The sequence below is a fragment of the Pseudomonas sp. PAMC 25886 genome (assembly GCF_000242655.1).
GTDB lineage: Bacteria > Pseudomonadota > Gammaproteobacteria > Pseudomonadales > Pseudomonadaceae > Aquipseudomonas.
Genome location: NZ_AHHC01000067.1, coordinates 1 through 83317 on the forward strand (window position 1 = coordinate 1; position 83317 = coordinate 83317).

The following is an 83317-nucleotide window of genomic DNA, read 5'->3' on the forward strand; positions in this document are numbered from 1 at the left end:
TCATGTATCACTGTAGGGGGTAGAGCACTGTTTCGGCTAGGGGGTCATCCCGACTTACCAAACCGATGCAAACTCCGAATACCTACAAGTGCCGAGCATGGGAGACACACGGCGGGTGCTAACGTCCGTCGTGAAAAGGGAAACAACCCAGACCGTCAGCTAAGGTCCCAAAGTTATGGTTAAGTGGGAAACGATGTGGGAAGGCTTAGACAGCTAGGAGGTTGGCTTAGAAGCAGCCACCCTTTAAAGAAAGCGTAATAGCTCACTAGTCGAGTCGGCCTGCGCGGAAGATGTAACGGGGCTCAAACCATACACCGAAGCTACGGGTATCACCTTCGGGTGATGCGGTAGAGGAGCGTTCTGTAAGCCTGTGAAGGTGAGTTGAGAAGCTTGCTGGAGGTATCAGAAGTGCGAATGCTGACATGAGAACGATAAAGGGTGTGAAAAACACCCACGCCGAAAGACCAAGGTTTCCTGCGCAACGTTAATCGACGCAGGGTTAGTCGGTCCCTAAGGCGAGGCTGAAAAGCGTAGTCGATGGAAAACAGGTTAATATTCCTGTACTTCTGGTTATTGCGATGGAGGGACGGAGAAGGCTAGGCCAGCTTGGCGTTGGTTGTCCAAGTTTAAGGTGGTAGGCTGGAATCTTAGGTAAATCCGGGATTCTAAGGCCGAGAGCTGATGACGAGTTAACTTTTAGTTAACGAAGTGGTTGATGCCATGCTTCCAAGAAAAGCTTCTAAGCTTCAGGTAACCAGGAACCGTACCCCAACGACACAGGTGGTTGGGTAGAGAATACCAAGGCGCTTGAGAGAACTCGGGTGAAGGAACTAGGCAAAATGGCACCGTAACTTCGGGAGAAGGTGCGCCGGTGAGGGTGAAGGACTTGCTCCGTAAGCTCATGCCGGTCGAAGATACCAGGCCGCTGCGACTGTTTATTAAAAACACAGCACTCTGCAAACACGAAAGTGGACGTATAGGGTGTGACGCCTGCCCGGTGCCGGAAGGTTAATTGATGGGGTTAGCTAACGCGAAGCTCTTGATCGAAGCCCCGGTAAACGGCGGCCGTAACTATAACGGTCCTAAGGTAGCGGAATTCCTTGTCGGGTAAGTTCCGACCTGCACGAATGGCGTAACGATGGCGGCGCTGTCTCCACCCGAGACTCAGTGAAATTGAAATCGCTGTGAAGATGCAGTGTATCCGCGGCTAGACGGAAAGACCCCGTGAACCTTTACTATAGCTTTGCACTGGACTTTGAATTTGCTTGTGTAGGATAGGTGGGAGGCTTTGAAGCGTGGACGCCAGTTCGCGTGGAGCCAACCTTGAAATACCACCCTGGCAACTTTGAGGTTCTAACTCAGGTCCGTTATCCGGATTGAGGACAGTGTATGGTGGGTAGTTTGACTGGGGCGGTCTCCTCCTAAAGAGTAACGGAGGAGTACGAAGGTGCGCTCAGACCGGTCGGAAATCGGTCGTAGAGTATAAAGGCAAAAGCGCGCTTGACTGCGAGACAGACACGTCGAGCAGGTACGAAAGTAGGTCTTAGTGGTCCGGTGGTTCTGTATGGAAGGGCCATCGCTCAACGGATAAAAGGTACTCCGGGGATAACAGGCTGATACCGCCCAAGAGTTCATATCGACGGCGGTGTTTGGCACCTCGATGTCGGCTCATCACATCCTGGGGCTGAAGCCGGTCCCAAGGGTATGGCTGTTCGCCATTTAAAGTGGTACGCGAGCTGGGTTTAGAACGTCGTGAGACAGTTCGGTCCCTATCTGCCGTGGACGTTTGAGATTTGAGAGGGGCTGCTCCTAGTACGAGAGGACCGGAGTGGACGAACCTCTGGTGTTCCGGTTGTCACGCCAGTGGCATTGCCGGGTAGCTATGTTCGGAATAGATAACCGCTGAAAGCATCTAAGCGGGAAACTAGCCTCAAGATGAGATCTCACTGGAACCTTGAGTTCCCTGAAGGGCCGTCGAAGACTACGACGTTGATAGGTTGGGTGTGTAAGCGCTGTGAGGCGTTGAGCTAACCAATACTAATTGCCCGTGAGGCTTGACCATATAACACCCAAGCAATTTGCTGACCTGAAAAGGCACCAGATTGCGGTGTGTGAAGACGAAATGAACCGAAAGTTCGATTCTTGCAAACACCGAAAGCTGTCACATACCCAATTTGCTGAAGCGAGGCCAACTGGCCACGACTCAGTACCCGAATTTCTTGACGACCATAGAGCATTGGAACCACCTGATCCCATGCCGAACTCAGCAGTGAAACGATGCATCGCCGATGGTAGTGTGGGGTTTCCCCATGTGAGAGTAGGTCATCGTCAAGATTAAATTCCAGAACCCCTGATTGCTAACGCGATCAGGGGTTTTGTTTTGGGCGGTTGAAAAGTGTTGCGACCGTCTTCAGGTATCTTCAATGCCAAAGTCTTGCCTTTCTATGCAATGGCCTTATGCATGGCTATTATGCCTGCCTCATTGTGAGGCGAGACTTGCATGCTGACGTTGTTGAAACTTCTAAAAGATGGTCGATTCCACTCCGGGGAAGCGCTTGGTGCTGCCTTGGGTGTCAGTCGCAGTGCTGTGTGGAAGCAGCTTCAGCATCTCGAGGCAGAATTGAATCTACCCATCCATAAAGTCCGCGGTCGAGGGTATCAGTTGGCTTCGCCTCTGGTGTTCTTAAATGCTGACGAAATTGGTCGGCATGTGCCTGTTCCTGCATGGCCTGTTTATATCTTTGACTCCATTGACTCTACCAATGCCGAGGCATTGCGCCTTATCGAGGCGGGCCGCACCGCGCCGTTTCTCGTGCTTTCAGAGCAGCAAACTGCCGGCAGGGGAAGGCGAGGGCGGAAGTGGATCAGTCCTTTCGCTCAAAACGTCTACTACAGTCTCGTGCTGCGGATCGATGGCGGTATGCGCCAGTTGGAGGGCCTAAGCCTGGTAGTCGGATTGGCGGTTATGCAGGCGCTGCGGGATGCGGGGGTTCGCAATGCCGGGTTGAAGTGGCCAAATGACGTTTTGGTGGAGCAGAAAAAAATCGCCGGGATTCTCCTGGAGCTGGTTGGTGATCCTGCTGATGTCTGCCATGTCGTCCTGGGTATCGGCATTAATGTGAATATGCAGAAGGCCGAAGAGGTCGATCAGCAATGGACCTCCGTACAGTTGGAGACCGGCAGTGCTGTTGATCGTAACTACCTGGTAGCGCGTCTTGGCGTGCAACTGCAGGCTTATCTTGATCGCCACCAGGCTTCCGGTTTTTCCACCATCCAGAGTGAATGGGAGCAGAGCCATCTGTGGCAGGGTCGATCGGTTTCGCTCATCGCGGGTGTGAATCAGATTGATGGAGTGGTATTGGGGATCGACGGACAGGGTGCGCTACGGTTAAGCGTGGATGGTGTTGAAAAAGTATATAGCGGTGGTGAGCTAAGCCTGAGGTTGCGTGATGATTCTTGAGCTCGACTGTGGGAATAGCTTTATAAAATGGCGAGTGCTTGAGTCGGATAGGGCGCGCATCTTTGCAGAGGGCGTCGTCGGGTCGGATGCCTCTCTGATCGATAGCCTGTTCGCGCTCACGGGGCTCGCGTTAAAGGATTGCCGCTTAGTGAGTGTTCGTGCCTCGGATGAGACGAATCAACTGGTCGCTACCCTGGTAAAAGCGTTTGGCGTCAACGTGCTCTGCGCCGCTTCAGCAAGGCAGATGGGCGGGGTGCGGAATGGGTATGAAGATTTCGAACGCCTGGGCCTGGATCGCTGGCTCGCTATGTTGGGCGGTTTTCAGTTGGCGTCGGGCGCGTGCCTGGTGCTCGATTTTGGCACCGCGGCGACCGCGGACTTCATTGCCGCGGACGGCGAGCACCTCGGAGGCTTTATTTGTCCTGGTATGCCGCTTATGCGTAACCAGCTACGAACGCATACCCGCAAAATACGCTATGACGATATTGCCGCTGAGCGTGCCCTTGAGGCCCTGTCTCCGGGCCGCACAACTGTAGAGGCGGTAGAGCGCGGCTGTACGCTTATGCTGAGAGGGTTCGTGCTCACTCAGTTGGAGTTGGCTCGTAGCTATTGGGGGGCTGACTTCACCGTCTTCCTTACCGGTGGAGATGCCGAGCTGGTGGCGGATGCGGTGCCTCACGGAAGGCTCGTCCCTGATCTGGTTTTTGTTGGCTTGGCGATGGCTTGCCCTTTGTCCTGAGGTTTTTATGCGTTGGCTGTTTCTGCTTTTGCTGGTCCTCAATGTCTTCTATTACATCTGGCATCAGCAGGAAGCACCGTTGAGGGCTAAAGATGTCACGCCTTTGGCACTCTACCGGGGGTCTCAGCAAGACATCCGGCTGTTAAGTGAGTCGGCTGATGCCATGGTGCGGCGAGACAGGGTAAAAGCGCCTGAGGCGCCGGCTGCGTGCCTGTACATCGGCGGCCTGGCTGATCAAAAAGAGGTTCAGTCCGTTGAGCAGCGCCTCACAAGCCTGGATATCAAGGTCAAACTGCAATCGCTGAACCTGCCTGATGCGCCGGGATACTGGCTGCGAGTCGCCCCTGAAAGCCGACGCCTGGCCGATGATCTGCCCTTTGAAAACCTTGCTAATGAATTCAATGAGTTAAAACATAAAATAATGCCGTGCGAAGGCATTGCAACCTTCGAATAGTTTGCATAGAATGGCGCCCGCTTCGCAGTGAAGACCTTTTGGGTCAGCAAGGTGAGGCGAAGGTCAACGCAGCTAACCTCATATTTTTAAATGAGAAAATGCTTGACAGAAGGCTGGCATGATGTAGAATGCCGGCTCGCTTAGGAGGGGTTCCCGAGCGGCCAAAGGGATCAGACTGTAAATCTGACGTCTACGACTTCGAAGGTTCGAATCCTTCCCCCTCCACCATTTTAGCGTGAGCTGCAAGCTCCGCGGGTATAGTTTAGTGGTAGAACCTCAGCCTTCCAAGCTGATGATGCGGGTTCGATTCCCGCTACCCGCTCCAAGTTTGCAGGTTGTGCAAGTTGTTTCGCTCTTGTAGCTCAGTTGGTAGAGCACACCCTTGGTAAGGGTGAGGTCAGCGGTTCAAATCCGCTCAAGAGCTCCATATAACAAGGCAGATATGAAAATATCTGCCTTTGTTTTAACAGCTGCCTCTGATTGATTCCGCTCTCTTTCGCTGTCTTGTTTGGGTTGGTTTCGGGTCTGCAGGGGTTTGTTGTTGTAAAGTCTTTTTCAGATCGGCATAATTGTCGGCCTGATTTTGTTTTAGGTCAGTAGCTCAATTGGCAGAGCGACGGTCTCCAAAACCGTAGGTTGGGGGTTCGATTCCCTCCTGACCTGCCAGATTCACTTGGTGTATCTGGCTTTCTTTTCACAGGATCTTCATAGATGACTCCTAAGGCTGAAGCTCAAGGCTCTCGCTTCGATCTGCTCAAGTGGCTGGTAGTAGTCGCTATTGTGGTCGTAGGCGTTGTTGGCAACCAGTACTACTCTGCGTCGCCGATCCTGTACCGTGTCCTCGCATTGCTCGCCCTTGCTGCTGTCGCTGCCTTTGTTGGCCTGCAGACTGCAAAAGGCAAGTCGTTTGCGGTCCTGGTGAAGGAAGCTCGTACCGAGATCCGTAAAGTCGTTTGGCCGACTCGCCAAGAAACCACGCAGACCACGTTGATCGTGGTAGCTGTTGTTCTGGTTATGGCGTTGCTGTTGTGGGGGCTTGATTCCCTGCTCGGCTGGCTTGTTTCCTTGATTGTTGGCTAAGGGTGTCCCGTGGCTAAGCGTTGGTACGTTGTGCATGCTTACTCGGGTTACGAGAAGCATGTCATGCGCTCTTTGCTAGAGCGCGTAAAGCTGGCAGGCATGGAAGATGGCTTCGGCGAAATTCTGGTTCCCACTGAAGAAGTGGTTGAGATGCGTAATGGCCAGAAACGCAAAAGCGAGCGCAAGTTCTTCCCTGGCTACGTGCTGGTTCAAATGGACATGAATGAGGGTACTTGGCACTTGGTCAAGGACACTCCTCGCGTCATGGGTTTCATCGGCGGTACCGCTGATAAGCCTGCTCCGATCACCGACAAAGAAGCAGAAGCGATTCTGCGGCGTGTTGCTGATGGCAGCGACAAACCCAAGCCGAAGACGTTGTTCGAGCCGGGTGAGGTTGTTCGTGTCACTGACGGTCCGTTTGCAGATTTTAACGGCACTGTTGAAGAAGTTAACTACGAAAAGAGCCGGATCCAAGTGGCAGTGCTCATTTTCGGTCGCTCTACTCCGGTAGAGCTAGAGTTCAGCCAGGTCGAAAAAGTCTAGCTGAGCAAGCATCCCAACCCCGCAGCCTTAGGCTGTGGGGTTTTGTCGTCACTGGGATAAACGCGCAAGTAACCGGGGAGCCTTTCGAGGCGTTCGAACCCGTAATTGGAGTGCCTCATGGCCAAGAAGATTACCGCTTACATCAAGCTGCAAGTGAAGGCCGCTCAGGCCAACCCAAGCCCACCTGTTGGTCCAGCTCTGGGTCAGCACGGCGTGAACATCATGGAATTCTGCAAGGCCTTCAACGCCCGTACTCAGGGTATTGAGCCAGGTCTGCCGACTCCAGTGATCATCACTGTATACAGCGACCGTAGCTTCACCTTCGAAACCAAGTCGACCCCGGCTTCGGTTCTGTTGAAGAAAGCTGCTGGTCTGACTAGCGGTTCCGCTCGTCCTAACACCGTTAAGGTTGGCACTGTGACCCGTGCTCAGCTGGAAGAAATCGCGAAAACCAAAAACGCGGATCTGACTGCAGCTGATATGGATGCAGCCGTGCGTACCATCGCCGGTTCTGCTCGTAGCATGGGCCTTAACGTGGAGGGTGTGTAATGGCTAAGCTGACCAAGCGCCAAAAGGCTATCGCCGGCAAAATCGAGGCGGGCAAGTCCTACAACTTTGTAGACGCTGCTGCTCTGCTGACCGAGCTGTCGACTGTCAAGTTCAGCGAGTCTGTTGACGTTGCTGTAAACCTGGGTGTTGACCCACGTAAATCTGACCAGGTCGTTCGTAGCGCTACTGTGCTGCCACACGGTACTGGCAAGACTGTACGTGTAGCTGTCTTCACCCAAGGCCCGGCAGCTGAAGCTGCTCTGGCCGCCGGCGCTGATCGCGTTGGCATGGACGACCTGGCTGCCGAAATGAAAGGCGGCGACCTGAACTATGACGTCGTCATTGCTTCCCCGGATGCAATGCGCGTTGTAGGTCAGTTGGGTCAGATCCTCGGTCCACGTGGTCTGATGCCTAACCCTAAAGTCGGCACCGTAACTCCAGACGTAGCTACCGCGGTTAAAAACGCCAAGGCTGGTCAGGTTCGTTATCGCACCGACAAAAACGGCATCATTCACACCTCCGTTGGCAAAGTCGGCTTTGATGCCGTCAAGCTGAAGGAAAACGTTGAAGCCCTGATCGCTGATCTGAAGCGTATCAAGCCGGCTTCCTCGAAAGGTATCTACGTCAAGCGCGTTACCCTGAGCACCACTATGGGCCCAGGTCTGGTCATCGACCAAGGCTCGTTGGACGTATAAGACACAAATTGGCGCAAGTAATTGTGCCAATTGAAAAATTGGGGTCCCTGCCTGGCGGGGGCTATCCAAGACCGTAGGCGACGCAAGTCTTAAACCACAAGCCTACGCAGATGGTGCTCCCGGTTCCTTACCGAATCAGACACCAAAACGACATCCGGCCCAGGCCAGATGAAACGGTAACAAGCAGGAGTTAAACCCGTGGCAATTAATCTCGAAGACAAGAAGGCCATCGTCGCTGAAGTCAACGAGGCTGCCAAAGCTGCTCTGTCCGCTGTCGTGGCTGATGCCCGTGGTGTGACAGTAGGCGCTATGACCGGACTCCGTAAAGAGGCTCGTGAAGCTGGCGTATACGTACGTGTTGTACGTAACACCCTGCTCAAGCGCGCTGTTGCTGACACTGAATACAGTGTCCTCAACGACGTGTTCACCGGCCCGACTCTGATCGCGTTCTCCAAAGAACATCCAGGCGCTGCTGCCCGTTTGTTCAAAGAATTCGCCAAGAGTCAGGATAAGTTCGAGATCAAGGCAGCTGCGTTCGAGGGCAAGTTCCTCGCAGCTAACCAAATCGACGTACTGGCAACACTGCCGACCCGTAACGAAGCTATTTCTCAGCTGATGAGCGTGATTCAAGGCGCTACCAGCAAGTTGGCTCGTACTCTGGCCGCAGTTCGCGAGCAAAAAGAAGCTGCCGCAGCCTAAGGCTGAGCATCTCCTCTCGCGTATTTTTGTTTATTTCGATGGCCGCGTAGGCCGTCCCCCAATTCAGGAATTACAGCAATGTCTATCTCCCAAGACGATATCCTCAACGCCGTAGCTGAAATGTCGGTTCTGCAGGTTGTTGAGCTGATCAAAGCTTTCGAAGAAAAATTCGGTGTTTCCGCTGCCGCTGCTTCGGCTGGCCCAGCTGTTGCTGCTGTTGCTGCTGAAGAGCAAACCGAATTCAACGTCATGCTGCTGGAAGCTGGCGAGAAGAAAGTAAACGTGATCAAGGCAGTACGTGAACTGACCGGTCTGGGCCTGAAAGAAGCCAAGGCAGTAGTTGACGGCGCCCCTGCCCAGGTTCTGGAAGCAGTGTCGAAAGACGCAGCTGACAAAGCTAAAGCAGTGCTGGAAGAAGCAGGCGCTAAAGTCGAGCTGAAGTAAGCATCGACCTTGCGTCTCCAGCCCAAGCGTTAAGCTGAAGGCTGATGGCTGGTGGCTCTTGCCACCGGCCTTTTTCCGTTATTGGCAATCGACTCGGTCGTCGCCTCTAACGCGCTGTAACCACCCGATGCGGTGGCGCAAACCATGGGGTTTGCAAGATTTTCTGGCTGCTCCCGTCGGGAGGGGCCAAACAAGCAGGTGACCAAGCTGGGGAACGCTGATGGCTTACTCATATACTGAGAAAAAACGTATCCGCAAGGACTTTAGCAAGTTGCCGGACGTCATGGATGTCCCGTACCTTCTGGCTATCCAGCTGGATTCGTATCGTGAATTCTTGCAGGCGGGAGCGACCAAAGATCAGTTCCGCGACGTGGGCCTGCATGCGGCCTTCAAATCCGTTTTCCCGATCATCAGCTACTCCGGCAATGCTGCGCTGGAGTACGTCGGTTATCGCCTGGGCGAACCGGCATTTGATGTCAAAGAATGCGTGTTGCGCGGTGTTACGTACGCCGTACCTTTGCGGGTAAAAGTCCGTCTGATCATCTTCGACAAAGAGTCGTCGAACAAAGCGATCAAGGACATCAAAGAGCAAGAAGTCTACATGGGTGAAATTCCCCTGATGACTGAGAACGGTACCTTCGTTATCAACGGTACCGAGCGCGTTATCGTTTCCCAGCTGCACCGTTCCCCGGGCGTGTTCTTCGACCACGACCGCGGCAAGACGCACAGCTCCGGCAAGCTCCTGTACTCCGCGCGGATCATTCCGTACCGTGGTTCGTGGTTGGACTTCGAGTTCGACCCGAAAGACTGCGTGTTCGTGCGTATCGACCGTCGTCGCAAGCTGCCGGCCTCGGTACTGCTGCGCGCGCTCGGCTATACCACTGAGCAAGTGCTGGATGCCTTCTACACCACTAACGTATTCCACCTGAGCGGCGAAACCCTCAGCCTGGAGCTGGTGCCTCAGCGCCTGCGTGGTGAGATTGCCGTTCTGGACATCCAGGACGACAAGGGCAAGGTCATCGTTGAAGCCGGCCGCCGTATTACCGCGCGCCACATCAACCAGATCGAAAAAGCCGGTATCAAGACGTTGGAAGTGCCTCTGGACTACGTCCTGGGTCGCACCACCGCCAAGGTCATCGTGCACCCGGCCACCGGCGAAATCCTGGCTGAATGCAACACCGAGCTGAACACCGAGATCCTGGCGAAAATCGCCAAGTCCCAGGTTGTTCGCATCGAGACCCTGTACACCAACGACATCGACTGCGGTCCGTTCGTATCCGACACCTTGAAGATCGACTCCACCAGCAACCAATTGGAAGCGCTGGTCGAGATCTATCGCATGATGCGTCCTGGCGAGCCACCAACCAAAGACGCTGCCGAGACCCTGTTCAACAACCTGTTCTTCAGCCCTGAGCGCTATGACCTGTCTGCGGTCGGCCGGATGAAGTTCAACCGTCGTATCGGTCGTACCGAGATCGAAGGTTCGGGCGTGTTGTGCAAGGAAGACATCGTCGCGGTACTGAAGACCCTGGTCGACATCCGTAACGGTAAAGGCATCGTCGATGACATCGACCACCTGGGTAACCGTCGTGTTCGCTGCGTAGGCGAAATGGCCGAGAACCAGTTCCGCGTTGGCCTGGTACGTGTTGAGCGTGCGGTCAAAGAGCGTCTGTCGATGGCCGAAAGCGAAGGCCTGATGCCACAAGACCTGATCAACGCCAAGCCAGTGGCTGCGGCGGTGAAAGAGTTCTTCGGTTCCAGCCAGCTCTCGCAGTTCATGGACCAGAACAACCCGCTTTCCGAGATCACCCACAAGCGCCGTGTTTCCGCACTGGGCCCGGGCGGTCTGACCCGTGAGCGTGCAGGCTTTGAAGTTCGTGACGTACACCCGACTCACTACGGTCGTGTATGCCCGATTGAAACGCCGGAAGGTCCGAACATCGGCCTGATCAACTCCCTGGCTGCTTATGCGCGCACCAACCAGTACGGCTTCCTCGAGAGCCCGTACCGTGTGGTGAAAGACGCACTGGTCACCGATGAGATCGTGTTCCTGTCTGCCATCGAAGAAGCTGATCACGTGATCGCTCAGGCTTCGGCCACGATGAACGACAAGAAAATGCTGATCGACGAGCTGGTAGCTGTTCGTCACTTGAACGAGTTCACCGTCAAGGCGCCGGAAGACGTCACCTTGATGGACGTATCGCCGAAGCAGGTAGTTTCGGTTGCAGCGTCGCTGATCCCGTTCCTGGAACACGATGACGCCAACCGTGCGTTGATGGGTTCCAACATGCAGCGTCAGGCTGTACCCACCCTGCGTGCTGACAAGCCGCTGGTAGGTACCGGCATGGAGCGTAACGTAGCCCGTGACTCCGGCGTTTGCGTCGTGGCTCGTCGTGGCGGCGTGATCGACTCCGTTGATGCCAGCCGTATCGTGGTTCGTGTTGCCGATGACGAAGTTGAAACTGGCGAAGCCGGTGTCGACATCTACAACCTGACCAAATACACCCGCTCCAACCAGAACACCTGCATCAACCAGCGTCCGCTGGTGAGCAAGGGTGATCGGGTTCAGCGCAGCGACATCATGGCAGACGGTCCGTCCACCGATATGGGTGAGCTGGCACTGGGTCAGAACATGCGCATCGCGTTCATGGCCTGGAACGGTTACAACTTCGAAGACTCCATCTGCCTGTCCGAGCGTGTGGTTCAGGAAGATCGCTTCACCACGATCCACATTCAGGAACTGACCTGTGTGGCACGTGACACCAAGCTTGGGCCAGAGGAAATCACTGCAGACATCCCGAACGTGGGTGAAGCTGCACTGAACAAGCTGGACGAAGCCGGTATCGTTTACGTAGGTGCTGAAGTTGGCGCAGGCGACATTCTGGTAGGTAAGGTCACTCCGAAAGGCGAGACCCAACTGACTCCGGAAGAGAAGCTGTTGCGTGCCATCTTCGGCGAAAAAGCCAGCGACGTTAAAGACACCTCCCTGCGTGTACCTACCGGTACCAAGGGTACTGTCATCGACGTACAGGTCTTCACCCGTGACGGCGTTGAGCGTGATGCTCGTGCACTGTCCATCGAGAAGACTCAACTCGACGAGATCCGCAAGGATCTGAACGAAGAGTTCCGTATCGTTGAAGGCGCGACCTTCGAACGTCTGCGTTCCGCCCTGGTAGGCCACAAGGCTGAAGGCGGCGCAGGTCTGAAGAAAGGTCAGGACATCACCGACGAAGTACTCGACGGTCTTGAGCACGGCCAGTGGTTCAAACTGCGCATGGCTGAAGATGCTCTGAACGAGCAGCTCGAGAAGGCCCAGGCCTACATCGTTGATCGTCGCCGTCTGCTGGACGACAAGTTCGAAGACAAGAAGCGCAAACTGCAGCAGGGCGATGACCTGGCTCCAGGCGTGCTGAAAATCGTCAAGGTTTACCTGGCAATCCGTCGCCGCATCCAGCCGGGCGACAAGATGGCCGGTCGTCACGGTAACAAAGGTGTGGTCTCCGTGATCATGCCGGTTGAAGACATGCCGCACGATGCCAATGGCACCCCGGTCGATGTCGTCCTCAACCCGTTGGGCGTACCTTCGCGTATGAACGTTGGTCAGATCCTTGAAACCCACCTGGGCCTCGCGGCCAAAGGTCTGGGCGAGAAGATCAACCGTATGATCGAAGAGCAGCGCAAGGTTGCTGACCTGCGCAAGTTCCTGCACGAGATCTACAACGAGATCGGCGGTCGCAACGAAGAGCTGGACACCTTCTCCGACCAGGAAATCCTGGATCTGGCGAAGAACCTGCGCGGCGGCGTTCCAATGGCTACCCCGGTGTTCGACGGTGCCAAGGAAAGCGAAATCAAGGCCATGCTGAAACTGGCAGACCTGCCGGAAAGCGGCCAGATGCAGCTGTTCGACGGCCGTACCGGCAACAAGTTTGAGCGCCCGGTTACTGTTGGCTACATGTACATGCTGAAGCTGAACCACTTGGTAGACGACAAGATGCACGCTCGTTCTACCGGTTCGTACAGCCTGGTTACCCAGCAGCCGCTGGGTGGTAAGGCTCAGTTCGGTGGTCAGCGTTTCGGGGAGATGGAGGTCTGGGCACTGGAAGCATACGGTGCTGCTTACACTCTGCAAGAAATGCTCACAGTGAAGTCGGACGATGTGAACGGTCGGACCAAGATGTACAAAAACATCGTGGACGGCGATCACCGTATGGAGCCGGGCATGCCCGAGTCCTTCAACGTGTTGATCAAAGAAATTCGTTCCCTCGGCATCGATATCGATCTGGAAACCGAATAACACGTGACGCGAATCGAGAGCGGGGCTGTTTAGCCCGCTCTCTGCTCCGCCAGGAGGAAAGGCCTTGAAAGACCTACTGAATTTGCTGAAAAACCAGGGTCAAGTCGAAGAGTTCGACGCCATCCGTATTGGATTGGCATCGCCTGAGATGATCCGTTCGTGGTCGTTCGGTGAAGTTAAAAAGCCGGAAACCATCAACTACCGTACGTTCAAACCAGAACGTGACGGCCTGTTCTGCGCCAAGATCTTTGGCCCGGTAAAGGATTACGAGTGCCTGTGCGGTAAGTACAAGCGCTTGAAGCACCGTGGTGTGATCTGCGAGAAGTGCGGCGTTGAAGTTGCACTGGCCAAGGTTCGTCGTGAGCGCATGGCGCACATCGAACTGGCTTCGCCGGTTGCCCACATCTGGTTCCTGAAATCGCTGCCGTCCCGTATCGGCTTGCTGATGGACATGACCCTGCGTGATATCGAGCGCGTTCTCTACTTCGAGAGCTATGTCGTTATCGACCCAGGCATGACCACCCTTGAAAAAGGTCAGCTGCTGAACGACGAGCAGTACTTCGAAGCGCTGGAAGAGTTCGGCGACGATTTCGATGCCCGCATGGGTGCCGAAGCTGTCCGCGAACTGCTGCACGCTATCGACCTGGAGCACGAGATTGGCCGCCTGCGTGAAGAAATTCCGCAAACCAACTCCGAAACCAAGATCAAGAAACTGTCCAAACGTCTGAAGTTGATGGAAGCCTTCCAGGGTTCCGGCAACTTGCCAGAGTGGATGGTGCTGACCGTTCTGCCGGTTCTGCCGCCAGACCTGCGTCCGCTGGTGCCGTTGGATGGCGGTCGCTTCGCGACTTCCGACCTCAACGACCTGTACCGTCGCGTGATCAACCGTAACAACCGCTTGAAGCGTCTGCTCGACCTGTCCGCTCCGGACATCATCGTGCGCAACGAAAAGCGTATGTTGCAAGAAGCTGTCGATGCTCTGCTCGACAACGGTCGTCGTGGCCGCGCTATCACCGGTTCGAACAAGCGTCCTCTGAAATCCCTGGCTGACATGATCAAGGGTAAGCAAGGTCGTTTCCGTCAGAACTTGCTCGGTAAGCGTGTTGACTACTCCGGTCGTTCGGTAATTACCGTAGGCCCGACCCTGCGTCTGCACCAGTGCGGTCTGCCGAAGAAGATGGCTCTCGAGCTGTTCAAGCCGTTCATTTTCGGCAAGCTGGAAATGCGTGGTCTCGCGACCACCATCAAGGCCGCCAAGAAGATGGTCGAGCGCGAACTGCCAGAGGTTTGGGACGTTCTCGCTGAAGTGATCCGTGAACACCCGGTTCTCCTCAACCGTGCACCGACCCTTCACCGTCTGGGTATCCAGGCGTTTGAACCGGTACTGATCGAAGGTAAGGCTATCCAGCTGCACCCTCTGGTCTGTGCTGCGTACAACGCCGACTTCGACGGCGACCAAATGGCCGTGCACGTACCGCTGACACTGGAAGCCCAGTTGGAAGCGCGTGCGTTGATGATGTCGACCAACAACATTCTGTCTCCAGCCAACGGTGAGCCAATCATCGTTCCGTCGCAGGACGTTGTATTGGGTCTGTACTACATGACTCGTGAAGCGATCAACGCCAAGGGCGAAGGTCGTGTGTTCGCGGATCTGCAGGAAGTTGACCGTGTGTTCCGTGCCGGCGAAGCCGCACTGCACGCCAAGGTTAAAGTCCGCATCCACGAAACCATCAACGATCGTGATGGTGGCAGCGTCAAGAACACCCGTATCGTCGACACCACTGTCGGCCGTGCGCTGTTGTTCCAGGTTGTTCCACCTGGCCTGTCGTACGACGTGGTCAACCAGCCAATGAAGAAAAAGGCGATCTCCAAGCTGATCAACCAGTGCTACCGCGTGGTTGGTTTGAAAGAGACCGTTATCTTCGCTGACCAGTTGATGTACACCGGTTTTGCTTATTCGACCATTTCCGGCGTTTCCATCGGTGTTAACGACTTCGTTATCCCCGACGAGAAAGCCGCCATCATCGGTGCTGCTACCGATGAAGTGAAAGAGATCGAAAGCCAGTACGCCTCCGGCCTGGTAACCCAGGGCGAGAAGTACAACAAAGTGATCGACCTTTGGTCCAAGGCCAACGACGAAGTGTCGAAGGCGATGATGTCGAACCTCTCGAAAGAGCGCGTTATCGACCGTCATGGCGTGGAAGTCGATCAAGAGTCGTTCAACTCGATGTATATGATGGCCGACTCGGGCGCACGGGGTTCTGCTGCGCAGATCCGTCAGCTCGCCGGTATGCGTGGCCTGATGGCCAAGCCGGACGGTTCCATCATCGAAACGCCGATTACTGCGAACTTCCGTGAAGGTTTGAGCGTACTTCAGTACTTCATCTCGACTCACGGTGCTCGTAAAGGTCTGGCGGATACCGCGTTGAAAACCGCTAACTCCGGTTACCTGACTCGTCGTCTGGTAGACGTTGCGCAAGACTTGGTTGTGACTGAAGTTGACTGCGGTACCGAACACGGTCTGCTGATGACTCCGCACATCGAAGGCGGCGACGTTGTAGAGCCGTTGGGTGAGCGCGTACTGGGTCGAGTAATCGCCCGTGACGTATTCAAGCCAGGCACCGAGGAAGTCATTGTTCCTGCCGGCACCCTGGTAGATGAAAAGTGGGTCGAGTTCATCGAACTCAACAGCATCGACGAAGTGATTGTTCGCTCGCCGATCAGCTGCGAAACCCGCTACGGCATTTGCGCCAAGTGCTACGGCCGTGACTTGGCTCGTGGTCACCAGGTGAACATCGGTGAAGCGGTCGGCGTTATCGCTGCCCAGTCCATCGGTGAGCCGGGTACCCAGCTGACCATGCGTACGTTCCACATCGGTGGTGCGGCAAGCCGGACCTCCGCAGCCGACAGCGTTCAGGTGAAGAATGGCGGTACCGTCCGTCTGCACAACCTGAAGCACGTTGAGCGAGTGGATGGCCACTTGGTAGCTGTGTCCCGTTCCGGTGAGCTGGCAATCGCTGATGACTACGGTCGTGAGCGTGAGCGTTACAAGCTGCCGTACGGTGCTGTGATTTCGGTTAAAGAAGGTGACAAGGTCGACGCTGGCGCAATCGTGGCCAAGTGGGATCCGCACACTCACCCAATCGTTACCGAAATGAAAGGTACCGTGACCTACGTGGGCATGGAAGAAGGCATCACGATCAAGCGTCAGACTGACGAATTGACCGGTATGACCAACATTGAAGTACTCGACGCCAAAGACCGTCCAGCTGCAGGCAAAGATATCCGTCCTGCCGTGAAGATGGTTGATGACAACGGCAAGGATCTGTTGCTGCCAGGCACTGACGTTATCGCTCAGTACTTCCTGCCAGCCAACGCCCTGGTCGGTGTTGCGGATGGTGCGAAGATCGCGATCGGTGATGTTATCGCTCGTATCCCGCAAGAAACTTCGAAAACCCGTGACATCACCGGTGGTCTGCCGCGTGTTGCCGACTTGTTCGAAGCTCGTCGTCCGAAAGAAGCGTCGATTCTGGCTGAAGTCAGCGGCACCATCGCGTTCGGTAAAGAAACCAAAGGCAAGCGCCGTCTGGTCATTACGCCGAACGACGGTAGCGATCCGTACGAAGAGCTGATTCCGAAGTGGCGTCACCTGAACGTCTTCGAAGGCGAACAGGTAAACCGCGGCGAAGTTATCTCCGACGGCCCGAGCGATCCACACGACATTCTGCGTCTGCTGGGTGTGAGTGCGCTGGCCAAGTACATCGTTAACGAGATCCAGGACGTTTATCGTCTGCAAGGCGTGAAGATCAACGATAAGCACATCGAGACCATCCTGCGTCAGATGCTGCGTAAAGTTGAAATCGCTGAATCCGGCGATTCGAGTTTCATCAAGGGCGACCAGATGGAACTGACTCACGTACTGGTAGAGAACGAGCGCCTGGCGAACGACGAGAAATTCGTTTCCAAGTTCACTCGTGTGTTGCTGGGTATCACCAAGGCGTCGTTGTCCACTGAGTCGTTCATCTCGGCGGCCTCCTTCCAGGAGACCACTCGCGTACTGACCGAAGCAGCGGTAACCGGCAAGCGCGATTACCTGCGCGGCCTGAAAGAAAACGTGGTTGTGGGTCGTCTGATCCCGGCCGGTACCGGTTTGGCCTACCACAGCGAGCGTAAGCGTCGCCGTGAACTCGACAAGCCGTTGCGCGTAAGCGCCAGTGAAGTGGAAGCTGCACTGACCGAAGCACTGAACTCAAGCGGTAACTGAGTTCTGCGGTAAATAAGACCGGGCCCTGGCAGCCCCGTTCGTCGGAACGAGACAGAATTGTCCCGGTTCGATGGAGGGGGAGGTCGGGGCCTTGCCTTGACTGGGGACAAGATCCTCTTTAGACTCTTGTACCCCTAAATTTGGCGGGAATTCGTTCCTGCCATTTTGCTTTTCTTGCAAGACAATAGCGTCGCAAGACAACAGTGGAGCTAGTAGATGGCAACTATCAACCAGCTGGTACGTCAGCCGCGTAAGCGTATCGTCGAGAAATCCGACGTGCCTGCGCTGCAGAACTGCCCGCAACGTCGTGGCGTATGCACTCGCGTGTATACCACTACGCCGAAAAAACCTAACTCGGCACTGCGTAAAGTATGCCGTGTGCGCCTGACCAACGGTTTCGAGGTTTCCTCGTACATCGGCGGTGAAGGCCACAACCTGCAAGAACACAGCGTGGTACTGATCCGCGGCGGTCGTGTAAAAGACTTGCCAGGTGTTCGTTACCACACCGTACGCGGCTCCTTGGATACTTCCGGCGTTAAAGGTCGTAACCAGGGTCGTTCGAAGTACGGTACCAAGAAGCCTAAGTAGTAGCGGCTTTTTGTAAAACTGAATCATCTTATTTTCTGAGTCGATAAGAGTAAGGTCGGAGGCGTCCCGAAAGGGCACTAATTCCGAGCGAACCTGAAGACCGTTTGAGGGCTTATCCATGCCAAGAAGACGCGTAGCAGCCAAGCGCGAAGTGCTTGACGATCCAAAATACGGAAGCCAAATTCTGGCCAAGTTCATGAACCACGTGATGGAAAGCGGCAAGAAAGCCGTTGCCGAGCGTATCGTTTATGGCGCGCTGGAAAAGGTTAAAGAACGCAAGAACAGCGACCCCCTGGAAATCTTCGAGAAAGCTCTCGACGCCATCGCTCCGCTGGTCGAAGTGAAGTCGCGCCGTGTAGGCGGTGCTACTTACCAGGTTCCGGTTGAAGTTCGCCCGTCCCGTCGTAACGCTTTGGCAATGCGCTGGTTGGTAGACTTCGCCCGCAAGCGCGGCGAGAAGTCTATGGCCCTGCGTTTGGCTGGCGAACTGTTGGACGCTGCTGAAGGTAAAGGTGCTGCTGTTAAGAAGCGTGAAGACGTGCACCGTATGGCTGAAGCTAACAAAGCTTTCTCGCACTACCGCTTCTAATTCTAGCTTCACTAATTTTGCGAGGGCTTTATGGCTCGTACTACTCCGATTAGCCGCTACCGTAACATCGGTATCGTTGCTCACGTGGATGCTGGTAAAACCACCACCACCGAGCGCGTACTGTTTTACACCGGCAAAAGTCACAAGATGGGCGAGGTGCATGACGGCGCCGCGACCACAGACTGGATGGTTCAGGAGCAGGAGCGTGGTATTACCATTACTTCTGCTGCTATTACCGCCTTCTGGAAAGGTTCCGAGAAGCAGTACAAGGATGAGCACCGCTTCAACGTAATCGATACCCCGGGCCACGTAGACTTCACCATTGAAGTTGAACGTTCCCTGCGCGTACTCGACGGCGCTGTCGTTGTGTTCTGCGGTACCTCGGGTGTTGAGCCTCAGTCGGAAACCGTATGGCGTCAAGCCAACAAATACGGCGTTCCACGTCTTGTTTACGTAAACAAGATGGACCGCGCTGGTGCGAACTTCCTGCGCGTGATCGGTCAGATCAAGCAGCGTCTGGGTCACACCCCAGTGCCAATCCAGTTGGCTATCGGTTCCGAAGACAACTTCCAGGGGCAGATCGATCTGCTGACCATGGAAGCTGTTTACTGGAACGATGCTGACAAGGGTATGGTTCCTCGTCGCGAAGCTATCCCTGCTGAACTGCAGGAGTTGGCTGACGAGTGGCGCAACAACATGGTTGAAGCTGCGGCCGAAGCCAGCGAAGAGCTGATGAACAAGTACCTCGAAGGTGAAGAACTCACCAACGCGGAAATCAAGGCCGCTCTGCGTCAGCGTACTATTGCTGGTGAGATCGTCTTGGCTGTTTGCGGTTCCTCGTTCAAGAACAAGGGTGTTCCCCTGGTTCTCGATGCTGTGATCGACTACCTGCCAGCACCAGTGGATATTCCTGCCATCAAGGGTACTGACCCGGATGACGAGACTATCGAGCTGGAGCGTCACGCAGACGACGCAGAACCGTTCTCCGCTCTGGCATTTAAAATTGCCACTGACCCATTCGTGGGTACCTTGACCTTCGTCCGCGTTTACTCGGGCGTGTTGAACTCCGGCGACGGCGTGATCAACTCGGTTAAAGGCAAGAAAGAGCGCGTGGGTCGTATGGTGCAAATGCACGCAAACGCCCGCGAAGAGATCAAGGAAGTGCGCGCTGGTGACATCGCGGCCCTGATCGGCATGAAGGACGTCACCACTGGTGAAACCTTGTGCAACGCTGACAAGCCAATCATCCTGGTTCGCATGGACTTCCCGGAGCCGGTTATTTCGGTTGCCGTTGAGCCTAAGACCAAGGATGACCAGGAAAAAATGGGTATCGCTCTGGGCAAACTTGCTCAGGAAGATCCATCTTTCCGCGTCAAGACTGATGAAGAGACTGGTCAAACGATCATCTCCGGCATGGGCGAGCTTCACCTGGACATCCTGGTTGACCGGATGCGCCGTGAGTTCAACGTCGAAGCCAACATCGGTAAGCCTCAGGTTTCCTATCGTGAGCGCATCACGAAGAACTGCGAAATCGAAGGCAAATTCGTTCGTCAATCCGGCGGTCGTGGCCAGTTCGGCCATTGCTGGATCCGTTTTGCTCCTGCTGATGAAGGTCAGGAAGGTCTGCAATTCGTGAACGAAGTAGTGGGCGGTGTTGTTCCTAAGGAATACATCCCGGCTATCCAGAAGGGTATCGAAGAGCAGATGAAGAACGGTGTTGTTGCCGGCTATCCGCTCATCGGCCTGAAGGCGACCGTTTTTGACGGTTCTTACCACGACGTCGACTCCAACGAGATGGCGTTTAAGGTGGCTGCTTCCATGGCTACCAAGCAACTGGCCCAGAAGGGCGGTGGTGAGTTGCTTGAGCCGATCATGGCAGTAGAAGTCGTTACGCCTGAAGACTACATGGGTGACGTGATGGGCGACCTTAACCGTCGTCGCGGCATGATCTTGGGTATGGAAGATACGGTTTCCGGCAAAGTGATTCGTGCCGAGGTTCCGTTGGGCGAGATGTTCGGTTATGCGACCGACGTTCGTTCCATGTCTCAGGGTCGCGCAAGCTACTCTATGGAATTCAAAAAATACAACACAGCTCCGGCGCACATCGCTGAAACTGTATCCAAAAAACAAGGCTGATTCAGTCCTTTAGGCAAGGAGTTAATTGTCGTGGCTAAAGAAAAATTTGATCGTTCCCTACCGCACGTAAACGTTGGCACTATCGGCCACGTTGACCACGGTAAAACCACTCTGACCGCTGCTCTGACTCGCGTCTGCTCCGAAGTTTTCGGTTCGGCTCGTGTTGACTTCGACAAGATCGACAGCGCACCAGAAGAAAAAGCTCGTGGTATCACCATCAACACCGCGCACGTTGAATACAACTCGCTGATCCGTCACTACGCTCACGTTGACTGCCCAGGTCACGCTGACTACGTGAAGAACATGATCACCGGTGCTGCCCAGATGGACGGCGCGATCCTGGTTTGCTCGGCCGCTGATGGTCCGATGCCACAAACCCGTGAACACATCCTGCTGTCCCGTCAGGTAGGCGTTCCGTACATCGTGGTTTTCCTGAACAAGGCTGACCTGGTAGACGACGCTGAGCTGCTGGAACTGGTTGAGATGGAAGTGCGCGATCTGCTGAGCACTTACGACTTCCCGGGCGACGACACTCCGATCATCATCGGTTCTGCTCGTATGGCTCTGGACGGTCTTGACGACAACGAAATGGGCACCACTGCCGTTCGTAAACTGGTTGAGACTCTGGACAGCTACATCCCAGATCCAGTTCGTGTTATCGACAAGCCGTTCCTGATGCCAATCGAAGACGTATTCTCGATCTCCGGTCGCGGTACTGTTGTGACTGGTCGTATCGAGCGCGGTATCGTTAAGGTTCAAGATCCACTGGAAATCGTTGGTCTGCGTGACACTACCGTCACCACCTGCACCGGTGTTGAAATGTTCCGTAAACTGCTCGACGAAGGTCGTGCAGGCGAGAACTGCGGCGTTCTGCTGCGTGGTACCAAGCGTGACGACGTTGAGCGTGGCCAGGTTCTGGTCAAGCCAGGTTCGGTTAAGCCGCACACTACCTTCGAAGCTGAAGTGTACGTGTTGAGCAAAGAAGAAGGCGGTCGTCATACTCCGTTCTTCAAAGGCTACCGTCCACAGTTCTACTTCCGGACCACTGACGTGACCGGTAACTGCGAACTGCCGGAAGGCGTTGAAATGGTAATGCCAGGCGACAACATCAAAATGGTTGTCACCCTGATCAAAACCATCGCAATGGAAGATGGTCTGCGTTTCGCTATCCGTGAAGGCGGTCGTACCGTCGGCGCTGGCGTCGTAGCCAAAATCATCGCTTAATAAGTGATGACTTGAAAAAGCCCCCGCTCAGCGGGGGCTTTTTTATTGAGTTGACACCCATATGGGGCGTCTATAGAATTGCGCCTCCTTTTAACGGGCGTGTTGCGCTCGCTGGGAATAGCAGCCGGAGTCTGAAATCCAATGGCAAATCAGCAAATTCGTATCAGGTTGAAGGCTTTTGACCACAAACTGATCGACCAATCCACCCAGGAAATCGTGGAAACCGCGAAACGTACTGGTGCTCAAGTGCGTGGTCCAATTCCACTGCCTACCCGTAAAGAGCGGTTCACCGTTCTGGTCTCCCCGCACGTCAACAAAGACGCGCGTGACCAGTACGAGATCCGTACTCATAAGCGCGTGCTGGACATCGTCCTGCCAACGGATAAAACCGTTGATGCACTTATGAAGCTTGATCTGGCGGCCGGTGTGGAAGTACAGATCAGCCTCGGCTAAGACTTGGGTCTTAGTCGTGTAACGCTCTGAAATGGGCGGCCATAGCGGGTGAAAGCCCCGTACACTCATGAGGTTTACAACATGACTATTGGTGTAGTCGGTCGTAAATGCGGTATGACCCGTATTTTCACCGAAGAAGGTGTCTCCATTCCGGTCACGGTCATTGAGATCGAACCGAATCGCGTCACCCAGTTTAAAACTGAAGAAACCGATGGCTATCGTGCAGTGCAAGTCACTGTCGGCGAGCGTCGTGCTTCGCGCGTGACTGCTGCTCAAGCAGGTCACTTCGCTAAAGCAAACGTTGCAGCTGGTCGCACTGTTATGGAGTTCCGTCTTGAAGACGGCGACTACCAGGCTGGCGATCTGATCAACGCTGAAATCTTCGCCGCTGGTCAACTGGTTGATGTAACCGGTCAGTCCAAGGGTAAAGGCTTCCAGGGTACGATCAAGCGTTGGAATTTCCGTGGCCAAGACAACACTCACGGTAACTCCGTTTCCCACCGCGTCCCGGGCTCTATTGGCCAGTGCCAGACTCCTGGTCGTGTATTCAAGGGCAAAAAAATGTCCGGTCATATGGGCGCTGAGCGCGTGACCGTGCAGTCCCTCGAAGTAGTGCGCGTCGACGCTGAACGCAATCTGTTGTTGGTCAAGGGTGCTGTTCCTGGCGCTACTGGCGGCAACCTGGTTGTACGTCCAGCGGCCAAGGCTCGCGGTTAAGGGGAAGCTGACATGCAATTAAATGTAAATGACGCTCAAGCGATCGAAGTTTCCGAACTGACATTTGGCGGCGAATTCAACGAGACGCTGGTTCACCAAGCAGTCGTGGCCTACATGGCCGGCGGCCGTCAAGGTAGCAAGCAGCAAAAGACCCGTTCCGACGTTCGTGGTGGCGGTAAGCGCCCTTGGCGTCAGAAAGGTACTGGCCGCGCTCGTGCCGGTACTATCCGTAGCCCAATCTGGCGTGGCGGCGGTACCACTTTCGCAGCACGTCCACAGGATCACACCCAGAAGCTCAACAAGAAGATGTATCGCGCTGCACTGCGCTCCATCCTTGCTGAACTCGTGCGTACTGATCGTCTGGTCGTGGTTCAGGACTTCGCTGTTGAAGCGCCGAAAACCAAAGATCTGCTGAACAAGCTGAACGGCATGGGCCTGACTGACGTCCTGATCGTGTCTGAAGCTGTTGATCAGAACCTGTACCTGGCTGCTCGCAACCTGCCACACGTTGATGTACGTGACGTGCAAGGTTCCGATCCAGTTAGTCTGATCGCATACGACAAGGTGTTGATCACCGTGTCGGCCGTGAAGAAATTCGAGGAGCTGCTGGGATGAACCAGGAACGCGTATTTAAAGTTCTGCTTGGCCCGCACGTTTCCGAAAAGGCTACGGTTCTGGCTGACAAGAAAGGCCAGTTCGTTTTCAAGGTTGCAACTGACGCAACCAAGCTGGAAATCAAGAAGGCCGTCGAAAGCCTGTTCAGCGTGAAAGTAGAGCGTGTTACTACCCTGAATGTTCTGGGTAAGAGCAAGCGCACTGCTCGCGGTCTGGGCAAGCGTAATGACTGGAAGAAGGCAGTTATCTCCCTTCAGCCAGGCCAAGATCTCGATTTCAGCAGCAGTGCTGAGTAAGGAAGGGGTGCATCATGGCAATCGTTAAATGCAAACCGACTTCCCCTGGCCGCCGTTTTGTGGTCAAGGTGGTCAACCAGGAGCTGCATAAAGGCGCTCCTCACGCACCGCTGCTCGAGAAGAAATCGAAGACTGGTGGTCGTAACAACAATGGTCGTATTACCACTCGTCACATCGGTGGTGGCCATAAGCAGCATTATCGTCTGGTCGACTTCCGTCGCAACGACAAAGATGGCATCGCTGCCACTGTCGAGCGTATCGAATACGATCCAAACCGTACTGCTCACATCGCTCTGCTGCTGTACGCAGATGGCGAGCGTCGCTACATCATCGCCCCTAAAGGCGTGAGTGCTGGTGACCAGCTGATCGCAGGTGCTTTGGCACCGATCAAGCCGGGCAACGCTCTGCAACTGCGCAACATTCCAGTTGGTAGCACCGTACACGGCATCGAATTGAAGCCGGGTAAAGGCGCGCAAATCGCTCGTTCCGCTGGTGCTTCGGCTCAGCTGATCGCTCGTGAAGGTGTCTACGTGACCCTGCGTCTGCGCTCTGGTGAAATGCGTAAAGTACTGGCTGAGTGCCGTGCGACCCTGGGCGAAGTCTCGAACTCCGAGCACAGCCTGCGTTCGCTGGGTAAAGCTGGTGCCAAACGCTGGCGTGGCGTTCGCCCAACCGTTCGTGGTGTTGCCATGAACCCGGTTGACCACCCACACGGTGGTGGTGAAGGTCGTACCTCTGGTGGTCGTCATCCGGTATCGCCATGGGGCTTCCCGACTAAGGGCGCGAAGACTCGTGGTAATAAGCGTACCGACAAAATGATCGTCCGTCGTCGCAAGTAAATAGAGGGATACGACAGTGCCACGTTCTCTGAAAAAAGGTCCTTTTATTGATCTTCACCTACTGAAGAAGATCGAAGTGGCGGCGGAAAAGAACGATCGCAAACCGGTGAAAACCTGGTCGCGTCGTTCGATGATCCTGCCACAAATGGTCGGTTTGACCATTGCAGTGCATAACGGTCGTCAACATGTTCCAGTTCTCGTGAACGAAGACATGGTCGGCCACAAACTAGGCGAGTTTGCCGGTACCCGCACATATCGTGGGCACGTGGCAGACAAGAAAGCCAAGCGTTAAGGGGTAAGGAACGATGGAAGTAGCCGCTAAGTTGTCGGGCGCTCGAATCTCCGCCCAGAAAGCCCGCTTGGTCGCCGACCAGATCCGCGGGAAGAAGGTGGGCGAAGCGCTCAACCTGTTGGCTTTCAGCAGTAAGAAAGCCGCCGAGATCATCAAGAAAGTGCTGGAGTCGGCCGTAGCCAACGCCGAGCACAACGAAGGCGCAGACGTTGATGACCTGAAGGTCAGCACCGTTTTCGTCAACGAAGGGCGTTCGCTGAAGCGCATCATGCCTCGTGCCAAAGGCCGAGCTGATCGCATCGTCAAGCGGTCTTGCCATATCACTGTCAAGGTTGCTGACAAGTAACGGAGTCGAAGAGATGGGTCAGAAAGTACATCCCATTGGCATTCGCCTGGGAATCGTCAAGGAGCACACCTCCGTCTGGTACGCAGACGGTCGGACTTATGCGGACTACTTGTTCGCTGATCTGAAGGTGCGTGAGTATCTCCAAGACAAACTAAAAAGCGCGTCCGTGAGCCGTATCGATATCCATCGTCCTGCTCAAACTGCACGTATCACCATCCACACCGCTCGTCCAGGTATCGTTATCGGGAAGAAAGGTGAAGATGTTGAGAAACTGCGTCAGGACCTGACCAAGCAAATGGGTGTGCCTGTGCACATCAATATCGAAGAGATCCGCAAGCCGGAGCTCGACGGTATGCTGGTTGCGCAGAGCGTAGCTCAGCAGCTGGAGCGTCGCGTAATGTTCCGTCGCGCTATGAAGCGCGCAGTACAGAACGCCATGCGCATTGGTGCCAAAGGCATCAAAATCCAAGTGAGCGGTCGTCTCGGCGGTGCTGAAATCGCACGTACTGAATGGTATCGCGAAGGTCGTGTGCCACTGCACACCCTGCGTGCCGACATCGACTATGCCAACTACGAAGCTCACACCACTTACGGTGTGATCGGTGTAAAGGTTTGGATCTTCAAAGGCGAAGTAATTGGTGGTCGCCAAGAAGAACTGAAACCACAAGCACCAGCGCCTCGTAAAAAAGCTGCTAAGTAAGGGGTACGCCAAATGTTGCAACCAAAGCGTACGAAGTTCCGCAAGCAGATGACAGGCCACAACCGTGGTCTGGCTCAGCGCGGTAGCAAAGTCAGCTTCGGCGAGTATGCGCTGAAGTCTGTAGCTCGTGGTCGTCTCACCGCTCGTCAGATCGAGTCAGCGCGTCGTGCTCTGACCCGTCACGTTAAACGTGGCGGCAAGATCTGGATCCGTGTATTCCCGGACAAGCCTATCTCCAAAAAGCCCCTCGAAGTTCGGATGGGTAAAGGTAAGGGTAACGTGGAATATTGGGTTGCCCAGATTCAGCCAGGCAAAGTCCTGTATGAAATCGAGGGTGTTACTGAAGAGCTGGCGCGTGAGGCTTTCGCCCTGGCTGCTGCAAAGCTGCCGCTCGCCACCTCCTTTGTTAAACGGACGGTGATGTGATGAAAGCGAATGAACTTCGTGAAAAATCCGCACAGCAGCTGAACGAGCAACTGCTCGGCCTGCTGCGCGACCAGTTCAATCTGCGTATGCAGAAAGCAACTGGCCAGTTGGGGCAGTCTCATCTGCTCTCGCAAGTTAAGCGTGACATCGCTCGCGTGAAGACTGTGCTCAACCAGCAGGCAGGTAAGTGATCATGGCTGAAGCCGAAAAGACTGTCCGTACGCTGACTGGCCGTGTTGTCAGCGACAAGATGGACAAAACCATCACCGTTTTGATCGAGCGTCGCGTTAAGCACCCGATCTACGGTAAATACGTTAAGCGTTCGACTAAGCTGCACGCGCACGACGAAACCAACCAGTGCCACATCGGCGACAAAGTCACTATTCGTGAAACTCGTCCGTTGGCCAAGACCAAGTCTTGGGCCCTGGTTGATGTTCTCGAACGCGCTGTGGAAGTCTAAGGACTAGGGGTCGGAGAAATTATATGATTCAGACTCAATCCATGCTCGATGTGGCCGATAACAGCGGCGCACGCCGCGTTATGTGCATCAAGGTGCTGGGTGGCTCCCATCGTCGTTACGCTGGTATCGGTGACATCATCAAAGTTACCGTGAAGGAAGCAATTCCTCGCGGTAAAGTGAAAAAAGGCCAAGTGATGACTGCTGTTGTAGTCCGCACTCGTCACGGCGTACGCCGTGCAGATGGCTCCATTATCCGCTTTGATGGCAACGCTGCTGTTCTTCTGAACAACAAGCAAGAGCCGATCGGCACCCGTATCTTTGGGCCAGTGACCCGTGAACTTCGTACTGAGAAGTTCATGAAGATCGTCTCGCTCGCCCCAGAAGTGCTGTAAGGAGATCCGACATGCAAAAGATTCGTCGTGACGACGAGATCATCGTGATCGCCGGCAAAGACAAAGGTAAGCGCGGTAAGGTGCTGAAGGTTCTTGCTGATGACCGTCTGGTCGTTGGTGGTCTGAACCTGGTCAAGCGTCATACCAAGCCTAACCCGATGTCGGGCGTACAAGGCGGTATCGTCGAGAAAGAAGCGCCACTGCACGCTTCTAACGTCGCCATCTTCAACGGCGAAACCAACAAGGCTGACCGCGTTGGTTTCAAAGTAGAAGACGGTAAGAAAATTCGTGTCTTCAAGTCGACCCAAAAAGCGGTTGATGCTTGAACACTGCTAGGTAGAAGACCATGGCACGACTAAAAGAGATTTACCGGAAGGAAATCGCACCGAAACTTAAGGAAGAACTTAAGCTTTCGAACGTGATGGAAGTTCCGCGCGTTACCAAAATCACCCTGAACATGGGTCTGGGCGAAGCGATCGGCGACAAAAAAGTCATCGAGCACGCTGTTGCTGACCTGGAAAAGATCACCGGCCAAAAAGTCGTTGTGACCTACGCTCGGAAATCCATCGCTGGCTTTAAAGTCCGTGAAGGTTGGCCGATCGGCGTCAAAGTGACTCTGCGCCGTGAGCGTATGTACGAATTCCTGGATCGTCTGCTGTCGATCTCCCTGCCTCGGGTTCGCGACTTCCGCGGCCTGAATGCCAAGTCCTTCGATGGTCGTGGTAACTACAGCATGGGCGTTAAAGAGCAGATCATCTTCCCGGAAATCGACTACGACAAGATCGATGCTCTCCGCGGTCTGGACATCACCCTGACCACCACTGCCAAGAACGATGATGAAGGCCGCGCTCTGCTGCGTGCGTTCAAATTCCCGTTCCGCAACTGATTGGAGTAGGACCATGGCCAAGATGAGCATGAAAAACCGCGAGCTGAAGCGTCAGCTCACGGTTGCCAAGTACGCCAAGAAGCGTGCAGCACTGAAAGCAATCATCGTTGATCTGAACGCAAGTCCAGAAGCGCGTTGGGAAGCTACAGTTGCTCTGCAGAAGCAGCCACGTGACGCAAGCGCTTCGCGCATGCGTAACCGCTGCCGCCTGACCGGTCGTCCACACGGCGTTTACCGCAAGTTCGGCCTCGGCCGTAACAAACTGCGTGAAGCGGCAATGCGTGGTGACGTACCAGGTCTGGTTAAAGCCAGCTGGTAAGTACTTTCGAAGTCGCAGTGGTCAGGATCGCAAGATACTGACCACCGGTGGCCTAGAATCTGGAACAAGCCCCTTTTGGGGCTTGTTTCATTTCCGGAGTGTGTCTAAAATACGCGGCTCGCCTGAGCCCGTGTGTTTTATGCCCGGAGATTCTCGGTGACATATGTAGCCGCAAGGCTAATTTTTTTGTATTAGGAGCGTCTAGCCCATGAGTATGCAGGACCCGTTAGCGGACATGCTAACTCGTATCCGTAATGCCCAGATGGCTGAAAAGTCCGTCGTAAGCATGCCATCTTCCACGTTGAAGGTTGCTGTTGCCAAAGTCCTGAAAGACGAAGGCTACATTGCGGGTTATCAGATCAGCAGCGAAATCAAGCCACTGCTGTCCATCGAGCTGAAGTACTTCGAAGGCCGTCCGGTCATCGAGGAAGTGAAGCGCGTTAGCCGTCCAGGCCTGCGTCAGTACAAGTCCGTCGATGATCTGCCAAAAGTTCGTGGCGGTCTCGGTGTGTCTATCGTCTCCACCAACAAAGGTGTGATGACGGATCGTGCTGCGCGCGCTGCCGGTGTCGGCGGCGAAGTTCTTTGCACAGTGTTCTAAGGGGGGATAAGCATGTCACGCGTCGCTAAGAACCCCGTTAAGCTGCCAGCCGGTGTCGAAGTCAAATTCGCAGGTGGCCAGCTTTCGGTGAAGGGTGCCAAGGGCACTCTGGAACTGAACATCCATTCGTCCGTTGAGGTCGTTGAAGAAGCTGGTGAGCTGCGTTTTGCTGCTCGCAATGGCGATCAACAAACTCGCGCAATGGCCGGTACCACTCGTGCGTTGGTAAACAACATGGTCCAAGGCGTAAGCCAAGGCTTCGAGCGTAAGCTCCAGCTGGTCGGTGTTGGTTACAAAGCGCAAGCAAAAGGCACGGTTCTGAACCTGGCCCTTGGCTTCTCGCACCCAGTGGATTACGAACTGCCGGAAGGCATCACCGCTGAGACCCCTAGCCAAACCGACATCCTGATCAAGGGTATCGATAAGCAGCTGGTAGGTCAGGTGGCCGCTGAGATCCGCGACTTCCGTCCACCAGAGCCGTACAAAGGCAAAGGTGTGCGCTACGCGGACGAAGTCGTCCGTCGTAAAGAAGCCAAGAAGAAGTAGGGCATAGCAAATGACCGACAAAAAAGTTACTCGACTGCGTCGCGCTCGCAAAGCACGCCTGAAAATGCACGAACTCGAAGTCGTGCGTCTCTGCGTGTTCCGCTCGTCGCAGCACATCTACGCCCAGGTCATCTCGGCCGACGGCAACAAAGTCCTGGCAAGCGCCTCGACTTTGGATAAAGAACTGCGTGATGGTGCCACTGGCAACATCGACGCGGCCACTAAGGTTGGCCAGCTGGTCGCTACGCGTGCTAAGGCCGCTGGCGTCTCGCAAGTGGCTTTCGACCGCTCTGGCTTCAAGTACCACGGTCGCGTGAAAGCGCTGGCTGATGCTGCTCGTGAAGCTGGGCTGGAGTTCTAAGTTATGTCAAATAACGACCAAAAGCGCGACGAAGGCTACATTGAGAAGCTGGTTCAAGTTAACCGCGTAGCCAAAACCGTTAAAGGCGGCCGTATCTTCACTTTCACCGCGTTGACCGTGGTGGGTGATGGTAAAGGGCGCGTTGGCTTCGGCCGTGGCAAGTCACGTGAAGTGCCTGCTGCGATCCAGAAGGCAATGGAAGCTGCTCGTCGCAACATGATCCAAGTTGATCTGAACGGCACCACTCTGCAGTACGCAATGAAGTCCGCTCACGGCGCTTCGAAGGTGTACATGCAGCCTGCTTCTGAAGGTACCGGTATCATCGCTGGCGGCGCTATGCGTGCTGTCCTCGAAGTTGCTGGCGTTCAGAACGTTCTGGCCAAGTGCTACGGCTCGACTAACCCGGTAAACGTGGTTCACGCCACTTTCAAGGGTTTGAAAGCAATGCAGTCTCCTGAATCCATTGCCGCCAAGCGTGGCAAAAGCGTCAAGGAGATCTTCTGATCATGGCTACCGTTAAAGTAACGCTGATCAAAAGCATGACCGGCCGCATCCCTAACCACAAATTGTGCGTTAAGGGTTTGGGTCTGCGTCGCATCGGTCACACTGTAGAAGTACTTGATACTCCCGAGAATCGCGGGATGATCAACAAGGCTTACTACATGCTGCGTGTCGAGGGTTAATCGATGAAACTCAATGATCTGAGTCCAGCGCCGGGTTCCCGTCGCGAAAAGCATCGTCCGGGCCGTGGTATCGGTAGTGGTTTGGGCAAGACCGGTGGCCGTGGCCACAAAGGTCAGTCCTCCCGCTCCGGTGGCACCATCGCTCCAGGCTTTGAAGGCGGTCAACAGCCGCTGCATCGTCGCCTGCCGAAGTTCGGTTTCGTTTCCCTGAAAGCCATGGACCGCGCAGAAGTGCGTCTGTCCGAGCTGGCCAAAGTGGAAGGCGACATCGTTACCGTGCAGACCCTGAAAGATGCCAACGTGATCAACGTCAACGTACAGCGTGTGAAAATCATGCTGTCCGGTGAAGTGACTCGCGCTGTCACTATCGGCAAGGGAATCGGCGCCACCAAAGGTGCGCGTTCGGCTATCGAAGCAGCTGGCGGCAAGTTCGAGGAATAAATGGCTAAGCAAGGTGCTCTCTCAGCGCTCGGCAAAGGCGGTATGTCTGAACTTTGGGCTCGTCTGCGTTTTCTGTTCCTGGCGATTATCGTCTACCGAATAGGCGCACACATCCCGGTTCCAGGTATCAACCCGGACCGACTCGCAGACCTGTTTCGACAGAATGAGGGGACCATTCTTAGCTTGTTCAACATGTTTTCCGGCGGCGCGCTGGAACGGATGAGCATCTTTGCACTGGGGATCATGCCGTACATCTCGGCATCGATCATCATGCAACTGATGACCGCCGTTAGCCCGCAGTTGGAGCAGTTGAAGAAGGAAGGTGAAGCTGGCCGTCGCAAGATAAGCCAGTACACCCGCTACGGCACTGTCATCCTCGCCCTGGTCCAGGCTATCGGCATGTCCGTTGGTCTGGCCGGGCAGGGTGTTGCGTTCACTGGTGACTTTGGCTTCCATTTCGTCGCGGTATCCACTTTTGTGGCTGGTGCGATGTTCATGATGTGGCTGGGTGAGCAGATTACTGAGCGTGGTGTTGGTAACGGTATCTCGATGTTGATTTTCGCAGGTATCGTTGCCGGTCTTCCGAGAGCGATTGGGCAGTCTTTCGAGTCTGCACGTCAGGGTGATATCAACATCTTCGCCCTGGTTGCCATCGGTTTGTTGGCAGTAGCGATTATCGGTTTTGTGGTGTTCATTGAGCGTGGCCAGCGTCGTATTGCTGTTCACTACGCCAAGCGTCAGCAGGGCCGCAAGGTCTTTGCCGCGCAGACCAGCCACTTGCCGCTGAAAGTGAACATGGCTGGGGTTATTCCTGCCATTTTCGCGAGCAGCATTTTGCTGTTTCCGGCTTCGTTGGGTGCCTGGTTCGGTCAGTCTGAAGGTATGGGCTGGTTGCAGGACATCTCGCAGTCGATCGCTCCTGGTCAGCCGTTGAATATTCTGCTGTTTAGTGCAGGGATTATTTTCTTCTGCTTCTTCTATACGGCGTTGATGTTCAATCCGAAAGACGTAGCGGAAAACCTGAAGAAGTCCGGTGCCTTTATTCCGGGCATTCGTCCAGGTGAGCAGTCGGCGCGCTACATTGATGGCGTTTTGACTCGCTTGACCATGTTCGGTGCTCTATATATGACGGCCGTGTGCTTGTTGCCCCAGTTCCTGGTGGTTGCAGCAAACGTTCCGTTCTACCTTGGCGGGACCTCGTTGCTGATCGTCGTCGTGGTTGTGATGGACTTCATGTCCCAAGTACAATCGCACCTCGTTTCGCACCAGTACGAATCCCTGATGAAGAAAGCCAACCTGAAGGGTTACGGCAGCGGCATGTTGCGCTGAGTACCCATAAGGTTCGAGGAGTTGGTGATGAAAGTTCGTGCATCGGTGAAAAAGCTGTGCCGTAACTGCAAGATTATTCGCCGCGAAGGTGTTGTTCGAGTAATTTGCAGCGCGGAACCGCGTCACAAACAGCGCCAAGGCTGAGTGTGATCCGCTTGAAGCCCGGCAGCTAGTGCGCTGCCGGGTTGATTATTTGTTATTACAGCGATATTATCTCGCGCCCTATTTCTTGGCTTCCGGGGCGTAGGTAGCTGTCAATTGGAGTCCCACTGAATGGCCCGTATTGCAGGCGTTAACATTCCAGATAACAAGCACACTGTTATCTCGCTGACCTACATCTATGGTGTTGGTCGCACTACTGCGCAGAAAATTTGTGCAGATACTGGGGTAAACCCAGCCGCAAAGATCAAAGATCTGAGCGACGAGCAGATTGAGCTGTTGCGTGGCGAAGTGGCGAAGTTCACCACTGAAGGTGACCTGCGTCGCGAAATCAACATGAAAATCAAGCGTTTGATGGACCTCGGTTGCTACCGTGGTCTGCGTCATCGTCGTGGTCTTCCAGTACGCGGTCAGCGTACCAAGACTAACGCGCGTACCCGTAAAGGTCCGCGTAAGCCGATCCGCAAGTAATCGCCCACGCGAATCGACAGGAAATTAATCATGGCAAAACCTGCTGCTCGTCCTCGTAAAAAAGTTAAAAAGACAGTGGTTGATGGCATCGCCCACATCCATGCATCTTTTAACAACACAATCGTGACCATCACCGACCGTCAAGGTAACGCGCTTTCTTGGGCTACCTCCGGTGGTTCGGGTTTCCGCGGTTCCCGCAAGTCCACCCCGTTTGCTGCTCAAGTAGCTGCTGAACGTGCTGGTCAAGCTGCGCTGGAATATGGCCTGAAAAACCTCGACGTTAACGTCAAAGGTCCAGGTCCAGGTCGTGAGTCTGCTGTCCGTGCATTGAACGGCTGTGGCTATAAGATCGCCAGCATCACCGACGTGACGCCAATCCCGCACAACGGGTGCCGTCCGCCGAAGAAGCGCCGCGTGTAATCCAGGAGATTGTAAAGAATGGCTCGTTACATTGGTCCAAAATGCAAACTCGCTCGTCGTGAAGGCACCGATCTCTTTCTGAAGAGCGGCGTGCGCGCGATCGAATCGAAGTGCAACATTGAAGCAGCACCTGGTATCCACGGCCAACGCCGCGGTCGCCAGTCCGATTACGGCACCCAACTGCGTGAAAAGCAGAAGGTCCGTCGTATCTACGGCGTTCTCGAGCGTCAGTTCAGCGGCTACTACAAAGAAGCTGCTGGCAAGAAAGGTGCAACCGGTGAAAACCTGCTGCAACTGCTCGAATGCCGTCTGGACAACGTTGTATACCGTATGGGCTTTGGTTCGACTCGTGCCGAATCCCGTCAGCTGGTATCGCACAAATCCGTCAGCGTAAACGGCCAAACCGTTAACGTCCCGTCGTACCAGGTTCGTGCTGGTGACGTGGTCGCGATTCGCGAGAAAGCAAAAAATCAACTTCGCATTGTCCAAGCTCTCGATCTGTGTGCCCAACGTGGCCGCGTAGAATGGGTAGAAGTAGACACTGAGAAGAAGTCGGGCGTTTTCAAGAACGTTCCTGCTCGCAGTGATCTGTCCGCCGACATCAACGAAAGCCTGATTGTCGAGCTCTACTCCAAGTAAGGGCTAGAAAATAGGTGCATCCATGCAGATTTCGGTAAATGAGTTCCTGACACCCCGTCACATTGATGTGCAGGTTGTCAGTCCAACCCGCGCCAAGATCACTCTCGAGCCTCTCGAGCGTGGTTTTGGCCACACCCTGGGCAACGCGCTGCGCCGCATCCTGTTGTCCTCAATGCCCGGCTGTGCAGTAGTCGAGGCCGAGATTGACGGTGTGCTCCACGAGTACAGCGCCATCGAAGGTGTACAGGAAGACGTAATTGAAATCCTGTTGAACCTTAAAGGTCTGGCTATCAAGCTGCACGGCCGTGACGAAGTTACGCTGACCTTGTCGAAGAAGGGTTCGGGGGTGGTTACCGCTGCCGATATTCAGCTGGATCATGATGTCGAGATCGTTAATCCCGATCACGTAATCGCTAACCTGGCGTCTAACGGCGCCCTGAACATGAAGCTCACCGTAGCTCGTGGTCGTGGTTATGAACCGGCCGACTCGCGTCAGAGCGATGAAGACGAAAGCCGCAGCATTGGTCGCTTGCAGCTTGACTCTTCGTTCAGCCCGGTTCGCCGTATCGCATACGTGGTGGAAAACGCCCGTGTCGAACAGCGTACTAACCTGGACAAGCTGGTTATTGATCTGGAAACCAACGGTACTCTGGATCCTGAAGAGGCTATCCGCCGCGCTGCAACCATTCTGCAACAGCAGTTGGCTGCGTTCGTCGACCTCAAGGGTGACAGCGAACCAGTGGTAATCGAGCAGGAAGACGAGATCGATCCGATCCTGCTTCGCCCGGTTGACGATCTGGAACTGACTGTACGTTCGGCTAACTGCCTTAAGGCGGAAAACATTTACTACATCGGCGATCTGATTCAGCGCACCGAAGTAGAACTGTTGAAGACTCCGAACCTGGGCAAGAAATCCTTGACTGAAATCAAGGACGTTCTGGCCTCCCGCGGTCTGTCCCTCGGCATGCGCCTCGACAACTGGCCGCCTGCAAGTCTTAAGAAGGACGACAAGGCGACTGCCTGATCGTCGTAATCACCGAACGTGAGTTTGGTAAGGAATGAACCATGCGTCATCGTAAAAGTGGTCGTCACCTGAGCCGTACCAGCTCGCACCGTAAGGCTATGTTCCAGAACATGGCGGTGTCGCTGTTCGAGCACGAGCTGATCAAAACTACACTGCCGAAAGCTAAAGAACTGCGTCGCGTTGCTGAGCCGCTGATTACTTTGGCCAAGACAGACAGCCTGGCTAACCGCCGTCTGGCTTTCGACCGTACTCGTTCGAAAGCTATCGTTGGTAAGCTCTTCAACGACCTGGGCAAGCGTTACGCTACCCGTGAGGGTGGCTACCTGCGCATCCTCAAGTGCGGCTTCCGCGCTGGTGACAACGCGCCTATGGCGTACGTTGAGCTGATCGATCGTCCAGTTGGCGGTGAAGCTGTATCCGCTGAGTAAGACGTCAGTCTGTAACGAAGAACCGGGCCCAGTGCCCGGTTTTTTGTGCGCGCTGTAAATCTGGAAGTACCTCAGCAACGGCTCATTCGACTTATTAAGTCGCTTTTAACTATCCGCTTGGATAGTTCGTTAGTTAAATTCTATCGAAGCTCATGATTTAATGAATTTGAAGGTGTCACCTTCCTGGTCAATACTCCCTCCAAGCCGATTAGCCGGCAGTTTCGAGTCTGACCTGAGGAAGATTGAGCATGAGCCAGAATAAAACCCTTACTACCGCCAGCGGTGCTCCCGTTGCCGATAACCAGAACTCCCGCTCCGCCGGCCCGCGCGGTCCATTGCTGCTCGACGATTTTCACCTGATCGAGAAGCTCGCCCACTTCAATCGTGAAAACATTCCTGAGCGTCGTGTCCACGCTAAAGGTTCGGGCGCTTACGGTACCTTCACCGTCACCCAAGACATTACTCAGTACACCAGTGCCAAGCTGTTCGAGGCCGTGGGCAAACAAACGCCGACGTTCCTGCGTTTCTCTACCGTAGGTGGCGAACGGGGTTCGGCTGATACCGAGCGCGACCCGCGTGGTTTCGCCTTGAAGTTTTACACCGAAGAAGGCAACTGGGACATCGTGGGCAACAACACCCCGGTGTTCTTCATCCGTGATCCACTTAAATTCCCGGACTTCATCCACACCCAAAAGCGCCTGCCGCAAAGCAACCTGAAAAGTGCACAGATGATGTGGGACTTCTGGTCGCACTCCCCTGAGGCGCTGCACCAGGTCACCATCCTGTTTTCGGACCGTGGCATCCCCGACGGCTACCGTCACATGCATGGCTTTGGCAGCCACACCTACAGCCTGATCAACGCCCGCGGCGAGCGTCACTGGGTGAAGTGGCACTACAAAACCAAGCAAGGCATCAAGAACCTGGCGCCTGCTGACGCTGCACGCCTGGCGGGTACCGACCCTGATTACGCCCAACGTGACCTGTTTGGGGCAATCGAGCGTGGTGATTTCCCGAAATGGCGCGTGTGCATCCAGATCATGACTGAAGCCCAGGCCAATGCTCATTACGAAAACCCGTTCGACGTGACCAAGACCTGGTCGCAGAAAGAGTTCCCGCTGATCGAAGTCGGTGAACTGGAACTGAACCGCAACCCGCAGAACTACTTTGCTGAAGTTGAGCAGGCTGCGTTCGGTCCAAGCAACATGGTCCCAGGTGTTGGCTTGTCGCCAGATCGTATGCTGCAAGGTCGTGTGTTCGCTTACGCGGATGCCCACCGCTACCGTGTAGGCACCAACCACCAGCATCTACCGGTGAACGCACCACGTAGCCCGGTTAACAGCTACCAGCGCGATGGTTCGATGGCATTTGGCAGCAATGGCGGCGCGGCTCCCAACTACGAGCCAAACAGCTTCGCCGATGCACCGAAGCAGGCACCGCAGTATGCCGAGCCGGCGTTGGCCCTGAACGGCGCGGCAGACCGTTACGATCACCGCGAAGACACCGATTACTTCAGCCACGCAGGTGCGCTGTTCCGCCTGATGAACGATGAGCAGAAAGCCCTGTTGATCAACAACATCGCAGGCGCCATGGCAGGTGTTTCCAGCGACGTGGTTCAGCGCCAGTTGCAGTACTTCTTCAAGGCAGATCCTGCTTATGGAGAAGGGATTGCATCTGCACTGGGTGTATCGCTTAACTAACTCTAAACGATAAGCAGAACCGCCCTCATTTGGGCGGTTTTTGCGTTATTTCAGCTATTTTTCACCGGAAATCTTCACTTTTCTGCCGTTGGTCCCGTGACCTCCGGGTCATCATGGTTCAAACTACAGACTTTCAAGCAGGGAGATGTAGGGCGATGCAAGGTCACCCCGACGTAATCGATTACCTCAACACGTTGCTGACGGGCGAACTGGCTGCTCGTGACCAATATTTCATTCACTCGCGGATGTACGAAGACTGGGGCTTTACTGAGCTCTACGAGCGTATCAACCATGAAATGGAAGAAGAGGCACAGCACGCCGACGCACTGATGCGCCGTATCCTGATGCTCGAAGGCACGCCACGTATGCGTCCCGACGACCTGGACACCGGCACCACGGTGCCCGAGATGCTCGCCAGCGACTTGCGCCTTGAATACAAGGTCCGTGCCGCGCTCTGCAAGGGCATTGAGCTCTGCGAGCAGCACAACGACTACGTCACGCGGGAAATCCTGCGGGTGCAGTTGAATGACACCGAAGAAGATCACACTTACTGGCTGGAAAAGCAGTTGGGCCTGATCAAGTTGATTGGCCTGGAGAACTACCTGCAATCGCAGTTCTGATTCTCCCGGCTACAAAAAAGCCCCTGTCACCTACACGGTGACAGGGGCTTTTTCGTGGGCCTGAATAATCAGTCCTTGTCGCGGGCCAGCAAAGGCTTGAGGTAGAAGCCGGTATGAGATTGCTTCATCTCAGACACTTGCTCCGGTGTGCCGACCGCAATGATTTGCCCACCTTTGGAGCCGCCTTCCGGTCCAAGGTCCACCAGCCAGTCGGCGGTCTTGATCACGTCCAGGTTGTGCTCGATCACCACCACCGTGTTGCCGTGGTCGCGCAAGCGGTGCAGCACGTCCAGCAGTTGCTGAATATCCGCAAAGTGCAGGCCCGTGGTCGGCTCATCGAGGATATACAGGGTCTTGCCGGTATCACGCTTGGACAGCTCGCGAGACAGCTTGACCCGCTGCGCCTCACCACCCGATAACGTGGTCGCCGACTGACCCAGCTTGATGTACGACAGGCCAACATCCATCAGTGTCTGCAGCTTGCGCGCCAGAGCCGGTACCGCATCAAAGAACACCCGGGCTTCCTCGATCGTCATCTCGAGGGTTTCGTGGATGCTTTTGCCCTTGTACTTGATCTCCAGGGTTTCGCGGTTGTAACGCTTGCTCTTGCACACATCGCACGGCACGTAGATGTCCGGCAGGAAGTGCATCTCCACCTTGATCAAGCCATCGCCCTGGCACGCCTCGCAGCGCCCGCCCTTGACGTTGAACGAGAACCGGCCAGGCCCGTAGCCACGGGAGCGCGACTCCGGCACACCGGCGAACAGCTCGCGAATCGGCGTGAACAGGCCGGTGTAGGTCGCCGGGTTGGAGCGCGGCGTGCGCCCAATCGGGCTTTGGTCGATATCGACCACCTTGTCCAGATGCTCAAGGCCTTTGATGCTGTCGTGAGCGGCGGCTTCCAGGGTGGTCGCACCGTTCAGCGCTGTGGCGCTCAATGGAAACAGCGTGTTGTTGATCAGTGTCGACTTGCCCGACCCGGATACACCAGTCACGCAGGTCAGCAGCCCCAATGGGATCTCCAGATCAACATTGCGCAAGTTGTTGCCACGCGCGCCCTTGAGGTGCAGTGCCATCTTCTTGTTGCGCGGCGTACGTTTGGCCGGCACGGCGATCTTCACGCGGCCAGACAGGTATTTACCGGTCAACGAATCAGGATGCGCCATCACTTCGGCAGGCGTGCCCTCGGCGACAATATGCCCACCGTGCACACCGGCGCCCGGGCCGATATCTACCACGTAGTCCGCAAGACGAATGGCATCTTCATCGTGCTCGACGACGATCACCGTATTACCGATGTCCCGCAGGTGCTTCAGTGTACCCAGCAGACGATCGTTGTCCCGTTGATGCAGGCCAATTGACGGCTCATCAAGAATGTACAGCACGCCCACCAGGCCGGCGCCAATCTGGCTGGCCAGGCGAATCCGCTGTGCTTCACCACCGGAAAGCGTGTCGGCGCTGCGGTCCAGCGACAGATAGTCCAGGCCTACGTTAACCAGGAACTGCAGCCGCTCACGGATCTCCTTGAGGATCTTGTCGGCAATCTCACCGCGGCGACCGGTCAACTTCAGCGTGCCGAAGTATTCGCAGGCATCGCCAATCGGGAGGTTGGTCACCGCCGGCAGGGTTTTCTCACCGACCCATACATGCCGCGCTTCACGGCGCAGGCGGGTGCCACGGCAATCCGGGCACGGCTGGGTGCTCAGGAACTTGGCCAGTTCCTCGCGCACGCTGGCCGACTCGGTCTCGCGGTAACGGCGCTCCAGGTTCGGCACGATGCCTTCGAACGGGTGGGAGCGTTTGACGATATCGCCACGGTCGTTCAGGTACTTGAAGTCGACGTTCTGCGAACCGCTGCCATGCAGGATGAATTTCTGGTGTTCGGCCGTCAGCTCGTTGAAGGGCACTTCGAGGCTGAACTTGTAGTGCGACGCCAGCGAACCCAGCATCTGGAAGTAATAGACGTTACGCCTGTCCCAGCCGCGTATCGCGCCTTCCGCCAGCGTGAGGTCACCGTTGACCAGGCGCTTGATGTCGAAGAATTGCTTAACCCCCAGGCCATCGCAGGTCGGGCAGGCGCCGGCCGGGTTGTTGAAGGAAAACAGTTTCGGTTCCAGCTCGCTGATGGCATGGCCGCAGATCGGGCAGGCGAAGCGCGCGGAGAAGATGATTTCTTCGCCGGGTTCGTCGTCCATCGGCGCCACCAGGGCAATGCCGTCGGCCAGCTTCAACGCGGTCTCGAACGATTCCGCCAGGCGCTGCTGCAAGTCGGCACGCACCTTGAACCGGTCGACCACCACATCAATCGAGTGCTTCTTCTGTTTGTCCAGCTTCGGCGCTTCGTCCAGCTCGTAGAGCTTGCCGTTGATCCGGGCCCGCACGAAACCTTGGGCACGCAGCTCTTCAAAGACGGAAAGGTGTTCACCCTTGCGCTCGCGAATCACCGGTGCCAGCAGCATCAGCTTGGCGCCTTCCGGCTGGGCCAGCACCAGGTCGACCATCTGGCTGACGGTCTGGGCTTCCAGGGGAATGTCGTGGTCCGGGCAGCGGGGAATACCCACGCGGGCATACAGCAGGCGCAGGTAGTCGTAGATCTCGGTGATGGTGCCCACGGTGGAGCGCGGGTTGTGGGACGTCGATTTCTGTTCGATGGAGATCGCTGGCGACAGGCCTTCAATGGTGTCGACGTCGGGCTTTTCCATCATCGACAGGAACTGGCGGGCATAGGCCGACAGGGATTCCACGTAGCGGCGCTGGCCTTCGGCGTACAGCGTGTCAAACGCCAGGGACGACTTGCCGGACCCGGACAAGCCGGTGATGACGATCAGTTTGTCCCGTGGCAGGGTCAGGTCGATGTTCTTCAGGTTGTGGGTTCGAGCCCCACGAATCAGGATCTTGTCCAAGATGGCCTCGCACGGCGGGCGTAAAATAATGCAGGAGTATACGGCTAAAGACTGGATGAATATACACTGTCAAAGTGCCGGGTGCAGCCTTACATGAAAGCTGCGCGGCAAAGCGCCGCATATACCCTCTCAATCGATGGGACTGGTAGAATCGCCGCCGGTTCACACGAGGTTTTTCCATGCACGATCCCCACAGCGAACGCATGAGTGGCAGCGAGACCCGCGCAGCAAGCGGTCTGGCCCTGGTGTTCGCCTTCCGTATGCTTGGCATGTTTATGGTGTTGCCGGTGCTGGCGACCTATGGAATGGATCTCGCAGGAGCGACCCCGGCCCTGATCGGCCTGGCGATTGGCGCCTATGGCCTGACCCAGGCGCTGTTTCAGATTCCGTTCGGGATCATTTCCGACCGCATCGGCCGCCGGCCGGTGATCTACCTGGGGCTGATCGTCTTCGCCCTGGGCAGCGTGCTCGCCGCCAATGCCGACTCGATCTGGGGCGTGATCGCCGGGCGTGTCCTGCAAGGCGCGGGGGCGATTTCCGCCGCCGTCATGGCACTGCTTTCCGACCTGACCCGCGAACAACACCGCACCAAGGCCATGGCCATGATCGGCATGACCATCGGTCTTTCGTTTGCCGTGGCGATGGTGGTTGGCCCGCTGCTGACCCGCGCGTTCGGCTTGCACGGCCTGTTCCTGGCCACCGGTGGCATGGCGTTGTTCGGCATCGTGATCGTCGCCTTCATGGTGCCGCGTTCCACCGGGCCGTTGCAGCACCGTGAATCCGGCGTGGCGAAACAGGCGCTGCTGCCCACGCTCAAGCACCCGGACCTGCTCCGCCTGGATTTGGGTATCTTCGTATTACACGCGATGCTGATGTGCAGCTTCGTCGCCTTGCCCCTGGCCCTGGTGCAAAAAGCCGGGCTGCCCAAGGAGCAGCACTGGTGGGTCTACCTGACTGCGCTGCTGATTTCGTTCTTTGCCATGATCCCGTTCATCATCTACGGCGAGAAGAAACGCAAAATGAAACGAGTTCTGCTGGGCGCCGTCGCGACATTGATGCTCACTGAGCTATTCTTCTGGCAGTTCGGCGACAGCCTGCGGGCGCTGGTGATCGGCACGGTGGTGTTCTTCACCGCGTTCAACCTGCTGGAGGCTTCATTGCCTTCGCTGATCAGCAAGGTTTCACCGGCCGGCGGCAAAGGCACGGCGATGGGCGTGTATTCCACCAGCCAGTTCCTCGGTTCTGCACTGGGCGGGATCATGGGCGGCTGGATGTTCCAGCATGGCGGTTTGTCGGTTGTGTTCCTTGGATGCGCCGGGCTGGCTGCACTTTGGCTGGCCTTTGCTGTTACCATGCGCGAACCCCCATACGTCACAAGCCTGCGTCTGCCGTTATCGCCCGAAGCGATTCGTGAAGCCGGTCTGGTAGAGCGCCTGAAGGCCGTCGTTGGGGTAACAGATGCAGTCGTGGTTGCTGAAGAGGCGGCCATTTACATCAAATTGGACACCGAATTATTGGATCGCGCGACGCTCGAGCAACTGGTCAACCCAGTGCCGACAGCGCGCCCAGCCTAGGAGAACGTTATGGCCCGTGGGGTTAACAAAGTCATATTGGTCGGTACATGCGGCCAGGATCCCGAAGTTCGCTACCTGCCGAACGGTAACGCCGTGACCAACCTGAGTCTGGCGACCAGCGAGCAGTGGACCGACAAGCAAACCGGCCAGAAGGTCGAGAAAACCGAATGGCACCGTGTGTCGATGTTCGGCAAGGTTGCTGAGATCGCCGGTGAATACCTGCGCAAAGGTTCGCAGGTCTACATCGAAGGCAAACTGCAGACCCGCGAGTGGGAAAAAGACGGCATCAAGCGTTACACCACTGAAATCGTGGTCGACATGCAAGGCACCATGCAACTGCTGGGCGGCCGTCCACAGGGCGACCAACAGGGCCAGGGTGGCATGTCCAACTCGGCACCGCGTCCACAACAGCAGTCGCGTCCGCAGCCAACCCAGCAGCCACAGCGTGAGTCGCGTCCAGCGCCACAGCAGGCAGCGCCTCAGCCGGCAGCCGACTTCGACAGCTTTGATGACGATATTCCGTTCTAAGGTCGCTTGAGACCCGAACTGTCGCGTAACACCTGAAAACCCCCGATGGCCTTGGCCTCGGGGGTTTCTCGTTTCGTGCCCGCCGACCTGCTATACGTCGGTAGACGCGGCGTTCACCACCAGCTCCCGAAACCTTTCCAGTACCGACGACGTATCACCCACCCGGGTCGCCAGGTGCAATGGCGCCACCAGGCTCCGGCACTCCGAAAGCTCGCGATACACAATCCCGTCACCCCGCAAGCGCTGCATGGAGGCGGGCACAATCGAAACCCCAAGCCCCGCCGCCACCAGGCTCAACGTCGCCGTCATGCGCGGCGCCTCCTGCACCACCTGCGGGCTGAACCCCGCCTCGCGGCACGCCACCAGAATTGCGTCATACAACCCCAACCCCACCCGACGCCGATACAGTACAAATGCCTCCGTCGCCAATGCCGCCAACGGCAGCGGGGTCGACGGGTCGATCGCCAGCGGGTGATCAGTGGGCAGCGCCAGCAACATCGGCTCCACCAGGATCGGCTCATCCTGCAACGCTTGTGTCCCGCTCAGCGGCGAGCGGATGAACGCCGCATCGAGTTTTTCATGCAGCAACGCGTCCAGCAGCTCGCCGGTACCGGCTTCTTCCAGGAGCACGGAAACGCCGACAAAGGTTTCCCGAAACAGGCGCAACACGCTGGGCACAAACGGGTGCAAAGCGGCAGAGCTGGTAAAGCCAATGGCCAGCCGCCCGCGTTCACCCCGGGCGGCGCGGCGCACAATGTCGGCCACGCCGTCGACGCTGGCCAGAATATGTCGAGCTTCCTCCAGCAAGGCCAAACCCGCCGTGGTCGGGCGCACGCCCCGTGGCAGGCGCTCCATCAGCACCACGCCCAATTCGGCTTCCAGGCTTTGCAACAGGCGCGTCAGGGGCGGTTGCTGCATGCCCAGTCGTTCTGCCGCGCGGGTGATATAGCCTTCTTCGGCAATCGCGACGAAGGCCTTGAGCTGCCTGAGTTCCAGCATAGGAATACTTTTGAGGTATGGGAGATGGTCAATCCTGGCATTTGTTCTCATGGATCACAAGATTTAGGCTGTCGTCACTCCTCACAGAAGAAGGAATGCCGCAATGACCTGGTCAGCCAAGCAATACTCGATGTTCGAACAACAACGCACCCGTCCCGTCCGGGATCTGGTGGCGGCCATCCCTGAGGGCGATGTGCGCACTGCCGTCGACCTGGGATGTGGCCCGGGCAATTCCACCGAGGTGCTGGCCGAGCGTTTTCCGAAGGCACTGGTCACCGGCATGGACAGCTCCGATGACATGCTGATCGATGCCCGCAAGCGCCTGCCCACGTTGAACTTCGAATTGGCTGACATCGGCGCCTGGAACCCGGCGCAGAAATTCGACGTCATCCTCGCCAATGCTTCACTGCAATGGTTGCCGGATCACGCCACGTTGTATCCGCACTTGGTCAATCAACTGACCGAAGGCGGCACCCTGGCCGTGCAGACGCCCGACAACCTTGATGAGCCGGCCCACAAGCTGGCGCGGGAAATCGCGGCCGACGGCCCATGGGCCGCAAAGATCGGCGCGGTGAAACACAACGAGCGCCATACCGCGAGCTACTACTTTGAGCTGCTGAGCAAACACTGCTCCACCGTGGATGTATGGCGTACCACTTACCACCATCCACTGGCAGGCTCTGCCGCAGTGGTGGAGTGGTTCAAGGGGTCGGCATTGCGTCCGTTCCTGGCGCCCCTGACTGACTCGGAAAAGAGCGCCTTCCTCGATGAGTACCTGGCGCGGATCACCCAGGCCTATCCGGCGCTGGCCGATGGCACCGTACTGCTGCCGTTCCCTCGGCTGTTCATCATCGCGACCCGTTGAACAACCCGGCCACCCGCTCGCTGTATTCCGCCGCCACTTCCTGAAGCAAGTGGCGCATCCAGCGGTGCGCCGGGTCACTGTCGAGCACTTTGTTCCATAAGGTGAATTCGCGCAGCAGCGGCAGTTCAAAGGGCGGCGCCAGCGCGCGCAATGACAAAAAATCGCCATACAGGGTCGCCAGGCTTCGCGGGATCACCGCGACCCGTTGGGTGCCCACCAGCAGATGCGGCACCGTGTTGAAGCTGCTGGTGGTCAACTCGACCCGGCGCGCCTGGCCATACCCCTGAAGGATTTTTTCACTGAAGCTGGGTTCGCGGGCACTGCCGAAGTTGACCGCAATGTGCCCCAGGCTCAGGTACTCCTCCAGGCTGAGGTGATCGCCCACCAGGCTGTTCTGCGACCAGACCACGCACTGGTAGTCATCCTCGAACAACAGCTCCTTGGCATGCAGGTCCGACAGGTACTGATCGGGCATGATCACAAAGTCCACTTCGCCCTGGGTCAGCATCTGGTTGTAGTGATCGGAGGCGTGCTGGATGTCGAGGGTGATGTGCGGCGCCCGTTGCTGCAGGCGTTGGGTCAGCGGGCCGAGAATGACCGTGGTCACAAAATCGGTGGCGATCAGCTTGAAGTGGCGCTTGCAGGTCAGCGGGTCAAACTCGGGTTTGTTGACGATCGTCGATTGAATATCCAGCAGCACCCGGCGCACCGGCTCGGCCAGGCCTTGGGCGAGTGGCGTCGGCAACATCTTGCGCCCCACCTGCACCAGCAACTCATCATCAAAATAATCGCGCAACCGCGCCAGCAAGCCGCTGGCCGCCGACTGGCTGACGTTCAGGCGCTGCGCGGCGCGCGTGATGTTCTGTTCGGTGAGCAGGGTGTCGAGGACCACCAGCAAATTCAAATCCAGGTGATGAAAACGCATGGCCTTGCCTCCAGATGAGCATGGCGCGTTGTATCACTTTTTTTGGATGGATGGCATCCCGATAATCGATTGTTCGGATTGTTTGGCCCTCCCTATTATCGACTCCAGAAGCGGCAGGAGCGCCGGTTCTCAAAAGACCTTTCAAGACAAAAATAACAAGTCAGAGGTTGGTATTGATGAAACGGGAACGTATGAGCAGCGTCCGGCCGCCTTGCCATTGGGCCACTCTCGCCGCGGCGCTTGCCGCAGTGGGCTGGGTCCATCACGCGGGTGCATTTGAAATCGACACCGGCGATTCAGACGTGCGTCTGCGTTGGGACAACACCCTCAAGTACAACGCTGCCTGGCGCGTCAAAGACCGGGACAGCAAGCTCGTCAGCACGGTCAACCAGGACGACAGCGACCGTAACTTCAACAAAGGCCTGATCTCCAACCGGCTGAATATCCTGTCCGAATTTGATGCGCGCTATAACAACTTCGGCGCCCGCGTCAGTGCGGCCGGCTGGTATGACAGCGTGTATGAAGGCAGCAACGACAACGATTCCCCGGCCACCGCCAATCAGCGCTCAGTCAGCTACGACCACTTCACGGACGACACCCGCAAGCTGCACGGCAGCGACGCCGAGATCCTCGATGCGTTTGTCTTCGGCAAGGGCAACCTCGGCGAACTGCCCACCAGTTTCCGCCTGGGCCGGCACACCGTGCTGTGGGGCGAAAGCCTGTTCTTCGGGGCCAATGGCATTGCTGGCGGGCAAGCACCGGTGGACATCATCAAGGCCACCTCGGTACCCAATACGCCGTTCAAGGAATTGATTCGCCCGGTCAACCAATTCTCCGGGCAGGTCCAGTTGCGGCCGAATGTCTCGGTGGCGGCGTACTACCAGCTTGCGTGGGAAGAGAACCGCATCCCTGCCGTGGGCAGTTATTTTTCCACCTCGGATGTGGTGGGCGAGGGCGGTGAGCGCTTGATTGTGGGTGGCCCGATCGGCCCCAACCAACAACCGTTGGCGTTCTTCCACGGCAAGGACATCAAGGCGGACGACAAGGGCCAGTACGGTCTGTCGCTGCGGTTTTCGCCTGAAGACTGGAACACCGATTTTGGCCTCTATGCGATCCGTTACCACGCCAAGGACCCGATGATTTACACCCGTGCCAATCCCGGCGGGCCCAACCCGTTGACCGGTCAACTGGGCGAATACCAACTGGTGTACGCCGAAGGGATTCGCGCTTTTGGCGCCAGCTTCAGCACCTCAGTGGGCGATGCCAACGTTGCCGGTGAAGTCTCGGTGCGGCGCAATACGCCGCTGGTGAGCGTGTCCCAGGCCAACCCGACGGGCCTGGGAGACAACGACAGCCATGCCCTGTATGCCGTGGGCAACTCGCTGCACGCCCAGCTCTCCAGCCTCTACTCGTTCAACAGCAACGGCATTTGGGACTCCGCCAGCCTGGCGGGTGAAGTGGCCTGGCACCGGCGCACCAGCATCACCAAAAACGCGGCCGCGCTCGACCCCAACAGCGAGCGCGATGCCTGGGGCCTGCGCATGAGCTTCACCCCCAACTTCTTCCAGGTGTACCCCGGCGTCGACCTGAGTGTGCCGCTGGGCCTGGGCTACAACCCGAAAGGGCGCTCGTCGGTGATCAGCAAATTCAACAACGGGGTGGGCGACAAAGGCGGCGATGTGAGCATCGGCCTGCAGCTTGAGTACCTGCAAACCTGGAAGGCTGGCCTCAACTACACGCACTACATCGGCGGCAGCGACAACTTCCTCGATAGCCGGAACGCCAATACCTATGGGCAACCGCTCAAGGACCGCGACTTTATCGCCTTTACCGTCCAGCGATCATTTTGACCGTGGCTGCATAACAACAATAAACAGAGGTGCGTTTCATGAAACTCCAACCGTTGATGCTCGCGGGTCTGTTGGTGGCCGTCGCGCCCGCAGGCTGGGCTGCAACCGACGCCCAGGCCCAGCAACTCAAGTCCACGCTGACCCCGTTGGGTGCCGAGCGCGCCGGCAATGCCGATGGCAGTATTCCCGCGTGGGACAAGGGTTTTACCCAGGTGCCGGCTGGCGTCAACCCGGGCCCGCGCCTGCCGGACTACTTTGCCAGTGACAAACCGCTGTACTCGGTCACCCCGCAAAACGTCGCGCAGTACGCCGACAAACTCAGCGACGGGCAAAAAGCGCTGTTCGCCAAATACCCGACCTACCGCATCGACGTGTACCCGAGCCGGCGCACCGCCGCCGCGCCGCAATGGGTCTACGACAACACCCTGAAAAACGCCACGGCCGCGCACCTCACTCATGAGGGCAACACCCTGGAAGGCGCCAGTGGCGGCATTCCGTTCCCTGTCCCGACCACCGGCGCCGAAGTGATCTGGAACCATCACCTGAGCTGGCGCGGCGTGGCCTGGAAGAACGACTACAACGTGTACGTGATCACCGCCAGCGGCCAGCGCATTCTGTCAGCCACGGTACAGGCGCAGCGCGAGATGCCGTATTACTTCCAGGACGGTAAACCCGAATACAAAGGGGTGTACTGGATGACCCGCCTGGTCAACCTCGGCCCGCCGCAACGTGCCGGTGAAGCCTTGCTGGGCCGTGAGCCGCTGGATTACGCCAACGGCGGCCCGCAATCCTGGGTCTACCTGGCCGGCCAGCGCCGTGTGCGCAAACTGCCGGTGTCGTCTTACGACACGCCCACGCCCACCAGTTCCGGTGTGGCCAACTTTGATGAGGTCTCGGTATTCACCGGACCGCTCGACCGCTATGACTGGAAGATCGTCGGCAAGCAGGAAATGCTGATTCCCTACAACAGCAACAAGATCCTGCAACCGGCCAAGGACGACGCGATCCTCGGCGAACGTTTCCTCAACCCCGACCACATGCGTTGGGAACTGCATCGCGTGTGGGTGATTGAAGGCAACCTGGTCGCCGGCAAACGCCACAGCATGCCCAAGCGCCGCTTCTACGTAGACGAAGACACCTGGATGGCCGTACTCGGCGACAGCTGGGACGCCAATCACCAATTGTGGCGCACCTACTTTCAACTGCCGTACCTGATGCCGCAATTGCCCGGGTTGGTGCGCGGTTTATACGGCCAATACGACCTGCAGACCGGTGCCTGGATGGCCCACAACGTGGTCACCGAAAAACGCGTGCACAACGATGTGGTCGCGCCGTTCCCCGACAGTGATTTCAGCCCGGACGGCCTGGCGGCCGATGGTGTGCGTTGATGCGTGGGCAACCCGTATGGCTGGCGCTGGGCGTGCTGGGCATCTGCCTGGCAGCCGATGCTGCCGAGGCGCCCGTCAGTGATGTCCTGCAGCGCCCGGCGTTGCAGGTGGCGGCGCCCACCCAGGCAGTGCTTATAGATATCGCCCAGGCAGGAGCACGCCTGGTGGCCGTCGGTGAGCAGGGCTTGATCGTGCTTTCGGACGACGGCGGCCAACACTGGCGCCAGGCCCCGGTACCCACCAGCGCAAGCCTGACCTCGGTCAGCTTTGCCACGGCCGCGCAAGGCTGGGCAGTGGGGCATGCCGGCGTGGTCCTGCACACCGTCGACGGTGGCGAAAGCTGGCAGCTCCAACTGGACGGCAAGGGCGCTGCCCAACGCGTACTCGATGCCGTGCGTGCGGCCCCGGATGCCTCGGCACGGCAACTCAAGGTGGCCCAGGGGTTTGTCGCAGACGGTGCCGACAAACCCTGGCTGGCCGTGCATTTCAGCAACGAACGGCAAGGCACTGTGGTGGGGGCTTTCGGCCTGATCCTGCATACCGAAGACGGTGGCGTGAGCTGGCAGTCCTGGGTCGACCGCCTGGACAACCCGGCGGGCAATCACCTGTACGCGATCGCTGTTCAAGGCCCACGGATTTTCGTCGCGGGAGAACAGGGCGCGTTGTGGACATCCGCAGACGGTGGCGCGCATTTCACGCGGTTGCCGAGCCCGTACGACGGCAGTTTTTTTACCCTGAACCTGGCAACCGATGGCTCGGTTCTGGTGGCGGGATTGCGCGGGAATGTCTGGCGCAGTAGCGATCAGGGCCAGCAATGGCAGGCCGTGAATAACCCGTTCAACAGCAGCGTGGTCGCAGCGCGTTCAACCCGCGCCGGTGTGATGCTCGCTGACCAGAGTGGCCACCTTTTACTCAGTGCCGAGGGTGATGCTTTACGCGAGCAAGGGCTGCCGGCCGTTGGTGCGGTGGCCTCCCTCAGTCAGGCGGGCGACGGCCAGTGGGTCGTGGTGGGCGCGCGCGGCATCAAACGATTGGAACAGGTGAACGGGCAATGACGCATCTTCGTAATCCGCTCGACCTGCAGCGCGGCCCCGAGCACAGTCTCCAGAACTTCGACCGCCATTCCGGCTCGCTGATTGAGCGGGCGCTGTTCAACCATCGCAGCCTCGTGCTGTGGCTGTGCCTGCTGTTGACCCTGGGCCTCGGCGCCGCCAGCACCCGCCTTGGGCTCAACGCCAGCTTTGAAAAAATGATCCCCACGGGGCATCCCTACATTGCCAATTACCTGGCCAACCAAAAGGAACTCACCGGGTTGGGCAACGCGGTTCGCATCGCCGTCGAGGCGCCCGGCACCACTATTTACGACGCGCACTACCTGGAATTGCTGGCCCGTCTTAACGACAAAGTATTTTTGCTGCCGGGTGTCGACCGGCCTTTCATGAAATCCCTGTGGACCCCCAACATGCGCTGGATGGCGGTGACCGAGGAGGGCGTGGAAGGCGGCCGGGTGATCCCCGATGACTACGACGGTTCCGCCAGCAGCCTGGAAACGGTGCGCCGCAATGCCACGCGCTCCGGTGAGATCGGCCAGACCATCGCCCTGGACGGCCGCTCCAGCCTGATCTTCGTGCCCTTGATGGACGTCGACGCGCAAACCGGTAAAGCCCTCGACTACAGCGCGTTGTCCCAACAGCTGGAGCAACTGCGCAGCGAGTTCCAGGCTCAGGGCCTGACGATTCACATCACCGGTTTCATCAAGGTGGTGGGCGACCTGATCGACGGGTTGCGCCAGGTGCTGCTGTTTTTCGCGGCGGCGATTCTGATCGCCACGCTGATGCTCTACGCATTCACCCGCTGCCTGCGCAGCACCTTGCTGGTGATGGCCTGCTCGTTGATTGCGGTGGTCTGGCAACTGGGCCTGGTGGCGTTGCTGGGGTTCGAACTCGACCCCTATTCGGTGCTTGTACCGTTCCTGGTATTGGCCATCGGCATGAGCCATGGCGCACAGAAAATGAACGGCATCATGCAAGACATCGGGCGCGGCATGCACCGGCAAGTGGCGGCGCGCTTCACCTTTCGGCGCTTGTTTCTCGCCGGCCTTACCGCCTTGCTGTGTGACGCGGTGGGGTTTGGTGTGTTGATGCTGATCGACATCAAGGTCATCCAGGACCTGGCATTGATCGCCAGCATGGGTGTCGCGGTGCTGGTGTTCACCAACCTGATCCTGCTGCCGATTCTCCTCAGCTACTGGGGTGTCAGTGCCCGGGCCGCGGCGCGCAGCCTGCACAGTGAAGAGGCTGACCGGCACGGGCGCAAGCATCCGTTGTGGGCGTTCCTCGACCGGTTTACCCAGCGCCGTTGGGCCACCGGCACGCTGATGATCAGCGCAGTGTTGGCCTGCGGCGGCTGGTGGGTCAGCCAGCAGTTGCAAGTCGGCGATCTCGACGCCGGCGCCCCGGAGTTGCGGGCCGACTCGCGCTATAACCGCGACAACGGGTTTATGGTCGCCCACTACGGCGCCAGCAGCGACGTGTTCGCGGTGATCGTGCGCACACCTGACGGCGCCTGCTCCGACTACACCACCTTGATGCGCGTGGATGCACTGGAGTGGCGCTTGCGCCAACTGCCGGGCGTGGAGTCCACGGCGTCGCTGGCCAGCCTCAACCGCAGCCTGTTGGTGGGCATGAGCGAAGGCAACCCGAAGTGGTACGACCTGACCCGGAACCAGGCGTTGCTTAACTCCATCACCGGTCGGGCACCGCGTGAGCTGTTCAACCAGAGTTGCAACACCCTCACGCTCTACGCCTACTTGCGTGACCACAAAGCCGTGACGTTGACGCGGCTGGTGAATGAAGTCGAGGCCTTCGCCCAGGCCAATGACACCGCCGACGTGAAGTTCCTGCTGGCGGCCGGCAATGCGGGCATCGAAGCCGCGACCAATATCGTGGTCAAGCAGGCCAATCACGACATGTTGTACTGGGTCTACGGCGCGGTGATTGTGCTGTGCCTGCTGACCTTCCGCTCCCTTGCCGCGGTGGTCTGCGTGATCCTGCCGTTGATGCTCACCTCGATCCTGTGCGAGGTGCTGATGGTGTGGCTGGGCATCGGCGTCAAGGTTGCGACCTTGCCGGTGATCGCCTTGGGCGTTGGCATCGGCGTGGACTACGCGCTTTACGTCATGAGCATTTTGCTGGCGCGGCGCAAGGCGGGTGACAGCCTGTCCCAAGCCTATTACCAGGCGCTGCTGTTCACTGGCAAAGTGGTGATGCTGACGGGGGTAACCCTGGCAGTCGGCGTCGCCACCTGGGGTTTTTCACCGATCAAGTTCCAGGCAGACATGGGCATTCTGCTGGCTTTCATGTTCCTGTTGAACATGCTCGGTGCACTGGTGTTGCTGCCGGCCCTGGCGCATTTCCTGCTGCCTGATGCACGTTTTGAACACCCGATAACAACAATAGGAAACCCCGCATGAACCCGTCCTCGCAAGCTGCCCCCGCGCCTCGCCCGCGCGGATCAGGCCCGTTGTTGTTGCTCGGCAGTTGCCTGCCGATTCTCGGTGGGGTGTTGATTGCCCCGGTGTTGCCACGCATCGCCGAACACTTTTCCGGCACAGCCAACGTCGGGCTGATCGTGCCCATCGTGCTGACGTTGCCGGCGCTGATGATCGCGTTGTTTTCGCCGTTCGCCGGCTGGCTCTCCGACCGCATCGGGCGCAAGCGCCTGCTGGTGTTGGCGATGCTGCTGTATGGCATCTGCGGGCCGTTGCCGCTGGTGCTGGATAACCTCGACGCGATTCTGCTCAGCCGCGCCGGCCTGGGCCTGGCGGAGGCGGCGATCATGACCTGCTGCACCGCGCTGATCGGCGACTACTTCGACGGCCGCGACCGGGTGCAATTGCTCTCGTGGCAAACCATCGTCACCTCACTGTCGGCCACCGCGTTTTTCATGCTGGGCGGAATCATCGGTGAGCACGGTTGGCGCCTGCCGTTTGCGGTGTACATCGTAGGCCTGCTGCTTGCGCCGTTGATGCACCTGGCGTTGCGCGAATCGTTGCGGGGCGCCAGCGCGGCGGTCGAGGTGGCGCGGAGCACAGGTTTTCCCTGGCGCTCGCTGTCGGTGATTTGCGGCATGACCGTGCTGGCGTCCCTGGGCTTTTTCATTGTTCCGGTACAAACCGGTTTCCTGCTGGAACACATCGGCATTGATTCGCCGCAGCGCATTGGCATGGCCATCGGCCTGGGCCATTCGGCGGTGTTTGTCGGTGCCCTGTGCTTCCGGCGCCTGAGCCGGTTCGGCCCGGGCTTGCTGCTGGCGCTGGCGTTTGTGGTGTCCGGCATCGGCATTTTGCTGCTGGCCAACGCCGTCGACTACCGCACGGCGGTAATCGCCGTGATGGTCAACGGCCTGGGCGGCGGGCTGGCGTTGCCCACGGTCCTCAGTTGGGCACTTTCCACCCTGAGCTTCGAACACCGCGGCAAAGGTACCGGCCTGTTCAACGCGGGTTTTTTCGGCGGCCAGTTTGCCAGCCCGTTATTGGTCATGGCGTTGTCCGGAGTGTCCGATGGACGTGTAGGCGCGGTGGCCATGGTCGGCTGGGGATTGCTGCTGGCGGCCCTGGTTTCGCTGATCGCACCGTGGCTGGCCGGGGTGCGGCTGCTTGATCCGATTCAAGTGTCGGACGACATGGTCCTGCATTAACCGTTTTATTCCCTGAGGAATGCTCGATGAAACTCGCTACGTTGAAAAACGGCCATCGCGACGGCCAGTTAGTGGTGGTCTCCCAAGACCTGCGCCACGCGGTCATCGCTCCGCCTTTTGCGACCTTGCAACAGGCGCTGGAGAATTGGGCCGAGGCCGAACCGGTGCTGAGCCGGCACTACCAGTTGCTTAACCTGGGGCAAGCGCCCGAATCGTTTGCGTTTGACCCCACACACGCCGCAGCGCCATTGCCCCGGGCTTATCAGTGGTGCGACGGTTCGGCGTTTCTCAACCACGCGCACCTGCTGCAAAAAGCCTTCAGCCTGCCGCCCATGGCCGACGAGCGCATTCCGTTGATGTACCAGGGCGCCAGCGACGACTTCCTCGGGCCTTGCGACGATGTGCCTTTGCCGGACGTGAATCACGGAATCGATTTCGAGGGCGAATTCGCCGTGATCGTCGATGAGGTGCCGATGGGCTGCCCCGCTGACCAGGCGTTGCAGTACGTGCGGCTGGTGCTGTTGGTCAACGACGTCAGCCTGCGGGGCTTCCTGCTGCATGAAGTCAGCACCGGCTTCGGGTTTTTCCAGGCCAAGCCCTCGTCGAGTTTTTCGCCGGTGGCCGTCACTCCGCAAGCGCTTGGCGCTGCCTGGCACAACGGGCGGGTGTGCCTGCCCCTGAGCGTCACCTGGAACCAGAGTTGGTTTGGCGCGCCCCATGGCGCCGAGATGAGTTTCAGCTTCGCTGACCTGATCGCCCACGCCGCACGCACCCGGCGCTTGCGTGCCGGCACCATCATCGGCTCCGGCACCGTGTCCAACGTCGACCGCGCGGTGGGTTCGGCGTGTATTTCGGAACGCCGGGCCATCGAGATGATTGACCACGGGCAGCCGCTGACCGGGTTCATGCAGTTTGGCGACCGCATTCGCATCGAGGCACTGGACAGCGAGGGCGAGTCGGTATTCGGCGCCATCGACCAGCGCCTGGTGGATTCCACCTTGCTGATTCAAGAGGCGCTTTCATGACTGAACGCAAACGTCGTCTGGTGGACCTGTCGGTCACCCTTGAAAACAATCCCTACACCGACCCGCCACCGCTGCTGCCGAAGATCGAGTACGTCGACCACCAGGGCGGTATCCAGGAGCTACTCGCGATGTTTCCGGGCCTGTGTATCGACGACATGCCCGGCCAGGAAGCCTGGGCAGCCGAGCGCCTGAACATCACCACCCACAGCGGCACGCACATGGATGCGCCGTGGCATTACGCCTCGACCACCGATGGCGGCAAGCCGGCCTATGGCATTGATGAAATCCCGCTGGACTGGTGCCTGCGCCCGGGCGTGAAGCTCGATTTTCGCCACCTGCCGGACGGGCATGTGGTCAGCGCTGCACAAATCGAGGCTGAGCTGCAGCGTATCGACCATGTGTTGCAGCCGCTGGACATCGTGCTGGTGAATACCCGTGCGGGAGCCTTGTTCGGCCAGCCGGGCTACCTGGACGCAGGCGTGGGGATCGGCCGCGAAGGCACCTTGTATTTGCTGGAGCGCGGGGTGCGCGTGGTGGGCACCGATGCCTGGAGTTGGGACGCACCGTTCAGCCATACCCGGGCGCGGTTTGCGGCCAGCGGTGACAGCTCGATCATCTGGGAAGGGCACAAGGCGGGACGGGATATCGGCTATGGGCAGATGGAAAAGCTGGCCAACCTGGACGCTTTGCCGGCCCACGGTTTTGAAGTGTCGTGTTTCCCCTACAAGATCAAACACGCCTCTGCCGGTTTTGTCCGGGCGGTAGCGATTTTCGAGGAAACCCTTTGATCGGCGGCCTCCTTGTGAGGCCGCACGGTTTCAGGTTTAGCCCTGTGCGTTCAAATACGCTTCAGCCGACACCACGCTCGCATAAGCAAACCCCAGCGACGACATAAACGCAGCATGCACCTGGGCTGCCGGTATGGTGGTGCCGTTGAATTCCAGGTCCCGCGTGGCGCAGGCATCGTGGATCACGGTCACTGTGTAGCCCAGGTCCGCCGCTGCACGCACCACGCCGTCGATGCACATGTGGCTCATGCTGCCGACCACGACCAACTCGGTGATGCTGCGTTGTTCCAGCAACGCCCGCAGGTTGGTTTCGCGGAACGCATTGACGAAATGCTTGAGCACCACCGGCTCGTCCGCCTGGTTCAGAACCTTGGGGTGCAAATGTGCACCTTCCGAACCCGGGGTGAAGAAGGGCGCATCGTCCGAGGTGAATTCGTGGCGTACGTGAATCACCGCATCGCCCGCCTGGCGGAACGCCTGGAGCACTTGCTGCGCCTTGTCTGCTGCTGCGTCCACACCGTCAAGCGGCCACTTGCCCTGGGGGAAGTAGTCGTTCTGGATATCGATTAGGATGAGCGCTTGCTTGGCCATGTTTGGTTTCCTTGTGATGGTTGATGCGTCCAGTATCGTGGCTGGCGTGGCGCCTGGGGATTGGCCGCACCGACAATAACAGAGGGAAAACTGACAATGGCGATCGTCGAACTTGGCGTGCTGATCTACAGCGGCGCGCAAATGGCCGCCGTGCATGGCTTGACCGACCTGTTCGCTGTCGCCAACCGGATCGCAGCCGAGCATCAGTCCGCGCAATTGCCGTCGTTGCGCATCAGCCATTGGCAGGCGGAAACCGGCCATGCGCCGACCCGGGTGTTCGACAGCCAGCCCGGCAGCGGCCAAGCGCTCACGGCCTTGCTGATTCCGCCCTCCATCGCGGGCTTTTCCGAAGGCCAGGCCTCCTCCGAGTTGCTGGATTGGCTACGCCAGCAGCACCGCAGCGGGACCATTCTGGGCGGAGTGTGCGTGGGCTCGATCCTGATGGCGGAAAGTGGCCTGCTGGACGGACGCAGCGCCACCACGCACTGGACGTCGGCCAAGTCTTTCGCCGCCCGTTACCCGGCGATTCGCCTGGAAGCCGACAAACCCATTGTCGACGACGGCGACCTGATCACCACCGCCGGCCTGATGGCCTGGTCCGAACTCGGCCTGCGCCTGGTTGACCGCCTGCTCGGCCCGAGCATCGCCGCCAGCACCGCGCGCTTCCTGGTGATCGAGCACAGCGACAGCGCCAGTGAGTGCGGCAGTAACTTTGCGCCGATCCTCGCCCATGGCGACGCTGCGATTCTCAAGGTGCAACATTGGCTGCAGGCCAGCGGTGCGGTGGACGTCTCACTGACTGCGATGGCGCTGCAAGCCGGGCTTGAGGAGCGCACGTTCCTGCGGCGGTTTCGCGCCGCCACCGGTCTGAAACCCACTGAATACTGCCAGCACCTGCGGGTCGGCAAGGCACGGCAGATGCTCGAGTTCACCAACGGCACCATTGATCACATCGCCTGGACCGTGGGCTACCAGGACCCGGGCGCCTTCCGCGCCACCTTCAAGAAAATCACCGGGCTGGCGCCAAGCGACTACCGCAGCCGTTTTGGTGTGACACCGACCAAGACCCAAAGCTGAATCGTGCAGAACGCCGCGACACCAGGAGCCCTTCGTGCAGAATAAAACAGGCCAAGTGCCATCGCTTTTTCCTCAACCGTTTGATTACCCTCGGGTTTAACCAGACGCCGCCTTGGCTTGATCCCTGCAACCGTTTCCCTACACACATGGCAGGACAGCCAAGGGGGACGCATGACCCCGACAAATCGCAAGAAAATCGTGGTGGCGCATTCAATCCGACCGGACGCGCCGTTGCACGAAGTCGAAACCAACCGCGCCCTGGCCCGCTGGCTGGCGCATATCCTCGGGCTCAAATACGGCGGCAGCTATAACCCAGAGCTGCACGGCGGGCGCGATCTCTACCTGTTACCTACCCAGACCCTGGTCGGCGCGGCCCAGGCACGGCAGTTGGGCGTCAAAGGCCCCGAAGACCTGTGGGGCGGTTATGTCGACCACGACTTCATTTGCACCAAGGCCATCAGCCACGGCTTGCTGAGTAAAGAGGCGGTGGCGCCTGAAGGCTGGTCGCCGCTGTTTGCCGAGCGCATCCGCAATGTGGTGCTGGATGGCTTGAGCGTGCACGCCCTGGAAGACGCGCGGCCGGCGGCGACCCATTTGCTGTACACCGGGCCGATCCGCCTCAAGCCCGTGCATGCGTGTGCCGGTCGCGGGCAGGAAGTAATCCGCAGCCTCGATGAGTTCGACGCCATTCTCGCGCGGCCCGACGCGGCGCAACTGTTCGGCGAGGGCGTGGTGCTGGAGCAGGACCTGCACGATGTGGTCACCCACAGTGTCGGCCAGAGCTTTATCGGCGATCACGTCATCAGCTACTGCGGTGATCAATACCTGACCCGGGACGGGCAGGGCGAAGAGGTCTATGGTGGATCTAACCTGCTGGTGGTCCAGGGCTACTACCAAGACCTGCTCAGGCTGGACCTGCCCGATGACGTGCGCCTGGCGATCGAACAGGCCCAAACCTTCGATAACGCGGCAGATGAGGCCTACCCCGGGTTCTATGCCTCGCGGCGCAATTACGACATCGCCCAGGGCCTGGACAGCGACGGCCAGCGCCGCAGCGGCGTGCTGGAGCAATCCTGGCGCATGGGCGGGGCCAGCAGCGCGGAAGTCGCGGCGCTGCAAAGCTTCGTCAACAATCCCGGGCTGAAGGCGATTCATGTGTCGTCGATAGAGACCTACGTCGACCAGCCACTGCCGGCTGACGCGATCGAGGTGTACCGGGGGCCGGCGGAAAACAGCGACTTTCTTCTCAAGTACGTAACGGTCAAATCTTATGACGGCTAGAAGTGAAACCATTGCCATTGATATCGACGACGAACAGATGAGCGGGACCTTCCTCAGTCCCAAATCGAAAGTGCCGGGGGTGTTGTTTGTGCACGGCTGGGGCGGGAGCCAGGAACGTGATCTGGAACGCGCCAAAGGGATTGCCGGGCTCGGCTGCGTATGCCTGACCTTCGACCTGCGCGGCCATGCCGGTAACGGTATTCCACTGTCCCGCGTCACCCGCGAAGACAACCTGCGCGACCTGCTGGCCGCCTACGACCGCCTGCTGTCACACCCGGCCATCGACACCTCGGCGGTGGCCGTGGTCGGTACCAGCTACGGCGGTTACCTGGCGGCCATCCTTACCTCGTTGAGGCCCGTGCGCTGGTTGGCGCTGAGGGTGCCGGCACTGTACCGCGACCAGGAATGGCTCAAGCCCAAACGCGACCTCGATAAAGCCGACCTGATGGATTATCGCGGGACGTTCGTGCACGCCGAAACCAATCGCGCGTTGCATGCCTGCGCAGCGTTTACCGGCGATGTGCTGATCGTTGAATCCGAAACCGATGATCACGTGCCCCACGCCACCATCATGAGTTACCGCGCCGCCTGCCAGCAGACACACTCGCTGACCCACCGGATCATCGATGGTGCGGATCACTCCCTGAGTGACCCGGTCTCCCAGCAGGCCTACACCTCGATCCTGGTGGACTGGATTACCGAGATGGTGGTGGGCGAGCGCTTGAGCATCATCCAGTCGTAGGCGTCTTCTTCACGCGCAACGCCTTGGCCTTGGCTTCCACCGCGAGGTACATCACCAGGGCCACCAGCAGCGGCAGGATGAAGTAGATCGCGCGGTAGGCGATCAATCCCGCGAGCAGACTGCCGCGGGAGGCTTCGTGTTGCAGCAGGGCGATAAACACCGCCTCCAGCACCCCAAGCCCCGCCGGGATGTGTGTAACCACCCCGGCGATGCTGCTGATCAGCAACACCCCGAGCACCACCGGGTAATCCAGTTGCTTGGGCAGCAGGGTAAAAATCACCGCCGCCATCAGCGACCAGTTCAGCGCACCGAGTGCCAGTTGCAGTACGGCCATGCGCAGCGAAGGCAGGCTGATTTCTATCCCGCGCACTGACCACGCGCGTTTTTTCGACAAGCGACACGCCAACAGATAACCCAGGCTCGCCAGTACCAGCAGCACGCCCACTCCTTGCAGCGCGCCACTGCTGAGCTTCCACCCCGGCGGCAATGTCACCAGCCCGCTGCTGAACACCGCGCCGGCAATCGCCATGTAGCCGAACCAATTGGTGGCCAGGCTCAAGCCGAGGATCTTCGCGATATTCCCGCTGCTCACCCCCAGCCGTGAATACAGGCGGTAGCGCATGGCGATACCACCGACCCAGGCACTCAGGTTGAGGTTGAAGGCATAGCTGATGATGCCCACCGGCAAGATCTGCTTCCAGCGCAAGGGTTGGCGGATGTAGGTGCGGCCGATCAGGTCGAAGCACGAGTACACCAGGAAACTGCACAGGGTCAGCGCGCCTGCAATGAGCAACGTACGCAGCTTGAAGTCGCCCAGGGTGTCGAACACTTCGCTCCAGTCGATACGCCGGGCGAGCAGGGTGAACAACACAATCAGCACCAGGAAAAACACCACCGTCAGCGGCTTTTTCCAGCGCTTTAAAAAGCCGGGGTGGGCGCTTTGTTCAGCGGTGCGGGCTTGGGTCATGGTCCGGGCGCTCCTGGTGAACGAAGGGTTTCAACCTCGGTTTATGGGCCGGCAACCAGCCGGTCCACGAGGGAAAATGCCGCAGCACGTGGAACACCACAAAACCCACCGTCACCCGCCAGAACCAGCCGCGGGGCGTGCGGTTTTCCGGCATGGCCTTGCAGTGGTTTTGACTGAGGTATTCCAGGCGTTCGAATAACTGCTGATTGAACCCGCGATCACTGATCAGCACATTGGCCTCAAGGTTCAGCGCCAGGCTCAGTGGGTCGAGATTGCTCGAACCCACGGTGCTCCATTCTTCATCCACCAAGGCAACCTTGCCGTGCAGCGGGCGCTGGCAATATTCGTGGATCACCACGCCTTCCTTGAGCAAATAGTCATAGAGCATGCGCGCCGCCAGCTTCGCGAGCAGCACATCCGGCTGGCCCTGCATGATCAGTTGCACCTGCACACCGCGCCGCGCTGCATTGCGAATTTCCCGCAGCAGCCGATAGCCGGGGAAGAAGTAGGCGTTGGCAATCACCACCCGCCGCTGGGCTTTGCGCAGGGCGTGCAGGTAGGCTTCTTCGATGTCGGAACGGTGTTGCAGGTTGTCGCGGTAAATCAGCCGCACCCGGCCATCACCTTCGCCCGCCGCCCAGGGCGATGCCTGTTGTTCGCGCCGCCAGCCACGCCGCTTGCGCACGCGCCGGCCACTTTGTGCGAGGGCGAAATGATGCAGGTCGGCCACCGCCGGGCCTTGCACCTGCACGGCATAATCCTGCTTGGCTTCGGGGCCGAAATCCCCCAGGTGATCGGCCGAAAAATTGATCCCGCCGATAAACGCCACGCTGGCATCCACCACCACAATCTTGCGGTGCAGGCGGCGAAACCAGTTGGTGCGAAAACCCAGGGTTTTGCTCGCCGGGTCGAACATCTGCACGGTCACGCCGGCCTGGCTCAGCTCACCGAGAAACCCCGGGCTCAGCTCGCCGCAACCAAATCCGTCGAGGCTGGCGACCACCTTTACGCCACGCTGCGCCGCCTCGATCAAAATGCGCTGAAGCTCATGGCCGACCTTGTCTTCAAACAGAATAAAAGTCTCCAGCAAGATCTCCCGCTGGGCCTGGCGCATGGCCTCGAACACCTTGGGGAAATAGGCCTCGCCGTTCTCCAGCAGCTCAACCTGGTTGCCGCTTTGCCAGCTGTAATTCAGGTCCCGGGCCGCCGCATCATCGGGCGGTTGATCGGTGGCGATGTGTTCCACCGCAACCTTCTCCAGCGGCGCGCTGTTCATAACTCGATCTCCACCGACAACGGCGCGTGGTCCGACAAATGCGACCACGGACGGCTGGTCAGGACTTGCGGCTGATGCACCTTGAGGTTGCGCACATAGATGCGGTCCAGGGGCAGCAACGGCAGGCGCGCCGGGAAGGTGCGGGCCGGCTTGCCCTGGGTTTCGATAAATACTTCCCGCAGCCCGCAGTGGGCAAGATCGGCCCGCTGGCGCCAGTCATTGAAGTCACCGGCGACAATCACCGGCGCGTCGGCTGGAATCTCGGCGATCCGCTGGGCAATCAATCGCAGTTGCTGTTGGCGATGCACCTCCCGCAGCCCCAGGTGCACGCAGATCGCATGCACGTCCTGCACGTTGCCCGGCAGGCGCAGCACGCAATGCAGCAGCCCACGGCTTTCGTGGCCGCTTTGGGAAATGTCGAGGTTGTCGTAGCGGATGATCTGGAATTTCGACAGCAACGCATTGCCGTGATCGCCATGGGGATACACCGCATTGCGACCGTAGGCGTATTGCGGCCAGATACTGTCGGCGAGGAACTCGTACTGGGGCATGCTCGGCCAATTGCTGTAGCGCTTGGGATGGCGCTCGTGGGTGCCGTGGATTTCCTGGAGGAACACCACGTCGGCGGCCACGCTGCGAATAGCCTCCCGCAGCTCGGGCAGGATGAAGCGCCGGTTGAGCGCGGTGAAGCCCTTGTGGGTGTTGACCGTCAGCACCCTGAAGCGGGTGATGGCTTCGATGGGTGTGGTCGGCATCAGCTCCGGGTGGGTCATGGTTGCTCCCGTCGGTTGGGTGTCGAGTGACCTCCGTTTTTGGATGACTGTGGAATTTGGCAGAAAGTTTCGGCGCCCTTACAGACGGCACACCGCAAAATGTGGGAGCGGGCTTGCTCCCACATTGGGTTCTTTATCGTTGCTGGATCAGTGCCCGCCAACCACGCGGGTCGAGCTCTCGGCATACACCGGCCCCAACCGGTCGAGACGCCCGCTCCAGGTCGTCAGCGCCAGGGCCACCAACACCACCGAGCCACCAATCCACGCGGTGTGGATCAAGCCCATATGGGCGACGATCAAGCCGCCGGCCCACGCGCCACCGGCGATCCCCACATTGAACGCTGCGATGTTCAAACCCGAGGCCACGTCCACCGCGTTCGGCGTGTGGTGTTCCGCCTGGCGCACCACGTACACCTGCAAGCCCGGCACGTTGCCGAAGGCGACCGCGCCCCACACCAGCACGGTGGCCAGGGCCAGCCATGGGTTGCCGGCCGTCAGCGTCAGCATGAACAACACGGCGGCGAGCAGCGCGAAGATGATTTTCAGGGCGCTGATCGGGCCGCGTTTGTCGGCCAGTTTGCCGCCCCAGATGTTACCGATGGCCACCGAGATGCCGTACACCAGCAGCACCAGGCTGACGGTGCCGGCGCTGAAACCGGAGATGTCCTGAAGGATCGGCGCCAGGTAGGTGAACGCGATGAACGAGCCGCCGTAACCAACCGCTGTCATGGCGTACACCAACAGCAGCCGTGGTTGTTTCAGCACTTGCAGTTGCTGCAACAGCGACGCCGGCTTGCTGTGGGCGATGTTGTTCGGCACATAGAGCAGGCTGCCGATAAACGCGATCAAGCCCAGGGCCGAGACGGCGAGGAAGGTTTCGCGCCAGCCGAAGTGCTGGCCGATAAACGTCCCCAGCGGCACACCGGTGACCAACGCCACGGTCAGGCCGGTAAACATGATGGCAATCGCGCTGGCGGCTTTTTCCTTGGGTACCAGGCTGGTGGCGATGGTGGAACCAATCGAGAAAAACACCCCGTGGGCCAAGCCGGTGACGATCCGCGCCAGCACTAGGGATTCATAACTCGGCGCCTGCCAGGCCAGCAGGTTGCCGAGGGTGAACAGCACCATCAGCGACAACAGCAGCAGTTTGCGTGGCACTTTGCCGGTCAGGGCGGTGAGCACCGGCGCGCCGATGGCCACGCCCAGGGCGTAGAGGCTGACCAGCAGGCCGGCAGACGGCAGGCTGACGCCCAGGTCGGCGCCGATGGTGGGTAACAGGCCAACGATGACGAACTCGGTCGTCCCGATGGCAAAAGCGCTGAGGGTCAGCGCGAGCAAGGCAATGGGCATGGCTGCAACTCCGGTGGGTTTCAATCAGGAGCGCAGTCTCGGTGGTTGGCTTGTGCGGAAAAAGACAGGTATTGGCATTTGATATTTGCCTGGAGCGCACGGATCCACGCGCCGGGGGAACGATCAGGCGCCAAACCCGTCAGTTCCTTACAGACCCTTCTGAAGGAGCCCGGTGTTTTGTTGAATTTAAAGACTGTGCTACTGCTCGCCGCGCTGCTGCTTTGCGGCAATGGCGCGCTGCAAGCGGCCACCGCCCCCGCGGCTCCGGAGCCTGCCGCCCCGGCCAAGCCGGAACTGTTGGTGGAAGGCGGCCTGCTCGGCGCCATCAGTTCCAGCATCGATGATGTGCAGGACAAACTCGACCTCAACCAGAACCTTATCGACGCCTGGCGCCTGCGGGCCGACCGGGCGGCGGACGAGGTAGACAAGCTGGTCAACCAGCCGTCCGAACGTTCCTCATGGAGCGTGGCCGGGGATTTCCTGTTGTTGTCTGGCGTATGGATCGGCGCCTTCGCTGCGCTGACGCTGCTCGGGCGGTTTATCGTCAGACGCCTGAGCCGGCAGCGGCATATCGCAACGCGCCAGCGCCTTCAGGCGTTGCTGGGCTACCTGATTCCCTACACCGTCCCGGCCTTGATCTGCCTGCCATTGACGCTTTACGTCAGCCACTTCCTGCCCACCTCCGTGGGGCGTGCGCTGGCGCTGTGTTTTGCCTACGCCACCAGCAGCGGTATTTTTTCCACCTCGATGCTGCTGTGCGTCATCGTCATGTTCAACGTCGGCCACAAGCGCCCGGCCGTGCAGATTATTCGTGACTACTGCCCCAAGCCGCTGTTCCTGATCGGCTTCCTCGCCGCCCTCAGCGACGCATTGACCAGCCCGCAGATCGCCCGCCAACTGGGCGGCAATATCACCGCCAGCGTCGCGATCTTCACGGGCCTGTTTGCCTCGGTGATTTTCGGCATGCTGGTGATTCGCCTGCGTCGCCCGGTGGCGCATTTGATCCGCAACCGGCCACTCGCCCAACGCTTGAAACACCCGGCGGTGCAGCAATCCTTGCGGGTGTTTTCCGGCCTGTGGTATTGGCCGATTTTGCTGATGGTGCTGGTCTCGGCGATCAATCTGATCGGTGCCGGCGACGACAGCCAGAAAGCCCTGCGCTGTGCGCTGTTCACCACGATTTTGCTGATCGGCACCGTATTCCTCAGCACGGTGTTGCAGCACCTGTTCCAGTCTCGCAGCACGGTGGCGGTGCAGCGCAGCAGCGCCTACAAGGAGCGGTTCCTCAGCCTGCTGCACGCGCTGTTGCGCATCGTCATGGCCATCGCCTTTATCGAAATCCTCGGGCGTATCTGGGGCGTCTCGCTGTTTGAATTTGCCCAGCGCAACTCCGTGGGCCGGGCCATCAGCGACTCCCTGAGCAGCATTGGTTTGATCCTGTTGGTGACCTGGTTGTTCTGGGTGGTGCTCGACACGGCGATCCAGGAAGCGTTGAAACCGCCGGTCAACAAACGCTCCAGCCGCCAGCCGAGTACGCGGGTAAAAACCATCCTGCCGCTGTTGCGCAATGCGGTGAAAATCATCCTGGTGGTGATCTGCGCGATCACCACCATGGCGAATCTGGGGATCAACGTTGCACCGCTGCTGGCGGGTGCCGGGGTGGTCGGCCTGGCGATTGGTTTTGGCTCCCAGCAACTGGTGCAGGACGTGATCACCGGGCTGTTCATCATCATCGAAGACACCCTGTCGATTGGCGACTGGGTGGTGCTCGACTCCGGCCACGCCGGCACGGTCGAGGGCCTGACCATCCGTACCCTGCGCCTGCGGGACGGCAAGGGATTTGTGCATTCGGTGCCGTTCGGCCAGATCAAGGCGGTTACCAACCAGTCGCGGCAGTTCGCCTATGCGTTCTTCTCGGTGCAGTTCACCTATGACACCGACGTCGACAAGGCGGTGGAATTGATCCGCGAGGCGGGGCAGTCGATTCGCGATGACGTGTTCCTCAAGTACAACCTGCAAGGGCCGCTGGAGGTGTTTGGTGTGGACAAGATGGACCTCAACGGCGTGGTGCTGACGGCGCAGTTCCGGACGGTGTCGGGCGGGCAATATGCAGTGAGTCGCGCGTTTAACCAGCGGCTGAAAAAGCTTGTGGATAACTGCGCGTTTGTTCACTTCGCGCAAACTTATCCACAGCAGGTGATGCTGCCGCAGCGGGTGGGGCAGCAGGTGGATGAGCCGGAGGACGAGGTGCCTTCGTCGGTGGTGCTTACTGAGCAGCCAAGAACCCAATAGTTTTTATGGTGGCAGTACTGGCCTCATCGCAGGCAAGCCATCTCCCACAGTTGGAATGCGATCAAATGTGGGAGCCGGGCTCGCCCGCGATGAGGTCGGCACAGGCGCCACACACTTCAGTGCCTGATCAGTTTCTCCCGCACCAACCCGGCCGCCTGCTGATCCAATTCCAATAGCACCTGCTGCTTGCCGGCAATCTCCACCGCCGCCGGCAAACCGTCCCGGTACACCAGCCGGTTGCCGCTCAGTGCCGGCACCTTGCTCCCCGGTAGCAGCGTGCCCACCAGGTTCAGCGGGTCGGCGCCGCACACCGCAATCAAGCTTCCATCATGAGGCCGCCGCCGAACTTCCCGCAGCAGCGGGATCGCTTCCGGCAACGCAAACTGTTCCCCGGCCAGGCCACTGACAAACCGCCCGCCGCGAATCTCGCCCCGGGCTTCCAGCCGATGGAAGGTGCGCAGCAATTCACGCCAACTGGGCAGCCAATCCGCCTCACGCTCCAGCAGGCGCCAGAACACCACGCCGTAGCGGCGGAGCAAGGTCATCGCCACATGCTCCAGTGTCTCGGCCGAGTGAGACGCCGGGCGGGTGCCGTCCGCCACCGGAGCCCGTCGTACCAGCGCCCAACGCCCGGCATCGTCCATCCCGCCCACAAACGCCCCGCGCCCGCGCCGACTGCTGCGGGCCTGGCGTTTGCTCGCGGGGGTAGTCAGTGCGCGCAGGCCGGCGAAGCTGTCGGCGTTCGCCAGCCCGGCGCCCACCAGTTCCTGCAAGGCGGTTTCCAGTTCGCTGCGCAGCAGATGGGCTTCGTGGATCAACTCATCGAAAAACAGCGCACCGTTTTCCCGCAGCGCCTGATGGACCTTCTGTGCCTTGGGCGACAGCTCGGCGCTGTCAGGCGCCTCGGTCAGCCCACTCCACAACGGCACCTGGCTGCGGGGCAACAGCACCACTGGCGTGCTGCGCAGAGCGGTTGCGCCGGCCTTGTTGCTCAGGCGTGTCCACACCACCTTGCCGCTGCGGCACAAGTCGTCCAGCCAGCTCGGCGAGTAATCCTTGATCCGTGCGCTGAGCAAATCGCTGTCCCAAGCCGACGTCGCGGCGGCGTAGCCTTCGAACTGCGCGACGATCTGCGGCAACACCGCGCTGCCCTGGCCGCGAGTGCCGTCTGACAGGTGCTGCCAGTCGAACAGGAACCGCATGAAATCCTGCAACGCCACCGGTTCGATTTCCCGGCGCAGGCGCTTGACCGTGTAGCGGTGAATGCGCGCCAGCAGGTGGCGCTCGCACCATTGTTCGTCGCTGGCGCCCGGGCTGAAGCGGCCGCGCAGCACGTAGCCTTCGCTTTCCAGCCGTGCGAGTGCCTGGGACACGTCGGCCACCGGCAAGGCCAGGGGCGCGGCGATCTGGATCAAGGTCAACGGGCCGAAGCCGCTCAGGCGTGCCCGCAGCACTTCTACCAGGGCTTCGTCGAAGGTCCAGGGTTCATCAAAACCCGGCAACAACGGCAGGTCATTCGGATAGATCGCGGCCAAGCAACTCAAGCGTTCCAGGGCCACCCAAATCGCCTGGTCGGTGCCGATTCGCAAGCGGCTGGCGCGCCCCCCGGCGGCCAGGGCGTGCAGCCATTCGGCCCACGGCGGCGTGACTTCCGATTCAGCGATGCACGCCAGGCTCATCAACGCCTCATGCATCTCGTCCAGGCCATTGGGTGCCGGCCAGGCTTCCTCGCACACACCGGCAATCGCCTCGGCATCCAGCGCGCCGAGGTCGTCGGTGCTTTGCGGGTCGCTCCAGCGTCGGTTGAGCACGGCCTGGGTGCGGCGCTCCTCCAGCGGCGCGTCGTCGAGAAAGGTGTAGGGGCGGGCGCTGAGAATCTCTGCCGCCAGGGGCGAGGGTGCCGGCAGATCGCGGCTGATCAGGCGGATGTCACCGCGCTCCATGCGCCGCAGCAGGGCCAGCCAGCCTTCGCTGTCCATGGCCTCGTGCAGGCAGTCGTCGAGGGTTTGCTCCACCAGCGGATGCTCGGGCACTTCGCGCTCGCCGGCGAGGTTTTCCAGGCACGCTATCTGGTCGGGAAACACGCTGGCGATCAGGTCTTCACTCTTCATGCGCTGGATCTGCGGCGCCACCTTGCGCCCGCCGGTATAGCGCGGCAGTGCCAGGGCCACCCCGGCATTCCAGCGCCAACGCACGCCGAACAGCGGCGCATCCAGCACGGCCTGGATCAGGATGTGCTCGGCCGTGTTGCTGTTGAGGTAGCGCCACACTTCGTCCAGCTCAAAGCTGTGGCTGGTGGACAGCGACAACACGATCGCATCCTCGCTGGCGGCGGCTTGCAGTTCGAAGTTGAAGGTGCGGCAAAAACGCTTGCGCAACGCCAGGCCCCAGGCGCGGTTGATGCGGCTGCCGAACGGCGTGTGGATGATCAGTTGAGTGCCGCCGGACTCGTCGAAAAACCGCTCCATGATCAACGTGTCCTGGGACGGCAACGCGCTCAATGCCAGCCGCGCCCGCGCCAGGTAATCCACCAGTTGTTCGGCGCTGGAGAGGTTCAGGCCGAGGCTGCCGGTCAGCCAGTCGAGCGCCGGTTGCAGGTTACCCGGGGTGGCGGCGAGCAACTCGTCGAGTTGCCCCTGCAATCGCGCCACGGCAAACGATAACTCCGCACTGCGCCCCGGCGCTTCACCGAGCCAGAACGGAATGGTCGGTGGCTGGCCATGGGCATCTTCGACCCGCACCTTGCCGGTTTCCACCCGCAGGATGCGGTAGGAGGTATTGCCCAGCTGGAAGATATCCCCGGCGATGCTTTCCACCGCGAAGTCTTCGTTGACGCTGCCGATGTTCAGGCTTTGCGGCTCCAGCAGCACGCTGTAGTCGGCGTTGTCGGGGATGGTGCCGCCGCTGGTCACGGCGGTGAGCTTGGCGCCACGCCGGCCGCGCAGGGTGCGGGTGATGGCGTCGCGGTGCAGGTAGGCGCTGCGGATGCCCTGGCGGCCGTTGTAGCCTTCGGCGAGCATTTGCAGGAGCGCCTGGTAGTGGCGTTCATCGAGCCCGGCGTAGGGCGCGGCGCGGCGAATCAGCGTGAGCAGCGCCTGCTCCTGCCATTCCTGGCAGCTGACTTCGGCGATGATCTGCTGGGCCAGCACATCCAGCGGCGCGACCGGGATCAGCAAGGTGTCCAGCTCGCCCCGGCGCACGCAGTCGAGGAGGGCGGCGCACTCGATCAGGTCGTCGCGGGTGGTGGCGAACAACCGGCCCTTGGGCGTGCCGCCGACCTGGTGCCCGGACCGTCCGACGCGTTGCAGGAAACCGTTGATCGAGCCGGGCGAGCCGATCTGGCACACCAAATCGACATCGCCGATATCGATCCCCAGTTCCAGGGACGCGGTGGCGATCAGCACTTGTAGCTCCCCGGCCTTGAGCCGTTGTTCGGCGTCCAGGCGCAGTTCTTTGGCGAGGCTGCCGTGGTGGGCGGCGACGGCGGTTTTGCCCAGGCGCTCGCTCAAGTGCCGGGCCAGGCGTTCGGCCAGGCGCCGGGTGTTGACGAAAATCAGCGTGGTGCGGTGTTGCCTGGCCAGTTCGGCGAGGCGGTCGTAGACCAGATCCCACACGTCGTTGGCCATCACGGCCGACAGCGGCACCGGCGGCACTTCGATATCCAGGTCCCGTGGGCGTGCGTGGCCGATATCGACGATTGCACAGGGCCGGTCGGTGCCCACCAGAAAGCGCGACACCGCTTCGATGGGCTTTTGCGTGGCCGACAGGCCGATGCGGGTCAGTGGCTCGCGGCACAAACCCTGCAAGCGTTCCAGCGTCAGGGCCAAGTGGCTGCCGCGTTTGCTGGCGGCGATGGCGTGGATTTCGTCGACGATCACTGTGCGGATGCTGGCGAGCATCTGTCGGCCGGAGTCCGAGCCCAGCAGCACGTAGAGCGATTCCGGGGTGGTGACCAGGATATGCGGCGGGTGCTTGCGCATCAGGGCGCGGTCTTTCTGCGGGGTGTCGCCGGTACGCACGGCGGTGCTGATCGCCAGCGGTGGCAGGCCCAGGCGCTGCAGGTGCTCGGTGATGCCGGCCAGCGGGTTTTGCAGGTTGATCTGGATGTCGTTGGACAAGGCCTTCAATGGCGAGACGTAGACCACCAGGGTCTGGTCTGGCAGTTGGCCGCCATTGGCCAGGCCTTGATGCACAAGGTCGTCCAGCACGGCGAGAAAGGCCGTGAGGGTCTTGCCAGAACCGGTGGGCGCGGCGATCAGGGTCGAGCGGCGCTGGCGGATCAGCGGCCACGCCTGGGCCTGGGCGGCGGTCACCGACGGGAACGTGCTGCGGAACCAGGCGCTGACGGCGGGGTGGAAACCGTTCAAGACCGTGTCCGTTGATTCAGGAAGGTTCATGGGGCAATCCTACCTTATTGGGGCCGCTGCGCAGCCCAGCGCGGGGCAAGCCCGCTCACCGCACTGCAACCCCGCACTTTATAAGTGACGGTTGCGCTACAAACCCGCAAAATGCAACGATTCTGGCAAATGCCAACGGCAGGTCTCACAAGCCTGTCGATAATAACCATCGTTCCAAACAGACCGGGCCTGCTCAATCTATGCGAATGCGCCTTATGTTACTGGGCGGCGGGAATGCCCTCGGGCAGGCGCTGATTCGCCTCGGCGCGGAGGAAGACATCGGTTTCCTCGCCCCGCGCCCGCCCCAAGACGGCTGGGATGCCGCGAGCCTCACGCAACTGCTCGACGACACCCGTCCCGATGCCTTGATCAATCTCGCCTATTACTTCGACTGGTTTCAGGCGGAGACGGTCAGCGAGACGCGTCTGGCCGCGCAGGAATACGCCATCGAGCGCCTGGCCGAACTGTGCCAGCACCACAGCATCACCTTGCTGCAACCTTCCAGCTACCGCGTGTTCGATGGCTCCCGCGCCACGGCCTACAGCGAAAAAGACGAACCCGTACCGTTAGGCCTGCGTGGCCAGGCGTTGTGGCGCATCGAGCAGAGCGTACGCGCCACCTGCCCGCAACACGTGCTGTTGCGCTTTGGCTGGCTGCTGGATGACAGCGTCGACGGCACCCTCGGGCGTTTCCTGGCCCGTGCCGAAAAACCAGACGAATTGCTGATGGCCGACGACCGCCGGGGCAACCCGACGCCGGTGGACGACGCTGCCCGGGTGATCATCTCGGTGCTCAAGCAACTCGATTGCGCAGCGCCGTTGTGGGGCACTTACCACTACGCCGGCCACGAAGCGACCACGCCGCTGGCGCTGGGGCAGGCGATCCTCACCGAGGCGCGCAACTTCCACCCGCTGGCCGTGGAAGCGCCAACCGCCCAGGCCCACGCCGCGCGCCCGGATGCGGCCGATGAACCGCAGCACGCGGTGCTGGCCTGCAAGAAAATCCTCCACACCTTCGGCATCAAGCCACGGGCCTGGCGGGCCGGGTTGCCGGCATTGCTCGACCGGTTTTACCGACATAGCTGAAAACAACACAAAGCAAAATGTGGGAGCGGTTTGTGTGGGAGCCGGGCTTGCCCGCGATGCAGTCAACTCGGTTTGTCAGTTACACCGAGGTGATGCTATCGCAGGCAAGCCAGCTCCCACACAAACCCCTCCCACATTTCGTTAGGCGGCGTTGCTTAAAGCGTGTTTAGAACTTGTAGCCAATACCCACCATGTAAACCATCGGGTCCACATCCACGTTGACCTTGGCCCGAGTGCCCTGGCCCAGGGCGTTGTTGTCCACGGTGGCCTTGGTGCTGATGTCGATGTAGCGCGCCTGGGCGTTGATCATCCACTTGTCGTTGATCATGTAGTCCGCACCGATCTGCGCGGCCCAGCCCCATGAGTTTTCAGCCTTGAAGTTGCTGAAGCCGGCCTCTTGGGCGCGACCGCCGACGTGTTCGTCGTAGATCCAGGTGTAGTTGATACCGGCGCCCACATACGGCTGGAACGCCGACTTGCTGTCCAGCGGGTAGTACACGACGCTCAGGGTCGGCGGCAGGTGTTTGAGCGAGCCGAGCTTGCCGTTGGCGGCGCCCAGGGCGGTGTTCTTGATCTTCACATCGTGCTCGAACGGCGTGGCCGCCAGCAGTTCGATACCCCAGTGGCTGGTGAACATGTAGGCGAAGTTCAAGCCCAGTTGGGTGTCGCTGCTCATGGTCGCCTTGCCGCCCAGGTTGGTCCCGGCCAGCGGGCCCTGGTCGACCTTGACACTGCTGCTGTCCGCTTTCGGGTTGACGGTGATGGCACCGGCGCGAATCAGGATGTCGCCTGCTTCGTGAGCATGGGCAACGGGGGCAACGAGGGCGAGCGCGACAAGCGACGCGCCGAGCAGGGACTTGTTCATGGGAGCTCCAAAGGACGTTATTAATTGCTTGTGTCCAATGGTAAAGATCGTAACGTTCGAGCTTTTGACTCAGCTCAATGAAAGCGCAATCACGGGTTATTCCTGCAACTCGTACACGTAGATCTTGTCGGCATCCATCTGGTAACCGGCATCCGCCAGTTCGCTGCTGGACGGTTTGACCTGCATCTGGCCTTCGATCCAGTACGGTTGATACAGCTCGTCGAGCTTCACGCCGATCTCGCTTTTCACATGCACGATCTGGTTCGACGGCGGTGGCGGCACGTGGATGCAGGCGCCGAAATACGGCACCAGCAGAAACTCCGTGGTGCGGCCTTCTTCGCTGACTTCCAGCGGCACGATATAGCCCGGCAGGCGGATGTGCTTACCGTCCAGGCTTTGCACGACTGGCGCGTTGGGCAGGTCTTGCTTGGCGGCCGGCGCAGACTCCACCGACAGCGCATCCGCCATGCCCGACAAGTCGTGCAGCGGTTTCATGTTGGGGATTTCCGGTGGCGCGTCCGGCGGGATCATCTCCTGCCACGACAGGTCCTTGGGTTGGTCTTCAGCCCAGGCGGGCAGGGCCACCAGCAATAACAGCGCAAGCACGACGCGACGCATCAACAGCTTCCTCATAAACGTATCGACAGGCCATCGGCCAACGATTGCCGGTAGGCGCGCCAGGCCGGCACGCTGCCCATCAGCAGGGCGGCGACGAGAATACCGCCGAGCAAGGTCCATTCATATTCGCTCGGCAGCGACAGCGGCAGATCCAGCCCGTAGTTGGCCTGCAAATACCCGCGCGACGCGGCGATGCACACGTACAACAGCCCGACACCGGCGATCACGCCCGACAACGCCAGGGCGAACGCTTCGAAGATCAGCAAGCTCGCGATGTGCCAGGGCCGCGCGCCCACCGACCGCAGGATCGCCATTTCCCGGCGCCGCTCATTGAGGCTGGTGAGGATCGCGGTGAGCATACCGATCAAGCCGGTCAGCACCACGAACAGCGAGATCACGAACAGCGCTTTTTCGGCGGTGCCCATCATGCTCCACAGCTCTTGCAGCGCCACGCCCGGCAGGATCGCCAGCATCGGTTCGCCACGGAATTCGTTGATCTCCCGTTGCAGGGCAAAGGTGGAAATCTTGTTGTTCAGGCCGAGCATGAACGCGGTGATGGCTTGCGGCGTCAGGTCCATGTTGCGGGCCTGGTCGGCGCTGATGCGGCCTTTGCCCTGGGCCGGTACGCCGTTGTGCCAGTCGATGTGAATCGCTTCCATGCCGCCGAGGCTGATATGCAGCGTGCGGTCCACCGGGGTGCCGGTGCGCTTGAGAATACCGACCACGGTGAACGGCTTGTCATCGTGCTTGACCAGGCTGACCACCGCCACGCCGTGAGCCAGCACCAGCTTGTCGCCGAGTTTGTAATGCAGCGCATCGGCCACTTCGGCGCCGAGTACCACTTCAAAGGGATCGGTGGCGAAGGCGCGACCGCTGGCGAGTTCGAGGTTTTGCCGGCGGCCGTATTGGTAGTGTTCGAAATAGGATTCGTTAGTGCCCATCACGCGGTAGCCGCGGTGGGAGTCGCCGAGGGAAATCGGGATCGCCCATTTCACCTGCGGGTTGGCGGCGAAGTGCTCGTAGCTGTCCCAGCGAATGTTGTTGGTGGCGTTGCCGATGCGGAACACCGAATACAGCAGCAAGTTGACCGAGCCGGAGCGCGCGCCGACGATCAGGTCGGTGCCGCTGATGGTGCTGGCGAAACTGGCGCGGGCTTCGGTGCGTACCCGTTCCACCGCCAGCAACAGGCACACCGACAGGGCAATGGCGAAGGCGGTGAGGATCGCGGTAAAGCGGCGGTTAGCCAGGCTGGCCATGGCTAGACGAAACAAATACATCTCAAACCTCTACGGGCGTGGCGGCGCGATTGAGTTCGGCCAGCGACAGGTTGCGGTCGAACAGCGGCGCCAGGCTCTGGTCATGGCTGACGAACAACAGGCTGGCGCCTGCTTCGCGGCACTCGGCGAACAGCAACTGGATGAAGGCTTCCCGGGCGTCGTAGTCCAGAGCTGAAGTCGGCTCGTCGGCGATCACCAGTTCCGGCTGGCCGATCAGCGCGCGGGCGGCGGCCACTCGCTGTTGCTGGCCGATGGACAGGGAATCGGCGCGGCGTTCCAGCAGGTTTTTGTCCTTCAGGCCCAGGTGGGCGAGCAAGGTCGCGGCGGCCTGGTCGACACTGCCGTGGCGCTGGATCGCCCGTTGCGCCCGCAGCTTGGAGAAGTGGCAGGGCAGCTCGACGTTCTCGCGCACCGAGAGAAACGGCAGCAGGTTGAACTGCTGGAAGATGTAGCCGGTGTGGTCGACGCGAAAGCGGTCGCGGGCGCCGGCCGAAAGTTCGGTCAGCTCTTGGCCGAGCAGGCGAATACTGCCGCGACTGGGCTTTTGCACACCGCCCAACAGGCCCAGCAGGGTGGTCTTGCCGCTGCCGCTGGGGCCCTTGAGGAACAGGGTTTCCCCCGGCTCCAGGCGAAACGCCGGGATGTCCAGCAACTGTGGGTGACCGGGCCAGTTGAAGCCCAGGTCAGACAGTTCGATAAGTGCTTGGGTCATAAGGAATCAGTGATCTGGCTCGATTTAAATGATGACACTGATCAACTGTGGGAGCTGGCTTGCCTGCGATGGCATCGCCGCGGTGTTTCAGAAAAACCGAGGCGTTTGCATCGCAGGCAAGCCAGCTCCCACATTAACCGGGGCATGAACTCAGAATTTCAGGGTAGCTGCCTGCGCCGTCGCTTCCACACCCTGCTGGCCGCTTGGGCCAATGAGTTGTACCTGAATTTTCTGGGTGGCGGGGAAGGTCTTGAACACCTGGGTCAGGTCGAGGTTGCTCAACGCGGTCGGCGTGGCGCAGGTGAACTGGTAGTGAGCGTGAATTTCGCTGTGGTCGTGATGATGTTCGTGGGCGGCGGCGCCTTTGCCGTCGGTGGCGTGGTCGTCATCGTCGTCGTCATGGTCGGCTTCAGGTTTGTCGCCAAACAGCGGGCTGTTCAGCTCCTGGGTGCTGATCACACAGCCGGCGGCCTTGGGCAGGCTGAACAGCACCAACGGTTGCTCCAGTTGCTTGCGGGCAGCGGCGACCTTGGCTTTGTCGCCAGCCGTGGTGGCCAGGTGTTCGAAACCCACCAGGTTCATCGCCGGGCTGTCCAGTTCCAGCTCCAGGGCCTGGCCGTCGAGCACCGCGTTGAGGCGGCCCACACCGTGTTCGTGGGCACCGAGGCTGCCGTGCTCGTGGTCATGGTCGTGCTCGTCGGCAGCCTGGGCGATGGCCAGTGGCAACAGGGCAAACGGCAAAGCGAGCAGCAAACGGCGCATGGTGGAGCTCCCGAACAAAGATGAAAGTTTTGTTATGTGATCTTATAACAATTTTGCGACGAGTTTGACCGCCTGCTTGGCGTAGCGCAAGACGCGTGGGAGCATGCTTGTCAGAAAAGTGCGGGAGTGAGTGCGATGTTGAGAATTCGTGGAACCGTGGGTGACCTGCCGGTGGACTTGACCCTGGAGCTGGACGACGGTGACTGGGCCCGGCTGGGCGCGCAGTTGCAGACCAGCAAGGCACCGAGTGCCGAGCCCGTGGTGGCGCCGGCGGCGGGCAACCTGGACGAGAGCCTGTGGCAGGCCGCCCAAGACTTGCTGCGCAAGGCCGGGCAACTCAACGGGCTGGAATTGCTCGATCAGCTGGAAGGATTGGCCGGCAGCGCCTCGGCGGGCAAGCGCCTGCTGGTGCGCCTGCGCCATAGCGCCAAGGTCAAAGTGGCCAGCGGCGGGGATACGCCGCTGTACAGCTGGATCGAGTAAGGATCAGTACAGCGCGGCGAACAGCTTGCGGCGGTAAACCGTGACAAGCGGGTGATCGTTGCCCAGCAATTCGAACACCTGCAACAGCGTCTTGTGGGGCAGGCCTTCGCTGTAGCTGCGGTTGCGGATGAACAGCTTGAGCAAGCCGTCCAGCGCGGCGTCGTATTGCTGGCGCGCCAGTTGCTGCACGGCCAGCTGATACACCGCCTCGTCATCCTGTGGGTTTTGCGCCAGGCGGGCTTTCAGGTCTGCGGCGTCCGGCAGGTCGGCGGCCTGGCGCAAGAAGGTGATCTGCGCCTTGGCGCCGGCCAGGGCGGCTTTGTGATCATCGCTCTTGACCGCGTCGAGCACGGTTTGCGCTTCATTCAGCTCGCCGCGTTCAGCCAGGCAGCGCGCGTACAGAATCAGCGCGGCGGCGTTGGTGTTGTCTTCGCCCAGCAGGGTGACCAGCACGGCCTCGGCGTCGGTGATACGGCCTTCGGCAAACAACGCCTGGGCCTGCTCCAGCGGATCGGCAGCGGCCGGCGGCGGCATTTGCACGTGTGGCTCCAGCATCGCGCGCACGGCAGACTCGGGTTGCGCACCGGCAAACCCGTCGACCGGCTGGCCATCCTTGAACAGCACCACCGTCGGCAGGCTGCGAATGCCAAAGCGCGAGACCACGTCCGGCTCGGCATCGCAATCGACCTTGGCCAGCAGCAACTCACCCTGATAGCTCTCGGCGATCTGCGCGAGCATCGGCATCAACGCCTTGCACGGCGCGCACCACTCGGCCCAGAAATCCACCAGCACGGGTTTTTCGAAAGAGTTCTGGATCACCGCCTGGTCGAACGTGGCGGTGGTGGCGTCGAAGATGTACGGCGTGGGCTCACTCATGGGGTATCTCGAAGAAAGCAGGGGATGGGGCAACTATAAGGGTTGGTGGGGTTGGCTGAAAGCGGGGCGGTCTCAGGATCGCTATCGCAGGCAAGCCAGCTCCCACAGGGGAATGCATTTCAAATGTGGGAGCGGGCTTGCCCGCGATGCTCTTAAGCGCGCCGCGAATGGTACAGGCTCACCTTGCGAAACTCCCAGGGCTCGGCCAGGTCGGGCAGGGTCAGGGCGTCGAGGATTTCCAGGCGCTGGTAGTCCGGGTGCTGGAAGTCCCGAACCCGGGAATCGGCGACCAGCGCTTCGCGGCCCCGGGTGAGGAACTGGTCCAGCAGCGGCAGGTTCGCCCGGTCGTACAGCACATCGGCGACCAGGATCAGGTCAAACCGGTCGGCTTCGGTGAAGAAGTCTTCTGAATAGCCCAGTGTTACGCCGTTGAGTTCGGCATTCGCCCGGCAGGCGGCCAGGGCCAGTGGGTCAAGGTCGCATGCCACCACTTCCAGCGCTCCGGCCTTTACCGCAGCAATCCCGGCAACGCCTGAACCTGCGCCAAAATCCAGCACCCGCTTGCCCGCGACCCACTCGGGATTGGCCGCCAGGTATCGCGCCAGCGCCAAACCACTGGCCCAGCAAAAGCTCCAGTACGGCGGCTCATGCAGGATACGTCGGGTTTCTTCCGGGCTGAAGGCGCGGTCCATGTTGTCGGCGTCCAGCAGCCACAGCGACAACGCGGTGCCCGGCAGCGGGCAGGGCACCAGTTGGGCGTCGCCGATCAGTTCGCTGAGGGCGCGTTGCAGGTCCAGCGGTGGCGTCATGGTGCGGGAACGAATTGCAGCGGGCCGGTGGTCTGGGTGATCGCTTGGGTGATGCGTACGGGCGGCAGGTGCAGGATCAACTGGCCGGACTGGCTGGCGCGGCCACGCAGCTCAACGCGTCCGCCTGCCGGGAAAGCCTCGGGGTTGAAGCGCAGGCGGAACGCCAACGGCTTGTTGTTGCCGATCAGCACGCTGCTGGCGAGCAGTTGTTGCGGGCGCGAACGGTCGTCGATCACCAGCAGCGCCAATTCGACTTCAGCCCCGGCCGGTACACCGTTCAATTGGCCGCTGACTTCACGCTGGTAGGCGGGCAGCGGGCCGAGGTCTTCTTCCACTCCCGGCAATTTTTTCTCTTGTTGCGGCGCCGGAGCGGGCGGTGCGGGTTTTGGGGTATGGCTGCTGCAGGCGACCAGGAAACCAAGCAACGTGAGCAAAACAAGTGGTCGTAACTGCATGTACGGCTCCAGAAAGGACAAAATCCGTGGCTTAAAAAATATGAAACATAATAGTCAGCCTATATACCGTAAAGGCTATGGCTTGTCTTGCCACGGGGATGCGCTACCATGGCCCTCCCATTTTTTGTTGCCTGCCACCATGCACTGTCCCTTCTGCGGTGCCAACGACACCAAGGTCATTGACTCGCGTCTGGTCGCCGAGGGCGAACAGGTGCGTCGCCGGCGTGAATGCCTGGCTTCTGGCTGCGGTGAACGTTTCACCACCTTCGAAACCGCCGAACTGGTATTGCCGCGTCTGATCAAGACCGACGGCAGTCGCCAGCCCTTCGACGAAGAAAAACTGCGCGCCGGAATGCAGCGCGCCCTGGAAAAACGCCCGGTGAGTGTCGAGCGGCTGGAAGCGGCGCTGGTGCATATCAAGCACAAGCTGCGGGCTACCGGCGAGCGCGAAGTCAAATCCCTGGTCGTTGGAGAACTGGTGATGGCCGAGCTGCAAAAGCTCGACGAAGTCGCCTATATCCGTTTCGCCTCGGTGTATCGACGCTTCCAGGACCTCAACGAGTTCCGCGAAGAGATCGACCGCCTGGCCCGTGAGCCGGTAAAAGAATGAACCCACCTTCGGCAGAACAAGCGGTGCTCGACGCCCATTACATGGCCCGTGCCCTGGAATTGGCGCGCAAGGGCCTGTACACCACGCACCCCAACCCACGGGTTGGCTGTGTGATCGTGCGTGACGGGCAAGTTGTCGGCGAAGGCTGGCACGTGCGCACCGGCGAGCCTCATGCGGAAGTCCACGCCCTGCGGGCAGCGGGCGATAAAGCCCGGGGCGCCACCGCCTACGTGACCCTTGAACCGTGCAGCCACCACGGGCACACGCCGCCGTGCGCCGATGCGCTGGTGAATGCCGGTTTGGCCCGTGTGGTCGCGGCGATGCAGGACCCGAACCCGGAAGTCGCCGGGCGTGGCATGCGTCGCCTGGCCCAGGCCGGGATCGAGACTCACAGCGGCTTGCTGGAGAATGAGGCGCGTGCGCTTAACCCGGGCTTCCTCAAGCGCATGGAACATGGCCTGCCGTTTGTGCGGGTCAAATTGGCCATGAGCCTGGACGGTCGCACCGCGATGGCCAACGGCGAAAGCCAATGGATCACCGGCCCGGCCGCCCGTGCCGCTGTGCAGCGTTTGCGGGCCCAGGCCAGTGTGGTGCTGACCGGTGCCGACACGGTGCTGGCCGATGGTGCTCGCCTGACCGTGCGCGCCGCCGAGCTCGGCCTGGATGAAGAAACCACTGCCCTGGCGATGTCCCGTCCGCCGCTGCGCGTGCTGATCGACGGCCGCCTGCGGGTGCCGCTGAATGCGCCGTTCTTCAAGGCCGGCCCTGCGCTGGTCATCACCTGCGTGACGCCGGACAACCAATACCCCACAGGCCCAGAGTGCCTGGTGGTGCCGGGTGTCGACGGCCAGGTCGACCTGCGTTCCGCGCTGGTGGCCCTGGCCGCCCGTGGCGTCAACGAAGTGTTGGTGGAGGCCGGCCCGAGTCTGGCAGGTGCCTTCGCCCAGCAGGGCCTGGTGGACGAGTACGTGATATTCGTCGCCGGCAAGTTCCTCGGCTCCGCTGCCCGGCCTTTGTTGGACTGGCCGCTTGAGAAACTGGCCGACGCCCCCCAACTCAAGATCACTGAAATGCGCGCTGTGGGCGACGACTGGCGAGTCACTGCCATTCCTGTGCCATCAGCGAGCGTATAATTCCCGGCCTGCGCCACGTCTTCAGGAGAACGGCATGTTCACCGGCATTATCGAATCCATCGGCAGCATCCGTGCAATGACCCCAAAAGGCGGCGACGTACGCCTGCTGGTTGAAACCGGCAAGCTCGACCTGAGCGACGTCAAACTGGGCGACAGCATCGCCGTCAGCGGTGTGTGCCTGACCGTCATCGAGTTGCCTGGCAACGGCTTTGCCGCCGATGTCAGCCGGGAAACCCTGGACTGCACCGCGATGAACGACCTCAAGAGCGGCAGCCCGGTGAACCTGGAAAAAGCCCTGACCCCGACCACCCGTCTCGGCGGGCACCTGGTCAGCGGCCACGTTGACGGGGTCGGCGAAGTCGTCGCCCGCAGCGAAAACGCGCGTGCCGTGGAATTCCGTATCCGCGCACCGAAAGAGCTGGCCAAGTACATCGCCCACAAAGGCTCGATCACCGTCGACGGCACCAGCCTGACCGTGAACGCCGTGAACGGCGCCGAATTTGAACTGACCATCATTCCCCACACCCTGAGCGAAACCATCATGGCGTCGTACCAGCCGGGTCGCCGGGTGAACCTGGAAGTGGACTTGCTTGCCCGTTACCTGGAGCGCCTGTTGTTGGGCGATAAGGCCGCAGAGCCGACCGGCAGTAACATCACTGAAAGTTTTTTAGCCGCTAACGGCTACCTTAAATCCTGACCCAAGGGGGTGCCGCGTGGCGCTCAACAGCATCGAAGAACTGGTTGAAGACATCCGCCAAGGCAAGATGGTCATCCTCATGGATGACGAAGATCGCGAGAATGAAGGCGACCTGATCATGGCCGCCGAGTGCTGCCAGCCGGAACACATCAACTTCATGGCCAAGCACGCCCGTGGCCTGATCTGCATGCCGATGAGCCGTGAGCGCTGCGAGCTGTTGAAGCTGCCGCTGATGGCGCCGCGCAATGGTTCGGGGTTTGGCACCAAGTTCACCGTGTCCATCGAAGCCACTACCGGTGTCACCACCGGCATCTCCGCTGCTGACCGCGCCCGCACCGTACAAGCCGCCGCCGCGAAAGACGCCAAGGCTGAAGATATCGTCAGCCCGGGCCACATCTTCCCGCTGATGGCCCAACCGGGTGGCACCCTGGCCCGCGCCGGCCACACTGAAGCGGCCTGCGACCTGGCACGCATGGCCGGTTTCGAGCCGAGCGGCGTGATCTGCGAAGTGATGAACGACGACGGCACCATGTCCCGTCGCGCCGAGCTGGAAGAGTTTGCCGCGCTGCACAGCATCAAGATCGGCACCATTGCCGACCTGATTCACTACCGGATGATCCACGAACGTACCGTTCAGCGGATTGCCGAGCAGCCGCTGGACAGCGAACTGGGCCAGTTCAACCTGGTGACCTATCGTGATTCCGTGGAAGGCGACGTGCACATGGCCCTGACCCTGGGCACCATCTGCGCTGAAGAGCCGACCCTGGTGCGGGTGCACAACATGGACCCGCTGCGTGACCTGCTGATGGTCAAGCAACCGGGGCGCTGGAGCCTGCGGGCCGCGATGTCCGCGGTGTCCGAGGCCGGAAGCGGTGTGGTGTTGCTGCTGGGCCATCCGCTGGATGGCGACGTGTTGCTGGCGCATATCCGTGAAACCGCCGACCACGCGCCGGTGAAAAAACCGACCACCTACAGCATCGTCGGTGCCGGTTCGCAGATCCTGCGGGACCTGGGCGTGCGCAAAATGCGCCTGATGAGTGCGCCAATGAAATTTAATGCCATATCCGGTTTCGACCTGGAAGTAGTAGAATACGTGCCCTCCGAATAAAGGCCGGCGTTGTTTGCCCCTTGTTCGCGGTTCAAATATCACTGAGGGGCGCGCACTAAGCGCGTCCCGGCTCTTTAAGAGATTTGTCGAATGACCCTGAAGACCATCGAAGGTACCTTCATCGCCCCCAAAGGCCGCTATGCGCTGGTGGTTGGCCGCTTCAACAGCTTCGTGGTTGAAAGCCTGGTAAGCGGTGCCGTGGATGCCCTGGTTCGCCACGGTGTGAGCGAAAGCGACATCACTATCATCCGCGCTCCTGGCGCCTTCGAAATTCCACTGGTTGCGCAGAAAGTTGCACAGCAGGGTGAATACGCAGCGATCATCGCCCTGGGCGCGGTCATTCGTGGCGGTACTCCGCACTTCGAATACGTGGCTGGCGAATGCACCAAGGGCCTGGCCCAGGTGTCCATGGAGTTCGGCGTGCCGGTCGCCTTTGGCGTGCTGACCGTTGATTCCATCGAGCAAGCCATCGAACGTTCCGGCACCAAGGCCGGTAACAAAGGTGCTGAAGCTGCCCTGTCCGCCCTGGAAATGGTCAGCCTGCTGGCACAGTTGGAGGCCAAGTGATTAGCGACGACAGCGATCAGTTCAACCCCCAGGACCCGCGCCCGGCAGACGCCGGCAAGCCCTCGAAAAGCGAAAAGCGTCGTGCGGCCCGCCAGCTCGCGACCCAGGCGCTGTACCAGCGCCACATGGCCAAAACCTCGCTGAACGAAATCGAGGCGCAGTTTCGCGTCGACAACGATTTCAGCATGGCCGATGCCAGCTACTTCCACGACATCCTGCACGGCGTTCCGGCCAACCTGCCAGAGATCGACGCTGCACTGACGCCGTGCCTGGACCTGGCGATCGAAGAGCTGGACCCGGTTGAACTGGCCGTGTTGCGCCTGTCCACCTGGGAACTGCTCAAGCGCGTCGACGTGCCGTATCGCGTGGTGATCAACGAAGGGATCGAACTGGCGAAAGTCTACGGTTCCACCGACGGTCACAAGTTCGTCAACGGCGTGCTCGACAAGCTGGCCCCGCGCCTGCGTGAAGCCGAAGTGAAGGCGTACAAGCGCTAACCGGCGCTTGCTGACGCAATGGGCGAGTTTGAGCTGATCCGCAACTACTTCGCCGCCGCGCCCTGTGCGCAGGGCGGCGAAGGTATTGCACTGGGGATTGGCGACGATTGCGCCCTGCTGGCGGTTCCTCCCGGGGAACAGCTGGCGATTTCTACCGATACTTTGGTGGCCGGCGTGCACTTTGCCGACCCCTGCGACCCGTTTCTGCTCGGCCAGCGCTCGCTGGCCGTGGCAGTCAGCGATCTGGCGGCGATGGGCGCCAATCCCCTCGCGTTTACCCTTGCCCTGACCACCCCGACGGTTGATGCCGATTGGCTGCAACGCTATGCCCAGGGTTTGAACGCCATGGCCCAGGGTTGCGGTGTGGTCCTGGTAGGCGGCGACACCACCCGTGGGCCCCTGAGCCTGACCATGACCGTGTTTGGGCGGGTGCCGGCGGGCCAGGCCTTGACCCGCAGCGGCGCGCAGCCTGGCGACGTGCTGTGTGTGGGCGGTGAACTGGGTAACGCAGCGGGCGCATTGCCGCTGGTGCTGGGGCGGCGCACGGCAGAGGCGG

The 83317-nt window shown here is 59.3% G+C and carries 85 protein-coding genes, 4 tRNA genes and 2 rRNA genes; 74 read left to right on the forward strand and 17 right to left on the reverse strand.

Going from position 1 to position 83317, the window contains the following annotated elements; genetic code table 11:
- The 51 genes from MUM_RS0122735 to bfr all read left to right on the forward strand — a co-directional run.
- Positions 1–2062, forward strand: a 23S ribosomal RNA gene (locus MUM_RS0122735); the annotation flags it as partial.
- Between the two features lie 156 nt (positions 2063–2218).
- A 5S ribosomal RNA gene (gene rrf / locus MUM_RS0122740) occupies positions 2219–2334 on the forward strand.
- Positions 2335–2500: 166 nt separating this feature from the next.
- Complete coding sequence (gene birA / locus MUM_RS0122745; RefSeq protein WP_010174457.1) at positions 2501–3460, forward strand: bifunctional biotin--[acetyl-CoA-carboxylase] ligase/biotin operon repressor BirA; 960 nt, start codon at positions 2501–2503, stop codon at positions 3458–3460.
- Positions 3450–4199 carry a pantothenate kinase gene (locus MUM_RS0122750; protein WP_010174459.1) on the forward strand — a complete coding sequence of 250 codons (750 nt, stop codon included), beginning with the start codon at positions 3450–3452 and terminating at the stop codon, positions 4197–4199. The genes birA and MUM_RS0122750 overlap by 11 nt, the downstream gene beginning before the upstream one ends.
- 7 nt (positions 4200–4206) lie before the next feature.
- A complete protein-coding gene (locus MUM_RS0122755) occupies positions 4207–4653 on the forward strand; it encodes a hypothetical protein (RefSeq protein ID WP_010174462.1) in 447 nt (148 codons plus the stop codon).
- A gap of 143 nt (positions 4654–4796) precedes the next feature.
- Positions 4797–4881 (forward strand) — tRNA-Tyr (locus tag MUM_RS0122760).
- A gap of 23 nt (positions 4882–4904) precedes the next feature.
- Positions 4905–4978, forward strand: a tRNA-Gly gene (locus MUM_RS0122765).
- A gap of 26 nt (positions 4979–5004) precedes the next feature.
- A tRNA-Thr gene (locus tag MUM_RS0122770) sits at positions 5005–5080 on the forward strand.
- 163 nt (positions 5081–5243) lie between these two features.
- Positions 5244–5319: transfer RNA gene (locus tag MUM_RS0122775), tRNA-Trp, on the forward strand.
- Between the two features lie 45 nt (positions 5320–5364).
- Complete coding sequence (gene secE, locus MUM_RS0122780; RefSeq protein ID WP_010174463.1) at positions 5365–5733, forward strand: preprotein translocase subunit SecE; 369 nt, start codon at positions 5365–5367, stop codon at positions 5731–5733.
- 9 nt (positions 5734–5742) lie between these two features.
- A complete protein-coding gene (nusG, locus tag MUM_RS0122785; RefSeq protein WP_003176436.1) occupies positions 5743–6276 on the forward strand; it encodes a transcription termination/antitermination protein NusG in 534 nt (177 codons plus the stop codon).
- 117 nt (positions 6277–6393) lie between these two features.
- On the forward strand, positions 6394–6825 hold the full coding sequence (rplK, locus tag MUM_RS0122790; protein WP_003210097.1) for a 50S ribosomal protein L11: 432 nt from the start codon (positions 6394–6396) through the stop codon (positions 6823–6825).
- Positions 6825–7520, forward strand: coding sequence for a 50S ribosomal protein L1 (gene rplA, locus MUM_RS0122795; protein ID WP_003176434.1), 696 nt, complete (start codon positions 6825–6827; stop codon positions 7518–7520). The genes rplK and rplA overlap by 1 nt, the downstream gene beginning before the upstream one ends.
- A 198-nt stretch (positions 7521–7718) precedes the next feature.
- Positions 7719–8219, forward strand: coding sequence for a 50S ribosomal protein L10 (rplJ, locus tag MUM_RS0122800; RefSeq protein ID WP_010174464.1), 501 nt, complete (start codon positions 7719–7721; stop codon positions 8217–8219).
- A gap of 78 nt (positions 8220–8297) precedes the next feature.
- Positions 8298–8663, forward strand: a complete 366-nt coding sequence (gene rplL / locus MUM_RS0122805; protein ID WP_003210093.1) for a 50S ribosomal protein L7/L12 — start codon at positions 8298–8300, stop codon at positions 8661–8663.
- 220 nt (positions 8664–8883) lie between these two features.
- Positions 8884–12957, forward strand: a complete 4074-nt coding sequence (gene rpoB, locus MUM_RS0122810; protein ID WP_008436421.1) for a DNA-directed RNA polymerase subunit beta — start codon at positions 8884–8886, stop codon at positions 12955–12957.
- Positions 12958–13021: 64 nt separating this feature from the next.
- Entirely contained in the window at positions 13022–17221 is a 4200-nt protein-coding gene (rpoC, locus tag MUM_RS0122815) for a DNA-directed RNA polymerase subunit beta' (protein WP_003210090.1), read from the forward strand.
- 216 nt (positions 17222–17437) lie between these two features.
- Entirely contained in the window at positions 17438–17809 is a 372-nt protein-coding gene (gene rpsL / locus MUM_RS0122820) for a 30S ribosomal protein S12 (protein ID WP_002555494.1), read from the forward strand.
- Between the two features lie 118 nt (positions 17810–17927).
- Positions 17928–18398: a 30S ribosomal protein S7 gene (gene rpsG, locus MUM_RS0122825; protein WP_002555493.1), complete on the forward strand. Its 471-nt coding sequence runs from the start codon at positions 17928–17930 to the stop codon at positions 18396–18398.
- Between the two features lie 30 nt (positions 18399–18428).
- Positions 18429–20534: an elongation factor G gene (gene fusA / locus MUM_RS0122830; RefSeq protein WP_010174505.1), complete on the forward strand. Its 2106-nt coding sequence runs from the start codon at positions 18429–18431 to the stop codon at positions 20532–20534.
- A 30-nt stretch (positions 20535–20564) separates the two neighbouring features.
- Complete coding sequence (gene tuf, locus MUM_RS0122835) at positions 20565–21758, forward strand: elongation factor Tu (protein WP_003210085.1); 1194 nt, start codon at positions 20565–20567, stop codon at positions 21756–21758.
- 141 nt (positions 21759–21899) lie between these two features.
- Positions 21900–22211 (forward strand): 30S ribosomal protein S10, encoded by a 312-nt coding sequence (gene rpsJ / locus MUM_RS0122840; protein ID WP_003210084.1) that lies wholly within the window; start codon positions 21900–21902, stop codon positions 22209–22211.
- A gap of 81 nt (positions 22212–22292) precedes the next feature.
- The gene (gene rplC / locus MUM_RS0122845; RefSeq protein WP_003194649.1) at positions 22293–22928 is read left to right on the forward strand and encodes a 50S ribosomal protein L3; all 636 of its coding nucleotides are present in this window, start codon (positions 22293–22295) and stop codon (positions 22926–22928) included.
- A 12-nt stretch (positions 22929–22940) separates the two neighbouring features.
- Positions 22941–23543: a 50S ribosomal protein L4 gene (rplD, locus tag MUM_RS0122850; protein WP_003210082.1), complete on the forward strand. Its 603-nt coding sequence runs from the start codon at positions 22941–22943 to the stop codon at positions 23541–23543.
- Positions 23540–23839: a 50S ribosomal protein L23 gene (gene rplW, locus MUM_RS0122855; protein WP_002555488.1), complete on the forward strand. Its 300-nt coding sequence runs from the start codon at positions 23540–23542 to the stop codon at positions 23837–23839. The genes rplD and rplW overlap by 4 nt, the downstream gene beginning before the upstream one ends.
- Before the next feature lie 14 nt (positions 23840–23853).
- Complete coding sequence (gene rplB, locus MUM_RS0122860; RefSeq protein WP_003210080.1) at positions 23854–24678, forward strand: 50S ribosomal protein L2; 825 nt, start codon at positions 23854–23856, stop codon at positions 24676–24678.
- A gap of 16 nt (positions 24679–24694) precedes the next feature.
- Positions 24695–24970, forward strand: coding sequence for a 30S ribosomal protein S19 (gene rpsS / locus MUM_RS0122865; protein ID WP_002555486.1), 276 nt, complete (start codon positions 24695–24697; stop codon positions 24968–24970).
- A 13-nt stretch (positions 24971–24983) separates the two neighbouring features.
- On the forward strand, positions 24984–25316 hold the full coding sequence (gene rplV / locus MUM_RS0122870) for a 50S ribosomal protein L22 (protein WP_003210077.1): 333 nt from the start codon (positions 24984–24986) through the stop codon (positions 25314–25316).
- Between the two features lie 13 nt (positions 25317–25329).
- Positions 25330–26016, forward strand: coding sequence for a 30S ribosomal protein S3 (gene rpsC / locus MUM_RS0122875; protein WP_003176422.1), 687 nt, complete (start codon positions 25330–25332; stop codon positions 26014–26016).
- Positions 26017–26028: 12 nt separating this feature from the next.
- Positions 26029–26442, forward strand: a complete 414-nt coding sequence (gene rplP, locus MUM_RS0122880; protein WP_003210075.1) for a 50S ribosomal protein L16 — start codon at positions 26029–26031, stop codon at positions 26440–26442.
- Complete coding sequence (gene rpmC / locus MUM_RS0122885) at positions 26442–26633, forward strand: 50S ribosomal protein L29 (protein WP_002555481.1); 192 nt, start codon at positions 26442–26444, stop codon at positions 26631–26633. The genes rplP and rpmC overlap by 1 nt, the downstream gene beginning before the upstream one ends.
- A 2-nt stretch (positions 26634–26635) precedes the next feature.
- Positions 26636–26902: a 30S ribosomal protein S17 gene (gene rpsQ / locus MUM_RS0122890; protein ID WP_003176419.1), complete on the forward strand. Its 267-nt coding sequence runs from the start codon at positions 26636–26638 to the stop codon at positions 26900–26902.
- 23 nt (positions 26903–26925) lie between these two features.
- Positions 26926–27294 (forward strand): 50S ribosomal protein L14, encoded by a 369-nt coding sequence (gene rplN, locus MUM_RS0122895; RefSeq protein WP_002555479.1) that lies wholly within the window; start codon positions 26926–26928, stop codon positions 27292–27294.
- Positions 27295–27305: 11 nt separating this feature from the next.
- Positions 27306–27620: a 50S ribosomal protein L24 gene (gene rplX, locus MUM_RS0122900; protein ID WP_007896770.1), complete on the forward strand. Its 315-nt coding sequence runs from the start codon at positions 27306–27308 to the stop codon at positions 27618–27620.
- Between the two features lie 20 nt (positions 27621–27640).
- On the forward strand, positions 27641–28180 hold the full coding sequence (rplE, locus tag MUM_RS0122905; RefSeq protein ID WP_003210069.1) for a 50S ribosomal protein L5: 540 nt from the start codon (positions 27641–27643) through the stop codon (positions 28178–28180).
- 13 nt (positions 28181–28193) lie between these two features.
- Positions 28194–28499: a 30S ribosomal protein S14 gene (gene rpsN / locus MUM_RS0122910; RefSeq protein ID WP_003176414.1), complete on the forward strand. Its 306-nt coding sequence runs from the start codon at positions 28194–28196 to the stop codon at positions 28497–28499.
- Between the two features lie 208 nt (positions 28500–28707).
- Entirely contained in the window at positions 28708–29100 is a 393-nt protein-coding gene (rpsH, locus tag MUM_RS0122915) for a 30S ribosomal protein S8 (protein WP_003186040.1), read from the forward strand.
- 12 nt (positions 29101–29112) lie between these two features.
- Positions 29113–29646 carry a 50S ribosomal protein L6 gene (gene rplF / locus MUM_RS0122920; RefSeq protein ID WP_010174584.1) on the forward strand — a complete coding sequence of 178 codons (534 nt, stop codon included), beginning with the start codon at positions 29113–29115 and terminating at the stop codon, positions 29644–29646.
- A 10-nt stretch (positions 29647–29656) separates the two neighbouring features.
- Positions 29657–30007: a 50S ribosomal protein L18 gene (gene rplR / locus MUM_RS0122925; protein WP_003186037.1), complete on the forward strand. Its 351-nt coding sequence runs from the start codon at positions 29657–29659 to the stop codon at positions 30005–30007.
- Between the two features lie 3 nt (positions 30008–30010).
- The gene (gene rpsE, locus MUM_RS0122930; RefSeq protein WP_003186035.1) at positions 30011–30511 is read left to right on the forward strand and encodes a 30S ribosomal protein S5; all 501 of its coding nucleotides are present in this window, start codon (positions 30011–30013) and stop codon (positions 30509–30511) included.
- Between the two features lie 2 nt (positions 30512–30513).
- Positions 30514–30690, forward strand: coding sequence for a 50S ribosomal protein L30 (gene rpmD / locus MUM_RS0122935; protein ID WP_003186033.1), 177 nt, complete (start codon positions 30514–30516; stop codon positions 30688–30690).
- Positions 30691–30693: 3 nt separating this feature from the next.
- Positions 30694–31131 (forward strand): 50S ribosomal protein L15, encoded by a 438-nt coding sequence (gene rplO, locus MUM_RS0122940; RefSeq protein WP_003210066.1) that lies wholly within the window; start codon positions 30694–30696, stop codon positions 31129–31131.
- Complete coding sequence (gene secY, locus MUM_RS0122945) at positions 31132–32460, forward strand: preprotein translocase subunit SecY (protein WP_003210064.1); 1329 nt, start codon at positions 31132–31134, stop codon at positions 32458–32460.
- Positions 32461–32487: 27 nt separating this feature from the next.
- Positions 32488–32604 carry a 50S ribosomal protein L36 gene (gene rpmJ / locus MUM_RS1000000133480; RefSeq protein WP_002555468.1) on the forward strand — a complete coding sequence of 39 codons (117 nt, stop codon included), beginning with the start codon at positions 32488–32490 and terminating at the stop codon, positions 32602–32604.
- 129 nt (positions 32605–32733) lie between these two features.
- Positions 32734–33090 carry a 30S ribosomal protein S13 gene (gene rpsM / locus MUM_RS0122950; protein WP_003210063.1) on the forward strand — a complete coding sequence of 119 codons (357 nt, stop codon included), beginning with the start codon at positions 32734–32736 and terminating at the stop codon, positions 33088–33090.
- A 30-nt stretch (positions 33091–33120) separates the two neighbouring features.
- Complete coding sequence (gene rpsK, locus MUM_RS0122955) at positions 33121–33510, forward strand: 30S ribosomal protein S11 (protein WP_002555466.1); 390 nt, start codon at positions 33121–33123, stop codon at positions 33508–33510.
- A gap of 18 nt (positions 33511–33528) precedes the next feature.
- Complete coding sequence (gene rpsD / locus MUM_RS0122960; protein ID WP_003210056.1) at positions 33529–34149, forward strand: 30S ribosomal protein S4; 621 nt, start codon at positions 33529–33531, stop codon at positions 34147–34149.
- 22 nt (positions 34150–34171) lie between these two features.
- Entirely contained in the window at positions 34172–35173 is a 1002-nt protein-coding gene (locus tag MUM_RS0122965; RefSeq protein ID WP_003176403.1) for a DNA-directed RNA polymerase subunit alpha, read from the forward strand.
- A gap of 41 nt (positions 35174–35214) precedes the next feature.
- Entirely contained in the window at positions 35215–35601 is a 387-nt protein-coding gene (gene rplQ / locus MUM_RS0122970) for a 50S ribosomal protein L17 (RefSeq protein ID WP_003210053.1), read from the forward strand.
- A 248-nt stretch (positions 35602–35849) separates the two neighbouring features.
- Positions 35850–37298: a catalase gene (locus MUM_RS0122975; RefSeq protein WP_010174604.1), complete on the forward strand. Its 1449-nt coding sequence runs from the start codon at positions 35850–35852 to the stop codon at positions 37296–37298.
- A 155-nt stretch (positions 37299–37453) separates the two neighbouring features.
- On the forward strand, positions 37454–37918 hold the full coding sequence (gene bfr / locus MUM_RS0122980) for a bacterioferritin (protein ID WP_003210048.1): 465 nt from the start codon (positions 37454–37456) through the stop codon (positions 37916–37918).
- A gap of 68 nt (positions 37919–37986) precedes the next feature.
- Here bfr and uvrA read toward each other — a convergent pair whose 3' ends face one another.
- The gene (gene uvrA / locus MUM_RS0122985; protein ID WP_010174605.1) at positions 37987–40821 is read right to left on the reverse strand and encodes an excinuclease ABC subunit UvrA; all 2835 of its coding nucleotides are present in this window, start codon (positions 40819–40821) and stop codon (positions 37987–37989) included.
- Positions 40822–41000: 179 nt separating this feature from the next.
- Between uvrA and MUM_RS0122990 the strand changes: the two genes are divergently transcribed.
- Positions 41001–42395 carry an MFS transporter gene (locus MUM_RS0122990; protein ID WP_010174606.1) on the forward strand — a complete coding sequence of 465 codons (1395 nt, stop codon included), beginning with the start codon at positions 41001–41003 and terminating at the stop codon, positions 42393–42395.
- Between the two features lie 9 nt (positions 42396–42404).
- Positions 42405–42923 carry a single-stranded DNA-binding protein gene (locus MUM_RS0122995; protein ID WP_003210042.1) on the forward strand — a complete coding sequence of 173 codons (519 nt, stop codon included), beginning with the start codon at positions 42405–42407 and terminating at the stop codon, positions 42921–42923.
- Positions 42924–43013: 90 nt separating this feature from the next.
- Here MUM_RS0122995 and MUM_RS0123000 read toward each other — a convergent pair whose 3' ends face one another.
- The gene (locus MUM_RS0123000; RefSeq protein WP_010174607.1) at positions 43014–43922 is read right to left on the reverse strand and encodes a LysR family transcriptional regulator; all 909 of its coding nucleotides are present in this window, start codon (positions 43920–43922) and stop codon (positions 43014–43016) included.
- A gap of 103 nt (positions 43923–44025) precedes the next feature.
- Between MUM_RS0123000 and tam the strand changes: the two genes are divergently transcribed.
- A complete protein-coding gene (gene tam / locus MUM_RS0123005) occupies positions 44026–44787 on the forward strand; it encodes a trans-aconitate 2-methyltransferase (RefSeq protein WP_010174608.1) in 762 nt (253 codons plus the stop codon).
- On the opposite strand, the gene MUM_RS0123010 is transcribed toward tam, so the two are convergent.
- Positions 44771–45712 (reverse strand): LysR family transcriptional regulator, encoded by a 942-nt coding sequence (locus tag MUM_RS0123010; protein ID WP_010174609.1) that lies wholly within the window; start codon positions 45710–45712, stop codon positions 44771–44773. The genes tam and MUM_RS0123010 overlap by 17 nt on opposite strands.
- Before the next feature lie 176 nt (positions 45713–45888).
- Here MUM_RS0123010 and MUM_RS0123015 point away from each other — a divergent pair, with 176 nt between their 5' ends.
- The 7 genes from MUM_RS0123015 to MUM_RS0123045 are packed head-to-tail and all read left to right on the forward strand — an operon-like array spanning position 45889 to position 55461.
- Positions 45889–47562, forward strand: coding sequence for a DUF1302 domain-containing protein (locus MUM_RS0123015; protein ID WP_050543220.1), 1674 nt, complete (start codon positions 45889–45891; stop codon positions 47560–47562).
- Between the two features lie 38 nt (positions 47563–47600).
- On the forward strand, positions 47601–48950 hold the full coding sequence (locus MUM_RS0123020) for a DUF1329 domain-containing protein (protein ID WP_010174611.1): 1350 nt from the start codon (positions 47601–47603) through the stop codon (positions 48948–48950).
- On the forward strand, positions 48950–50005 hold the full coding sequence (locus MUM_RS0123025) for a WD40/YVTN/BNR-like repeat-containing protein (RefSeq protein WP_010174613.1): 1056 nt from the start codon (positions 48950–48952) through the stop codon (positions 50003–50005). The genes MUM_RS0123020 and MUM_RS0123025 overlap by 1 nt, the downstream gene beginning before the upstream one ends.
- Complete coding sequence (locus tag MUM_RS0123030; protein WP_010174615.1) at positions 50002–52422, forward strand: efflux RND transporter permease subunit; 2421 nt, start codon at positions 50002–50004, stop codon at positions 52420–52422. Before MUM_RS0123025 ends, MUM_RS0123030 begins: the two co-directional genes overlap by 4 nt.
- Positions 52419–53648: an MFS transporter gene (locus tag MUM_RS0123035; protein WP_010174616.1), complete on the forward strand. Its 1230-nt coding sequence runs from the start codon at positions 52419–52421 to the stop codon at positions 53646–53648. The genes MUM_RS0123030 and MUM_RS0123035 overlap by 4 nt, the downstream gene beginning before the upstream one ends.
- Positions 53649–53674: 26 nt before the next feature.
- A complete protein-coding gene (locus MUM_RS0123040; protein WP_010174618.1) occupies positions 53675–54673 on the forward strand; it encodes a fumarylacetoacetate hydrolase family protein in 999 nt (332 codons plus the stop codon).
- Positions 54670–55461 (forward strand): cyclase family protein, encoded by a 792-nt coding sequence (locus MUM_RS0123045; RefSeq protein WP_010174620.1) that lies wholly within the window; start codon positions 54670–54672, stop codon positions 55459–55461. The genes MUM_RS0123040 and MUM_RS0123045 overlap by 4 nt, the downstream gene beginning before the upstream one ends.
- 36 nt (positions 55462–55497) lie before the next feature.
- On the opposite strand, the gene MUM_RS0123050 is transcribed toward MUM_RS0123045, so the two are convergent.
- Positions 55498–56052, reverse strand: coding sequence for a cysteine hydrolase family protein (locus tag MUM_RS0123050; protein ID WP_010174622.1), 555 nt, complete (start codon positions 56050–56052; stop codon positions 55498–55500).
- 96 nt (positions 56053–56148) lie between these two features.
- On the opposite strand from MUM_RS0123050, the gene MUM_RS0123055 reads away from it, so the two are divergent.
- From MUM_RS0123055 to MUM_RS0123065, 3 genes are all read left to right on the forward strand, one after another.
- On the forward strand, positions 56149–57129 hold the full coding sequence (locus tag MUM_RS0123055) for a GlxA family transcriptional regulator (protein WP_010174624.1): 981 nt from the start codon (positions 56149–56151) through the stop codon (positions 57127–57129).
- A gap of 171 nt (positions 57130–57300) precedes the next feature.
- Positions 57301–58410, forward strand: coding sequence for a DUF3182 family protein (locus MUM_RS0123060; protein WP_010174626.1), 1110 nt, complete (start codon positions 57301–57303; stop codon positions 58408–58410).
- Entirely contained in the window at positions 58400–59152 is a 753-nt protein-coding gene (locus MUM_RS0123065; protein ID WP_003210032.1) for an alpha/beta hydrolase family protein, read from the forward strand. The genes MUM_RS0123060 and MUM_RS0123065 overlap by 11 nt, the downstream gene beginning before the upstream one ends.
- Here the strand turns inward: MUM_RS0123065 and MUM_RS0123070 are convergent.
- The 4 genes from MUM_RS0123070 to MUM_RS0123085 all read right to left on the reverse strand — a co-directional run bounded on the left by MUM_RS0123070 (position 59139) and on the right by MUM_RS0123085 (position 63518).
- The gene (locus tag MUM_RS0123070) at positions 59139–60119 is read right to left on the reverse strand and encodes a lysylphosphatidylglycerol synthase domain-containing protein (protein ID WP_010174630.1); all 981 of its coding nucleotides are present in this window, start codon (positions 60117–60119) and stop codon (positions 59139–59141) included. The two genes, MUM_RS0123065 and MUM_RS0123070, sit on opposite strands and share 14 nt — an antisense overlap.
- Positions 60097–61395, reverse strand: coding sequence for a cardiolipin synthase ClsB (gene clsB, locus MUM_RS0123075; RefSeq protein ID WP_010174632.1), 1299 nt, complete (start codon positions 61393–61395; stop codon positions 60097–60099). Before clsB ends, MUM_RS0123070 begins: the two co-directional genes overlap by 23 nt.
- Positions 61392–62168, reverse strand: a complete 777-nt coding sequence (locus MUM_RS0123080; protein WP_010174634.1) for an endonuclease/exonuclease/phosphatase family protein — start codon at positions 62166–62168, stop codon at positions 61392–61394. Before MUM_RS0123080 ends, clsB begins: the two co-directional genes overlap by 4 nt.
- Before the next feature lie 147 nt (positions 62169–62315).
- A complete protein-coding gene (locus tag MUM_RS0123085; RefSeq protein ID WP_010174636.1) occupies positions 62316–63518 on the reverse strand; it encodes an MFS transporter in 1203 nt (400 codons plus the stop codon).
- A 177-nt stretch (positions 63519–63695) separates the two neighbouring features.
- On the opposite strand from MUM_RS0123085, the gene MUM_RS0123090 reads away from it, so the two are divergent.
- Entirely contained in the window at positions 63696–65810 is a 2115-nt protein-coding gene (locus MUM_RS0123090; RefSeq protein ID WP_010174638.1) for a mechanosensitive ion channel family protein, read from the forward strand.
- A gap of 116 nt (positions 65811–65926) precedes the next feature.
- On the opposite strand, the gene MUM_RS0123095 is transcribed toward MUM_RS0123090, so the two are convergent.
- Positions 65927–70207: a DEAD/DEAH box helicase gene (locus MUM_RS0123095; RefSeq protein ID WP_010174640.1), complete on the reverse strand. Its 4281-nt coding sequence runs from the start codon at positions 70205–70207 to the stop codon at positions 65927–65929.
- A gap of 200 nt (positions 70208–70407) precedes the next feature.
- Between MUM_RS0123095 and MUM_RS0123100 the strand changes: the two genes are divergently transcribed.
- Positions 70408–71292 carry a sugar nucleotide-binding protein gene (locus MUM_RS0123100; protein WP_010174642.1) on the forward strand — a complete coding sequence of 295 codons (885 nt, stop codon included), beginning with the start codon at positions 70408–70410 and terminating at the stop codon, positions 71290–71292.
- Positions 71293–71458: 166 nt separating this feature from the next.
- On the opposite strand, the gene MUM_RS0123105 is transcribed toward MUM_RS0123100, so the two are convergent.
- From MUM_RS0123105 to MUM_RS0123125, 5 genes are all read right to left on the reverse strand, one after another.
- Positions 71459–72157, reverse strand: a complete 699-nt coding sequence (locus tag MUM_RS0123105) for an OmpW/AlkL family protein (RefSeq protein ID WP_010174644.1) — start codon at positions 72155–72157, stop codon at positions 71459–71461.
- 96 nt (positions 72158–72253) lie between these two features.
- Entirely contained in the window at positions 72254–72775 is a 522-nt protein-coding gene (locus tag MUM_RS0123110) for a DUF3299 domain-containing protein (RefSeq protein ID WP_010174646.1), read from the reverse strand.
- Between the two features lie 11 nt (positions 72776–72786).
- The gene (locus MUM_RS0123115; protein WP_010174648.1) at positions 72787–74052 is read right to left on the reverse strand and encodes an ABC transporter permease; all 1266 of its coding nucleotides are present in this window, start codon (positions 74050–74052) and stop codon (positions 72787–72789) included.
- A gap of 1 nt (position 74053) precedes the next feature.
- The gene (locus MUM_RS0123120; RefSeq protein ID WP_010174649.1) at positions 74054–74764 is read right to left on the reverse strand and encodes an ABC transporter ATP-binding protein; all 711 of its coding nucleotides are present in this window, start codon (positions 74762–74764) and stop codon (positions 74054–74056) included.
- 150 nt (positions 74765–74914) lie between these two features.
- Complete coding sequence (locus MUM_RS0123125) at positions 74915–75526, reverse strand: DUF2796 domain-containing protein (protein ID WP_010174651.1); 612 nt, start codon at positions 75524–75526, stop codon at positions 74915–74917.
- A gap of 135 nt (positions 75527–75661) precedes the next feature.
- Between MUM_RS0123125 and MUM_RS0123130 the strand changes: the two genes are divergently transcribed.
- Positions 75662–76009, forward strand: a complete 348-nt coding sequence (locus tag MUM_RS0123130) for a hypothetical protein (RefSeq protein WP_010174653.1) — start codon at positions 75662–75664, stop codon at positions 76007–76009.
- A gap of 3 nt (positions 76010–76012) precedes the next feature.
- Here MUM_RS0123130 and trxA read toward each other — a convergent pair whose 3' ends face one another.
- From trxA to MUM_RS0123145, 3 genes are all read right to left on the reverse strand, one after another.
- Complete coding sequence (trxA, locus tag MUM_RS0123135; protein WP_010174655.1) at positions 76013–76885, reverse strand: thioredoxin; 873 nt, start codon at positions 76883–76885, stop codon at positions 76013–76015.
- Between the two features lie 152 nt (positions 76886–77037).
- A complete protein-coding gene (locus MUM_RS0123140) occupies positions 77038–77694 on the reverse strand; it encodes a class I SAM-dependent methyltransferase (protein WP_010174657.1) in 657 nt (218 codons plus the stop codon).
- A complete protein-coding gene (locus tag MUM_RS0123145; protein WP_010174659.1) occupies positions 77691–78149 on the reverse strand; it encodes a YbaY family lipoprotein in 459 nt (152 codons plus the stop codon). Before MUM_RS0123145 ends, MUM_RS0123140 begins: the two co-directional genes overlap by 4 nt.
- Positions 78150–78288: 139 nt before the next feature.
- Here MUM_RS0123145 and nrdR point away from each other — a divergent pair, with 139 nt between their 5' ends.
- The 7 genes from nrdR to MUM_RS0123180 form a co-directional block, all read left to right on the forward strand.
- The gene (gene nrdR, locus MUM_RS0123150; protein WP_010174661.1) at positions 78289–78759 is read left to right on the forward strand and encodes a transcriptional regulator NrdR; all 471 of its coding nucleotides are present in this window, start codon (positions 78289–78291) and stop codon (positions 78757–78759) included.
- On the forward strand, positions 78756–79892 hold the full coding sequence (gene ribD, locus MUM_RS0123155; protein ID WP_010174662.1) for a bifunctional diaminohydroxyphosphoribosylaminopyrimidine deaminase/5-amino-6-(5-phosphoribosylamino)uracil reductase RibD: 1137 nt from the start codon (positions 78756–78758) through the stop codon (positions 79890–79892). The genes nrdR and ribD overlap by 4 nt, the downstream gene beginning before the upstream one ends.
- A gap of 34 nt (positions 79893–79926) precedes the next feature.
- A complete protein-coding gene (locus tag MUM_RS0123160) occupies positions 79927–80589 on the forward strand; it encodes a riboflavin synthase (RefSeq protein ID WP_010174663.1) in 663 nt (220 codons plus the stop codon).
- A 16-nt stretch (positions 80590–80605) separates the two neighbouring features.
- Entirely contained in the window at positions 80606–81697 is a 1092-nt protein-coding gene (gene ribBA, locus MUM_RS0123165) for a bifunctional 3,4-dihydroxy-2-butanone-4-phosphate synthase/GTP cyclohydrolase II (protein ID WP_010174664.1), read from the forward strand.
- Positions 81698–81787: 90 nt separating this feature from the next.
- Complete coding sequence (ribH, locus tag MUM_RS0123170) at positions 81788–82264, forward strand: 6,7-dimethyl-8-ribityllumazine synthase (protein WP_003209986.1); 477 nt, start codon at positions 81788–81790, stop codon at positions 82262–82264.
- Positions 82261–82761 carry a transcription antitermination factor NusB gene (gene nusB, locus MUM_RS0123175; RefSeq protein ID WP_010174665.1) on the forward strand — a complete coding sequence of 167 codons (501 nt, stop codon included), beginning with the start codon at positions 82261–82263 and terminating at the stop codon, positions 82759–82761. Before ribH ends, nusB begins: the two co-directional genes overlap by 4 nt.
- Before the next feature lie 18 nt (positions 82762–82779).
- The coding region (locus MUM_RS0123180) for an AIR synthase related protein (protein WP_010174666.1) at positions 82780–83317 on the forward strand (538 nt) is incomplete at its 3' end.

Excerpts from the sequence above, each read along its gene's own strand:
- birA (WP_010174457.1), top strand. The coding sequence starts at position 2,501 with ATGCTGACGTTGTTGAAACTTCTAAAAGATGGTCGATTCCACTCCGGG.
- MUM_RS0122750 (WP_010174459.1), top strand. The coding sequence starts at position 3,450 with ATGATTCTTGAGCTCGACTGTGGGAATAGCTTTATAAAATGGCGAGTG.
- MUM_RS0122755 (WP_010174462.1), top strand. The coding sequence starts at position 4,207 with ATGCGTTGGCTGTTTCTGCTTTTGCTGGTCCTCAATGTCTTCTATTAC.
- secE (WP_010174463.1), top strand. The coding sequence starts at position 5,365 with ATGACTCCTAAGGCTGAAGCTCAAGGCTCTCGCTTCGATCTGCTCAAG.
- rplK (WP_003210097.1), top strand. The coding sequence starts at position 6,394 with ATGGCCAAGAAGATTACCGCTTACATCAAGCTGCAAGTGAAGGCCGCT.
- rplA (WP_003176434.1), top strand. The coding sequence starts at position 6,825 with ATGGCTAAGCTGACCAAGCGCCAAAAGGCTATCGCCGGCAAAATCGAG.
- rplL (WP_003210093.1), top strand. The coding sequence starts at position 8,298 with ATGTCTATCTCCCAAGACGATATCCTCAACGCCGTAGCTGAAATGTCG.
- rpoB (WP_008436421.1), top strand. The coding sequence starts at position 8,884 with ATGGCTTACTCATATACTGAGAAAAAACGTATCCGCAAGGACTTTAGC.
- rpsL (WP_002555494.1), top strand. The coding sequence starts at position 17,438 with ATGGCAACTATCAACCAGCTGGTACGTCAGCCGCGTAAGCGTATCGTC.
- rpsG (WP_002555493.1), top strand. The coding sequence starts at position 17,928 with ATGCCAAGAAGACGCGTAGCAGCCAAGCGCGAAGTGCTTGACGATCCA.
- fusA (WP_010174505.1), top strand. The coding sequence starts at position 18,429 with ATGGCTCGTACTACTCCGATTAGCCGCTACCGTAACATCGGTATCGTT.
- rpsJ (WP_003210084.1), top strand. The coding sequence starts at position 21,900 with ATGGCAAATCAGCAAATTCGTATCAGGTTGAAGGCTTTTGACCACAAA.
- rplC (WP_003194649.1), top strand. The coding sequence starts at position 22,293 with ATGACTATTGGTGTAGTCGGTCGTAAATGCGGTATGACCCGTATTTTC.
- rplD (WP_003210082.1), top strand. The coding sequence starts at position 22,941 with ATGCAATTAAATGTAAATGACGCTCAAGCGATCGAAGTTTCCGAACTG.
- rplW (WP_002555488.1), top strand. The coding sequence starts at position 23,540 with ATGAACCAGGAACGCGTATTTAAAGTTCTGCTTGGCCCGCACGTTTCC.
- rplB (WP_003210080.1), top strand. The coding sequence starts at position 23,854 with ATGGCAATCGTTAAATGCAAACCGACTTCCCCTGGCCGCCGTTTTGTG.
- rplV (WP_003210077.1), top strand. The coding sequence starts at position 24,984 with ATGGAAGTAGCCGCTAAGTTGTCGGGCGCTCGAATCTCCGCCCAGAAA.
- rpsC (WP_003176422.1), top strand. The coding sequence starts at position 25,330 with ATGGGTCAGAAAGTACATCCCATTGGCATTCGCCTGGGAATCGTCAAG.
- rplP (WP_003210075.1), top strand. The coding sequence starts at position 26,029 with ATGTTGCAACCAAAGCGTACGAAGTTCCGCAAGCAGATGACAGGCCAC.
- rpmC (WP_002555481.1), top strand. The coding sequence starts at position 26,442 with ATGAAAGCGAATGAACTTCGTGAAAAATCCGCACAGCAGCTGAACGAG.
- rpsQ (WP_003176419.1), top strand. The coding sequence starts at position 26,636 with ATGGCTGAAGCCGAAAAGACTGTCCGTACGCTGACTGGCCGTGTTGTC.
- rplN (WP_002555479.1), top strand. The coding sequence starts at position 26,926 with ATGATTCAGACTCAATCCATGCTCGATGTGGCCGATAACAGCGGCGCA.
- rplX (WP_007896770.1), top strand. The coding sequence starts at position 27,306 with ATGCAAAAGATTCGTCGTGACGACGAGATCATCGTGATCGCCGGCAAA.
- rplE (WP_003210069.1), top strand. The coding sequence starts at position 27,641 with ATGGCACGACTAAAAGAGATTTACCGGAAGGAAATCGCACCGAAACTT.
- rpsN (WP_003176414.1), top strand. The coding sequence starts at position 28,194 with ATGGCCAAGATGAGCATGAAAAACCGCGAGCTGAAGCGTCAGCTCACG.
- rpsH (WP_003186040.1), top strand. The coding sequence starts at position 28,708 with ATGAGTATGCAGGACCCGTTAGCGGACATGCTAACTCGTATCCGTAAT.
- rplF (WP_010174584.1), top strand. The coding sequence starts at position 29,113 with ATGTCACGCGTCGCTAAGAACCCCGTTAAGCTGCCAGCCGGTGTCGAA.
- rplR (WP_003186037.1), top strand. The coding sequence starts at position 29,657 with ATGACCGACAAAAAAGTTACTCGACTGCGTCGCGCTCGCAAAGCACGC.
- rpsE (WP_003186035.1), top strand. The coding sequence starts at position 30,011 with ATGTCAAATAACGACCAAAAGCGCGACGAAGGCTACATTGAGAAGCTG.
- rpmD (WP_003186033.1), top strand. The coding sequence starts at position 30,514 with ATGGCTACCGTTAAAGTAACGCTGATCAAAAGCATGACCGGCCGCATC.
- rplO (WP_003210066.1), top strand. The coding sequence starts at position 30,694 with ATGAAACTCAATGATCTGAGTCCAGCGCCGGGTTCCCGTCGCGAAAAG.
- secY (WP_003210064.1), top strand. The coding sequence starts at position 31,132 with ATGGCTAAGCAAGGTGCTCTCTCAGCGCTCGGCAAAGGCGGTATGTCT.
- rpmJ (WP_002555468.1), top strand. The coding sequence starts at position 32,488 with ATGAAAGTTCGTGCATCGGTGAAAAAGCTGTGCCGTAACTGCAAGATT.
- rpsM (WP_003210063.1), top strand. The coding sequence starts at position 32,734 with ATGGCCCGTATTGCAGGCGTTAACATTCCAGATAACAAGCACACTGTT.
- rpsK (WP_002555466.1), top strand. The coding sequence starts at position 33,121 with ATGGCAAAACCTGCTGCTCGTCCTCGTAAAAAAGTTAAAAAGACAGTG.
- rpsD (WP_003210056.1), top strand. The coding sequence starts at position 33,529 with ATGGCTCGTTACATTGGTCCAAAATGCAAACTCGCTCGTCGTGAAGGC.
- MUM_RS0122965 (WP_003176403.1), top strand. The coding sequence starts at position 34,172 with ATGCAGATTTCGGTAAATGAGTTCCTGACACCCCGTCACATTGATGTG.
- rplQ (WP_003210053.1), top strand. The coding sequence starts at position 35,215 with ATGCGTCATCGTAAAAGTGGTCGTCACCTGAGCCGTACCAGCTCGCAC.
- MUM_RS0122975 (WP_010174604.1), top strand. The coding sequence starts at position 35,850 with ATGAGCCAGAATAAAACCCTTACTACCGCCAGCGGTGCTCCCGTTGCC.
- bfr (WP_003210048.1), top strand. The coding sequence starts at position 37,454 with ATGCAAGGTCACCCCGACGTAATCGATTACCTCAACACGTTGCTGACG.
- MUM_RS0122990 (WP_010174606.1), top strand. The coding sequence starts at position 41,001 with ATGCACGATCCCCACAGCGAACGCATGAGTGGCAGCGAGACCCGCGCA.
- MUM_RS0122995 (WP_003210042.1), top strand. The coding sequence starts at position 42,405 with ATGGCCCGTGGGGTTAACAAAGTCATATTGGTCGGTACATGCGGCCAG.
- MUM_RS0123000 (WP_010174607.1), bottom strand. The coding sequence starts at position 43,922 with ATGCTGGAACTCAGGCAGCTCAAGGCCTTCGTCGCGATTGCCGAAGAA.
- tam (WP_010174608.1), top strand. The coding sequence starts at position 44,026 with ATGACCTGGTCAGCCAAGCAATACTCGATGTTCGAACAACAACGCACC.
- MUM_RS0123010 (WP_010174609.1), bottom strand. The coding sequence starts at position 45,712 with ATGCGTTTTCATCACCTGGATTTGAATTTGCTGGTGGTCCTCGACACC.
- MUM_RS0123015 (WP_050543220.1), top strand. The coding sequence starts at position 45,889 with ATGAAACGGGAACGTATGAGCAGCGTCCGGCCGCCTTGCCATTGGGCC.
- MUM_RS0123020 (WP_010174611.1), top strand. The coding sequence starts at position 47,601 with ATGAAACTCCAACCGTTGATGCTCGCGGGTCTGTTGGTGGCCGTCGCG.
- MUM_RS0123025 (WP_010174613.1), top strand. The coding sequence starts at position 48,950 with ATGCGTGGGCAACCCGTATGGCTGGCGCTGGGCGTGCTGGGCATCTGC.
- MUM_RS0123030 (WP_010174615.1), top strand. The coding sequence starts at position 50,002 with ATGACGCATCTTCGTAATCCGCTCGACCTGCAGCGCGGCCCCGAGCAC.
- MUM_RS0123035 (WP_010174616.1), top strand. The coding sequence starts at position 52,419 with ATGAACCCGTCCTCGCAAGCTGCCCCCGCGCCTCGCCCGCGCGGATCA.
- MUM_RS0123040 (WP_010174618.1), top strand. The coding sequence starts at position 53,675 with ATGAAACTCGCTACGTTGAAAAACGGCCATCGCGACGGCCAGTTAGTG.
- MUM_RS0123045 (WP_010174620.1), top strand. The coding sequence starts at position 54,670 with ATGACTGAACGCAAACGTCGTCTGGTGGACCTGTCGGTCACCCTTGAA.
- MUM_RS0123050 (WP_010174622.1), bottom strand. The coding sequence starts at position 56,052 with ATGGCCAAGCAAGCGCTCATCCTAATCGATATCCAGAACGACTACTTC.
- MUM_RS0123055 (WP_010174624.1), top strand. The coding sequence starts at position 56,149 with ATGGCGATCGTCGAACTTGGCGTGCTGATCTACAGCGGCGCGCAAATG.
- MUM_RS0123060 (WP_010174626.1), top strand. The coding sequence starts at position 57,301 with ATGACCCCGACAAATCGCAAGAAAATCGTGGTGGCGCATTCAATCCGA.
- MUM_RS0123065 (WP_003210032.1), top strand. The coding sequence starts at position 58,400 with ATGACGGCTAGAAGTGAAACCATTGCCATTGATATCGACGACGAACAG.
- MUM_RS0123070 (WP_010174630.1), bottom strand. The coding sequence starts at position 60,119 with ATGACCCAAGCCCGCACCGCTGAACAAAGCGCCCACCCCGGCTTTTTA.
- clsB (WP_010174632.1), bottom strand. The coding sequence starts at position 61,395 with ATGAACAGCGCGCCGCTGGAGAAGGTTGCGGTGGAACACATCGCCACC.
- MUM_RS0123080 (WP_010174634.1), bottom strand. The coding sequence starts at position 62,168 with ATGACCCACCCGGAGCTGATGCCGACCACACCCATCGAAGCCATCACC.
- MUM_RS0123085 (WP_010174636.1), bottom strand. The coding sequence starts at position 63,518 with ATGCCCATTGCCTTGCTCGCGCTGACCCTCAGCGCTTTTGCCATCGGG.
- MUM_RS0123095 (WP_010174640.1), bottom strand. The coding sequence starts at position 70,207 with ATGAACCTTCCTGAATCAACGGACACGGTCTTGAACGGTTTCCACCCC.
- MUM_RS0123100 (WP_010174642.1), top strand. The coding sequence starts at position 70,408 with ATGCGAATGCGCCTTATGTTACTGGGCGGCGGGAATGCCCTCGGGCAG.
- MUM_RS0123105 (WP_010174644.1), bottom strand. The coding sequence starts at position 72,157 with ATGAACAAGTCCCTGCTCGGCGCGTCGCTTGTCGCGCTCGCCCTCGTT.
- MUM_RS0123110 (WP_010174646.1), bottom strand. The coding sequence starts at position 72,775 with ATGCGTCGCGTCGTGCTTGCGCTGTTATTGCTGGTGGCCCTGCCCGCC.
- MUM_RS0123115 (WP_010174648.1), bottom strand. The coding sequence starts at position 74,052 with ATGTATTTGTTTCGTCTAGCCATGGCCAGCCTGGCTAACCGCCGCTTT.
- MUM_RS0123120 (WP_010174649.1), bottom strand. The coding sequence starts at position 74,764 with ATGACCCAAGCACTTATCGAACTGTCTGACCTGGGCTTCAACTGGCCC.
- MUM_RS0123125 (WP_010174651.1), bottom strand. The coding sequence starts at position 75,526 with ATGCGCCGTTTGCTGCTCGCTTTGCCGTTTGCCCTGTTGCCACTGGCC.
- MUM_RS0123130 (WP_010174653.1), top strand. The coding sequence starts at position 75,662 with ATGTTGAGAATTCGTGGAACCGTGGGTGACCTGCCGGTGGACTTGACC.
- trxA (WP_010174655.1), bottom strand. The coding sequence starts at position 76,885 with ATGAGTGAGCCCACGCCGTACATCTTCGACGCCACCACCGCCACGTTC.
- MUM_RS0123140 (WP_010174657.1), bottom strand. The coding sequence starts at position 77,694 with ATGACGCCACCGCTGGACCTGCAACGCGCCCTCAGCGAACTGATCGGC.
- MUM_RS0123145 (WP_010174659.1), bottom strand. The coding sequence starts at position 78,149 with ATGCAGTTACGACCACTTGTTTTGCTCACGTTGCTTGGTTTCCTGGTC.
- nrdR (WP_010174661.1), top strand. The coding sequence starts at position 78,289 with ATGCACTGTCCCTTCTGCGGTGCCAACGACACCAAGGTCATTGACTCG.
- ribD (WP_010174662.1), top strand. The coding sequence starts at position 78,756 with ATGAACCCACCTTCGGCAGAACAAGCGGTGCTCGACGCCCATTACATG.
- MUM_RS0123160 (WP_010174663.1), top strand. The coding sequence starts at position 79,927 with ATGTTCACCGGCATTATCGAATCCATCGGCAGCATCCGTGCAATGACC.
- ribH (WP_003209986.1), top strand. The coding sequence starts at position 81,788 with ATGACCCTGAAGACCATCGAAGGTACCTTCATCGCCCCCAAAGGCCGC.